We start from the raw sequence: 114710 nt of genomic DNA on the forward strand, positions 1-114710 counted from the left end.
TCTTCTGTATAGTTTTGAGTGGACATGGTTCATTCAATCAAATATCTGGTGACGCTGGCTATGTGGTTCCACCTGTTCCCATACCGAACACAGTAGTTAAGCACATATACGCCGAAAGTACTTGTCTGGAGACGGACTGGGAGGATAGGGAGTTGCCAGTTAAGCAAAAGACATCCGTATGGCGGGTGTCTTTTTTTCATCCATTATGTTATAATACACTTTGTGACTATATATATATTGGGGACTCGCAGTTATGAGTAATGTATATGTTTTGGTAGAGCACTTCTACGAAAGCGATTTCAACTATGATATGATCTTGCCTCAAAATGTCGTCGAGAAATATTTGCGCCGCAAGGCTTGGCAGGGGGCTGATGACGAGGAACTCAGACGGATTTGGGTACTTATCTCGCTGTTGCTTTCCTATGTTGAGCAGCTGCATCTCTACTCGCTGGAGTCATTGACCATCAATGATCTTCACGAGGTGATTTACCGCTATGCGCAGGACGACAAGGAATTTGTGCTGGAAGAGGCGCCAGTGATGAAAATCGTGGCGCTTATTGAGGATTTTTTCAGCTTTGCCTGCAAGAATAGTCCTAAAGAGGATCTGCGTTCGTTCTTGCACGATGTGAAACAGTCCTTTTATCTGCAGAAAAACTTTGTCATGCCGCCGCGTCGCATGCAGGACGAATTCTATAATTCCTTGGAGCATCAGGACGAGGTTTCCGATGAAGACATGCAGCAGCTGAATCAGATGATGGATGCCCTGCTGCATCGCATGGACGATTTTTTCCAGCAGGCGAAGTATCGTTCCGATATGGACCGGGCCATGACAATGTTTGTGGGGCCGGATGGTGATACTTACAGCAGGCTGCCGGAGGAAGACCAGCAGTCCTTCTGGATAGGCTTCTGGGATTTCTTCCTGTTTGATTATCATATGCTGGCCTCGGATGAGACGCCGATCCGTTTTTACTACCGCCTGGAGAAAGAGAATCTGTCGGCGGCGGAATGTGATATCTTATTGGATCTGATGCAGGCAAAGTTTGGGATCTATGCACTCGATTATTATGATGTCGATTTTGTTTCCTGCCATAATCTGCTTACGGATGAACCCATAGAGCTGCCGATGCCGATCTTGATGGATGGCGGCATCGATGACTGCCTGTTGTATGGACATGTCCACAACAAGGGTGTCATGATGCTCAACTATGTTACGATACTTCCTGCCAGCCGCAAGCTGCAGCGGCGGATGCGCCAGGAGATCTTCAAGCAGTACGAACTCTTCAAATACCAGCAGCCTGAGGCCACCCTCGAAGCCTTTCTAGTCCGTGAGGCAGGGGCTGTGCGCCATACGATGAATATCTTGGCGCATTTCGCGCAGCTCAACGTTGTACCGAACCATGTGGTCAAGCCGCCGGTAAAGCGGACAGGAAATGTGATCTGGCAGCTGTCAGAGGAAGATCGCCGGGGGCTGGTGCGCTTCTCCTTGAAGTTTGGCATCAGCAAATATTCGGCCCAGCTTGTCTGCCGTTTGTTTTCGGACTATATCGCTGCCTTGGGGCAGGCGTATGAGCTGGTCGATAAGTCGGTGCTGGTTACGGCGGTGTTCCTGAAGTTTGCGGAGATCAATGGCTCTGATGTTGTTTCGGTCCCTGAGATCGTCAAGTTTTTAGGCACGTCGGCAGAGGATGTATTTGCTTGCATGGATGATGTGCGGGTCCAGCTGGGGACGGTACGGTTCGATCCCAGGTACCTGACAGAGGAAGGTTTTATCCGCTCCCTGTATTGGGAATAGTATATGTGATGCCTTTTCATGGAGGTGTACGTGAATGGAAGATAAGAATCCACAGGTTCGCGTCATGTCGAATTCCGAACGAAATGATTATGATGGTGTAACCATTGATGAGAATACTGGTGCTGAAGAGGCACCGAAGCAAGATCCGTATCAGCGGATTACGTTCCACACGCTGAGCTGGAAGGATCTCCTTTTCAGCAATTCCACCTGGCTGACACGGATCGCTATCGTGTTGGTCCTGCTGGCGGTGGCAGGCATTTTCGTCTTTGCCGTCATGCCAGTGCTGCTGGTCTTGGCTGGGGTAGGCATTGTGGCATGGCTGCTGATGAATTTCATTTTTCATTGAGCATATAAAAAAGACAGGCTGTTGAGGCCTGTCTTTTCTTGTATCTGCAAGGAAAATCAGATATGGAATTTTGTTTTGATGCGTTCCACGGCGCGCAGTGTATTCTCGCGGTTGCCGAAAGCCGTGAGGCGGAAGTAGCCCTCGCCGCAGGGACCGAAGCCTGCGCCTGGCGTGCCGACGATATTGACTTCTGTGAGCAGCTTGTCGAAGAAGTCCCACGACGGCATATCATTCGGGGTCTTGAGCCAGATGTACGGAGCATTGACGCCGCCATAGGCTTTGATGCCGGCCGTCTCAAGTCCTTCGCGGATGATGCGGGCATTTTCCATGTAGTAGCCGACGAGCTCTTTGACCTGCTGCTGGCCCTCCGGCGTATAGATAGCAGCAGCGCCGCGCTGGACGATGTAGGCCGTGCCATTGAACTTCGTCGTATGGCGGCGGTTCCAGAGCTTGTTGAACTCAACAAGCGTGCCGTCAGCAGCGCGGCCCTTGACCGTCTTGGGGATGATCGTATAGCCGCAGCGCGTGCCGGTGAAGCCGGCCGTCTTTGAGAAGGAGCGGAACTCGATAGCGACCTCCTTGGCACCTTCGATCTCGTAGATGGAACGGGGAACGTCATCTTCTGTGATGTAGGCTGCGTAGGCAGCATCGAAGAGGATGACAGACTGGTTTTCCCGTGCATAGTCTACCCATTTCTTGAGCTCGGCGCGTGAAAGCGTCGTGCCCGTCGGATTGTTCGGGCAGCAGAGATAAATCATGTCAACACGCTCGGCCGGCAGGGCAGGCGCGAAGTCGTTGCTGGCGTCGCAAGGCAGGTAGGTCACGCCCTCGAAATGACCGTCTGCCTGCAACGTGCCCGTGCGGCCAGCCATGACGTTGGTGTCAAGATATACCGGATATACAGGATCCGTGATGGCGACTTTGTTGTCAAGGCCGAAGATCTCCTGGATGTTGCCGCAATCGCTCTTGGAGCCATCGCTGACGAAAATCTCATCGGAATCGATATGGATACCGCGCTGGGTATAATTATGCTCGATGATGGCATCAGTCAGGAAGGAATAGCCCTGCTCTGGGCCATAGCCGCGGAACGTATCGGCATGGGCAAGCTCATCGACGGCCTTGTGCATGGCCTCGATGCAGGCTGCTGGCAGCGGCTGGGTAACATCGCCGATGCCGAGGCGGATGATGTCTGCCTCAGGATGTGCCTCCTTGAATGCCGCAACCCGGCGTCCAATCTCGGCGAAAAGATAGCTTCCTGGCAATTTCAGATAGTTATCATTAATAGATGCCATAAATAAAACCTCCTGAAGTATGTGTTTACTAATATAACTTTTTAGCATATTATAACACATTAATATGCATTCTCAATAAATAAATCGAAATTTTTTTCTTTGCTTGATTTAGTTTGCTCTTTTGTAACTGAGTATGATTAATGATACTTAAGTTAAGATAAATGACAATAATCATTAAATAATTTTATAATAAATAGTATTTACTTATAAAATTACTTTGTAGTATAATAAGCAAGGGTTAGACCGAATGTATCACAGTTGGCACTTTTCTGAATAGTTGATAAAATATTTTTTATGGAAGCAGGAAATATGAAGGCTATGCAGAATTAGTATGCCAAGGGGGATTCGATACAATCGATCTAGATGTTGTGTCGGTCTTATCTATGGTTGAGTAGGGAGCTTGACAGTTAGGTAAGGCAATGGGCACGGAAGAGTTTTTGTGTTTATTTTTTTAGGAAGGGGAGTTTTCACTATGGAAATGCTTCTTGGTTTTCTGGTGCTGCTCGCATGCTTGATTGTTGGCGTGCGTCATGGCGGCATCGGCCTGGCTGTTGTCAGTGCTATCGGTCTTATCATTTTCACGTTCGTGTTCGGCTATCAGCCGGGCAAACCGCCGGTTGACGTAATGCTCACGATCATGGCGGTTGTTACCTGCGCCGGCTTCCTGCAGACGTCGGGTGGTCTTACGGTCATGCTGAAGTACGCAGAGAAATTCCTGCGCAGCAATCCGAAACGCATCACGCTGTATGCGCCAATCACGACTTGGCTGCTGACGATCCTCTGCGGTACGGGCCACGTTGTTTACACGATGTTCCCGATCATCTATGATATCGCCATCAAAGAGGGCATCCGTCCGGAGCGTCCGATGGCTGTTGCATCGGTTTCCTCGCAGATGGGTATCAGCGCATCGCCGGTATCGGTTGCACTGGTCGGCTTCATCGGTTTCTTCTCCGCTGCTGGCCTGCCGTACACGGTACTGAACCTGCTCATGGTTTCGATTCCGGCTACGCTGTGCGGTGTAATTGTTGCCGCTATGTACAGCTATTCCCGTGGTAAGGATCTGGAAGACGATCCGGAGTTCCAGGAACTCATCAAGGATCCGGAGGCTAAAGAGTACGTTTATGGTGATACGGAAAGTCTCATCGACAAAGATCTCCCGTCTTCGTATTATCATGCGATGTACATCTTCTTCATCGGCATCATCGTCATTGCCTTCCTGGGCAATAACCCGCAGCTCCTGCCGCATTTCCCGAATGCTAAGGGTGTCATGAAGGCCATCTCCATGACGACGGTCATCCAGATGATCATGCTGTTCATGGGTGCGATCATTCTCTTCACTTGCAAGATCAAGGCAAAAGATGTTGGCAACAGCCAGGTATTCCGTTCTGGTCTGGTTGCAGTCATCTCGGTATACGGTGTTGCCTGGATGGCAGATACGTACTTCTCCAACCATATGGCATTCCTCAAGGAAGTCCTTGGTTCGGCTGTACAGACCTATCCGTGGGCATATGCACTGATTGCCTTCTTCACTTCGAAACTCGTTAACTCGCAGGCAGCTGCTGTATCTATCGTTGTCCCGATGGCTTTGGGTATTGGCACCGATCCGGTTGTCATCATTTCCTTCATCTCGGCAATCTATGGTTACTTCTTCCTGCCGACTTATCCGTCTGACCTTGCCTGCATCGGTTTTGACCGTTCGGGTACGACGAAGATTGGTAAATACATCCTCAACCACAGCTTCATGATCCCAGGTTTGCTGGGCGTATTCACGGGCTGCTGCGTTGGTTATGTACTGGCTCATATTCTCTATTGATCGATTGCTGGATAGCAAAGAAAAAGATGACATTGAAAAATGTCATCTTTTTCTATATGAGGACTGTTGGAGGTGCAGGCTTTGATGAAGGATTATGAATTTCACTATGGACATGGAACCAAATCATTCCAACTCGATGAGGAAAAGGTACTCAAGGTCATTGAGATGCCTAAGGTGGAGCCGCTGACGGATATCTCCCAGGCAGTGCTGGATGCCATATACCATCCGATCGGCCAGCCGCCGATCGATGAGGTCATCAAACCCGGCGATACGGTGACATTCATCTGCAATGACCCGACGCGGGTTGCCAATAGCTTTGATTTCATGCCGGTGCTCGTCAATGAGCTGAATCGTCTCGGGGTGCCCGATGCCAATATGCAGATTGTCTTTTCACTGGGCACGCATCGCTTGATGACCCAGGAGGAAATGGAAGAAGGTGTGGGCAAGGAGATTGCAGGCCGTCTGAAGATGTTCAACAGCGACTGCAATGTGCCGGAGGATTTCGAGTACTTTGGCACGACGAGCCGGTTCACGCCAGTGCTGATCAATAAGCATATCTGCCACAGCGATCATGTGATCCTGACGGGAACCATCGTGCACCATTATTTCAGCGGCTATGGCGGAGGTCGCAAGGCGGTACTGCCGGGCTGTGCGGCGATGGAGACGGTCCGCAAGAACCACAGCTTCATGATGGACCCCAATGCTGGCCTGGGACGTACTGAGGGCAACCCGGTCTATGAGGATCAGATGGAGGGTGTGGCCCTTTGGGCGAAGGGGCGCAGTGTCATCCTGTTCAATGCGATCCTCGATGCAGAGCACCGTTTCCTGCGGATTTTTGCTGGCGACTATATCAAGGCACATCAGGAAGCCTGCAAGTTTGTCGATGAAGTCTATGGCGTGCCGATCGCTAAGCAGGCAGATATCACGATTGCCAGCTGCGGCGGCTATCCGAAGGACATCAATGTCTATCAGATGCAGAAGACGATGGATAACGCCGTGCTCGCGACGCGTCAGGGCGGTGTCGTCATCTTGTTGGCGGAATGCGAAGAGGGAAGCGGTAGCAAGGTCCTTGAGGATGCCTGCCGCGAGCTCAAGACGGCCGATGCAATCGAGGCCAAGCTCAAAGAGCGCTTCGTGATCGGCGCCAATAAGGCCTATGCGGTCACACGCCTCACGAAGAAGGCCCATTTCATCCTTGTGACGGGGCTTGACCGGCAGCTGGCCAAGGATATGTTGTTCGACGGTGCTGTCGACACGGTGGCAGAGGCGCTGGAGCTGGCCCGTCAGTATGTGGGCGATGATCCCCGCTACATATTGATGCCGACTGGCAGCCTGACGGTGCCGTTGTTGGCAGAATAAGCCTAAAAAATGGCTGTGACAAATCCGTTTGTCACAGCCATTTTTTAGGCTTCCTGTTTCTTTTTGAGCAGATCCTTGCAGAAGTCAATGAAGGACTGGGCAGCCTTGGAGATGTAACGATCTTTCTTCCAGGCGAGGCCGACATCGACATAGATGGGATCGGACAATGGAATAGCCTTGACACCCGGTGTGTCTTCGACTACCATATCTAAAAGGAAAGCAACACCGACGCCGCTGGCGACAAGACCCTTGAGCGTGATGACCTGGTTGGATTCCAGCACGATGTTCGGGGTGATGTTCTCGGCGCTCATCTTGGTCAGGATGGTCTGGCGCAGGAAGGAGCCTTCCTTCATCATGACGACATTCGCGTCGGCGACATCCTGTAGCGAGAGCGTCTTTTTCTTGGCGAGGGGACTGTCTTCCGGCACGCAGCAGACGACCTGGTTCTTGGACATCGGCAGCAGCTGCAGATGGTTGGAAGCACCCGAGATGATGATGATGCCGAAATCAAGCTCGTCACGTTCAAGCTGCTCGCGGATCGACATCGAACCTTCTTCGTGCATGAAGATATCGAGATGTGAGTAGCGTCGCTGGAAGCTCGAGAAGATTTTCGGGAACAGGTAAGCACCCATCATTGGTGGGATACCGATCTTGATGGTGCCTTTCTGCAGCTGTTTGTAGTCATTGACTTCGAGAACCGCATCTTGGATGTTGCGCAGGGCAAGTTCGACGCGATTCAGGAAGACCGCGCCTTCGGGCGTGAGGGACAGCTGCTTCTGGCTGCGGTCGAAGAGCTGGATGCCGAGTTCAGCCTCCAGTTTCTTGATGGCCACCGTGATGTTTGGCTGAGAGACACGGAGCCGTTCGGCAGCCCGGGTGATATTTCGCAGACGGCTGGCCATCTGGAAATATTCAAGTTGTCGTAATTCCATGTTATCGCTTCTTTCTGTATAAACTAGTCTTATTATATTTTTATTATACCATACTTTTGACAAATATATGATATGATAATGAAAATTTATCATGAAAAATAAAATTTTTTTTATCGCAGGAGCAGTAGGATTTTTACTATTCACATGGAATTATAATAGTGTATAGTAGTAGATGTAGCGAGATTTGGGATTTCATTCCAAGGAATCAACGGAAGATATTGGAAGAAATAGGAGGGCTTTTATTTTGGAAATTTCAACAGTCATAGGTGCAGTAGGCGGTCTTATCTCCGTATTCGTAGGTATGATCATCAAGGGTGCACCGATCAGCTCATTAAACAACCCGGCAGCATTCCTTATCATCATCTGCGGTACTTTCTCCTGCTTGTTTACAGCGTTCAATATGAATCAGCTGAAGAAGCTGCCTGGACTGGTCAAGATGGTTTTTTTCAAACCGGCACTTCACGAGAAGGCAGAGCTGCTGACTCTTTTCATTGAGCTTTCCCAGATTGCCCGTCGTGAAGGTATCCTGGCTTTGGAGAGCAAGGTACAGGATATTGATGATCCGTTCTTCCGGACGGGATTGAGCATGGTCATCGATGGTATGGATCCGGACTTTGTCGGCGATGTATTGGATGCGGAGCTGGCAGTCATGCAGGAGCGTCATGCCGAAGGCCGTGCGATGCTGGAGCAGGCTGGCCTGTATGCTCCGACCCTTGGTGTATTGGGCGCCGTTATCGGCCTTATCGCAGCCTTGGGTAACTTGAACGACGTCAATAAGCTGGGGCACGCAATCGCCGCAGCATTCGTTGCTACGATCCTCGGTATCTTCACCGCATACGTTGTCTATCTGCCGATGGCCAACAAGCTGAAGCTCCTGTCCAAGGCTGAGGTCAGCGAGAAGCGCATGATCATCGAGGGTATCCTTTCTCTGCAGGCCGGCGATTCGCCGACGCAGATCGAGGCGAAGCTCATGGTCTTCATTCCGCAGAGCGAGCGTGAAGGTTTGAAGAAGGAGTGATTTGATGGCTAGAAAGAAACATGCTGCGCCTCATGAGGAACATGAAGGCGAGCCGTGGCTCCTGCCGTATTCTGACCTTATGACACTCCTGTTGGCACTGTTCATCGCCCTGTTTGCTATTTCCCAGACGGACCAGAAGAAGATGTCCGAGCTGTCGCAGGCTTTCAGCTCGGCGTTCAACATGGGCGGCCCTTCGTTTTTCAGTCAGATGGGCCCAAATGCTGGCCGTCGTGCCGAGATGCCCTCCGACGAGGACAAGGGTAATCACGCGTATGTGGTAGAGAACCAGCAGCTCGAGGAGTTGCAGAAGAAAATGCAGGAATATATCGACCAGAACCAGCTGGACGATCAGCTGAGCACGGAGCTCAGCGAAGAAGGGCTTATGATCCGCATCAAGGAACGGGCCTTGTTCCCGTCGGGGTCAGCACAGCTGGTCGGTCAGGCACAGTCCATCATCCCGGTGGTAGCCGGGCTTTTAGGCTCGGTGCCGGAGCGCGTGGTCGTATCGGGACATACGGATAATGTTCCTATCAATACGGCGCAGTTCCCGTCCAACTGGGAGCTGAGCTCGACGCGTGCGATGAATTTCATGAAGGCCTTGCTGGCCAACAACCCGTCGATGAATCCGGCGCGCTTCAGCGCTATCGGCTACAGTGAGTATCGGCCGCTGGCGGACAACAAGACCGATGAGGGGCGGGCAAAGAACCGCCGTGTAGAGGTGTTCATTGCCCGCAACTACCGGTTCAATCCGGACGAGAAGTCCGGTGGCAAGACGGAGCAGCCGGATACCGGTGCGGATGGCATGCCTACCAGTGGCACGACGAATCATATCCCGTCGACATCTGGCTCGGCTGGCAGTTCGATCGCAGGAACTTCATACTGATCTCATGAATCATGACAAGTCGGCTTACGGGTCGGCTTGTTTTACTATGGAAAGGAAATTTGTTGTATAATGGTAGTTGAGGTGATGAGGCATTGATACGGGGAATTGGCACAGATATCGTTGAGGTGGCGCGGGTGGCAAAGGCAATCGCCAATCCGCGGTTCTGTGCGCGGGTCTATACGGCGGCAGAACAGCAATACTGTGAGAGCCGTGGTGCCCAACGGGCCCAAAGCTATGCCGCGCGCTTTGCGGGCAAGGAAGCTGTGCTCAAGGCGTTCGGCACCGGCCTGCGGGAAGGCACGCTGCAGGACATCGAGATCCTGCCTGATGCGCTGGGATGCCCGCAGGTCAGGCTGACCGGTCATTTTGCAGGGCTGGCACGGGAGCGGGGAATCGCTAAGGTATGGATCTCCCTGAGCCACACGAGGGAATATGCAACGGCACAATGTGTGATGGAGGAAACGACATGAAGGTATCATTGAAGGCAGAGATGCGCAATATCGATAAGCTGACGGCAGAGAAATACGGGCTGCCGGCGCTGGTGCTGATGGAGAATGCCGGGCATAGGACGGCTGAAGCAGTGGACAGACTGCTGGCAGGTGTGGCGGCAAGGAATGTCTGCGTGCTGGCTGGCAGCGGGAACAACGGCGGCGATGCCCTGGCGGCGGCGCGGCACCTGCACAATATGGGAGCGAAGCTCAAGGTCTTCCTTGCGGGGGAGATGGCGCATTTCTCGCCGGCAACAGCGGCGATGCATAAGGCGCTCAACGCGATGGGCGTGGAGATGCATGTCCTGGAGAGTGACCGCGATTGGGACCGGCTGCATTTTGCCTTGAAGTTCACGGAGGGCATCGTGGATGGTATCCTTGGTACGGGCTTTGAGGGCGAGTTGCGCAAGAAGACGCTGCGCCTGATCGAAGAAGTGAACAGTGCAGGCAAGCTGGTGCTGTCCATTGATATCCCCAGCGGCGTCGAGGCGGATACGGGCCGGGTTCCCAGCGTGGCTGTGCAGGCGGCAGCTACGCTGTCGCTGGGGCTGCCGAAGGTGGGGCAGCTGTTGAGCCCTGGCGCAGAGTTCACGGGCCAGCTGCTGGTCGATGATATCGGCATCCCTGGTGAGCTGCTGCAGGATGCGGCAATCAAGCAGGCCTTGCTCGATGATGCGATGGCGGCGGGGCTGCTGCCGCCACGCAGCCGGGCTGCCCATAAGGGCAGCTGTGGCCGCATCCTCGTGGTCGCCGGATCCCATGGCATGACGGGGGCAGCAGCACTGGCCGCTTCGTCGGCCCTGCGCGCTGGTGCTGGCATCGTGACGCTGGCTGTGCCGCAGAGCGTGCATGATATCCTGGAGACGAAGCTCACCGAGGTCATGACCGTGCCCTTGGCAGAGACGAAGGAGGGCATCCTGGGCGGCGAAGAGGCGCTGGGGCAGCTGCTCTCGCTGGCTGAATCCTATGATGCAGTCCTGATTGGGCCGGGGCTCGGGCGGGCGGCAGAAACATTGGAGCTTGTACGCCTCTTTGCTGCCCGTGTCAGCAAACCGCTGATTCTTGACGCTGATGCGATCTATGCGTTTAGCCGTCAGCCAGATGATCTGAGCCGGCTGCCGCAGGTGCCGGTACTCACGCCGCATCTCGGCGAGATGGCTGGCCTGCTGGGCGTGACGGTGCCAGAACTGCGGGAGTCCCTGCTGCCGATTGTCCGCGAGGCAGCTGCGGAGTATCAGTGTGTCTTCGTGGTCAAGAGCGAGTGCACGCTGGTCGCATATCCGGATGGGGATGCGTTCTTCACGACGAAGGGCAATGCGGGTATGGCGACAGCGGGCAGCGGCGATGTGCTGGCAGGAACGATTGCGGGGCTCATGAAGCAGACGGAAAGCGGGCTGGCCCCGCTGCTGGGTGTCTACCTCCATGGGCTCGCGGGCGACCTGGCAGCAGAGGCGAAGGGCGAGGCGCTCATCGCGTCGGATATTCGTGAGCACTTACCGGCAGCCCGGATGAAATTGCGGGAGATGCAGTATAAACAATAAACGAATGTGCGCGCAAGGAATACGGAAATAAAAAAATGATGCAGGAAGTGGATAAAAAGGCACTTTACATATTGACATCTGTATAGCTGAGGACTAGAATATAGTTACTTTGATAAAAGAAAAGGGGCATGAACATGGCAAATGTAAATGTTGACTGGGCAAATCTTGGATTCAGCTATCAGCCGATCACGAAACGTTATGTAGCAAACTACAAAGATGGCAAATGGGGCAAAGGCGGACTCACGGAGGACGCCAATGTCGTTATCAATGAGTGCGCAGGCATCCTGCAGTATTGCCAGGAAGTATTCGAAGGTCTTAAGGCATATAAGACGAAAGATGGCAAGGTCGTGACGTTCCGTCCGGACCAGAATGCCAAGCGCATGGTGGATTCGGCCAAACGCCTCGTGATGCCGCCGGTCCCGGAGGAGATGTTCCTCGAGGCTGTCGATCAGGTGGTCAAGGCGAATGCTGATTGGATCCCGCCGTATGAGACGGGCGGTGCGCTGTACCTGCGTCCGTACCTGTTCGCTACGGGCCCGGTCATCGGCGTCAAGCCGGCTGATGAATATCAGTTCCGCCTGTTCGGTACGCCGGTCGGTTCGTATTTCAAGAATGGCATCAAGCCAATCACGATCTGCGTCAGTGATTTTGACCGTGCTGCCCCGCACGGTACGGGCAACATCAAGGCTGGCCTCAACTATGCCATGAGCTTGCATCCGTATATCCTGGCCCATGAGAATGGCTATGATGAGAACATGTATCTCGATGCAGCTACGCGCACCTATGTCGAGGAGACGGGCGGCGCTAACTTCCTGTTCGTCACGAAGGACAACAAGATCGTCACGCCGAAGTCCGATTCGATCCTGCCGTCGATTACGCGCCGTTCGCTGGTGATGCTGGCAGAGAAGCTGGGCTATACGGTCGAGCATCGTCCGGTCAAGTTCACCGAGCTCAAGGATTTTGCTGAGGCTGGCCTTTGCGGCACGGCTGCCGTCATCTGTCCGGTCGGCAAAGTCGTGAACCATGGCGAGGAAATCTGCTTCCCAAGCGGCATGGAAGAAATGGGCCCGGTACTCACGAAGCTGTACCACGAGCTCCGTGGCATCCAGATGGGCACCATCGAGGCGCCGGAGGGCTGGATCCGCGAGATCAAATAAGCGCATAGAAGTTTTTGGCAAAGACCTGCTGGCTTTCAGCAGGTCTTTTCTGTTTTTTCAGTTTGTTTTAAGACTTTAGTACTAAAATTTTTTAGCGGTAACAAGGAATTCTTTATCAAGAACACGAATAGTTTTTATGATAGGGAGACAAGATAGTAAGTTAGGGAGTTTTGCGTATGCCGTTTGATATAACCATGCCGATACAATTTCATGGAATTTTGTCGACCATCGGCTGGTTCGATGTGCTCGATATTATAATTGTGGCCGTGATCCTGTATAAGATCTATGTGATGCTCAAGGACACGCGGGCCATCACGCTGGTCAAGGGCGTGCTGGTGCTGCTCGTGGTGACGCTGATCTGCAGCTGGTTTGAGCTGCATGTCATTTCGTGGCTGCTGCAAAAGACTGTGACGCTCTTGTTTGTCGCCTTGCCTATCGTGTTCCAGCCCGAGCTGCGGCGCGCACTGGAGCATCTGGGACAGGGCTCTTTCTGGGGGGCGCAGACCTTGCTCAATGATGAGCAGGCGCGCTCGGTCGTCAATGAGCTCACCAAAGCGGTCAAGCAGCTGTCGGCGACCAAGACAGGCGCGCTGCTGGTCATCGAGCGCGATATGGGCCTTAACGACATCAGTGCGACCGGCATACGCATCGAGGGCCTGATCTCGGCGGACTTCCTGCTCAATGTATTCATCGTCAATACGCCGCTGCATGATGGTGCTGCCGTGATCCGCGGCAACCGCCTGATTGCAGCAGGCTGCCTGCTGCCCCTGACCGAGAACCGGTCGCTGTCGACAGAGCTGGGCACGCGTCATCGCGCGGCCATCGGCCTGTCGGAGCAGTGCGATGCCTTGGTGGTCGTCGTCAGTGAGGAGACCGGAACGATTTCGGTGGCCGAAAATGGCCATATCATGCGTCATCTCGACATCGACACGCTGCGGGCGGTGCTCATGCCGGCCTTTGCATCACCGCAGGAAAGCATCCGGGATATGGTGCGAAATTGGAGGAAGAAGAAATGATTTCAACGTTTCGCCATATGATACAACACAATCTGGTCGCCAAAATCGTGGCCGTGGTATCGGCTATCGTGCTTTGGGGCTATGTCATGAATGACCAGAATCCGGCCATCGAGAGCAGCTTCACCGTGCAGGTGCAGCTCCGCAATGCGCCGGATGGCTATAAGATCACGCAGGGGACGCCGACGGTGAAGGTCAAGGTACGCGCCGCGCGGTCGCTGTTCGTGAACAGTTCGGCAGAGGACTTCAAGGCGTATGTTGACCTCAAGGATGCGGAAAATGGCAAGCATTCCTATAAGGTCCATGTGGAGACGCCGCAGGGCTTTGAGGTCGTCGAGGAGAATCCGGGATCGATCGATGTGACGCTGGACCGCATCATCGAGCGGCGCGTGCGGGCGACCATCAACGTCAATGGTGTCCCGGCACCAGGAGTCACGGTGGCCAAGGTGAATCAGGCCAGCTCGAAGGTAGTCATCGAGGGGCCGGAGTCAGCAGTCAATGAGGTCGACCGCGTGATCGGCTATATCGGTCTCAATGGCAATAACGACAGTGATTTTGCCTTGCAGGTACCGCTGACGCCGATCAATGTGGATGGCCGTGAGGTACAGGGCGTCACTGTGAATCCGACGTCCATGTATGTGACCGTACAGATGGCGCGCGGCCTGCGGACGAAGATCGTCACGGTCAAGCCGGCCTTGACGGGCAGCCTGAACGGTGAGCTGGAACTGGTCAGCGCCAAGGTAGACCCCGTCAAGATCGAGATTGCCGGCGATGAGGCCAAGACCAGCACGGTATCGTCCCTGTCGACAGAGCCGATATCGCTGGCTGATGTGACGAAGAATATGGATAAGACGGTCAAGCTCATCCTGCCGGATGGCGTGACCGTCACGAATCCGGACGTAGTAGTCCATCTTGTCGTCAAGGCGAAAGAAGATAAGTGAATAGATATTGGAGTGAAGGTTACAAGTGATTCGCATAAGAAACTTTCAGGTCCCATTCACCGATGCGACCTGCTTGGAGGAACTTGCAGCCAGACGCTTGAAATTACCACCGCAGGCTGTGCTTGCGGTGGTAATTGTGCGTAAGGCTGTAGATGCGCGCCGTTATCATGGGGCGCCGGTGCAGTTTGTCTACGTGCTCGATGTAGCAGTAGCAGAGCCGGAAAAGAAGGTCTTGCAGCGCCTCAAGCGCGACAAGAACGTAGAAGTGGTCAAGAGCGAAGCGGCGCCGGCGCCGGCCCTGCGCCAGTTCACGGGCAGGGAGCTGCGTCCGGTGGTGGTCGGCTTCGGCCCTGCGGGCATGTTTGCGGCGCTGACGCTGGCCAAGGCAGGCTGGCAGCCCCTCGTGCTGGAGCGTGGTCAGGATGTCGATACGCGGCAGGCTGATATCGAGCGGTTCTGGCAGGGCGGGGCGCTCAACGTGCAGTCGAATGTGCAGTTCGGTGAAGGCGGTGCCGGCACGTTCTCGGATGGCAAGCTGACGACACGCATCAACGACGTGCATATGCAGGATGTCATCGAGGCGTTCATCACAGCGGGGGCTCCTGAGGAAATCCGCTACCTGCATAAGCCGCATATCGGCACAGATCTCTTGCGCGGCATCGTCAAGAACATCCGGCAGGAAATCATCCGGCTTGGCGGGCAGGTGCGCTTTGGCGCTCAGGTTACGGATATCGAGCTCACGGCGGCCGGGGCTGTTGAGGCGCTGATCGTCAACGGCGAGGAGCGGCTGCCCGCCGCATCGGTATTCCTCGGCATCGGCCATTCGGCCCGCGATACGTATAAGATGCTGCTGGGCAAGGGCATCCGCATGGAGGCCAAGCCCTTTGCCATGGGCGTGCGCATCGAGCATCCGCAGGAGTTCATCGACAGGGCGCAGTATGGCGAGGATGCCGGTCATCCGCGCCTGCCGGTCGCTGATTACGCACTGACCTACAAGGACCCTGTGACGGGCCGTGGAGCGTACTCGTTCTGCATGTGTCCGGGCGGGCAGGTCGTCGCTGCGACGTCGGCTGAGGGACATGTCTGCACGAATGGCATGAGCAATTATAAGCGCGATTCGGGCATTGCCAACAGTGCGCTGCTGGTGCAGGTGGGCCCCGACGATTTCGGGCAGGAGGTGCTGGCGGGCATGGCCTTGCAGGATAAGCTCGAGGCACTGGCCTTCGAGCTGGGTGGACGCAACTACCATGCCCCCGTGCAGACGGTGGGCGACTTCCTGGGGGGCACGTCAGGCTCCACGCAGTTCCTGACGACGCCGACCTATCAGCCGGGGGTCAAGGCCGTGGATTTGCACGCGTTGCTGCCGGATTATATGGCGCAGACGCTCACGGGAGCTCTGCCGTGGTTTGACCGCAAGATTCCGGGCTTTGCCGACAAAGGAGCGGTCATGACGGGCATCGAGGCGCGCTCGTCGGCGCCCTGCCGTATCCGCCGCGACCGTGTGAGCTTTGTGGCTGAGGCCACGCCGGGTCTCTATCCGATGGGTGAAGGGGCAGGCTACGCAGGCGGCATCATGAGTGCGGCTGTTGACGGAATGAAAGCGGCACTTGCATTTTTAGACAAAAATGTGCATACTATTAAGAGTTGATACTAAATAGCGATTTCTTATTGCGAAATAGGAGGATATTATATTATGGCAAGATTGTTTGGTACGGATGGTGTCCGCGGTGAGGCAAATTCGGTTCTGACGCCGGAGATGGCCTATCGCCTTGGCCGTGCAGCTACGATTTATTTCGGCAAGGATTCCGAGGAGCAGCCGCTGATCCTGATTGGCCGCGACACGCGCCTTTCCGGTGAGATGTTCGAGGCGGCACTTACGGCAGGTATCTGCTCGGCTGGTGGCCGTGCGATGCTCGCCGGCATCATTCCGACGCCAGCTATCGCTTATCTGGCTCGCCGCCACAAGGCCAAAGCCGGTATCGTCATCTCGGCATCCCATAACCCGTTCCACGACAACGGCATCAAGTTCTTCGGTGGCGACGGCTACAAACTGCCGGATGCTGTCGAGGATGAGCTCGAGGTCATCGTGCATCAGCTCGAAAACGATGATAACTTTGCCCGTCCGACTGGCGACCGCATCGGTCATATCGAATACCGCACGGATCTGCTGAACCAGTACATCGAGTTTGTTGAGAGCACCTGCCAGGAGCGTTTCGATGGCATGAAGATTGTCCTTGACTGTGCAAATGGTGCAGCCTATGAGGTCATGCCGAAGGTGCTTCGTTCGCTCGGCGCGAAGGTAAAGGTCATCCATGCGCTGCCGAACGGTGTCAACATCAATGAGAACTGCGGCTCGACGCATATGGAGTCGCTGCAGAAGGCAGTCCTTGAAAATGGTGCGGACTTTGGCATTGCGCACGATGGCGATGCCGACCGCTGCCTCTGCGTGGACGAGAAAGGCCAGATTATTGATGGCGACCACATCCTCGTCATGTGCGCACAGGATATGATGAAGAAGGGCACGCTGCCGTACAACACGGTCGTGTCGACGGTCATGGCCAATATCGGTTTCCACAAGGCCATCAAAGAAGCTGGCGGACGTGTCGAGATCACGCAGGTTGGCGACCGCTATGTCCTTGAGAACATGCTCAAGAACGGCTACAAGATCGGCGGCGAGCAGTCCGGCCACATCATCTTCACGGATTACAGCACGACGGGCGACGGTCCCATCACGGCGCTGCAGGTGCTGGCTTCGGTCAAGCGCAGCGGCCGCAAGGCATCGGATCTCACGAACCTCATGACGACGTATCCGCAGCTGCTTGTCAACGTCCGCGTGGCTACGAAAGAGGGCTGGGAGGATAATGAAGCAATCAAGGCGGCCATCGATGAGGGCAACAAGGAGCTGGGCAGCGACGGCCGCATCCTCGTCCGTCCGTCCGGCACGGAGCCGCTGATCCGCGTCATGGCTGAGGGCCCGGATCAGGCACAGCTTGATGTCATCTGCCATCGCATCGCCGATGTCGTCAAGAAAGAGCAGGGCTGAAATTGACCGGTCAGAAACAGGCGCTGGTTCTGGCCAGCTTTGGCGTCAGCGATGCAGCTGCGCGTGCCGCCAGCCTTGATGCAGCGGCAGCGCTTTTGCAGCAGGAATTTCCCGCTTGGCAGGTATATCAGGCGTACACGTCGAATTTTATCCGCAAGCGTCTTGTGGCTGCGGGCGTGCAGGCCTTCAGCCTGCCGGAGCTGCTGACGCAGCTGGCAGATGCTGGCTTTGCGCGAGTGCTGGTACAGCCGTCTCACCTGACGCCTGGCGAGGAGTTTGACCACAAGGTCTGCGCGGCCGCCGATGAGGCAGCTGCGCTGTTTCCTGCGGGGCTTGCCGTCGGCCAGCCTGTGTTCGCAGAACCGGCGGACTATGGGCGCGTGCTGGATGCTGTCCTGCCGGCGCTGGGCCTTATGCCTGGGGAAGAGCTCGTGCTGTTCGGGCATGGCTCGCCGCACCGGCACAATCCGGTTTATGAGCGTCTGCAGCAGGTGGCAGATGACCGCCAGCTGCCGGTGCATGTCGGCGTGCTGGAGCCGATGGATACGCCGAACCTGGCGATGGTCAGGGAGCGCCTGCGGCAGCGCGGCAGCAGGAAGCTGCTGCTGGCCCCGCTGCTCCTCTCCGGCGGCAGCCATGTCACGCGTGATATGGCCGGCAGCAATCCGGACTCCTGGCAAAGCCAGCTCGTGGCAGCAGGCTTTGCGGTGCGGACGGATATGCGCGGCCTGGGTGAGCATCCAGCCTTCCGGGCACTCTATGCCCAGAAGGTGCGCCAGGCGCTGGCAGCAGCCAAATGGTAAAAGATAAGAGGAATTTTCGGATAACTTTCGGCTATCATATGAATTCGATATAAATATTTTTATTTTTTGAAAATTCCTCTATAATATAAATTAACCAACAGCCCCCAATATAGGCATTATCGTTTAATTTGAATGAGGTGAGTGTATGTCACATCCAGTAACAACGAATCCTTTGATCATCATGCTGATCAACATGACGGTCGTATTCCTGGTTCTGACGGTTTTGGGTCTTGTCATCAATCTGATCCACATCATCGATCCGACGAAACCGAAACAGGAAAAGCAGGAAGAGGCCGCACCAGCACCGGCAGAAGCAGCTGCTGCGCCTGTGGAAAGCGCGCCGGCAGCCGGGACGGCAGCTGCCGAGGAGGGGATTTCCCCGGAGATCGTCGCCGTCATCGCTGCAGCGATTGCCAGCTATGGCTATGGCATGGAGCAGGTTCGTGCGATTCGCCCGTTGCCGCGTGATGCTTGGAAAAATTCCGGCCGTGCACAGATGGCAAACCGGGGCTAAGGCAGGGAAGGAGGAAATATTATGGAACTTTTGAATGCATTTGCCGTTTCCCTGCAGTCGGTTTGGGCTGACAGCGGTTTTTCGGCATTCACCATGGGCAATGGCATCATGATCCTCGTGGGTCTGTTGCTGCTCTATATGGCCATTGTCAAGGAGTTTGAGCCGCTGCTCCTGGGGCCGATCGCCTTCGGCTGCGTGCTGGCAAACTTCCCGCGCACGGGCTTCTTTACGGAGCCGGGCCTTATGCAGGCTATCCACTATGGTATCGCCAATGAGATTTTCCCGCCGCTGATCTTCCTGGGCATCGGTGCGATGACGGACTTCGGCCCGCTGCTCGCCCGTCCGGTTACGCTGCTCCTGGGGGCAGCTGCACAGATCGGTGTCTTCGTCGCCCTCGTCGGCGCAATGCTCCTGGGCTTCAACGTACAGGAAGCTGGCGCTATCGGCATCATCGGTGGTGCTGATGGCCCGACGGCTATCTATCTTTCCATCCAGATGGCACCGCACCTCCTGGGCGCGATTGCCGTAGCCGCTTACTCCTACATGTCGCTGGTTCCGCTGATCCAGCCGCCGATCATGAAGCTCCTCACGACGCAGAAAGAGCGTGAGGTGGCCATGGAGCAGCTGCGCCCGGTCACGAAGTTCGAGCGTGTCTGCTTCCCAATCGTTGCTGCAATCGTCATCAGCCTGCTGCTGCCGCCAATCGCGTCGCTGCTTGGCTGCCTGATGCTCGGCAACCTGTTCCGTGAGTCCGGCGTCATGGACCGCCTCTCGGATACGGCCCAGAATTCGCTCTGCAACATCGTTACGATTTTCCTCGCAACGGGTACTGGTATGACGATGAATGCCGATGACTTCCTCGTTCCACAGACGCTCATGATCATCGGCCTTGGCCTTGTGGCTTTCATCGCTGGTACGGCTGGCGGTGTCCTGTTCGGCAAGATCATGTGCCGTGTGTCCGGCTGGAAGATCAACCCGCTGATCGGCTCGGCTGGTGTATCGGCAGTGCCGATGGCAGCACGCGTCAGCCAGGTGGTTGGCATGAAGGCAAAACCGGGCAACTACCTGCTCATGCATGCCATGGGCCCGAACGTTGCTGGCGTCATCGGTACGGCAGTAGCTGCTGGTACGATGCTGGCTATGCTCAAATAAGTTCATAGAATAGGTAAGCCCGCTGATTCAAGATATGAGTCAGCGGGCTTTTGCTTTACCGAATTGCAGGTTTCTGCGTTCTTTCTGATTTCTGCGCTTACGGACACTCTGCAATTTGAACATAAAGGTGCCAGTGCTGTCGATTGACAGGCCGTATGCATCGGTGTAAAATTTGTAAATGGACGGGTGCCGTGAGGCTTAATAGAGAAACCGGTGCGATGCCGGTACGGTCACGCCACTGTAATGCGGAGAATCTCATAATATGTCACTGGCAGTTTGCTGGGAAGGCTTGAGGTTTGATGAGGCAGAGTCAGGAGAACTGCCAGTCTGAAAATCACCGTGAAAGTGCAGGCTTTCGCACCTACGAACGATGGGGAGGGGATTCGGCGTATAGTGGAGTCCCTTCTCTGCGTGGAGAAGGCTTTTTTTATGGTGTAAACCAAGTAGCAGGTGGAGGTTATCAGAAGTATGAGCGGAATTTTTTATGGTATTGGTGTGGGCCCTGGCGATCCGGAGCTCTTGACAATCAAGGCAATCCGTGCCATCGAGAAGGTTGATGTGCTGATTGCGCCGAAGACAGAGAAGAAGGATGGCAGTGTGGCGCTTTCGATTGCCAAACCATATCTGAAGAAGGATATCGAGATTGTCTATCAGGTATTCCCGATGATCAAAGGGTTTGCCGAAAACAATACCGATGCCTGGGAGTCGAATAAGAAGGAAATCCTGGCGCTTTTGAAGGCGGGCAAGAATGTGGCTTTCCTGACGCTCGGCGATCCGATGTTTTATAGCACATACATCTATGTTTACCGCTTGCTGGAGCATGAAGATATCGAAATCCAGACAATCCCGGGCATTCCGGCATTTGCGGCAATCGGCAGCCAGATGGGGTATCCGATCGTCGAGGGCGATGATGTGCTTAGCATCGTGCCGGCAACAGCTTCGCCGGAGAAGGTCGAAAAAGCTGTACAGTCGGCCGATAATGTCGTGCTCATGAAGGTGTACAAGAATTTTGCTGAAATCACGGATATGCTGGGCCGTAACGATATGGCCAAGCAGGATGTGCTCGTAAGCCGCGCTGGTTTGCCCGATGAACGCATCATCGAGGACATCGAGGCACATAAAGAGGAAAAACTGAATTACTTATCGACTATCCTGACGCGGAAAAACTAAGCGGGATGGTTGATATATAGAAGGGAAGTTTTCTATCATGAAAAAAATCCTGTTCTTGCTTATGGCGGCACTAGTTATGCTGGCAGCGGGCTGTGGCCCGCAGCCTGCTGCCACGGACGGCAGTTCCGCCAAGGCGTATGCGGTCATTACCGATGATTTGGGCCGCGAGGTCGTGCTTCCCCAAAAGCCGAAGCGTATTGTCGTGACCTCAGCATCGTTTTTGGAGCCATTGGAGGCCGTCGATGGCGCAGCATTGGTTGTCGGCCGTCCGGATTCCAAGACCAAGATGCCGGATTACGCCAAGGAGCTCACCAGCGTCGGTAAGGTCTATCAGATTGATGCCGAGAAAGTGCTGGCCTGTGAGCCGGATCTTGTCATTGTCAATAAGGGTATGAACGAGAAGCTCGTCGATGCGCTGGAGAGCAATGGCATCCGTACTTTGGTGCTCGATATGAAGAGCTATGAGGATGTCAAGCGCGAGGTCGGCATCCTGGCGCAGGTGACGGGCGCCAAGGACAAAGGCGATAAGCTGATCGCTGACATGGATGCGAAAATCCAGTCGGTCAAGGATAAGATTCCGCAGGACAAGCGCCGCGTATCCGTCATCCATAGCACAAGCCAGGGCCTTACGGTACAGCTTGAGGGCAGCATTGCCGGATCAGTGGCGAAGATGCTGGGCTGGGAGAATGTAGCAAGTGGCACGGCACCGCTGGAGAAGAATCCCGATGCAGCGCCGTATAGTCTGGAAAATCTCGTCGCGCAGAATCCGGAGCTCATCTTTGTCACAAGCATGGGCAAGCTGGATGCCATCAAGAGCGAGATGGATGCAACGATGAAGGGCAGCCCTGCCTGGCAGTCGGTCGCGGCTGTACGTGAGGGGCGTGTCTACTATTTGCCGCAGGATCTTTTCCTGTTGAGCCCCGGCATCCATTATCCGGAGGCCGTCGAGGCGATGGCCAGATGCGTTTATCCTGAGGTGTTTGCCAAATGAAAAAAATGCCGGCTGAATCGGACCGTCTGGTAAAGCGGCGGATATCACTATTAGTGGTATTTGCCGTTTTGGCATGTCTGGGCGGCATCATCAGCATAATGAAAGGTTCCGTTCCCATTCCATTGGCAGAGATTGCCGCTGCGCTTTTAGGGGACAGTGCTGGCACCCATCAGCAGATCCTGATGAATATCCGGTTGCCACGCACTATCGTCGCGGCTTTTGTCGGCATCAATCTGTCGCTGTCGGGAGCTATCTTGCAGGCCATCATGAAAAATCCGCTGGCTGATCCGCATATCATCGGCATATCATCGGGGGCAGGGCTGGCGGGCATTGTCATCATGCTCGCACTGCCGGAACACAGCTGGCTTATCATGCCAGTGGCGTTTGCCGGAGCGATGGGAGCAGCGATGCTCATTTATCTGCTGGCCTGGAAGAACGGTATCCGGCCAATCCGCATCATCCTGGCGGGTGTCGCTGTGTCAGCCTTTTTCGGCGCAGGGATTTCGGCGATGATGATTTTTTACAGTGACAGGGTCCATAGTGCGCTGATGTGGATGGTCGGCGGACTGTCGGCGCGCAGCTGGCCGCATGTCGAGCTGCTTTGGCCCTATACGCTGGCCGGGCTGGTGCTGGCGCTGGTACTCGCGCGGCAGCTCAATATTCTCCAGCTCGGGGATGAGCTGGCCCGCGGTCTTGGCCTGTCCGTGGAACGGACGCGGCTTTTGGCGACGGCGGTCGCGGCATTGCTCGCGGCAAGTGCCGTGTCAGTGGTCGGTCTATTGGGATTTGTCGGCCTTATTGTCCCCCATGCTGCGCGGCTGCTGGTGGGCTCGGACTATCGCTTCCTGCTGCCGGCAGCTGCTCTTTTAGGCGCAGCGGTCGTGATGTTTAGCGATACGTTTGCGCGCACGGCCTTTGCACCGGTAGAGCTGCCTGTTGGTATCATCATGGCAGTGCTCGGCGCGCCGTTCTTCCTGTTCCTGCTCAGAAGGGAGCTTTGATATGACACTTTCCATCAACAATCTGAGCGTCAGGATTGCGCATAAGGACATCCTGCATGATTTATCGATTGACTTTGCGGCAGGAAAGCGCACGGCAATCATCGGACCGAATGGGGCGGGCAAGTCGACGCTGCTGAAGACGGCGGCGGGACTGCGCACGGACTATACGGGCAGCGTCCAGCTCGATGCGGTGGATATCCGCAGGCTTTCACGGCGGGATATCGCGCGCAGGCTGGCCATCCTGCCGCAAGGCGCGACGGCACCGCCTGATACGACCGTGCAGCAGCTGGTAGACTATGGGCGCTTTCCGTATCGCAGCTGGTTTCGTGCCAGCGATGCCAAGGCAGATCGCGAGGCGGTCGAGTGGGCGATGGCAGTCACGCATACGGAGCAATTCGCGGCGCGTCAGGTACAGACGTTATCGGGCGGTGAGCGGCAGCGGGCGTTTCTGGCGATGGCGCTTGCCCAGCAGCCAGAGATCCTGCTGCTTGACGAGCCAACGACGTATCTCGATATTGCCCATCAGCTGGAGGTCATGGACATAGTCGCTAAAATCAATCGCGATTATGGCATGACTGTCATCATGGTGCTGCACGATATCAACCACGCGCTCCAGTATGCTGATGAGATTGCCGTATTGACCGGTCATCACATAGCAGCGCAGGGGCGGCCACAGGACATCCTGACCGTGGACATGCTGGCTGAAGTCTTCCATGTGAAGGCCGATGTTTTCGTGAATAGTCAGGGAGCGGCGGTGTTATCGCCGGTGGGCCTGGTGAGAGATTGACGGCCTGTGCCATATATATAGAAGCGAATAATCGGATCCCCGCTGTTTTGTGCGTGTTTGCGCCCAGAACAGCGGGGATTTTGTATTGATGAGAATTTAATGAAAAGAAAATGAAAAAATGTCTCAAATATAAATGATAATCCTTGACAATTGAAGATGATATGAGTTATCATACTCAAAGATAAACAATATCATTATCAGCAAGGCCAATATGCCTGGCTGTGGAAGTTTATGGGGAGGTTTTTGATTTGACTTTGAAAGATGGCAAAACTGGCATGACGCTGAAAATCCAGCAGATTGGCGACAGTGAGCTGAAGGAACGCCTTATGACCATGGGGCTCACGCCGGGAACCAAGGTAAAGGTCCTGCGTTCGGCACCGCTGGGCGATCCCATCGCGATTGGTGTCCGCTCCTACAATCTGGCACTTCGCCGCGCGGATGCGGAGAAGGTTACGGTAGAGCAGGTCGGCTGAGTTTGACCCGTCAATTGACCAGTCAAATAGGAAGTTCAAAGGAGACGATTGATACAAAATGGCAACATTAGCAGTAGCACTGACCGGTAACCCGAATACCGGTAAATCGACGATATTCAATGAGCTCACAGGTGCCCGCCAGAAAATCGGTAACTGGCCGGGCGTCACGGTCGACAAGAAGGTTGGTTACACCCGCCACAATGACCGTGCGATTTCCATCGTTGACCTGCCGGGAACGTACAGCGTCAACGCACGCTCCCCGGAGGAGAAAATCGTCATCGATTATCTCACGACCAATAAACTTGACCTCGTCATGGACGTTGTCGACAGCTCGAACATCGAGCGTAATCTGTTCCTGACGGTACAGCTGCTCGAAAAAGGCATTTCTCTCCTGATTGACCTCAATATGCAGGATGATGCGGAGCGCCGCGGCATCAAGATCGACTGCCGCAAGCTCGAGGATGCTCTGGGAATGCCGGTCGTCCAGACTGTTGGCCGCAGCAGCAAGAGCACGAAAAAGCTGCTCGATGTATTCACGTCGACGGTCATGGCAAACTATGAGCCGAGCCAGCTCGTCAAAGATCATATCCTCAAGGTGCAGGAAATCGAGGCCAGCAACAAGACGGCTGATGCCAAGCAGGAAGCAATCATCGAAGCGCGTTATGCTTTGATCGATCAGGTCATGGCGGAGGCAGTCACGGTCAAGAACATGGGCGCCACGTTCTCGGAGAAGGTTGATCGCGTCCTGGCCAATGGCGTTCTGGCTTTACCACTCTTTTTAGCTATCATGTATGCTGTTTTCCAGATTACTTTTGAGTGGATTGGCCAGCCGATTGCTGATGGTCTTGACTCGCTGATCAATGAGGATTTCCTCGAATTTGCAACGGACACGCTGACGGATGCCGGTGTTGCTGAGTGGATGGTATCGCTGATCTGCGATGGCATCATCGGTGGTGTTGGCGCCGTGCTGACCTTCGTACCGCTGATCTTCGTGCTGTTCTTCTGCCTGTCGTTCCTCGATGGTACGGGCTATATGGCGCGTATCGCCTTCATCATGGACCCGATCATGCGCCGCTGCGGCCTTACGGGCAAAGGCATCATGCCGCTGATGATGGGCTTTGGCTGCGGTGTTCCGGCAGTCATGGGTGCTAGAGCACTCGATTCGGAGAAAGACCGCATGGTTTCGATTCTCGTTACGCCGTTCTTGACTTGCGGCGCCAAGCTGCCAATCATGGCACTGTTTGCGGCGATGTTCTTCCCTGATAATGCGGCTAATATCGTTTTCTCCATGTACATCATCGGTGTGGTCATGGCAATCGTAGCGGCCAAGGGCCTTGGCTCCACGTTGTTCAAGGATAAGGGCTCGACGTTCCTGTTGGAGCTTCCGCCGTACCGTATGCCGGATATGAAATCTGTACTGCTTGAGACCTGGGATAAAGGTAAAGGGTATCTCGTAAAAGCTGGTACGATTATCTTTGCTGCTTCGGTCCTGCTCTGGGTTATGTCGAACTACAACTTCGAGGGCCCGTGCGAGATCGACGAGTCGATTCTTGCTACGCTGGGCGGCTGGATGTCGACGCTGTTCGTATTCCATGGCTTTGATACCTGGGAGTCTGGTGCAGCCCTTCTGTCGGGCATCATGGCTAAAGAGACCGTTGTCGCAACCATCGGTGTCCTCTATGGCGCTGCCGATGTATCGACGGAGGCAGCTGATGCTGTTGAGTCGGCTGGCACGATGCTCGATACGGGCATGGCTACGAGCTTCACGGCTTTGTCGGCTTTTGCCTTCATGATTTTCTCCCAGCTCTATACGCCGTGTGTCACGGCTCTTGGTACGATCAAGAAAGAGGCTGGCGGCTGGAAATGGATGGCATTCTCGGCTGTCTATATGTTCGTGATTGCCTGGGCTGTATCGCTCGTGGTTTACCAGGGCGGCCGTCTGCTGGGCTTTTGATGGATAACTACTCCATATAACAGGTACCGGAATTTCGACTAGGAGGGATAGATATGGCAACCTATATTGTCGGCGCGGTTTTGGCCGTAGCGCTGTACTTCGCCGTTCGTCACGTGTACCGCAATTTCCGTGATGGCAAGGAAGACTGCTGCGGCAGCTCGGATTGCAGCTGCTGCTCGGGATGCCATTCCCTGACGGATAAGAAATAAGCGGATAACAAAAGAGGAGCCCGGGACATTTCGTCCCAGGCTCCTCTTTGTTGTTCAACGGAGGCGGCGGTAGAGCTCGCTGGCCTGGATCAACAGACTATGCGGCAGGATTGAAGCGAAGATGCGGTGCAGGAAAGAGATGGCATCCGGCGTGCAGACTTTGATATGATTGCGGGCGGCGCGCAGCGAGCGCTCGGCAATCTCGGCCTGCGTGCTGGCAAACGGCAGGCTGTGGAAAAGGCCCTGCCGGTCAGTCTTGCGGGCCTCAGTGACGAACTCTGTATCTTTGATCCAGTACGGGCAGACCGCCGTGACATCGATATGCTGTGGTGCAAGTTCCTGCCCGAGTGCACGGCTGTAGCTCAACAGGAAGGCTTTGCTGGCTGCATAAGCCGTGAGAAAAGGAATCGGCTGGAAGGCGGCACAAGAACAGATCTCAAGGATATGACTGCCCGCTGACATAAAGGGCAGAGCAAGCTGCGTCAGCGTGACAGCTGCACGGCAGTTGAGATCGACCAGGCGGGCGGTCGTAGCGGTATCGATTTCCGAGCAGCTGCCGATGCGGCCAAAACCGGCGGCATTGATCAGCCAGCGGACTTCAAGCCCTGTATTTGCCGCCAGCTGTTTTTCGATGCGGGCAAAGCTGTCCGGCTCTGTGAGATCCAAGGGGAACAGGCGGCAGGCCTTCGGGGCCAGCTCTTCCTTGAGGGCCGTAAGCCGCTCCTCGCGGCGGGCAATCAGCCAAAATTCTTCGATGGAGTCATCCTGGGCGAGCTGGCGGGCGTACTCACGGCCAAGTCCGCTGGAGGCGCCGGTAATGATTGCAATATTCATGCGTACAGTCCTTTCGTGTTTTCTAATCTCCATTATAGCGTAAATTCAGCCAGAATTCAGTAAATCGTTTTAGAATTAGGACAGTTACAGCAGGAGAACAAAATCTTTTGCCGAAGAGTAACCAGGTAAGCAGGATACATGCTTGCCGGACAATTAAATTATGGGAGGTTACAGTATGAGGATCAGCAAAGTGAGAAACATGTCAAAGTCGTTGTTCTGGGGCGACAGACCTTTACCTGAGGACTCCGAGATGAAAGGGGTGATTGAGACGGATAATGGCAGGACAGGAATCCTGCTGAGGCTCAAGAATGGACTGTACGTGCTGGGGATGGCTGGCAGCCTCTCAAAACTGAATCAGGATAAGATTCGTCGCAAGCTCAAGGAAGCATAAGACGATAGATAGAGACAAAAGTGCTGATGCACAAGTGAGGATTCACTGTGCATCAGCACTTTTTTTATTTTAATCGAAATGCCATGCTGCTCTCAGAATTTTCTTGGTATGCAGTAGTACGATAGGAAGGTGATAAATGCTTTCACTTATGATAGATACGATTTCCGGGAGGAAGACATGAGTAATGTAAATAAACCATCCATCTATGATCCATGCGTAATGCTGCATGACCGCAAGACGGTCTTTTCACGAAAGACTGTCCTGGACGGCAAGGTTTCGCTGGTCATGCCCGAGGATTTTATCCTGCTTGATGAGGCCACTAGGCGTAAGCTCTATGCGGTAAGCGATGCACCCGGCGAGCTTTATAGCAACGAGCAGGGCTGCTTTGTCGTGGGGCTCAAGCTGACCGGGACGCGGCTTGCAGATGCGCAGCTCGATGCAGGCATGGACATCATGAAAAAAGTATTTCCCTATAGCGCCCATAACGCCCAGCTGCTGTCGGCAAAAATCATGCAGGCCCAGAATGCTCCGCTGGGCGTTTTGGCGTATGCGCATGAGACGCTTTTGGAGAAGGTCTATCAGATTATGTTCCTGAGTTCGCTGGGTGGGCACATGCTTGTCGGCAGTCTGCATTTCTCGCTCAAGGACAGCGAGTGGATGGTGCCGCTGGCGGAGGAAATCATCGGCTCCTATTGTGATCTGACGAAGAAAGAAGGCGGCAAGGAATGAGCACCCAGCATACCAATATCAAGGTGGAGGGAATTGACTTTGCGCGGATTCTGCAGGTGACCATCCACCATGAGCCGAATGAGCATGGCACGGCGCGCGTGGTGGGCGAGGTGCCTGCGGAGCTGGGCCAGCGGTATATCACGCGGGCCGAGGACAGCAGGGAACTGAAAATCGTGAGCGGCAATGCGGAGAAGGTGACGTTCTTTGACGGCATCGTTACCTCGCTACAAGTCAAGCAGCAGGCAGAGTACTGCCAGCTCGTGGCAGAGGCTATGGACAAGAGCTATCAGCTGGATATCCGCAAGTGTTCGTGCAGCTATCAGAATACGGGCAAAGGGTACGGTGATATTTTGCAGCAGGCCTATGGGGAGGCAGGTACCCTGCAGGTGACGGGCAGTGACCAGGCTATCGGCGGCTTGATCCTGCAGCTGGATGAAACCAACTGGGCGTTCACCAAACGCATGGCGTCGCGGTTCAACGTGCCGGTCGTCGCAGACATCACAGCCGCAAGGCCCTTGGTATACTTTGGCCTGCCGGCGCCGCGCCGGACGCTGTCCATCGATACGGCCAGCTGCAGCTATGGACGCTCGGAGAAGAATTTCCAACGCGTCAGCCAGAACTATCTGGCGGATGGCAACAAAGTCATGCGTCAGGACTTTGCGGCGCTGACGGTGCGCTCTTACGACTATGGGCAGATTGGGGACAAGGTCGAGCTGGGCGGCAAGGAATACCGCATCCGCACGGTGGATGCCGAGCTTTCAGACGGCCTGATGCAGATGACGTACTCGCTGACCGGGGAGACGGGCTTCGTAGCGCCTGTGCAGAAGAATACCAACTGCGCTGGCCGTGTGCTAAAGGCACAGGTCAAGGCGGTAAAGCGCGACCAGATACAGGCGCATCTCTTTGAGATCGATCCAGAGTATGACAGCGGCGGTGACTGGTGGTTCCCGTACTCGACGGCGTATTCCAGCAGTGACGGCAGTGGCTGGTATGTCATGCCGGAAAAGGATGACTATGTGCGCATCATGTTTCCCTCCAAGAATGAGACAGAGGCCTTTGCCGCCAGCTCCATCAACGCCTCGCCGCCGGCGAACACGCGCAATAAGAGCTTCAAGGCACCGGGCGGCAAGGAGATCCTATTGACCGATGACGGCATTTACATCATGTGCCAGCATCAGAGCATCTTTATCGACCTCACACAGGGGGATGGCATCAAGATCGTTTCTTCCCAGGATATCCATGTGTCGTCAGATGCCAATGTCACGCTCAATGCGGAGAAAAAACTGACGCTGCTGGCCAAGGAGGGGATTACCCTGCAGGCAGGCGACTCGAAACTGGCCATGAAGAAAGACCAGGTCGTGCTAGGGGCCAAGAATGTCATCATAACCTGAGGAGGAGCAAGGCAATGTTTTCTTCGCTGGAAGAATATAAAAAGGAATCCTATGACGATAGCGAGCGGCAGATGCTGCAGGCGATGAATCAATGGCTCGGGGACAGCGAGGCAAAGTGCAGGCAGAAATGGCAGGCGGCCATGACGGATATTTTGCATCAGGCAGCAGCCGTGCAGCAGCAGGCAAAACAGGTGGGCAAAAGCCTGCCCTGCCGCTACCTGACCTGTTCGTTGCTATATAGCTCTATCTATCTGGAAAAACCCCAGGTACGCGTGGAGTTCTTTGGCGATGAGGCCTGGTATTCGCATGATCCATGGCTGACGGCGTCAATCGATGTCAGTGAACTGCTGGTGCATTGGACGCCGTTTGTGCAGCAGGCACTGGCTAAGGAGGGCTGGATTGCCCGCTATTATTCCGCTGCGGCGATACAGCGGTTGTTTCCGCAGACCATCGAAAAGGTGGTATATCTATTGACCCGTCACTGGCACTATTGGGCAAGAGAACTTTTGCTACAGGGGAAGCTGGCGGAGCTGGAACGGCCGGAGAATTTCGAGCTGTCTTTAGGCCAGTACCGTGGCTGGCAGGAGCCGCTATACCGCACCGTGCCAGTGCAGGATATTTTCCTGCATGGGGCCAAAAGCCTGGTGGCTGTGGACTTCCGCCGGTGCATCTACCGCGGCCGGGAAATCCGCCAGGAGGACTTGACCGAGGCAAGATTCTGGGAATGCCGCTGGGAGACGGTACAGTTGGAGCAGGTGAATCTGACGGATGCTCTTTTCGTGGGCTGCCGGTTTTATCATGTAACGTTTACGGACTGCTATCTGGCTGCGGTGCGGTTTGAGGACTGTCAGTTCTACAGCTGCACCTTTACGGGCTGTGATGCCAATCCGGAGTCGAAGGCGCTGCCTTTGGTACGGCTATATCCAGGGGCACGTTGGCAGCAGTGCCAGTGGAAAAAATGCGTGTTTGACCGGTGTGACTTGCAGTGGGCGCGGTTCAGCGATGATTGGCAGGATGAGGTAACCCTGCGCGAGTGCCAGTTTGAGCAGGCAGGATTTATCCAGGTAGAACAGGAGGCAGAGGATGATTGAACCGTGGTATTGGCTGCAAGAGGATACGTCTGTCCATCATGTGATACAGGCAACGGAACTTACGGGCAGGAAATATCCGCCCATCATGCGGGGCGATTGCTTTCTGCGCCTGGAGGATACGGTCACGCATTATGCGCGCAAAGAACCGATGTTTATGCCCGACTTCCTGTTTGCACCGACTTTTATGCTGGAAAATGCAATGTTTGAACTATGGCAGCAGCTCCAGCCTGAGCTGCGCGGCAAGTCGGTGCAGTTTTTTGAGGAGCAGAACCGGTTGGATGCGCCGATGCCGCTTTACTGGGTGCCGTTTTTGCCTTCCGAGGAAGATGCCTTGCATGCGGAGACCAAGCAGGAACTGGGGCGGGTGGTTACGCCCATCCTGCGGCGCGAGAAACTCGCCAACCGGCACTTCCTGCATATCACGCTGGCGGGCGGCCAGCTATGGCTGGCCTCGCTGACCGCCGTGGAGGCCATTCTGCGTCAGGGGGCAATGGGGCTGACAATTACTTCTGTAGAAAGCAGGTGAAAAAATGGCTGAGGAATATATGACGGCGTATCACTTTACCAAGTGCGACAAAGGCTCGCGGGAGGAGTACATCAACCTGCCCGTCGATCACGGCGTGATTTCCATGACGACAGGCTATCCGCTGCTCAATGCGAACGACCATAGATACGAGGGCGAGAACAAGAATATCCGTGGCTACTGCTCCTGCAAGGTAATCGGCCAATGCCGGCCGCTGACCCCAAAGGTATGGGAATCGACGGCTAAGAAGCATTTGATTGAAGGGGCCCCGGCGCTGACCGAAAACAGCAAGCTCAAATGCATGTACGGTGGCACCATATCGTTCTGCGACCCGCCAGCAGACGTACAGAAGAAAATGCAGGAACAGGAAGACGCCGAGAAAAAAGCGCAGGAACTGCAAGAAGCACAGGAAAACTCAAACTCCAGCTATATGGGCGAAGACGGCATGGGGGTTTCTATGGACTCGGATACTGGTGAGTGGGAAGACAATGATAGAACTGGTACGGGACATGCGGATTTTGTCAAAGAATCGTTGAAAAAAATGATAGGAATGGGGCTGGCGCCTAAACCTGAAGAAATGACAGGCGATTATTGTGTGGCAACAGTTGGTGCTAATGTATTTGGCAATGTTTCTGCTGGTGTGGGAGTTATCTATGATCGTAAGGGGAACATATATGATTTGGGTGAGGTATCGGTAGGACGTGGGCTGTCATTGGGGAGAGTGCAGATATCGGCTGGTGAAGGGAATGTGCCGGTATTAAAAAATAATAGTAGTAGTGAAAAGTATATAGATGCAATAAGTGGAGTATCAGTAGGAATAGACCAATCAAATGGTTTACAAGTAGGAATTTCAGGAACACTGCCAAGGGGGCCTGAAAGTAGTGAAATAAAGCTGTCTGTACCAAGTATTGGAGTTAATGGTAGTCTTAGAGAAGTTGTTTGTATTGGTAATTTATATGAAAAAACGAATTACGAGAATGTAATACCTAGTGATAGGTAAATATATGGAGGGAAAATGAAATATATTGTAATTGTTTTTTTGTTTGTAGCTTTGACAGGAATAGGACAAGTGTTTATGAATCATGATATATATGATTCACGTAAACAGGAAGAAAGAGTTGTGTTCCAAGAATGTGCAATACCGCCTGATGCGATAGAAGTAGGCGATAAGAGTTATGAAAAGTACAAAACTATCGCGATAATAAAGAAATATAAAGTCAGTCAAGCGGAAGAGCAAATAGAAAAATATTATCAAGAGAAATTAACATCGACAGGATGGGAACGGATAGAAAATAAAGATGGTGTTCACTATCGACGGGATAATTTGGCTATTTTTATAGAATATGACATGCCATTTGTGGAAGTTAGTTTATTGTATGTTGGTGCTGATAAGGGATTGTAATGATTAGTATAAGAGTATCAAAATATGACTTGAAATATCGGGATGAAAACGGGTTTTACCAGCGAGAGGAATGGATATCGTACTATGACATTGGTAGAGAGTTTTTGGGCGAGGTGCTGACGGAGGAACAGTATCTGGCAGTTGAAAATAGCTACTTGAATGTTATTAGGATGCTATATGAAATATATCCTTCGATGGTTTTGCATATAAATGGTTTGGAACTTTTTGATGAAGATGATGATAGATGGCATGAAAATGATGTGATTACCAAGGAGAAAGTGGACAAACTGGCAAGAGCTGTTCTAAGAGAAGAATTATGGTGCAAATTAATCGATGAAAATGTCGAGGTGCACTTTGGATATGATTATTATATGTATATCGTGTTTAAAACAAATTATTCCATCCGTACAGTGATTAATTTCTTGAAATATATTCGACGGAATAATTTGTTTGTCGAAAAAAGAGATGTTGTTTATTTAGATTAAGGATTGGTACGAATGTGAAATATGTCATAATGCTAATATTCATGCTGTTTATATTTGAAGGTATAGGCTCGAGATGTTTCTTGTATGATGAAACTGATTATGGATATGTAGTGTCAAAAATAAAGAAATTAAGGAATTGATTAAAATGAAATATATAGGCATATTTGCGTTTGTGATTTTTGTTTTATGGGGGATGGGAATAGTAGTTTCGCATCATGATGAGTATGAAACACGTAAGCAAGAGGAGTGGAGAGTATTTAAAGAAGTTGCGGTTCCGCCAAATGCCGCGGAAATAACTGATAGGAGCTTTGAAAAGTTCAAAACAGTTGTTATTGTAAAAGAATATCAAGTAGAAACGACAAAAGATGTGTTAGAAAGGCATTATCAAGAAAAACTAGAATCTGCTGGCTGGCAACATGTTGATATGGAAGAGGGGGCGGGATATAAAAGTGGCGACTTTTTGATTCACATTTATCCTGAATTGCCAAAGGTTATTGTTTGGTTTATGTATGATGGTGATGATAAAGGCATATAGACAAAGTGATATTTGATTGAGTTGGAAAAGAAATGTGGCGTATTGATTTAGCTTGGTAAATGTGAAAGAAGGTTCATTATGGAGCAAACTCCGTTGGGGTGGGTTAGGCTTTCAGGTATTTCGTATCGGAGAATTGAGGAGTTAGAGATTTGCGAGCAGGCGGGGCAGCATGGCAAGTGCCGGCTGCTTTTGTGCATGGACGAAGCGTTTGGGAATCAGGATGTTTTGCGTTTAGAGCAGCAAGCGGTAACGGTCACTGCTGGGGAGGCGGTGCTTTTTCATGGTGTCATCGTCAGCTGCCAGTTGACCAGTCAAGCGGGGGAGAATCGCTTGCTGCTGGTCTTGTACACGAGCTCGTATCTGCTCGATATCGGGAAGAAGTCGCGTACCTTCCAGTCGGAGAGCAAGACGCTGGGCAGCATTGCAGGCAACATCGCTGCGCCGTATAAAGCCGACGTGCAGGTGCAGGCAGATGAAACCGTGTCCCGTCTGGTCTATCAGGAAGAGCAGACGGATTGGGAGTTCCTGTGCCGCTTGGCGGAGAGCACAGGCCGCTATACCTTTGCGGATGCCAAGAGCTGCGGGATACGGATCAGTCTGGGCTATATCCCCTTCCGGCAGAGGGAGCTGTCTATCGAAGATCATGTTCTGGGCAAGCAGGTGCTGCTGGGAAAATGCAGCAGCGTAAAGCATAATATCGATGATTTTACCGCGCCATGCTACTATACGGTAACGACGATTGATTCGCCAGATTTGACGCTGGGGGCAGGCTATGGCATCAAAAATGGCCCGCGCGATCAAATCGTCATGCGCAGTCATATCGAGGCCTTGGCAGGAATGCTCGTCAACCATTTGGAGGTCGTCAATAAAGAAGGCTGCCGTGTGACGGCCGACGAGCAGCAACGGGATGCACAGCGGGGAAGGTACCTGGGCGGCAGGATTCTAGCCGTGGATGGCACGAACGTCAAGGTGCATTTCGATGTGGATGCAGAGCAGGCTGAGGAGGAGGCCTGCTGGATTCCCTATGAGAATGTTGTCAATAACTATATGTACTCTATGCCCGATGTGGGCGATAAGGTATTTGTCTACTTTGAGGAAAATGGCAAAAAAATGGCGCAGGGCAGCCATCGCAGCTCTACAGAGGGCAATAGCGACTACGATACGCCGGAGAACCGCTCGCTGACGAGTACGAACAATTTGCTGCAATTCCAGCCAGGCAGTGTCATCCTGCAAGCTGGCCGTCAGGGCGTCAATACATCGGAAATCGATATGAGTGATGCAGCGGGTATAAGCATTCACTCGACGCAGGACATTAGCTTTTGGGCCGACCGCGATATCACGGTACAGGCAGCGCAAAGCAAGACGCCGGAGCAGCACGGGCAGCCAGCTGCAGACTATGAGCAGGGCATGGCAGACTATACGGCTCATGGCGGGGACAATATCCCCGTCGATATGGGCAGTGATGCCGAAATCGGTGCCGACGTCGATGCGCTGAAAGCCAGCAGTGCCGCTGCTGAGCCGGTCGTGGCCTCTGGGCAGGCGCAGGCATGTGATGCCGCTACGGGTACGACACATGCTGCGGCTGAACCAAGTCCCGAGGCAGCCGATACTCCCGCTGCTGGCATCATCCAGGCGACAGGCAAGGACGCCGTGGCTATGCAGGTTGGCGCGAGCAGCATCGTGATTGCTAAGGACGGCGTCATCGAAATCAATACGCCGGTATTCGAGCAGAGTGGCTATATCAAAGGCGCGCATGAGATCGCCGCTGACCATATGGATGCGGAGCAGGCGAATCAAGTTGCTTTAGATGTCGGGAAGGAATTGCTGTGGGCTGGTGCCAGTATGATTCCGGTAGTAGGCAATCTTATGAGTGTTTATGATGCCTATCAGGATATAAAAAAAGGTGATTGGGCAATGGCTGCATTGGACGCCTTTTGTGCTATCCCGGGACCGGGCAATATGGCCAAGGGCCTTAAGGCTGGTGCGAAGGGACTCAAGGCCGCAGAAAAATTCGGCAAGGTCGGCAAAGCTGCGGTGAAAGTAGGCGAAGGGCTTGTCAAAGCTGCCGAAGTGATGAATAAGGTCGATGATGCGGTCAAGGGGATTTTGAAAAGCGTTGAACATGTCATGAAGGGAGCCGAGGGAATTGTTGTTGACACTGGTAAACTGATGGAAAGAGCTGCGGATGATGTGTTGAAATCAGTAAAAGATGCGGTCAAATCTATGCCAGGAGCTGGGAAATTGCGAGGGGCATTGGAAGGTGGAAAGGTAGCAAAGGCCGCCAAGTCAGCGTGGAACGGCGTGAAAAAAGGAGCCGGGAAAGTGTGGAATGGAACCAAGGCAATAGCTAAAAAGGTGGGGGGCGACCCTGTTGATTTGGTTACTGGCAGCTTTGTTTTAGAAATGACCGATATGGTGCTCAAAGATCTCGGCGAGGATTTCGTCCTGACCCGCTGCTACGAGTCGCTATATGAGAATAAAGGCCAGCATCTCGGCAGCCGTTGGCTGATAAATGTCGGCATGTGCCTGTCAAGAAGCGATGAGCATATTACCGTGCTGATGCCTGATCTGCATCTGGAGAAGTTCCGTTGTCAGGCGGATGGCAGCTGGCAGAATCAGCGCGGCGGCAGTGAGGCCCTGCAGCTGACAGAGACTGAGGCGGGATATCAGCTGGCTGTTCCTGCCAAGCGCAAACGCTATACCTTTGATGAAAAGGGCAGGCTGATGTCGATGCAGACGAATCAGCAGGCACCGGTGACCATCAGCTATCGGGGCGATTTTATCGACCATATCACGCTGGCTTGCGGGCAGGAAGTCCAGTTTACCTATGCGCAGGATAAGATACATACCATAAAAGATCCCTTGGGGCGCGTGCTCCGCTATGAATACGCTGGCGATTTGCTGACGAAGGTCAGCTATTCCGAGTGGGGCAGTTTTGTTTATACCTACGATGATGCCGGGCGGATTCTGACGGTAACGGATCTTAATGGCAAGACGTATGTAAAAAACACCTATGACCGCGATGGCCGCGTGACGCGTCAGGCCATGATAACGGGCGGTGAGTATGTCTATTTCTACGACCCGCAGAACCGGCAGAATACCTATACTGAGGTGCATACGGGCCAGCGGCTGACCATCCACTATAACCGGCAGCAGCTCGTGGAGGCCATCGATTATCCCGATGGTACGACTGAGGCCTTTGGCTACGATGCCTGGGAGAACCAGATTTATCAGAAAGACCGTCTGGGCCGTGAGACGCGGCGTGCGTACAATGCGCAGGGACAGCTGCTCAAGGAGGAACGTCCGGATGGCCTGATTACGACATATACCTATGGCGAACAGGGAGAGTGCCTGCATATAAAGGATAATCTGGGCGGGGAAATCTGCTGCCGCTATACGAAGCAGGGCTGGCTGGAAGAGAAGCGCACGAAGCAGTCGGCCGGCAGCTGGCAGGTGGAAAGCTACACATACGACTATAGGGGACGTATGGGCAGCAAAAAGATAAACGGTCAGGAAACGATCTATGAGTATCAGGATAGCCTGCCTGTGCCGTATGTCATGGTGACGCCCTGCGGCGATGAATTCCGCTATGAGTATGATGCCGTCAATCGGCTGATGGCAATCCAAAGCAAATTCGGTGAGCGCAGTTTCGGCTATGATATATTTGACCATATCGTAGCAGATATCGATGCGCTGGGGAATAGCTACGAGGCAGTTTACGACCTGATGGGGAATCTGTGTCGGGAATACAGTCCCAATGAAAATGCCCGCAAGGATTCGCGCTGCTGGCGCTATGCCTATGACGGCATGGATAACCCCATCCGCACGGAAAGTCCGCTGGGGATTGTTTATATCAAAGAATATGACGGCGAAAGCCGCCTGACCAAAGAGATCCATCCGGAATCCTGGGACGAGGAAACAAAGACTGGGGCTGGCACCACCTATGACTACGATGCCGATGGCCGCAAAATTCGTACCCACTATCCCGATGGTGGCGTGGAACGGCTTTTCTACGATGCGGCAGGGAACCTCATCAAAAAGGTAACGCCGAATCACTATGACGCGCAAACAGATGATGGCGCCGGTATCACCTATACGTATGATGCAGGCAACAACCGTACCTCCGTGACCGATGCGGATGGCAATCGCATCGAGGTATCCCGCTATGATGCCAAAGGCCGCTGTATCTACCAGCAGGATGCCGGCCAGCTTGCCGCAAGCCGGGAGGGCATGGTCTATGCTACGACGTATCGCTATGACTTAGCCGGCAACAAGCTGGAGGAGCGCAAAGCCGTAGCCGAAAAAGACGGTGCCATCCAGTACAGCCTGCGGCGCTGGCTCTATGATGCGAACAACAACATCACGGAGGAAAAGACCTGGCTGACGCCCCAAAGCGAAACAAGTGCCAGCGGTTTGACGCGGACTATCCGGAAGGAATACGACGCGCAGAACCGGCTGGTTCGCGTGACCGACAACCTTGGCGCGGAGGTCAAATACACCTACAACAGCATCGGCAAGCGGACGGAGGAGAAAAGGAAAATCAACGGCGAAGAAACGCAGTACATCAAGTACGCGTACGATGCCGCTGGCCGCCTGCTGGAGCGGGCAGAAAAACGCAATCCCAAGCGTAACCGCAAGTGGTGGGCGATAACCAGCTATGCCTACGATGCCGATGGCAACATCACGGAGATACAATTGCCCGACGGCAGCAAAATCCAACGCGCCTATGATGCTATGGACAGGCTGACCACTGAAACGGTAGTGGATAACGCCTCAGGGCAGCAAAATACGACGCGGTTTGCCTACGACAAGGCAGGCAACATCATCCGCATTACAGATGATTGCGGCCGCGACGAAAGCTTCGCCTACAACCTGATGAACCAGCGGACCGAAGAAATCTCCAGCGAAGGCCGCACGCAGAAAATTGTCTACGATAAAGAAGGAAATATCACGGAGCGGCAGCTGCCGCAAGATATGTCGTACCGCTATCAATACGACAGTGCCGGCCGGCTGACCGCAGTCATCGGCACGGATGGCAAGCTGCTCGAAACCGTCGCCTACGACCGTGCGGGCCGCCGCATCAAGGTGGAGACCGCTGGCGGCAGTGGCGCGGCCTACGAATACACCGCCGCAGGCTGGCAGACAAGAATCGCCACCAACGGCGGTGCCAGCCAGGTCTATCACTACGATGCCCAGGGCAATGTCACAGGCATCGTTGACGGCAACGGCAATGAAACGAGCTACGTCCTCGACAGCTGGGGCCGCATCACGGAAATCCGCAAAGCTGATGGCAGCAAAGAAAACTACGCCTACGACTTTGCGGGTAACATCATCGAAGCTGTCGATGGCAACGGCAACAAGCGGACGTATGCGTATGACGATAACAAAAAATACACCGCCGATGGTAAACTAATCAAATTCCAAGACCGCAATGGTATAACGAATGAGTACCAGTGGAATGTTTACGGCAGTCTCGTCGAAAGAAAAGCTGGCGATTTGCGCAATAGCTACGAATATGCACCCAACGGGCAGCTTATAGCGGCCATCGCAGGCGGCATGGACTACCGCTACACCTACGACCGAGACGGCCTGCTGCTCAATAAGAAAGCCAGCGGCAAAACGCTTTTGGCCTATACTTATGACGAGCTGGGCCGCAAGATAAGCCAGACTGACATTACAGGCCGGCAAGTCAGCTACCGATTTGACAAGTCAAATCACTTAGTGGATATATGCAACGAAGTTGACCAGTCAATTGTCAAATTTATCCGTGACGCGGATGGTGCTATCCAAAAGATAACCCATGCCAACGGCATGTGGCAGGATATTGCCTATGACGCGGATAAGAATATAACGAGCCTGACGGTAGCCACGCCCGACAAAATTATTGCCCAGAACACCTACCGCTACGACGGCAACGGCCAAAGAATCGAGAAAAACGAGCTGGCGGGCAAGACACTCTACACCTATGACAGCTTGAACCGTTTGCAGCAGGCAGAATATCCGACCTATACGGAGCGGTTCAGCTACGACCAAGCGGGGAATCGGCTGACTAGAACGGCGAAAGACATCGAGGAGCAGTATGTTTATGATGTCAATAACCGGCTGACAAGACGAACCGTCAACGGCCAAGAAGAAAACTATCGCTACGATAACGCAGGCAATCTGCTAAGTGATGGCAACAACACCTACGAATATGACGCGTTCCGCAGAACGAGCAAAGTGACCACGAAAACAGGCCTAACGCAAATAAACCACTACGATGCCGAAGGCCTGCGTCACGAAATGGAAGAAAACGGTAAGCTCGTACAGTTTATCTTCAACGAAAACAAGGAAGTGATAACGGAACAGGAAGGGGAAAACATCACCCGACTGATTCGCACCAGCGACCTCTGGGCGATGGAAGCCAACCCCGAGAAGACCTGGTACCACTATGCTAGCGATGAACAGGGAAGTACCATCTTCCTCACGGATGCAGAAGGAAAAGTAAAAAATCGCTACACCTACGATGCCTTCGGTAATACAATAGAAGCGGAAGAACAAATTCCCAACCGCTACCAATACACCGGCCAGCAGCTAGACCCAATAACCCAGCAATACTACCTGCGCGCAAGATTCTACAACCCCGCCATCGCCAGATTTACGCAGGAAGACGAATACCACGGCGATGGACTGAATCTCTATGCCTACTGTGCGAATAACCCTGTGGATTATTATGATCCGAGTGGGTATTTAAAAAAATGGTTGGATGATAAAACCTTACAACATGTGGCAGATGAAATTCATGAAGCAATTGGGCCTGATGTTCGTGCTAAAAGAAGCCGGACAACAACGGTTACACAAGGAAAAGATTTAAATGGCAAGGTGATTCATACGGTTACATCTAGTAGCCCTAGCGGATTGACAGGAAAACAAAAAAATAAGGCGAGAGAATTGTTAGGGGATGATGTAAAGTTACCAAAGGTAGAGCCAGGTAACAAGGTGCTTCATGAACATCATGGAGAGCAGAGAGGGATTAGGGGGACAGAAGGTCAGTTAGAAAGAGTGCAGGCTTCAAGTTCAGGTGCAAAACATGGTGGCGCTGCATGTAAAGAGTGTGCAGAAGCACAAATGAAAAATGGTGTTCGTAATGCGACGGGCATTCAAGAAAAATTTGGAGGCGAAGGAAGGCGCTTTCCGAAGTGTGGAGGTTAATGTTTATGATTGATTTAAAAAAAGAAATGATTAGAAATTTAGATTCATACTTAAACGTAGAGGAAACACTAAATGTAATTTCATCTTTGGAAGAACAATTTAATCTGGATGAACTGCAAAAAATAAGTGAAGCTGCATGCCAAGAGGGGGCTTGTAAAGAATTGGCGTTTTGGGTGGTGCCGTTTCTGTATAATTTAAGTAAAAAGGTATCGGATGACAATAAAATCCAGCTTTATATTGAGGCGGGAATGGTATACGCATATTCTTATGAAATAGAAGAATTTATCTCTCAAGAATTGAAATTATGTATGGAAAAAGCTAGATATAATTTTCAAGATGATATGATGGAATATGTTTTAAAAAACAGATTTGATATAATAGATGAATACTATTTAATAGGAAGCTTAATTACATTTTACAATCAACGCTTGGGGGCATCGCTGCTATATGGTAATTTGTTTGCGTATGAAAATGATGTAGAATTAGATTTAGAGTGTGTCTATCATCATAAGTTATGTGTTAATATAAAAGATGATGGTGTATGGTGTAACGATAAATTGCAGATTAATAAGGAAAAAATCGAAGGAATAATTCTTTTTATAAAAAAGTGGAAAAAGAAAGATGACGTTAACGATTTATTGGAGTTGGTAAATGCTATTTTACAGAAAGTAAATCTGCCCAAAATGAGAAACGTGGATAAAATGGAATGTAAAGATACCAAAGAGATGTTTGTTATAGTTGGAACTATTTTGAGTTATTTAGGTTATAATGATGAAGCTGGAAAATACTTTTACATGTTAAATGATTTGGAATGCCCTATTTGTAATAATAAGTTTATGATTGCAGAACAATGGGAGCTGTAAATAATTAGAAATGAAATAATCAAGTGATGTTGTATTTGTCAGCAGGACGCGGGGGAGCTTGAAGTGAGCTGCGCAATGCGGTCGCCGAAAAAGAAGGGGAAGTTTAGTACAGCCTGCGGTGCTGGCTGTATGATATCCACAATAACATCAGCGAGGAAAAGACCTAGCTGACGCCGCAAAGAGAGACGAGCGCAAGCGGCCTACGAATACACCGCCGCAGGCTGGCAGGCAAGAATCGCCACCAACGGCGGTGCCAGCCAGGCCTATCACTACGATGCCTAGGGCAATGTCACGGGCATCGTTGATGGCAACGGCAATGAAACGAGCTACGTTCTCGACAGCTGGGGCCGCATCACGGAAATCCGCAAAGCGGATGGCAGCAAAGAAAACTACGCCTACGACTTTGCGGGCAACATCACCGAAGCTGTCGATGGCAACGGCAACAAGCGGACATACGCGTATGACGACAACAATCAGCTGAAGTGCATCACCTACCCCGACGGCAGTCAGGAGCAGTATCACTACACCGCCGATGGTAAACTAATCAAATTCCAAGACCGCAATGGTATAACGAATGAGTACCAGTGGAATGTCTACGGCAGTCTTATCGAGCGAAAAGCTGGCAAGCTGCGCAATAGCTATGAATATGCACCTAATGGGCAATTGACCGCCGCTATCTCCAATGGTATGGACTACCGCTACACCTACGACAAAGACGGCCTGCTGCTTGCAAAGAAAGCCAGTGGCAAAACGCTTTTGGCCTATACTTATGACGAACTGGGCCGCAAGACAAGCCAGACTGACATTACAGGCCGGCAAGTCAGCTACCGATTTGACAAGTCAAATCAACTCGTTGACATATGCAACGAAGTTGACCAGTCAATGGTCAAATTCACCCGCGATGCCGATGGCGCCATCCAAAAGATAACCCACGCCAACGGCATGTGGCAGGATATTGCCTATGACGCGGATAAGAATATAACGAGCCTGACGGTAGCCACGCCCGACAAAATCCTTGCGCAAAACACCTACCGCTATGACGGCAACGGCCAGCGCATCGAGAAAAACGAGCTGGTGGGTAAGACCCTATACACCTATGACAGTTTGAACCGTTTGCAGCAGGCAGAATATCCAACCTATACGGAGCGATTCAGCTACGACCAAGCGGGGAATCGGCTGACTAGAACGGCGAAAGACATCGAGGAGCAGTATGTTTATGATGTCAACAACCGTCTGACAAGACGAACCGTCAACGGACAGGTGGAAAACTATCGCTACGATAACGCCGGTAATTTGCTACAAGATGGCAACACCACCTACGAATACGACGCGTTCCGCAGAACCAGCAAGGTAACGACGAAAGCTGGTATAACGCAAATAAACCGCTACGATGCCGAAGGCCTGCGCTGCGAAATGGAAGAAAACGGCAAGCTCGTACAGTTTATCTTCAACGAAAACAAGGAAGTGATAACGGAACAGGAAGGGGAAAACATCACCCGACTGATTCGCACCAGCGACCTTTGGGCGATGGAAGCCAACCCCGAGAAGACCTGGTACCACTATGCTAGCGACGAACAGGGAAGTACCGTATTCATCACAGATGAGCAAGGCGAGGTAAAGAATCGCTACACCTACGACGCGTTTGGTAATACAATAGAATCGGAAGAACAGATTCCCAATCGATACCAGTACACGGGCCAGCAGCTAGACCCGCTAACTCAGCAATACTACCTGCGCGCAAGATTCTATAATCCAGCAATTGCCAGATTCACACAGGAAGACGAATATCACGGCGACGGGTTGAATCTGTATGCCTACTGCGCGAATGACCCTGTGGATTATTATGATCTGAGTGGGTATTATAAGAATCCTGTTGAAGAATCAAGGAGAGCAGCGTTCAGACATGCTAAACGAGATGCCGGGATTAATGTTTCTAGTCAGCCTGTTAAAGTTGAGCGTGTAAAATATTATGATGAATTTGGAGAAGCTAGAAAAGGTAAGAATGGTCAACTTATTTGGTCACGCCAATATTATTATAAAAACAATCGTGGTAAAACGATTATAATACAAGAACATCAAGATGGTCATGTGTTTGTGGATGGTAAGGGAACTCAAGGGCCTCATTTTAATGTAAGGCCAGAAAATAATCCACATACAGGTACAGTTGAGGGGGCTTTAAAACATTATGGATATAAAAGAAGATGAAATCTTATGGTATAAAATCACTGAAAAACACTTTTTTATCGAAAAACTTTATGGAGGAGAAATACCTGAGTTAAAAGGAATAAAAATACAATCATTAAATGTAAATCTTAGGAAAGATGAAAAATATATTTCATCTGCACAGTTGAGTGTGATTATAAAAGGTGTTCCCAAGAATATACCGCCTAAGTGGGTAGCAAGGGAAGTTAATGGGGTAGAGCTTGTATTAGAAATATTAAAAATATCAGGTATTCATATTGTTTCGTCGGATGAATGCGAAAGTAATATAACTATAGGACAATCTGAAAGTCAGATAACTATAAAACTAGATGGCGAGATGGATGGAGAGATAATATGCCCAGTTGAGTATTCTTATTATGTGGAAAATAGAAGAGAAAAAATTGATAATAATTATTTGGCAATAAAAGAAATAAGAGGTGTTATGATTGATACGTGAATTGGAACAAATAGCAGGGCGTAAAGATGTTAAAACATTGCATGACATTTTTATCAATCCAGTTTTAATTGAAGATTGCCTAATAGATTCGGTGAAATATTCAAATAGAAATGCTATGGTTGGAGGATATATAAAAAAATCAGTTGATATGTCCCGAGATGGTTATTTGAATGATACATATGTATATTATTGGCTTTGCTTGGAGAATATAAGAAAGGTGGAAATAATGGAAACTTATGTAATACAGTCTTTTAAGATTGAAACAAAAGGAAGTTGTGTTTTATTAGAAGCAGGTAATGGCTTGATAATTGTTGCTGATAAAGTAAGACTTGATAGCATTACGCCTACTTGGTGTAAAGATTTAAATTCTAATATAATTTAAAATGATAAAGGGAGTTGCATGTAATATTAACGTGTAGAAATCCGTCGCGTATAAGATATTAAAAGAAATAGGGATGATGTTTTTGGATATTAAAGAAATGGAAACGATATTATATAAAACTCGAGAACTGATGACAGAGAGTGATGTTGCATTATATGAAAAAACAATAGCAGAAATATGTTCATATAATAATCCTAAATATATTGTTAATATGTGCATTGGATTTTATGACGATACTGAAGATGAGGAAATAATGTTTGGGTTGGTTCATGCGATTGAAAGTATAGGAGGAGATAATTTATATTGGACATTTGTGGGAATAGAGCATATGAAGGAAGCTAGAAATTGGAGTAAGATTATTTTATACAGAATACTTAATGATGAGGAGGAAATAAAAAAGGTTCCAAGTGTAATGGATGCTTTACCACAAAAAAATAGAAAGTATATAATTGATTTGCTGGAAGAAATAAAAGATGAAGATTATGATATGTTTAGCCGAAGTGTTGACTTTATATTAGGGCAAATGAAAATGAATAAATAGTTCTTGAAAAATGTTATAAAAGGCCATAAGAAGACTTGTGGCCTTTTTGTGATATTAGGATATTATCCATGATGATGGGCAACAAGTATTTCTATCAGGTCGTGAGACGCGGCGCGCGTACGATGCCCAGGGCAATGTCACAGGCATCGTTGACGGCAACGGCAATGAAACGAGCTACGTCCTCGACAGCTGGGGCCGCATCACGGAAATCCGCAAAGCCGATGGCAGCAAAGAAAACTATGCCTACGACTTTGCGGGCAATATCATCGAAGCCGTGGATGGCAATGGCAATAAGCGCAGCTATGCATACGATGACAACAACCAGCTAAAGACCATAACCTATACGGATGGCAGTCAGGAGCAGTATCTTTTCACTGCCGACGGAAAACTAATCCAATTCCAAGACCGAAATGGTATAACGAATGAGTACCAGTGGAATACCGTTGAATCCAAGTTATCTAGAAGAAACATTTAGGAGTGATAGGAATGACTTTAGATAATTATATGAAACAAATGAATGTTGAGAAACATCGTAATATAATTTGCGAATATAATGTTCCGGAGGATATGAAAAAAATGATAGAGGAATATGAAGGCGCTGTGTTGCCGTTTGGTGAGATATTTGATTATGAAACGATGAAAAAGAAATCACAAGAAGAGCCGTTTAATAATAAGTGGTTGGTTTTTGGTAAGGATGGGTTATTTTCATTTTGGGTATGCAAGATAAATTGTGCAAGTGGTGATATAGCTTATACGACATGGGATCATGGAGCTGAAAAAAACGGTTGGTGAGCCTGCTTTTGATAATATAGTAGATTTTTTAAATGACTGTGCAAAAGAATGGGATGAATTTGATAATTTAGATGTGTTATATAATGTTATATTACAAAATTATAACAATAAGTTATCGTTATTGTTGAATATAAAAAAAGATTTGAATCTTAATTTGACAAGCAAAGAATTATTGATAAAAACGAAAACGCTACCAAATATCATTGGGAAAGTTCCATATAATATTGTAAAAAAGTTAGAGGGGGAACAGTATGAATATTTAAAAGAGTACATACGATTTGAAAGATGTGAATAAAATGGATGATGGCTATTATTTTTATGGTGTAGTGTTTTTGTAAATTCAGATTTTAACGGTAGTAGCAATTATTGGTTACTACCGTTTTTATGTTAGGGTATGATTTGAAACGACGGATTGTCAAGCCAAGTGCAACATCTTTAAAAAGGCAATCTTATCAAGGCAGTTCATCCCGAGGCTTATGACCACAAACCTGATGACGGTAAGGGAACGCTTTATGACTACGAAGCCGATGGCCGCAAAATACGCACACATTATCCTGATTGTGGTGTGGAGCGTCTTATAAAGAGAGGGTCTTTTATGCTTAATTGAGAGCATAAAAAGACCTTCTTTTGTATGAGAGATAGAAAACTAATCAAATTCCAAGACTGCAATGGTATAACGAATGAGTACCAGTGGAATGTTTACGGCAGTATCCGACCTATACGGAACAATTCACCTATGACCAGTCAGGCAACCGTTTGACCAGAACGGCCAAGGATATCGAAGAGCAGTATATCTACGATGTCAATAACCGGCTGACAAGACGAACAGTCAACGGTCAAGAAGAAAGCTGCCTCTATGACAAAGCGGGTAACCTGTTACAAGATGCTAACAATGCCTACGAATACGACGATTTCCGCAGAACCAGCAAAGTGACCACCAAGGCAGGTATGACGCAGATAAACCGCTACGATGCGGAAGGTCTGCGTCACGAAATGGAAGAAAACGGCAAGCTCGTACAGTTTATCTTCAATGAGAACAGGGAAGTAATAACGGAAGAAACAGAAGGCAACATCACAAGATTAATCCGCACCAGCGATCTATGGGCAAGGGGATCCGAACCGGAGAAAACCTGGTACCACTACGCCAGCGACGAACAGGGAAGTATCGTATTCATCACAGATGCAGAAGGCAACGTAAAGAATCGCTACACCTACGACGCGTTTGGTAATACAATAGAATCGGAAGAACAGATTCCGAACCGCTACCAATACACGGGCTAGCAGCTAGAACCAATAACCCACCAATACTATCTGCGCGCAAGGTCCTATAATCCCGCAATCGCCAGATTCACACAGGAAGATGAGTACCAACAAACGGCTATTATAATCCAGAAACTGGAAAAATGATTGATTTTGGGAATAATGAACCGTGGAAGGAGATATTCGAAATAAAATGAACGAAAAGATGAAATATTGTATAGATGAAATACGAAAGTATAGTGCTGGTGTGCATGAATTAAAAAAGGGGATTAGAAAAGAAAAAATAAAACTATTTAAGGAAAAAACTGGTATTTTTTTACCTGATGACTATATGGAATTTTTAACCATATATAATGGTGGAGAGATATTTATTCCTGGAACATCTATAGCAGGCATATATGATGAAGAGCAGGAAGAAAAAGAAAAATTTGGTAATTATTTAGATGATAATTTACAAAAAAAATGGCCGGATATGGGAGATAAATTGTTGATTGTGGCTGATTTGAACTATGGAGATATGATTTGTATTGATGAAGAAAATAATGTGATAGTACAATGGGATCATGAAAAAGGTGAGATCGTTGAGGAATGGGATAGTTTTTCGAGTTGGTTAAAGGAGGAAATGGAGATAGGGAAAGATTTGGTTGATTATAATGGAGACGATAAATGAATTGATTAGGATGTATTGCTTAATGTTTAAATCGTGAATATGAATCCTCGCTCAGCTTTAGCAAGAGATGTATGGGGATGCTAGGCGAATCTATATGGTATACGCTGGAAATAAGGAAAGCACTTCAAGATGTAATAAAGATGGATAAAGAAAGATATGGATATATATTTAATGATAAAAGTAAAAGTTTAGGTGAGATACTTAAAGAATGTAAGAGTTGCGGAAAAATAGGAGTGATATTTTTGGATATTAGAGATATGGAAAATATATTATATAATACGAGAAAACTTTCAACAGAAAATGATGTTAAGTTGTATGAAGAAGCAATAGCGAAAATATGTTCATATAATAAGCCGGAATATATTGTTAATTTATGTAAAGGATTTTATGATGATACGGAAGATTATGAAGTTATGTTCGGACTAGTTCACGCAGTCGAATATTTAGGGAGGGATGATTGCTTGTACTGGATATCGTTAGGGTTGGTTGATGTGGATGATACAAGAGAATGGGGGAAAATATTTATGTATGGATTATTAAATAATAGAAAAACGCTAAATAAAATTCCAGTCGATATAAAAAGGTTGCCGCCTAAAAATAAAGAATATATAGTTGCTCTGCTAGAAGGAATAAAAAAAGAAAAAGGTGATAGATTTGGTGAGCGAATAGATGCGATTTTTAAAAAGATATGTGAATGAAATGTGGGGTGATGTTATTGCTTTGTTACTACAAAGGGAATTGATAGAGAATATAGGGGACGAATTGTCAAGTCGAGTGCAACACTTTGAAAAAATGTATGTAGCTATTTTATGAATGACTAAGTACCGATTCAACTTGTATAATTCTGTAAATGTTATAAAAGGCCATAAGAAGACTTGTGGCCTTTTTGTAATATTGGAATATTAGCCATGATAAAGGCCGGCGAGTATTTCTATTTTATGGGGCCGTGAGACGTGGCGTGCATACAATGCGCTGGGGAATAGCTACGAGGCAGTTTACGACCTGATGGGGAATCTGTGTCGGGAATACAGTCCCAATGAAAATGCCCGCAAGGATTCGCGCTGCTGGCGCTAGGCCTATGACGGCATGGATAACCCCATCCGCACGGAAAGTCCGCTGGGGATTGTTTGTATCAAAGAATATGACGGCGAAAGCCGCCTGACCAAAGAGATCCATCCGGAATCCTGGGACGAGGAAACAAAGACCGGGGCTGGCACTACCTATGATTACGATGCCGATGGCCGCAAAATCCGTACCCACTATCCCGATGGCGGCGTGGAACGGCTTTTCTACGATGCGGCAGGGAACCTCATCAAAAAGGTAACGCCAAATCACTATGACGCGCAAACAGATGATGGTGTCGGTATCACCTATACGTATGATGCAGGCAACAACCGTACCTCCGTGACCGATGCGGATGGCGACATCACGGAGATACAATTGCCCGACGGCAGCAAAATCCAACGCGCCTATGATGCTATGGACAGGCTGATTTCCGAAACGGTAGTGGATAACGCCTCGGGGCAGCAAAATACGACGCGGTTTGCCTATGACAAGGCAGGCAACATCATCCGTATTACAGATGATTGCGGCCGCGACGAAAAATTCGCGTACAACCTGATGAACCAGCGGACCGAAGAAATCAGCAGCGAAGGCCGCACGCAGAAAATTGTCTACGATAAAGAAGGAAACATCACGGAGCGGCAGCTCCCCTATGAAATGTCCTATCGTTACCAGTACGACAGTGTCGGCTGGCTGACGGCGGTCATCGGTACGGATGGCAAGCTGCTCGAAAACGTCGCCTATGACCGCGCGGGCCGCCGCATCAAGGTAGAGACTGCTGGCGGCAGTGGCGCGGCCTACGCCTACACCGCCGCAGGCTGGCAAACGCATATCGAAACCAAGGGAGGCGCAAGCCAATCCTATCACGATGATGCCCTCGGCAGTATCACGGGCATCATCGACGGCAATGGCAACGAGACGACATACCTGCTCGACAGCTGGGGCCGCATCACCGAAATCCGCAAAGCTGACGGCAGCAAAGAAAACTACGCCTATGACTTTGCAGGCAATATCACCGAAGCCGTGGATGGCAATGGCAATAAACGCATCTATGCATACGATGACAACAACCAGCTGAAAGCCATAACCTATCCGGATGGTAGTCAGGAGCAGTATCTTTTCACTGCCGACGGAAAACTAATCCAATTCCAAGACCGAAATGGTATAACGAATGAGTACCAGTGGAATGTCTACGGCAGTCTTGTTGAGCGCAAGGCAGGCGACCTGTGCAACAGCTATGAATATGCGCCGAACGGCCAACTTATAGCGGCCATCGCTGGTGGCATGGACTACCGCTACACCTACGACAAAGACGGCCTGCTGCTCACGAAGAAAGCCAGCGGCAGGACGCTATTGGCCTATACCTATAATGAATTAGGCCGCAAGACCAGTCAGACAGACATCACGGGCCGAAAAATCAACTACCGGTTTGACAAGTCAAATCACTTAGTGGTTATATGCAACGAAGCTGACCAGTCAATTGTCAAATTTGACCGCGATGCTGATGGCGCCATATGATAATATTTTTATCATATGGTTTGCATGAAAAAATGGAGAGCACTAATGAATGAAAAAAATAGAAAAATTATGCTTGATGGGATATCTGAAGTATTGAGAGATATGGAAGAACGATATTCTACTGTTAGGTTGGAAAGCGGAATATTGAATCTCATATATATTCGGTATAAAAAGGCTTATGAAATAATTAAAGAAAAAAGAGAAAATGAAAAAATAATGTATATATATGGAGGTGTACGTGCGTATTTGGACTCGTATAGCGATTGGGATAATCCTCTGTTATCAAAAATGGGTTATGTAGAAGATTTGTACAGTGAATATATTCGGAAAAGATAACTTTAATTGTAGAATAAATACCCAAAAGATCATAAGAAAAATAATTAATTATACCTGCGACGAACTGGGCTGTAAGATCGGTCAGACAGATATCACGGAGCAAAAATCAACTACTGAGTTGACAAGGTGAATCACTTAGATAATATGTAGTGACCTCCAATTGCAAGCATCGTGGATTTACCTGTATGATAATAGAAGAAAGTCAAAATCAACAGGATTTACCGCATACAAATTGAGGTCACATATGAAAAGTAAAGTATGCATCTGCAATTAATGTTCCTAAGTTGGGATATACTATAAAAGCAGATAAAGGTGTACTGGACAGGAGTACGAAAGGAATATCTTCTGCTAGACAATTATTGGCTCGTGATATTAAAGAGGTGCGTAGAGTATACCCTGATATACCGAATGGTGAATTAAGAGTATTAATAAATATGAATAAATTAAAATACCCCGAGATGAGAAAATGAATATAAAGGAAAGTGCTGAGGTGGTAAATTATGACAGGAGAGGAATTTGTAAAGCTTTGCAAGGAAGAACAGAGGATGGTTTTAGAAGAATATTTTGATGATAAATCTAAATCTGAAGTTGGTGATATAATAAAAAAGTTAGTTCAAACAGGTGTAAGTAAGGATGATTTATTTAATTTGGTCGATACAGTGCTGAAAGAGAGTTATTATACTTTGTTGTTAGGCTTAGATGGTGGGTGTTCGTTGGGGAATAAACAAGTTACATATAAATTGTATGATGAAGAAGGGAATTTATTAAACGAATGTGGAGAAATTGAGGAAAGCGCATATAGCTATTTTATGAATACCATTTGAAAGTCGAGCAATGTTCCCAAGTGCATCTACTAAACCGTATACTATTTATAGAATTGCTAAGCCTATTGATGCTATAGGTGGGGAAATTGTACCTTGGTTTAATAAACCGGGAGGGGGCAGCTTGGTTTATCAAGTTCAGTTGGATAGTTAGTTAAGAGTGGACACTTGGAAAGGATTGTTGTTTATTGATGAATATCACAATGATGTTAGAGGTCATCTTTTGGCTAAATAATTTCAAATATAAGAAGATGATGAACAGAACGGAATGATGATATGAATAAGGAAATTTATGAGTGCTTACAGAGAAAAATAGAGGTTATAAAACATAGTGAAAAAGAATGGGATAAATTGCAGGAACAACATAATGTGTTTTTTCCAAAGGATTATATCGCGTTCGTTGATTTTTATGGAGGTGGCGCTATTGATGGTTTTTTGTGGATATATACGCCTTGGGGAGAAAATGAAAATATAAATTTTTTTGAATGTGCGGAAGAAGTTATAGAGGCCTATAAGATATCTCATGATGAATTTCCAGATGATTTTCCTTTTAAAGTATATCCTGAAAATGGAGGATTGCTACCATTTGGAGGGACAGATAATGGGGATGATTTTTATTGGCTAAAAACAGGTGATAATCCTGATTTTTGGAGAATAGTTGTGTATGATGGTAGATCGACAAACTATTATGAGTATGAAATGTCATTGACTGATTTTATAGTGGGAGTGATTACAGGTGATGTTCAATGTGAAGTGTTGCCTGATACATGGCAAGGAGCAAAATCTCTTACATTTATGAACATTGAATAGCCTGAATAAAAATGTAGGGCTACATCTACGATGCCGATAGCAACAGCATAGAGAGTCAGCTCCCCGATGGCAGCAAGATCCAGCGCGAGTATGATATCGTCGACCGCATGACAGCCGAGACGGTAATCGACAGTGCTTCAAGGCAGGCGACCTGCGCAATAGCTACGAATATGCGCCGAACGGCCAACTACAAATTTGACTTGTCAAATTTGTAGTTGATATACGCAATGAAGTTGACCAGTCAATAGTCAAATTTGACCGCGATGCCGATGGCGCTATCCAAAAGATAACCCATGCCAACAGCATGTGGCAGGATATCGCCTATGATGCAGACAAAAACATAACGAGCCTTACCGTAGCAACGCCGGGGAAAAGACGCTTTACACCTATGACAGCCTGAATCGCTTACAGCAGGCCGAATATCCGACGTATACGGAAAGTATAAGGTGATAGCGTTTAATCCACAAATAAAGCCGGTTCTTAATCCATTTAGGTTGAAGTGATAAGAGGTAAATTGTTATGGGAAAAGTAGAAATGATTTCTTATGATTTGGCGAATGGAATTAATTATGATCAAATAGAGTTGGAAAAGCCTTCGTGGGAACAAATACTTGAAATAATATCTAAGTTGGACGGAAAGGAGACTACTGAAGTTAGTCTTTATGCATTGGAAGAATCGATATGTTTGTGTATCGGAGGCGGAAATAATAACTTATATAATGTATATTATTCGGAAGAGTATGGAGAAAAGAATTATACACTAAAAAAGAGGGGAGGAGTACTTTTTGAAAAGCATAAATTAATAACAGGAGGGCAGATGGGCGAATTTGAAGATAATATTTGCGTTGGTAAAGATATGGTGCGCATAGTTGTTGAATATTTTTATATTTATGGATGTATGTACAAAGGGTATGTTTGGAATATAGAATAAAGAATTCAAAGGCCATGAAAAGGGGGATTTAATGATGTGTTAAGAGAAATCTAAGGATATTTCAAGGGTATAGTAATATAATTTTTGTATTTACGTGAAAAAGATTTGATGCTGAGTTGAAGAGAAATTAAAAAATGCACCAAATGGGTGCAGACGCTGCGTGATACCCATGTGCCAAGAGATTTGTACCGCTGTAGCTTAAATTTAAACGGGTAGGACGAAAGCAAAAGGTAAAGGGTATGCACTAATGCTTTAGAGGATGAAAACATATGAATCTAAGTAATAATGGCCAAATTGCTATATTAGGTACAAATGGGTATGAGCATTACTTTGGGGGGGATACATGGAAAATGCCAATCTGTTCAATCTGCGATGAGCCCTATCATCAGATACTTACGTTAGACACCAAGGATGAACAATTAAACTGGCTTGAATGCTCTTTAAAGGAACTCCCTTTTATATCCTGTGTAAATTGCTCTGCCTGCTGGGAGAGACAGTATTATCATATCGATGAGAAAGATAGAACCGTAAAGATGCTAGAGGTTGAGACGACAGGTGCATGGCACCATGATGAGGATGATAAAATCGGATATCCATTGCCTGTACGGAGTTTGAAGCTGGAGCCGTTAAAATGTTTCGATGATGAAGTAGTAATTGAAAGCATGGGACGTGATTATTTCTGCAAATTGGGTGGTAAACCTGTATTCCTGACTGATGCCATAGAGATGCGTTGCAAAGAATGTGGGAGAAAAATGCAGTATGTAGGAGTATTAACAGGTAGTGATTTTGAGAATACTGAATTGCTTAATGGAGTAGATTTCTATTTTGGTGACATGTTTTTGTATTTCTATTATTGTGATGCGTGTAATGTAGTAGGGGTTGATTCGCAGCCATTATGAAGATAAAACACAAATGAAAAGGCTATCTGTCGAAATGATGTTGGGAGCGGCTGTCGTTGTAGAACTATTGGATTTGTTAAGGTGAGAAAGGGAAAGTATGGACGATAAATTTCAGCCGATAGTGCAGGAAGCTGTAGATTTGATTTGGAAGTATAATGATTCTAAAAGTTGTGAGAAGGGGCAGGATATGCTGCGCAGGGCAGCGGACGACGGAGATGCGGAAGCCTGGGCACTATTGTCCCTGACCTATTTAGGAAAGCCTTGGATAGGGGGAAATGGCAACGTAGGGACGGATATGGCAGAAGCCGAACACTGTCTGAAAAAGAGTCTGTCAGAAGGTAGTCCGGTAGGTTTGTTGGCGATTCTCGCAAGACGTGGCCTCTACCCTACGGAGGAATTGGATTTTTGGGATTATTGGGCTGATGAAAAAGAGACAGCTGTTGCAGAAATGGAAGAATATACCGAAGGCGATGGCAATGGAGAAGGCCTGGCAGCATATCTTTTGGGGATGGCTTATTTGCGTGGCGGTATTGATATACTGACAGGTAAACGGCTGGAGAAAAGAGAACGGCGGCAGTTGGCTAAAACTTTCATGGAACGTGCCAGAGCTCAGGGTATAAAGATGAATTACAATCCAGAGGAAATGTCGCCGCTCGACGATTCGGATGCTGACTGGAGATTAAAGCTGTGGCTGCAGAATGGCATGGCTATTACCTTTGACCGCTATGATGCAGAAGAATTCCGAGCCGCACTGGAAATAATGGAAGACACCTATAAAGTCATAGAGCTATACCATGATGAGGATTATCTCTCTGTTCGTCAGACGGAAGAATATTATGAACTCCATGCTATGCTGAACGGCAAAGGTGCTTTGCGCAGGGAACCTTCAAGGGAACAGGTTTTATGCCTTTTGCGGGCTTGGTTTGAGGGAAAGACAGACATTTCTTCAGAGGGCTGGCAGAATGATGACCGGGCAGTGCGATATGTAAAGTGGCAACGGTATCTGGATAAGGCGGAAGTTTGTAAAAATCGTGATGACCTAGAAGAAATGGTGACGGCATTTAGACAGGCTGCCAATATGGACTGCGGAAAGGCTATGGTTCGCTTGACCTGTTACAAAAAAGGTGCAGATCTTGGAGACTATGAGGCTTTGTATGTGATGGCAAGCAGCTGCCGAGGCGAAGATGGAACGTGGCAGGATATACCGAAAGCAATAGCCTGTTTGCGAAAGGTATTATCCGAGGAAAACGATTGGCAAAATGAGGCACGTCTCTTGCTAGCGCAAGTCTTCATGGCTCAGAATCCTGGGAAAAATTCCAGCCGGATAGAAAGTTTGCTGGCGGAAACCAAATACGATAAATACTTTCCCGGTTGGCTGGAACTGGCCCATTATTATAAAGCGCATGGCAGAATCTATCAGTATGGCCAAGAGATGGATGCCCTGATCAAGGCAGGATATGAACCGGCCATAAAAGAAAAGGAAGATATGTATCGTGGCAGTGAGTGGAGTGAATTGTTCTAAGGGGATGTGATAGAAATTATGGAAGAGCAAATAAAGCAGGAAATCTGTCCACCACCGGATAGTCTTACTATTTCAGATGTGGATTCTAAGCTGATAAGGTGGATAGAAGCAGAACAAGCTATAGTCAAGGCTGTCAATGGATGGGGCTGTCATAAAGATGATGCACTGAAGCAGAGAAAGGGTAGATGTTATCTACTTGAAAAGCATGAGGCAGGCTCACGCCTTCAGCTGATTGATCAGATTATGAGTTTGGGAAGTTTGTCTCCTAACTCAGTTTGGGACATGTCAAAGGCCATCGAACTGGCAACTATCGGATATTTAGCGGATTACCTGACTTTGCGAGAAGCGTTGAATGTGTCTGTCACTGCTGGCCAGCGCATTCAAAAATGTACCAGCAGCTGGGAAAAAATGGGGACAGCCTATCTTCGCTATCTGAAAACCTTTGAAGGCAATTCCAAAAGACTGAGAGCAGGTGAGGCAGCCTTTGAACAACTAAGGAACTCCTCGGATTCCCTTTATAAAGCGGTGCCGTTTGACATGGAACTAAAAAAGACCTGGTAAACTTAATCTAATATATGTGCGATATAAAAAGGCTTATCAAATATTAAGGAACCCAAGCAGTTTCGAAGCATGGGTTCGCTCGATGATGCCAGCTAAATGCGGGCGATGGTAGATTTTAACTAGATTTTGTGCTAAACTGTAAACAGTGTTTCTCTGGAAGAGATATGTTGTTTACATGGGGTGAGGTAATCGTTATGATCAATCAGAAAATGTATGAACTTGGGACGAAGAAGTCGACAATCCGTACGATCTTTGAGTTTGGCCGTAAGCGGGCGGCTGAGGTCGGCGAGGAGAATGTCTATGATTTCAGCTTGGGCAATCCGAATGTGCCGACGCCGGAGTTCATCAAGGCGGCAGCTGTCGATGTGCTGACGAATATGGAGCCGAGTGCGGTGCATGGCTATACGGTGGCGCCGGGCGCACCGCAGACGCGCGCGGCATTGGCCAAGAGTGTCAATAAGCGCTTCGGTACGAATTTTGCGGCGAAGAATTTCTTTATGACGGCAGGAGCCGCTGCGGCAATAACGATTTGCTTCAAGGCATTGGCGCAGCCGGAAGACGAGTTCATAACCTTTGCGCCATTTTTCCCTGAGTATCGTGCGTTTGTCGAGTCGGTGGGGGGCAAGCTCGTAGTCGTGCCAGCACAGCCTGCTGATTGGCAGATTGATTTTGCGGCGTTTGAGAAGCTTGTGACGAATCATACGAAGGCGGTCATCGTCAACTCGCCCAATAACCCGAGTGGTGCTGTGTATTCAGAGGAAACAATCCAAAAGCTTGCGGATATTCTGCGCCGCAAGGAAGAGGAATTCCATCATCCCATTTTTATCATTTCCGATGAGCCGTACCGTGAGATTGCCTTTGAGGGCTATACGGTTCCCTATGTGCCGAAGTTCTATGACAATACGTTGGTCTGCTATTCGTACAGCAAGTCGTTCTCGCTGCCGGGCGAGCGTATCGGCTATATCGTCGTGCCCGATGAGGTGGCTGATTTTGGCAAGGTATACGGTTCGATTGCGGGTGCGGCCCGCGTGCTCACGCATGTCAATGCGCCGTCCCTCTGGCAGCTGGTCATTGGCCGCTGTGCCGATATGCCATCGGATATTTCTACCTATGTCAAGAACGGTCAACTGCTCTATCAGGGGTTAAAAGATGCGGGCTTTGAATGCGTCAAACCCCAGGGCGCATTCTATCTTTTCCCGAAATGCTTGGAGGAGGATGACTACGCATTCTGTGAGCGGGCGAAAAAGTATGACTTGCTGCTCGTGCCGGGGACGGACTTCGGCTGTCCGGGCTATTTCCGCGCCGCGTACTGCATCAAGACCGAAACCATTGAAAAATCGCTGCCTTTGTTCAAGAAGCTGGCAGACGAATACAAGAAGTAAACTGTTTGGATACAGGTTGACCCGTCAGATTTTGACGGGTCATTTTATTTGGAATTAAAAATATATTTGTTGTTGATTAACAGGAATTTGACCTTTGGGGGCGAATATACATGTTAGAATTGTTTGAAAAGTCATAAAACCAAAGAATTGTTTATTGTGCCGGCAGAGATCGGCGATGTGGGACTCGGAGGTAAGGGAGTGATGACTGGTGGCAGAAAACGAACCGATGGTAGAGGTCTTTATCTATGAGACGCGTCAGTTCCTAGAGCAGTTGGAGCAGGTCGCGCTCGCAAGTGAGGACAGCGGCAGCTTCCAGCCAGAGGATGTCAATGAAGTGTTTCGGGCCATGCACACCATCAAGGGCTCGGCAGCCATGATGCTCTATGATGAAATCTCGCATCTGGCGCATGCGGTTGAGGATATCTTTTTCTATATCCGGGAGTTGCATCCAGAGAAGATCGATGTATCTGCTGTGACGGATATTGTGCTGACGGCCGTAGATTTCATGAATGGTGAGCTCGATAAGCTCGATAGCGGAGGACAGCCGGATGCTTCGAGTGAGGGGCTGCAGAAATCCACGCATGATTTCCTGCGGAATTTCAAGCTCGAAAATGGACATGATCCCGATGTGGATCTGCGCAAGGCGAAGAAGTCGGCGGCACCTAAGGCGGCCGGAGCGGCAGAACCGGCAAAGCAGCAGTACTTCATCCAAGCGGTCAAGCCCGAGGAAGTCAAGACAGAATCGGGCAGCAATCATGTCTATAAAGCGGTGCTGCATTTCGATCCCGATGGCGGGATGGTAGAGGTCAGGGCCTTCGGTGTGATCAATCGCCTGGAGGATCAAGCTGGTGAGCTGCACTATCTGCCGGAAAAGATCATCGAGGATGAGACAGCCGCTGATACCATCATCAAGGATGGATTCAAGCTGTGGTTCACGACGGGGCTGGGCGTTGAGGAAGTCCGCAAGCTGCTGGATGAAACGATGTATTTGACGGGGTTGGAGCTTACGGAGCTGTCATCGACAGCAGAATGCGAGTATTGGCCGACCCCCAAGCAGAAGGCAGCCCAGGCGGTAGAAGAATCATCGCCGATTGTGCCGGTAAAGCCTGAGGCCAAGCCGCGGCCGGCGCCGATAAAACAGGCGGGGCACGAGGGGCATGAGTCGCAGATGATAAGTGTCCGCGTCGATAAGCTTGACCGGCTGATGGAGCTTGTTGGCGAGATGGTCATTGCTGAGTCGATGGTGACGCAGAATCCCGATATCCGAGGGCTCGAGCTTTCCAATTTTGACAAGGCGGCCCGGCAGCTGCACAAGATAAATGGCGAGCTGCAAGACAGGGTCATGGCGCTGCGGATGGTGCCGCTTGAAGCAACCTTCAAGAAAATGAACCGCATTGTACGGGATATGACGAAAAAACTAGGCAAGCAGGCAAAACTCGTGCTGGTCGGTGCGGATACCGAGGTCGATAAGAATGTCACCGAGCATATCGGCGATCCGCTCATGCATATCATCCGCAATTCCATCGACCATGGCATCGAGCTGCCCGAGGTGCGCCGGCAGGCTGGCAAGCCAGAGATGGGGACGGTAGTGCTCTCGGCGCAGAATGCCGGTGGTGAGGTGGTCATCCGCATTGAAGACGATGGCGGTGGCATGAACCGCGACCGCATCATGAAGAAGGCCAAGGAAAAGGGCATCCTGACGAAGCCGGAGGAGGAGTATACGGATCAGGAGGTCTATAGCTTCATTTTTGCTCCCGGGTTTTCGACCAAGGAACAGGTCACAGAGTTTTCGGGGCGCGGCGTAGGGATGGATGTGGTCGTCTCGAATATCAAGGCCTTGGGGGGAACTATAATGGTTGACAGCAACCCCGGCAAGGGAAGCGTGACGATTATCCGCATTCCGCTTACGCTGGCCATTGTGGAGGGGATGTGCATCAAGGTCGGAGGCTCGGGGTATACGATCCCGATAAGTGCGATCCGCCGTTCGTTCCGTCCGGCAGACGAAGATATTTTCCTCGATGTGTCGGGACAGGAAATGTTTATGGAGGCAGGGCAGCCCTGCCCGATTGTACGGCTGCATCAGCTGTATGCTATCGAAAGTGCGCAGGAGCGGCTTACGGAGGGCATCCTGCTGGTGACGGAGACCGATGATCGCTATCTGGGCATCTTTGCCGATGCGCTGGTGGGCGTTCAGCAGATTGTCGTAAAGCCAGTGCCGGGGTATATCCAGGCGATGACGAAGATGACGGGGATTACAGGCTGCACGATCCTGGGGGACGGCAGCATCAGCTTGATTATCGACCCGGGGAAACTCATGGGCTTGCTGGTTGAATGATAGGAGGAACGGAAATGGATGAAGAACTCCTGCAAGAGGAAGATACACAAAAGGATAAATATCTGACCTTTACACTGGGCGAGGAGCTTTATGGCATCGATATCCGCGTAGTCATCGAAATCATCGGCATCCTGCCGGTGACCAAGGTGCCGGAGGTGCCAGACTATGTGCGCGGTATCATCAATCTCCGCGGCAAGATCATTCCGGTCATCGACATGCGGCTGCGGTTTGGCCGGGAGTTCCGGCCTTATACGGATCGTACCTGTGTCATCGTCATCGAGGTCAAGGAGGTACTGCTTGGACTTATCATCGATGGGGTCAGCGAAGTACTGTCCATCCCTGAGGGGCAGACGGTGGATCCGCCGGAGCTGAAGTCAGCCAGCAATCGCTACATCCGGAGTATCGGCAAGCTGCCAGATAGCAAGGTGGTGCTGCTGCTGGACTGGGAAAAACTGTTCGATGTGGAAGAAGAGAAGATGCTTAGCGGGATGAATGAGGAAAGAGGGAACGAAAATGGAGCTGTTTAAGAATATGAAGATCAGTACCCAATTGGTGACATTGACGGGAATACTCGGAGCCTTGATCGTGCTGACAGCTGTTTGTTGCCTTTATCTGCTAAGCTCCGTGAGTGAGGAATATCAGAGGGTTTATGATGAAGATGCCTATGCGGCGACTCTGGCGACACAAGCAGGGAAGCTTTTCACAGAATCCCGCAATGAGTATACGCGGTTCCTGACGCGCGTCGATCCGTCGATGCGGCAGGAATCCATGACGAACATGCAGAAGCGTGACAAGGAACTCGATGTGGTGTTTGCCGAGCTGGAGAAACGCGCCATTTCGGCAGAGGCCAAGAGGGTGATGAGTGACATCCGCGCGCAGATCGATACGTTCCGCAGCCAGCGTGATGCGCTGATCAAGGCGCAGCCAGCGCCGGGCGCGCCGGTGGAGACTCTGCCCGAGGCCAAGCGGGCATCGGAAACCGGCTATAAACTTGCACAGAGCTTTGAGTCCGTGATGGAGATGGGCAATAAGAGTACACAGGAGGAGTTCAAGAAAATCAAGGATGAAATCGATAGGGCGATGCTGATTTCGGTCATCAATATTGCGCTGGTAGTCATCCTGTCGATGTTCTTTGGCATGCGGCTGGCCCGCAATATCGGCAGCCGTATCAACCGGATGGCGGATGCTGCTGAGGTGATCGGAAGTGGCGATCTCAGCCAGCCGATGAAGCCGGAGAGCAACGATGAGATCGGGCAGGCGGTCGCGCATTTTGAGCATATGCGCCAGAATCTCAACCAGTCGATGAACAATATCCATGTGGCAGCGGAGCAGGTAGCCGCAGGCTCGCGCAATGTCTCTGAGGCCAGTGTGTCCCTTTCGCAAGGGGCGGCGGAGCAGGCGTCTTCGGTCGAGGAACTTTCAGCCTCGATTTCGGAGATCTCGTCGCAGACGGCCAGCAATGCGGAAAATGCGGGCAAGGCCAATAACCTCACGATCCAGGCGCGCCAGCAGGCAGCTGTCGGCGATGCCGATATGAAGGAAATGCTCGCGGCTATGGAGGACATCAATACGTCGTCGGCCAATATCTCCAAGATCATCAAGGTCATCGATGAGATCGCCTTCCAGACCAATATCCTGGCCCTCAATGCAGCCGTAGAGGCCGCCCGGGCCGGGCAGCATGGCAAGGGTTTTGCCGTGGTGGCTGAAGAGGTGCGGAATCTGGCGGCACGCAGTGCCAAGGCGGCGAAGGAAACCACAGAGCTTATCGAAGACTCAATCGCGAAGGTGGAGTCTGGGCGGGCAATTGCTGGCAAGACGGCTGAGGCGCTTATGATCATCATGAACAATGTCTCGGAAGTAGCCGATATCGTGAGCTCGATCGCCAAGGCCTCCAGTGAGCAGAAGCTGGCCCTGGAGCAGATCGACCAAGGCGTCTTGCAGGTATCGCAGGTCGTGCAGGCGAATTCGGCGACCTCGGAAGAAGCGGCGTCGGCCAGTGAGCAGCTCAATGCACAGGCGGCCCGGCTGCGGGAGACTTCTGATCAGTTCCGCCTGGAACCCGGCGGTCCGCGGGGGATGGGGAACTATAACCGGCCAAAGCCTGTGGTGCGTCCGGCAGCATCCCCGGCAGCTCCGGCTGCGCCGCTGGCAACCAAGCAGGCAGAGCCCAAGGCGTATACATATACCGATGATGAGGAAGGATTTGGCAAATACTGATGGAGGATTCGGTATTTTTAGCATATGCGAGTATCGTGGATCGCGCGTTTGGCATCCAGCTGCCGCGGGAGAAGAAGGCTCTTCTGGAGTCGCGCTTGCAGCGGCTGTTCCATGAAGGGGCGGAGACGGCCAAATATCGCGATGCCGCAGGTTTCTTGAAGGCGTTGAAGCAGGATGGCACCGGGAAGCTCTTGAAAGTGCTGGCTGAGGCTATCACCACGCACCACACGTTTTTTATGCGTGAGGCAGATCATTTTTGGTTCTATCGGGATACGGTGCTGCCTTGGATTGCATCATCGGTTCAGGACGGCGATATACGTACCTGGTGCGCGGCTTGTTCCACGGGGCAGGAGGCCTATACTCTGGCAATGCTGCTGCAGGATCAATTCGGGCTGCAGGGATCGCGGTGGGAAAAGACACTTCTGGCGACGGATCTATCGCTGGAGGTGCTGGAGACGGCGAAAACGGGAATCTATGGGGCAGAATCGCTGGCGGGGCTGCCGGAGAACTGGCTGCATGGCTACTTCCATGCAGTGAGCGGCGGCCGGCGGCAGGTCAATGATGTGATCCGCCAGCAGGTGCTGTTCCGTCCCTTCAATCTGATGACTCCCCAGTTCCCGTTCAGGAAGCCTTTCCATGTGATTTTCTGCCGGAATGTCATGATCTATTTTGATGCGCCGGTACGGAACCGGCTTGTGCGGCAGTTCTATGAGTACCTGGAGCCCGGCGGTTACCTTTTTGTGGGCCATTCGGAGACGGTGGAGCGGCAGGCGGCACCCTTCCAATATGTGATGCCGTCGGTTTACCGCAAGCCCTTGGATGCCGCGCCCCGTGAGCCGCAGCAGCTCAGCGGCATGTATCAGCGGACGCAGGCCGCTGCGGCTGGCATCCAGCGCAATATCCAGCTGGCCAGGCGGGCCGTGGCAACGGGCCGGGCAGAGCCGCATGAGACGCCGAAGGCAGTGAAGCTGATCGCCCTCGGCGCATCTACGGGGGGCACTGAGGCACTGGCAAGCCTTATCCAGGGGCTGCGCCCGCCGCTGCCGCCGATTGTCATCGTCCAGCATATCCCCTATGGATTCAGCCGGCTGTTTGCAGAACGCCTGAACAATGAGTCGGCGTTCACGGCAGCGGAGGCTGTGGATGGTGAGCATCTGCAGCCCAATCACATCTATGTCGCACCGGGAGACCGGCAGATGCGCGTCCGGCGGCTGGGCAGTGAGTTTTTCGTTGCTTGCCGTGGCACGGAGCAGGTCAGCGGCCATTGCCCGTCAGTGGATGTGCTGTTTGCGTCGGTGGCCGAGGCTGCGGGGGCAGAGGCACTGGGCGTGATCCTCACGGGGATGGGCGCCGATGGCGCAGAGGGGCTGCTGGCTATGCGCAAGAAGGGGGCGCGGACACTGGGACAGGATGAAGCTACCAGTGTGGTTTATGGTATGCCATGGGTGGCTTTCGAGCGCGGCGCAGTCATGCGGCAGCTGCCGCTCCACGCCATTGCGGGCTGCATCATGAGCTTGGCGCATCAGCCACTGACAGCTGGAGAGGATGAAGACAATGACAAATGAGGCATATGGACAGATTCCTGACTCAGTCCTGCGAGGGCTTCTGGGGAGTCTGGGCGATGGTCTTATCCTGACGGATCTGGAGGAAAAGATAACATATATCAATAAAAGTGCCAAGCGGATCCTGGACCGGACGGACAAGCAGGCCTTGGGGCATTTGTTCAGCGAGGTCTGCCCGCTGGTCAATCTGAAAACGGGGCGCAGTTTTCAAAGCCCGCTGCAAACGGCACTCCAGGAGCGGCGCTCGGTGGGACTGGCGCGCAATATCGGCATCCTGCGCGGCGAGCAGAAAGAGGCTATCTATTTGTCTGCGACGTGTTCCCCGCTGTATCTGGATGAGGGGGAGATCGTGGGCTGCGCAGTGATCCTGCGCAATATCACGCACCTGCGCCGGCTGGAGCTACGGATCGAGGCGGATCATGTCTATATGCGTACCGTATTTTCGGCGGCGCAGGTAGGGCTGTGTGTGCTGAATGACAGGGGGGCTATCGTCGATATCAACGATGCTGGCCTTGAGACCATGGAAACCACTTACAGGGAATCGGTGGGGAAGCAGTTCGGTGATGTATTCCGCTGCGAGAACAGTGTGGAAGGCGGCTGCGGCCATGGCCAGTACTGTGCGACCTGCCCCATCCGCCATCAGATCGAGACCGCGATATCCACGGAGGGGTATACCAGCCAGATCACGGCGGCGATGCACAGCGTCCGCCGCAAGGAAAGGATATGGCTGCGGATGTTCTTCTCGCAGGCTTGGTCGGAGATCGGCAAGCAGACAATCGTCACGATGATTGACGTATCGCAGCGCAAGAAACGCGAGGATGCCCTGGAGGAGGCACGGGAGCGTGCGGAGGCGGCCAGCCGGACGAAGAGTCAGTTCTTGGCCAACATGAGTCATGAGATCCGCACGCCCATCAACGGCATGAATGGCATGATCGACCTGACATTGCATACGGAGCTCACCGAGGAGCAGCGGGAGAATCTCATGAGTGCCAAGCAGTGCTCGGAGGACCTGCTGCGGATCATCAACGATATCCTCGATTTTTCCAAGCTCGACTGCGGGAAGATGGAGCTTGAGTCGCTGGATTTTGACCTGCACAAGACCCTGCGGCGGGTCTGCACGGTGCATCGCAAAGTAGCCAAGGGCAAGGGACTGTTTTTCCGCTTGCCGGATCTGAAGGCCGTGCCGCAATTCATCACTGGCGATCCGATGCGGTTCCGCCAGATCCTGCACAATCTGCTGACCAACGCGGTGAAGTTCACCAATGAGGGTGGCGTGGCCGTCGAGGTGAAAAAGACTTACCGCAAGGATATGCCCGTGCTGAGCATCGCGATTCATGATACGGGGATCGGCATGTCCTTTGCAGAGCAGAAGAAACTCTTCCAGCCGTTCAGCCAGGTAGATGGCTCTACGACGAGGAAGTTCGGCGGGACAGGGCTCGGGCTCATGATCGTCAAGGATCTGGTCGAGGCTATGGGCGGCGAGATCACTGCTCATTCGGCCCCGCAGTGTGGCAGCAACTTCACTTTTTGGATTCCGCTGTATGAGGCGGATGGGGAGGATGAAGAAAGCCTGGAACGGTCGGTGTTCATCAATGAGAGTTGGAATGAAAGCGGAAATCGGGAGGCGCAGGCCAAGGCGGAGGAGACGGATATCAGTGATATCGCGAGCCTGCTGGCGTACTGTGAGCAGCGTCTCGATGATGAGGGAGGGGATGCATGATGAAGATACTGATTGCAGAGGATGACCGGCTGAGCCGGGTTTTCCTGAAAAAGTTCATGGGCAATTACGGCAGCTGTGATGTGGCTGTCGATGGGATGGAGGCGCTCGATCTTTTCATGGATGCGATAAAAGACAAGGAGCCCTACGATCTATTGTGCCTGGATATCATGATGCCCCGTATCGATGGGCTGAAGCTCTTGAAGGCCATCCGCGTCCTCGAAAAGCAGCATCAGCTCAAGCATACCTGTATCATCATGATGACGGCGCTGGCGGATGTGGAATATGTCGACCAGGCACTGGAGCTGGGTTGCGATGCTTATGCGGCCAAGCCCATCGATACCGATAAGGTGACCCTGGTCATGAAGAACCTGGGACTGTTGAAAGAATAGGGATACCACCAAGAGCTTTTCTTCGCGGAAAGGCTCTTTTTCACTGGATAATGCCCTGTGGCTATGATAAAATAATATTATCTTGAATTGTGCCGCAAATGAGAATCCGATAGACAATAGATAAGCGATTCCGGGCACAACGGAAATAAACTGAATGAAGCTATTGCAAGTTGGGTAGCGTGTATGGGGGACTATTGATGGAGTTTCGGCAATTGGAATATTTTTGTACCATCAGCGAGCTCGAGAACTTTACGCGGACGGCCGAGGCACTGCATGTGTCACAGCCGTCGGTCACCAAGGCAATCAAGTCACTGGAGGCTGAGCTGGGGGTAATGCTCATAAACCGCAGCCAGAAGCATGTAAGTCTTACGGAGCAGGGCAAGGTTTTCCTGGTCCATGCGCAGCGCATCATGCAGGATGCGGCGTTTGCGAAGAAAGATATGCTGCGTTACCGTTCGGATCGGCAGGATATCATACATTTCGGTATGCCGCCGATGGTGGAAGGGTATCTGTTCCCCGATTTGTTTACGAAATTCCGGGAGCATGTGCCGGATGTGACGCTTGATGTGCAGGAATTCAGCGACTCGGATGAGGTGCGCCAGCGCGCGGATGCAGGGGAGCTCGATTTCGGTATCGTGCTGGGCAGCGACGCGGAGGAACTCGATAATTCGATGCGTATCCTGCAGGACAAGATGGTGCTTTGCCTGCCGCCGCAGCATCCGCTGGCGGGCAAGGAGTCAATCTCCTTCCGCGAGCTGCGCGATGAGAAGTTCATCCTGCAGCAGCCGAATACCTATCAGTACCGCCAGATCATGGATCACTGCGGCGAATATGGCTATGTGCCGGACATCGTGCTCTGTACATCGCAGCTCAAGACCATCAAGCAGCTGGTAGCCAATGGCAGCGGGATCTCGATGCTGCCGAACTTCGTCACGCGCATGGAGAAGATTTTCGTGCGCAAGCCGCTGGCGCCCTCGGTAGGCGTCAGCGTGTCGCTTTTCTGGGGCGGCAACAAGAATCTTTCCCGGGCAGATGCCCGGTTCATGAAATTCATGAGGGAATACACGGAAACGCAGGAATTCAAGCAGCATTTCCGTCAACATTGAAGAGGCAGGGAAAAACGTGCAACTAAAACGTCTGGAAGCGTATGGATTCAAATCCTTCGCGGATAAGATTTCCATTGATTTCGACAAGGGGATAACGGCCATTGTCGGGCCAAACGGCAGTGGCAAGAGCAATATCACCGATGCAATCCGCTGGGTGCTCGGTGAGCAGAATGTGCGCAATCTGCGCGGCACGAAGGCTGAGGACATCATCTTCACAGGCTCGGCATCGCGCAAGGCGCTCGGTGTGGCAGAGGTATCGCTGTTCTTTGCGAACGACGGCACGCTGCCCGTGGATTTCCGCGAGGTCGTCGTGACACGCCGGCTGTACCGCAGCGGGGAGAGTGAGTTCTACATCAATCGCTCGCGCTGCCGTCTCAAGGATATCTACAATCTGTTTGCCGATACGGGTATCGGCCATGATGGCATGAGCATCATCGGGCAGAACCGCATCGATGACATCCTGAACAGCCGGCCCGAGGAGCGCCGGGCGTTCTTCGAGGAGACGGCCGGCATCACGAAGTACCGCAACCGCAAGCGGGAGTCGGTGCGCAAGCTCACGGATACGGAGAACAATCTCGTACGTGTGCAGGACATCATCAATGAAATCGAAAATCAGCTGGAGCCGCTCGCGCGTCATGCAGAAAAGACGCGCATTTTTAACGGGCTCAATGAGGAGTACAAGAAGTGCCGGCTGACGAAGCTCGCCCAGGACTATACGCGGGAGAGCCAGCGCAAGCAGGATAACGATGAAAAGCTCGTGGCGGGCCGCGATGCAGCCGTGGCGGCAGATACGCAGGTCAAGGCAGTAGCGGCGCGCAAGGAGCAGCTCGGCAAGGAAATCATCGACTTCGAGCAGCAGCTCAAGGAACAGGCCGAGAAGAATGAAGCCATCCGCCAGAAAATCGAGGCAGCCTCGACGGAGATGGCAGCCCTCAAGGAGCGCCAGGAGCAGAGCGACGCGGCCAAAGCCCGCATCCTGAGCCGCCGGAGCGAGCTGAACCATGAGATCGCGCAGGCCGTAGCCGATATGGCGCAGTGGTCGGAGAAAGAAGCGCAGCAGAAGAAAGATCTGACGTTGGCTGAGGAGCTGCTGGCCAAGGAGAAGGAGAAGGCCAAGAATATCGCCGAGCGTATCCGTGAGCAGAAAGAGGTCGACAAGGCCGCAGGCGAGCGGCGTGAGCAGGCCCAGGCAGAGCTTACGCAGAAGCAGCAGGAACTCGCACTTATCGAGCGCGATATCGAGAATGGCAGCGGCGATCAGGAAGCCCGCGAGGCCAGCTTGCAGGAGGCAAGGCAGCAGCTTCAGGAGCTGGCGCAACTGCAGCAGCGGCTGCAGGCCAAGCTTGCGGAGCAGGACGAGGCCATCAAGCAGCGCATTGCTGAGCAGCAGAGCGCGCAGAAAGCACAGCGCGAAGCAGCCAGCCGGGCTGCCGGCTGCGAGCGCCGCTGCAATGAGACTGTGCAGCAGATAAAGTCAGCGGAGAGCAAAATCCAGTTCCTCACGCGCATGCAGCAGGCCTATGAAGGCTTCGGCAAGGCGGCCAAGGCGGTGCTGAAGTGCCAGGAAGGCTGGCGCAAGGGCGTTGCCGGTGCCGTAGCCGAGCTCATCGACGTGCCGCGCGAGTATGTGACTGCGCTGGAGATCGCCTTGGGCGGCAACCTGCAGAACATCGTGACCGAGGATACGGATACGGCCAAGGCCGCCATCGCGTTCCTCAAGCGTGAGCGGCAGGGCCGTGTGACGTTCCTGCCCCTGTCGACCATTGTGGCCCGTCCGCCGCAGGCTATCAAATTCTCGGCGCAGGAGGGCGTCATCGGCTGGGCCAGCGAGCTCGTCAAGACGGAGGAGAAGTACACGAAAATCGTGGAGTTCCTGCTGTCGCGGACGCTCGTGGTCGATACGCTCGACCATGCACTGGCCCTGGCCAAGAAGCATGGCTACAAGCTGCGCATCGTCACGAAAGAGGGCGAGCTTTTAAATCCGGGCGGCTCGCTCTCGGGCGGCAGCCGGCAGCATCAGGAGGCGAGCTTCCTGAACCGCAGCGGCGAGATCGAGGCGCTCAAGCAGAAACTGGCGGACGCGCAGGCTGAGCTGACGACGCTCAAGGCCGACCGTGCGGCGGCACAGCAGGCTGAGCAGCTGGCGGCCCGGCAGGAGGAGGAAGCCAGGGAGGCCCTCCATGAGGCCAACGTCCATCGTGCAGAGCTGCGTGTGAGTCTGGAGCGGCTGGCTGAGAACCAGAGCAGCCAGCAGCAGGCCGTGGCCGAGCTGGAGAAGGCAGCGGCTGAGATCAAGGCGACCTTTGCGCGCATCCAGGAGAAACGCACGCTGGCGGTCCGGGCCGTGAATGAGGCCCAGCGAGTCTTTGACGAGGCTGACCATGCGGCGGAGGATGCGGCCATTGAGCTGGAGGATCTCGAGCAGGATGCCGATGACCTGTCGGAATACATCCAGAAGCGTGAGGTCAACCGTGCGGTGCTCGAGCAGGAAGCCCTGCGCTCGCGCGAGTATCTGCTGCTGCGCAAGAAGGACAAGGAGCGCAGCGAGCAATCCTTGCGGGATAACGAGGCCGAGGAGCAGCAGCTTGTCGCGGGCCTTGCTGAAAGCGTCACGCGGCTGGAGGAAATCAGCGGGCAGAATGCGAACTGGCAGCGGCTCTTTGCCGAGGGCCAGGAGGCGCATGACAGGATCTATGCGCAGCGCATGACGAAGCTGACGGAAAGCCAGCAGGCCGACAAGGATGCGCATGAGGCAGCCAAGAAGCTCAATCAGGCGCAGGAGCATGTGCACAAGCTCGAAATCATTGAGACGAAACTCCAGCTGGCTCTTGAGGAGTGGCAGGAAACCATCCTCACGGAATATGGCCTGACGCCGGAACGGGCGCTCGAGGAGGCCTTGGATATCGAGCCGCCGGAGGTCTACCGGCGCATGAAGGAGCTCGATAAGAAGATCAAGGAACTCGGCCCGGTCAACCCGAACGCCTTGGAGGAGTACGAGGAACAGCAGAAACGTCACGATTTCATGCAGGGACAGGCCAATGACCTCATCGAGGCCAAGGACAACCTCGAAAGCCTCATCGCCGATATGGATGAGGCGATGACTAAGCAGTTCAAAGAGGCCTTTGCCCAGATCCAGAAGTATTTCGGCGAGATTTTCGTGCGGTTGTTTGGCGGCGGCAAGGCCGAGCTCAAGCTGCTGGATGAGAATGATGTGCTCAACACGGGCGTCGATATCCTCGTGACCCTGCCCCAGAAGAAGCGGCAGAACCTCTCGGCCCTGTCGGGCGGCGAGCGTGCGCTGACCGTCATTGCGTTGCTGTTCTCGTTCCTGCGCTATCGTCCGTCGCCGTTCTCGGTACTGGACGAGATCGACGCGCCGCTTGATGAAGCCAACGTCGTGCGCTTTGGCTCATTCCTCACGGAGTTTTCCGAGAACACGCAGTTCATCGTCGTCACCCACCGCAAGGGCACGATGGAGGCTGTGGATACCATGTATGGCGTGACCATCGAAGACGCGGGCGTGTCGAAGATACTGTCCGTAAAACTGGATGATATAAAATAAACGGAGGCAATCCATGGGATTTTTTGACAAACTGAAAAAGGGCCTGAACAAGACCCGCGAAAACCTGACGAATAAGATTGAGAAACTCGTCATCGGCTATGCCGATATCGACGAAGACTTCCTGGAGGAGCTGGAGGAAACCCTGATCATGGCCGATGTCGGCGTGCAGACGACCGACAAGCTCATGCAGGCTGTCCGCAAGGGCATCAAGAAGAAGGAGATCAATACGCCGGAGGATCTCAAGCCGTTCCTCGCCAAGGAAATCGCGGCAATCCTCAATAACGGCGAGGACACGACGCGCGTGGCGGCTGAAGGCCCGACGGTACTGCTCGTCATCGGCGTCAACGGCGCCGGCAAGACGACGACCATCGGCAAGCTCAGCGCCTACTACAAGGAGCAGGGCAAATCGGTCATGCTGGCTGCTGCGGACACTTTCCGCGCGGCGGCCATCGACCAGCTCGAGGTCTGGGGCCAGCGCACCGGCGCGCAGGTCATCAAGCACGAGGAAGGCTCCGACCCTGCGGCCGTAGCCTTCGATGCCGTCAAGGCGGCTAAAGCACGTGGCATTGACGTGCTGATTATCGATACGGCTGGCCGCTTGCAGACGAAATCCAACCTCATGCAGGAACTCGAGAAAATCAATCGCGTCATCGGCCGCGAGATTCCAGGCGCGCCGCATGAGACGCTGCTCGTACTCGATGCCACGACGGGGCAGAACGCCATCAGCCAGGCTGAGCTCTTCACCAAGGCCGCACCGATATCGGGCGTCGTGCTCACGAAGCTCGACGGCACGGCCAAAGGCGGTGTCGTCATCGGCATCAAGAGCCAGCTCTCGATGCCCGTCAAATGGATTGGCGTCGGCGAAGGCGTCGAAGACCTGCGCCCCTTCAACGCTGACGACTTTGCCAAGGCATTGTTCGAGGGCTGAAACTAAGGGAAAGAAAAATGAAAAGCGTTCGATGGGAAGTTTCGCATCGGACGTTTTTTATGTATTGGCAGAGCAGGAGAAAAGATATGTTAATTGGCGAAGAAAGAAATAAAGTAGATCAGATATGGGATACCTTTTGGACGGGCGGACTTACCAATCCGCTGCTGGTGATTGAGCAGTTTACGTATTTGCTATTCATCAAGCAGCTCGATGATATCGAGATAGAGAACGAAGCCAATGCGGCGCTGTTGGGCTTTGAGAACGAGGAGAAAATCTTTGGCCCGGACCAGCAGAACTATCGGTGGAGCAAGTTCAAGAACTTGGCTCCGGCAGTTCAATTTCAGCTTATGCAGGAGGAAATCTTTCCTTTTATCAAGAATCTGCACCCCGATGATGATGCGTCCTATACGCGCTTTATGAAAGATGCTACCTTTCAGATTTCTGCGCCGGATAAGCTGGCGAAAATCATCGAGGGTATCGATAAGCTGGAACTGGATGAGGAGGACAGCAAGGGCGACTTGTACGAGTATATGCTGTCGAAGCTGGCATCTTCTAAAATCAACGGCCAGTTCCGTACGCCGCGCCATATCATCGAGATGATGGTGGAGATGGCGGCACCGCAGCCGATCGATACCATCGTCGATCCAGCGATGGGAACGGCAGGATTTTTGGTGGCGGCAGAAGAATTTATCCGGAAACATCACGGAGATATGCTGCTGGATGATGCGCAGGCCAAGCATTTCAATACGACCATGTTCCATGGTTTTGATACTGACCCCACCATGCTGCGCATCGGCACCATGAATATGATGCTCCATGGCGTTCAGAATCCCAGCATCGACTATAAAGACAGCCTTTCCAAGCATAATCCCGATAAGGAACTCTATACGCTCGTTCTGGCAAATCCACCGTTTAAGGGTTCTCTCGACAATGAGACGGTGGAAGAAAGCCTGTTGCGCGTCACTAAGACGAAGAAGACGGAACTGCTTTTCCTCGCCTTGTTCCTGCGCATCTTGAAATTGGGCGGCAGAGCGGCTGTTATCGTCCCCGATGGTGTACTCTTTGGTTCGTCGAAAGCCCATAAGGCGATTCGTAAGGAATTGGTCGACAACAACAAACTGACGGCCGTAATCTCCATGCCCAGCGGTGTGTTCAAGCCCTATGCAGGCGTATCAACGGCCATACTTTTCTTCACCAAGACCAACGCAGGCGGCACGGATAAGGTCTGGTTCTACGACATGCAGGCGGATGGTTACAGTCTTGACGATAAGCGGCAGGAGATTGAGGCGAATGATATTCCTGACATTATTGCCCGCTTTAAGAATCTGGAACAGGAAGAAAGCCGCAAACGCACGGAGCAGAGCTTCTTTGTGCCGGTGGATGAAATCCGGCAGAACGGATATGACCTCTCCATCAATAAGTATAAGGAAATTGAGTATGTGCCGGTGGAATATCCGAGTACGGTGGAACTGATGACGAAGTTGGACGAGTTGAATATGGAAATCAGCAGTGATATGGAAAAGTTGCGGGAAATGCTAGAACAGTGACATGTATGTGGCAACCGCCACCTGCCTTGATTACCGCCTAGTAACTAAACTACTTTCACTAAAAGCCTTACCGATAAGGAAGGTTGTCAGTCATGTAACTGACTGATGAGGTGTTTAAGGAGCAATACATGAATGATGTAATACAATTATCGGAGCTTGGTGAAATAATAACAGGAAATACTCCGAGTACATCTGATAATGCAAATTATGAATCGGATGATATTCTATTTGTTAAGCCAAGTGATATATCGAACGATAGAATATCCTATATAGAGAATACTGAAAATTATATATCAAATTATGCTAAAGGGAAGGCTCGTGTAGTATCAAGTGATACAGTGTTTTGTACCTGTATAGGTATAATCGGCAAAGTTGGTATAGCAACAAAAGAAAGTGCTTTTAATCAACAGATAAATGCTATTATTCCAGATAAAGAGAAGGTGACAAGTTATTATCTTGCGTATGCACTTATGGCAAAGCGGAATTATATGCAAGCTAAAGCCAATGCAGCCGTGGTTCCTATCATTAATAAAACTCAATTTGCGGAACTTAAAATCAAATATGTATCTTTGGAAGAGCAAAGACGCATAACAGATAAATTTCAGTTGATAGACTCTTTGATAGCAAAGAGAGAAAAACAAATTGAGACAATAGAATACCTTGTCAAATCACGGTTTGTAGAGATGTTTGGCGACCCAATTGTAAATTCAAAGGGATTGCCCACTGAGGCAATAGGGGATGTTTGCTTGTTAAAAGCTGGTGTTACGACATCTGCGCAGGATATACATGAACAATCAGATGATGAGCATAATATTCCATGTTATGGTGGGAATGGTGTACGTGGATACGTAAGAACAGCAACTTATCAGGGAGATTATGCAATTATAGGCAGACAGGGGGCGTTGTGTGGAAATGTGCAGTTTGCCCATGGTAATTTTCATGCAACAGAACATGCCGTGTTAGTGACACCTAAAATACCATTCAATTTGACGTGGTTGTATATCACACTGAGAGAAATGAACTTGAATCGTTTTCATACTGGTGCGGCACAGCCTGGATTAGCTGTTAAAACGCTTAATAGGGTAAGAATTATGATGCCGGATATTGAACTTCAAAATCGATTTGCAGAGTTAGTAGTTCAGGCCGACAAATCGAAACTTGCTATTCAAAAAAACATTGAAACATTGCAAAAATTAAAATCGAAACTTATGCAGGATTATTTTGGATAAGGAATGTTATATGTATGCCCGAACTTAGTCGTTTGGCAGGAATGCTCATATCTTATGGTGAATTTGTCGTCTAGCAAAGCATCGATACATTGCAAACTTTGAAGGACAGGTTTATGCAAGATTACTTCAAGTGATGACTCCGTGTCGTATTTTTGAATTTTAGAGATTTCCTAATACAAAGCTTCTCTGAAAAATATCTACTTACTAATAGTTATTGATAACGTCTTAGGGAGAAAATATGAAAAACACAGGCATAGAATATGAAAAGATTGTTCAAAAAGTTTTTCAATCAATTCTTAATCAAAAATCTGTAGAAAATATAACTGTAGAACATGACGTTACCCTTCAAGGAAAAAGCACAACTCATCAGATTGATGTTTATTGGAAATTCTCTGATGGAATTTCCCAATATTCTACAATCGTACAAGCAAAAGACTACAGTAGCAGAGTATCTCAAGAAAAGTTATTAGCATTCAAAAGTGTTATCGATGATTTACCAGAACGTTCCAAAGGTATATTTGTCACAAAAACTGGATATCAAAGAGGGGCAAAAGCATATGCTGAAGCAAATGATATTCTTTTATATGAGCTGCGACATCCTACTGATGATGACTGGAATGGATATATTCGTGATATCTCAATAAAACTAACAATGTTTACTCCACAAATTAGCAACTTTACAACATATATTGATAAAGATTGGGCTTGTAAAAATTATCCTGATGCTATGGATAAAATAAATATACATTCTTTTACCGAAAATGATTTCCTGTACAATGAAAAGGGAGATAAGACTATCCCTGTACTAAAATTAGTAAACAACCTAATAAACGCTCAGTCTGCTGAGTCGTCATCGACAGTCGTCGAAAAGGTTTTTTTAGAACCAACTTTCATATATTATGGTAAATATGATATAAAGTTGTTAAAAATAAATAAAATATCATTTATGGTTGATTATAATAGATATGACGATACTATAGAAATACACGGTGATGACATTGTGAAGTTTATATTAAAAAATGTTCTCAAAAACGAGACCAATAATGTAGATCCATTATTCAATGTTCATTTGTAAAGTATACTTTACAAATGAACATAATCTTACGTTGCATTACCTGTTAAAGTGATTTAGCTTCCCCTAAAGGGGCAGGACCTTTAATAGTTGTTCATTATCGGTAAGGTTTCCACATTTTGATATTTTGTAGCAACTGATAAATCAAAATATGTATTTGAACAGTTTATAAAATTAGTAAAGTAGCTAAAATATCAAAGCATAACTTATGAATTAAGGTGTAGAACTTGATAGATATACATTACATAGGGAAGTTAAACAAAGAACTATATCAGGTAGTAACGGCAGATATTGACAGTGATGAAGTCATAATTACAGATGAGCGAATTGAACATATAGCACTACATCATCCGGGAGATTATGAAAGATATAAGCAGTATATGCTGGAAGCAATACAATGTCCCGATTACATCGTGGAAGCCAACCGACCTAATACGGCGTTGATTTTGAAGGAAATAAGGATAGAGGGGCGAGTCTTTAAGCTGATTTTACGACTAAAAACCTCCACAGACCCTTCTAACTTCAAAAACTCAATAATAACTTTTTTAAGAACAGACACAAAAGAATGGAATAGAATTGTACGCAATAAGAAAATTCTTTACAGTCGTAAGGATAAGTAGTACAATGTAAGTAACAAAGGAATAGTTATCTGAGGTGGTAGATTTCGTCCGGACCACACGCCGATGGCATGACAGAGGAAACTCGAGTAGATGCAGGAGAAGCGGACGCCTGCCGGATAGCTATTCTGATTAGAGAGAACCGTTCTCGTATGAGGACGGTTTTTCTGCTATAACGAGGAATGAGGAATAGTGCTCTGTTATGGGACAGGGAGGGGAAATTATGGCCTCAAATTTTGACTTTGTAAATCAGGAATCTCAATGGATAAATATAGCTGAGCGGGCCATAAAAGCAGAACAGGGGATGGCGATTGCGCCGGAGGTGGCGGCTATCTTTGGCCGTTCGGCCATGGAGCTGGGTATCAAGTGGGTTTATCGTGCCGAGGGGATGGATACGAGCGACCCGTATAAATATGGCAAGGATAGAGAGCTGTTTGCTCTGCTGAAGGATAGAAGTTTTTGTGAAGTGGTGGGGGATGAGAAGCTACTCCACATGCTTGACCAGTTGCGCCTGTTCGGCAATCGGGCCGCGCATGGTGGGCGGCCTCTTACGCATGAGGATGGTGTACTGGCCCTTAGAATCCTGTTTGAGTTTCTGAGTTGGATGGCCTATTGCTATACGTCGATTCAGGGCGAAATGGTCTTTGATGAAAGTCTTTTGCCGTCTTCGGATGATAAGGCAACGGTCAGTCAGCAGGAAATCCAAAAGCAGGCAGAGAGTATCGCGAAGAAAGATGCCGCTCTGGCGCAGAAACAGCATGAGCTGGAGGAAAAGAATCAGGAACTCGATGATATAAGGGCAAAGAACGAGCAGCTGCAACAGGAGCTTATTCGTCTGCGCAAGGAACGTCAGGCACAGGGCGAGTTCCATGTCAATCCGATTACGGAGGCGGAAACCCGCAAGCGCTATATCGATTATGACCTTGAAGCGGCAGGCTGGATAATCGGCGATAACTGCCGCATTGAGGAAGAAGTTTCCGGCATGCCTAATGCCTCCAATACAGGCTTTTCGGATTATGTGCTTTATGGCAGAGATCAGAAGCCTTTGGCCATTGTGGAGGCCAAGCGTACGAGTTTCGACCCGGAGAAGGGGGCAAAACAGGCAGAACTCTATGCTAATAGTTATGAGGCAAAGTATGGCCGTCGGCCCTTTATCTTTATGACCAATGGCCTGCGTACGGTATTTCTAGATGAGCAGGGCGGGTATCCCCGCCGCGATGTGTCGGGGTTCTTTACGCAGGACGATTTGCAGATGCGCATGGACAGGCGCGGGATGCAGCAGACGTTGGCCGAGGTCGAACCGAATCACGACATTGCCGGCAGACCTTACCAGATTGAGGCGGTCAAGGCGGTGGAAGAGGCATTTGACCACAAGCGCAGGAAAGCGCTTATCGTGCAGGCAACGGGAACGGGCAAGACCCGTGTAGCCATCAGTTTATCGGATGTGCTTTTTCGTGGCGGCTGGGTGAAGCGTATTCTGTTTTTGGCTGACCGTACCGCGTTGGTGCGTCAGGCCAAGCGCAGCTTTATGGATTTTTTCAGCAATGAGATTCCTATGGCCAGTCTGATGGATAGCCGGGATGATGCGGCGACGGCGCGGATTATCTTCAGTACCTATCCCACCATGATGAACGCCATTGATACGGCAAAGAATTCGGAGGGGCGCAGATTGTTTTCGCCAGCTGCCTTTGACCTTATCATTATCGATGAGAGCCATCGCAGTATCTATCAGCGGTATCAGGCGATTTTCCAGTATTTCGATGCCATGCTGCTGGGCCTTACGGCAACGCCGAAGAATGAAGTCGACAAGAATACGTATCGCCAGTTTGAGCTGGAGGCAGGCAATCCTACCTTTGCTTATCCCTATGATGAGGCTGTGGCGCAGAAGTATCTTGTGCCCTATGAGCAGTTTGAGCGTACCACGGACCTCATGAAGAATGGTTTGCATTATAAAGACCTAAGCGAAGAGGATAAGGCGCACTATGAGGATGTGTTCGGCGTGGCAGGTGACAATGCCCCGGATATTCTGAGCTCGGACTTCAATAAATATGTGTTCAACCGTCAGACGGTGCAGATGGTTCTCAAGGATTTGATGGACATGGGGCAATATATCGCTGGCGGGGATAAGCTGGGCAAGACCATCATCTTTGCCAAGAATCGCAAGCATGCGAAATTCATCGTGGATATTTTCCATGAAATGTATCCGGAGTTTGGCGATGCTTTCATTCAGCAGGTAGATGGCAGCATTGATTATCACGAGCAGATCATTGATGATTTCTGCACGCCGGATAAGATGCCGCAGATTGCTGTTTCTGTTGATATGCTGGATACCGGCATTGATGTGCCGGAGGTGCTGAATCTGGTATTCTTCAAGATGGTGCGGTCGTATAGCAAATTCTGGCAGATGATAGGCCGTGGCACACGCCTTTGCCCAAATCTTTTTGGCCCAGGGCAGGATAAGCGGAAGTTTTATATCTTTGACTATGGCGGGAACTTTGAATACTTCAGCCTGCAGGGCAACGAACTGAAGGAGTCCAAGAACCAGCCGTCCCTGGTGGAGCGCATCTACAATTTGCAGGCCAATCTCTATCTGCTGCTGCATAAGGACAAAGATGCCGAGCGGCAGGCGTTTGCACAGGAGTTGTTTGAGGAACTGCATGGCAAAGTTATGGCCTTGGATGATGATAGTTTCCGCGTTATCCAGAATCGCCAGCAGGTGGAGAAGTATCGGGATAGGCGCAGTTGGGCAAGTCTAACGGCAGATGATGTGGCAGAGATCGGTAAATATATAGCGCCCATCATACCTGCACAGGATGAGGATGTAATGGCCCGCTTCTTTGATCAGAAGCTGTACGGCATTATGTATGACTATCTGATGGCAAAAGATATTACGGTAAAGGCACAGCAGGTAGAAGAAACGGCCGATAAACTGAGTTCTCCGAATTTGCAGACCATTCCCCAGATAAAAGCGAAACAGCCCTTTATCCAGCAGGTGCGTTATCCCGAATTTTGGGAGGATGTGACAGTGGACAAGCTTGAAACAGTGCGGACACAGTTACGCGATTTGCTGAAGTTCCTGGAAACTGAGAGCAGGGGGATTTATTACACCGATTTTGCCGATACGCTCATTACGGTCAGGGAACCGCATACCGTTACGCCGGAGCAGACTTCGGAAAGCTACAAGAAGAAGGTCGAACGCTATCTGAAAGAACATCAGGATAATATTGCCGTGCATAAGCTGCGCACGAATAAGCGATTGACTTCTGTTGATTTGCGGGAGTTGGAGCGGGTTCTGTGGGAAGAACTGGGAACGCATGAGGATTATCGCATTCTCTACGGAGAATGTCCTGTCGGGCTGATGGTGCGTAAAACCGTGGGGATGGACAGAGCGGCACTCGAAGAAGTTTTTGCCGAGTTCTTGTTGGAGAACCGTCTGAATCTCCGTCAGATTGACTTCGTGAAGCGCATCATTGACTATCTGGCCAAGAATGGCGAGATGATTCCCAAGGATGTTACGAAGCCAGCTTTTGCGGGGATGAACAACGTTGCGAAATTGTTTGAACGAAATAAGGATGAGGTTCGTAATATCTTTGACAAAGTAAAAGAAGTAACCAGCAACGGCAGTGAAATTGCATGATGGTAACGAAAGCATAGAAAAAGCCGGAAGGCTTGACTTGTCAGATTTGACAAGTCAGCCTTCCGGCTTTTGGTTGTTTGCTTGTTTTGGTCTTAGAAAGTCTGTGCTTATTTGGCGACTTTTACATTGTAGCCATAGATGGTCTTCCAGTCATCGCGCATGGATACCGGAATCCAGCCATTTTTCTGGCAGTCAGCTTTCATCTTGTCAGCTTTCTTCGTGTTGCCGAGATCGTTTTCGAGGTCGTCGCAGCAGAGGGAGAAGGCCAGCGATTTATATTTGTTCTTGCTGATGGTGTAGTTGAACATCGAAGCATCGCCGGAGCTGTTGCCGAAAGCAAGAACCGGCTGACGGCCGATTTCGCGGGCGATGTTGGAGACCTTGTTCATCTTGACATCTTTGAGGACGAACTGGCCGCGGACGAGTACGTCTTTGTCTTTGTCGTAGACATACTCAAGGCCATCGGTTTTACCCTGGCCCGAAGCGAGCGTCATGATGTCCGTGCCGATGAAGTGATCGCGTTTGATTGGCAGAACGCCGTTCATCAGTACGCGCTGGGCATCGCGGTCGGAACCCGAGACAATCCAGATGTCGAAGTCGTTGTTCTTGAGGTAGGAGACAACCTCGGCCATCGGCAGGTAGAATTCCTCACCGCGTTTGAGGTTCGTCAGGCCCTCAGCTGGCGTTTCCATGAACTTCTTGACAAAGGCTTCATACTCGGGCTGCGTCATGCCGGCAAAGACAGAGGCCTGCGATTTTGCTTCTTTGCCTTCCATGTCTTCCGGGATGGCCTGCTTGTCGATGGCAGCCTTGACGACCTTCGCGTACTCACGGTCTTCTTTCGACGGCGTGTAGGTCGGGTCGTTGAGCGCACGCTCGAGATACATCATCCATTCGAAGTAGCACGGCGTTCTCTCGCCGAGCAGCGTACCATCCATGTCGAAGACAGCGATGCGGTCCTCGACCGGGATGTAGTTCGGGCTCTTTTTGTTCGTCACGTCCTTGACGTAGTTGGTCAGAGCTTTGAAGGAAGCAGAATCCTGGTTCCAATACTTGAAGTCACTGCCGTTCTTCTTGACGCTGATCTGCGCGATTTCAGCGCGCGTAGCGGCCTCGACATTCATGCTGGCGCCAGTCCCGAAGACAAAGCTCATCGCCAGAAGTGCGGCACAGAGTTTCTTTTTGTTCATAAAATCATCCTTTCTTCATACCCTGTCCTCAGGCTAGCATTTTCTGAGGACAATAACCTTACGTATCCCATCGTAATATATTCGGCAAAGTGTCAGTATCTCCTCTTTAGCCCCAAAAAAAATTGAGCAAGCATGAAGCCTGAATGGCCCATGCTTGCTCGAGGGGAAATGCAACTTAATATTTGTGGAACATATCCTGGATGGCCTTGAGGTCGTGTGTCTTGGTCAAGGCGAGCTGCAAGAGGATGCGGCATTTCTGCGGATTCAGGGAATCACCATCGATGAAATGCTCATCGATATAAGACTGCTCGGCAGGGATGACCGAGCCGGATACCAGCCGCGTGCTGCGGACCACAACGATGCCGGCAGCCGAGGCTTTTGCCAGTGCTTTTTCGGCATCCTTATGGATGGAGCCATTGCCCGTACCGGCATAGACGATGCCTTTGACACCGGCTTTGATAGCAGCATCGACGAACAGTGCGTCATCGTTGGCAGTGCCATAGATGACTTTGACATACGGCAGTTTGTCGAGGTTCGTGACATCGAATTCGGAAGCCGTCGTGTTAAGGCGCGTGGTCTGTCCATAGAACTCAGGTACACCGTCGTTGACGACGCCAATCGAGCCGGCCAGCGGGGACTGGAAGGTGTTGACGGACGTGGTGTTGGTCTTCGTGACGTTGCGGGCGGCATCAATCTGATCGTTCAAGGCGACCATGACGCCACGGCCAGCAGATTTCTTATCCGCGGCAATGCGGACGGCATTGAGCAGGTTCATCGGGCCGTCGGCGCTGATGGCCGTAGCGGGACGCATGGCGCCGGTGATGACAACAGGCTTCTGGCTCTTGACCGTGAGATTCAGGAAGTAGGCAGTCTCTTCGAGCGTATCGGTGCCGTGCGTGATGACGATGCCATCGACGTTTTTATCCTTGAGCAGCGTGTTGCAGCGCTTGGCCAGCTTGAGCCAGATATCATCGGTCATGTCCTTGCTGTCGATGCTGCAGATCTGTTCGCCGGAGAGAACCGCATAGTTTTTCGTCTCGGGAACAGCGTTGAGCAGCGTGTCGATGCCAAGGGCACCCGCTTTGTAGCCAGTGGTCTTGGTGTCGGAGGCAGCGCTGCCGGCGATGGTACCACCGGTAGCCAGCACTTTGATGTCAGGCTTGTCTCCCGTGGCAGCACTGGCAAAGCATTGGCCGCCAGCCATCATCGCAGCCAGCATCATGGCAACAAGTGGACGTTTCATTTTCATAGAAATAACACCCTTTCCATAAATAAATAGTTTTTATCAACCCATAAGATATTCTAACCATTCACTAGGCAAAACTACGGAAAACTATAAAAAAACTACAAAAATCTCGGCAAGAAATTCATTTTTTAGCTAATTTTCATGAATATAGCAGGAACGTCTAAGAAAGGGAGGTTATCCTAAAAAAGGATTTTATATGGCGGCTGGCTTTGCAACTGGCCGCAAAGTGCCCGCAGGGCGGAAAGAGGGATGAAAATGGATGATAAGAATGAACAGCTGCAGCAAGAGGCTGCGCGGCTGACCGAGAAGGTAAAAGGTGATACAGCTGAACCAGGAGCGGTAGAAAAGCCAGGCCTGGCGTCGCGGATGCTGCGTGGTTTTGGTAAATGGGTAGTGTATGCGGTCGCGGCATTGCTGGTTATCTATGTGATCAAGCCGGCCATCTACGAGCATATGGATGCCTCGGCGGCAGCAGAGATGACGGAGGCTGAGAAGCAGGAGTCCATGGGGCTGCCGCTTAAGATTTCCAAACCGCCGCAGGGCAAGAGCACGACCTTGAATCGTGAGGAACTTCGCTGGATGGCTATGATGGATATCAAGCTGGAGGCTATGCGCCCACATATCAACCAGTATAACAACAAAGCGATTGATGAATTCAATGCGATGATCAATGAATACAATGCCCGCTGCGGCGAATTCCGTTATAGACGTTCTGATTTGCAGACCGTGCGCAATGAAATGGAAAAGTACCAGGAGCAGATCAAGCAGAAAGCGCGCGAAGAAGTCCAGGCCAAGGGCTGGGATAAGGCTCCTGAAAAATCTAAAAAATAATGTTTGACAAACAAAGTATACGATGCTATACTATTAACCGTTGATGACGCACGTAAGTGTCATTTTGCCGGAATGGCGGAATTGGCAGACGCAGCAGACTCAAAATCTGCCGTTGGCAACAACGTGCCGGTTCAAGTCCGGCTTCCGGCACCATTAGTGCTATCAAGGCCTCGCGATGTTTTCGCGGGGTCTTTTTTCGTGTGTGTTATGTTTGGGGAGCCATTTTAGAGCTATGAGATTTTTTATGAAAAATGAGGCTATTGCATGCTGTTTACATGCAATAGCCTCATTTGCCAAGGTCGTTTTCTTAGCTGAAGATTGTCAGCACCCTGCTATCGGGCCGTTGGAGCCGCCGAGGAATATGCAGAAGGCGGTTTTCCCGTTTTTCTTAGTTTTTCCCAGTCCTACACCAAGAAAGGCACAGGCATTAAACCCTTCTGACGTCGACTTTCTTTTTCCCGTATTATGCGGACGGCCGGCAGCAGCTACCTGCTCGAGTTCGTCATATGCCAAGGTCATTTTCTTCAACTGCTCATGCTCGTATGTCTTCAATTCCGCAAGGGTGAAGGGGAGACCGATTTCTTTTGCCAGTGGGAGGACAATAGCCTCAGCTGCCTTTTCACGCATGGCAGCATCATCTGCCGAAGTGTCATTTGTCTCTGCGAAGGCCTTATCGAGGTTGTTGAGCTTTTCTGCCAGCACTGCGTCCTGTGCCAGCTGCTCAAAGAATTTTGCCACATTTTCCGTTGCCATGATGTATTCCTCCCTTTTGTTCAGGTATCTTTCTGTCCTTTATATTTCCGAAGGGGCAAAAGTGTTTATGGTTTATTTACCGTTTTAGTTTCAGCAGTTTCTCATACCATCCCCCGCGGAAGAACGCGCAGGTGTCTTCGTCCCGGGCCAGAAGGTCATCGCCGTGGCCCGATGCGGCCACGCGGCCGCGGCAGCCGCCCGCGCAGCGGTTTCTGAATCCACAGGCTTTGCAGCCTGGATTATGGGCGAAATAGTCCCGCAGCCGCGTGTCGATAAAGCCCATATAATGCGAATCACGGAGGGCATCGGCTAATTTCGTTTCCCTTATATTGGGGAAGTGGCGCCGCCCGCCTTCGGTGCTGCCCATGGGAATGCAGGGAACCATGGATCCTTCGGCGGTGATATACATATAGTTGCGTGCATGACCGCATAGACAGTAAGCGCTGCAATCCTCCGCTTCGTCGTTTTTCACGAAAGGAATCGTAAAGTCATCCATACCATCGCTGTGGAAAAAGCCTGACAGCATCAGGGAGAGCGGCGCACCGTCCTCATAAAAATGCGGGATATAATCCAGGTAGGTTTGGAACTCTTCGCTGCGGGTGATGGCGCAATCGGTGATGCCCAGCGCTTCGCCTTCAAGATTCAGACGATTTACTTTCAAGGTCTGGCAGCCTAGTTCGCCTAGCAGCTTGATGCTCTCCCGCAGTGCTGACAGGTTCCCCTTGTGCAGGCAGTATTCTGCCCCCGTGGGAAAGCCCCGCTCCTTGCAGAGGGCAAAGGCCCGGCGTACAGCCTTTTCAGCTCCGGGAACGCCCCGCAGCCAGTCATGGCAGCCGATGCCATCAAAGCTCATGTTGAACTCTGGCCTAAGGCCTCGCCGCTCGAACTCGTCCAGCGTCTTTTCGTTCACCAGCAGGCCATTGGACATGACGGTGACGATGAGGATATCCGCTGCAAGCAGTGCATCCACGATGGCGAAAAAGTCCCGCCGCATGAGTGCCTCGCCGCCTGTCAGCGACACGGTGCGGACGCCTGCGGCCTCCATCTGCCGGATGATTTCGAGGCAATCCTCCAGGGAGGGATCAGCTTCTGTATGTTTTCCGGCTGACATATAACAATGGCGGCAGCGGCAGTTGCAGTTGCTGGTGATGGCCCAATGGATGGAATAGAGGAAGCGGTTCGGATAAGCACGGTAACTCTGCTCTGCAGATAAGGGCGCAGGCTTTTCGCATGTTACCAGAATCTCAGCCGCGCATAGCTCGGAGAGTATCTGCTTTTCTTCGGCAGAAAAGAGTGCACTCCCGACAGGCAGGGAGCCACAGGCCTTTTGCAAGGTATGGTAAACGGCAGGGGGCAGGAATTCCACTGCTCCCGAAAGGCGCTGTACGATGCCTGTAGGCAAAAGCTCCCAGCCCCGCAGCCGGAATTCGTCTTTCAGTTTGTAGTACATGGAATCACCTCGTTTGCTGTTGCACATTCATCGGATCTGTTTTTTGTCATACATTCTGCAGGCAATGCGGATTTCCTGCAAGGAAAAACGAAGGGCTGCTGCATGTGATGTGTGAACATTCATGCAACAGCCTTGTCTATTTGGCAGGTGGTCACTTTTGGTGCTGGCTTAACCGGCTGAACCAACGCCTGCAATGCGAGTCATCGGCGGCGTGGCAACCGCATTCTTTTTCATTCCACGTGATCTGGCTTCATCCTGCACACTGGCCGTAAGGTCGCCAACTCTTTGGTTGTAATAGCGCATTTGCGTCTGCCCGCAATCAAGGTTCCACTGAATCATTTGTCTGGTCACATCGCCTTTGGCGTAGTCATAAAACTCGTTCTGGTTGAGGGTGCGATTATATACGACGTAGTACTTTTTGCCATCTACCCAGATGTCCTTGCCGCGCCCGTAGCCGTAATCGAAGCTGCCCGATACCAGGGAAAGTTCCTTGTCCGTCATGCGGTTGTTGTTCATGAGATTCTTAGCCATTTTATTTTCCTCCTCACATCTTTGGGTTTGTTGTCTTGCTTTCTGTTCTTTATATCCTCGGATGCGAAAAGTGTTTAGGAGTGATAGAAAAATATTCGTTCCGCTGTGAAAAGGAAGGCAAGCTTATCATGGGAGCTGGGCCAGAGACGTATACCAGTCCTGCATAACGGCAAGTGCTTCGGCATGTTCTTCGCGCGGGATAGCCTGGTAGAGCGTCTTTTCGCCATCCGGGCGGCTTTCAAGGACATAGGTGCTGCCGTCGCGTTGAAAGAAAGCCAGGGAGACTTTTTCGCCGGGCAGGGTAAGGGTTACCAGCTCGCCTTGTGGTGCTTTTTTGTCGGGGACGGTTTCAAAGGTATTGCCGTAGAGCAGCATATTGACGAAGGAGGCAGCCTGGAGACGATTGCCAGTGCGCGGGTTCTGGTCATTTTGGGCTAAAGTATATTTTGTTGCGGGTTTGTAGCTGATACGGGCGAGATGAATGCCGATCGGACTGTTGTCGGCGGTTAAGGCAATCAGGCCGTTATCGGCGATGAAATGCTGAGGTACATCGTTATGGGCCCAGGCACAGAGCTTGCTCCATGTTTCTTGATCCTGCCGCATGGCGTCTGCTGACTCCCGCATATAGCGCACATCCGTAGGATGATAGAAGATAAAATAGCTGCCGGCTTGGTCCTGGGCGAATAATTCCCTGCCAGACATATCTGCGCAAAGCATCTCATGAAGCTCGGTTTCTGTGACTTTGCCGATGGCAAAAAGCCAGCCTGCGCCATCGTAGGCTGGCATCTCTTTTTTGGCTGCTTCGACGGACGCCCGTTCCGCAACGGAAAAAAGCTGCTGGCCACTACCTGTTTTTATCAGCAGCAGGTGGTCAAGGTCCCGGGGAATCCGCAGATAGAGACCGGCCTGCTGGTAGATGCAGGTCTTGAGGCTGGCGGTGGCGCTGGGGGGCGTGGCGGCTTTTTCCATGGCTGTACCACTGCTCCAAGGAATGAGCAGGGAAAATGCTGTGAGCGCCGTTGCTGTCAAGTTCTTGTAACGCATAAGTATTCTCCTTCCGTTTGTTTCTTTGCTTCTGGCATAGTGCCTGGCGGATATTCTTTACTTCTGGATGTTTTCTGAAATTCCTCTCTGGTTGGAGCTGGAGCGTGAAAAAGAGCCATCAATAAGCTGGATGATCTTGCGCTTATTGATGGCTCTTGGCGTTTATTTGTCGTCGATCGTGACTTTGTTGCGGCCCTGACGCTTGGACTGGTAGAGGGCGTTGTCGGCACGGGAATAGAGGCTGGTGAAGTTATCGGTGGGCCGGGAGATGGTGCAGCCGATGCTCATGGTGACCGGGTGCTGCTGATTCCCGTAGGAGATCTCGCTGGGAATCGTGGAGCGGATGCGTTCGCAGAGTATCTGGGCGTATTCCCGCGAGGGGACGTTGGGGAGGTAGATGCAGAATTCGTCGCCACCCATGCGGCCGACGATGTCAGTGTGGCGGATGTGCTCGCGGATCACGCGGACGATGCTGCATAAGACCTCGTCGCCAGCCTGATGGCCAGCCGTGTCGTTGATGGATTTGAAATAGTCGATGTCGAGCATGATGAAGGCGCTCGGCGTCTGGTCCTTGAGGGCGAGGCGGATGAGTTCGTGGACGGCGCCGCGGTTGTAGACCCCCGTTAGGTGGTCGATGGCTGCCTGGCGTTCGAGCCGCTTCTCGCGCAGCATCTCGGCGGTGACGTCGTAGAAGAAACCGATGGTATGGTGCACAGCCTGCTTCCTGTCGATGAAGTTGTGCGCGGTCACGCGATAGAAGCAGGTATGGCTGCTGTCGTAAGTAAGGCAGAGGTTGGCTGTTTCGTCCGGGCTTTGCATGGCCTGCTTGAGGAAGCGGATGCCGACCTGGGCAAAGGGTGTGCTGGCCTGGCTGGCTGCGCTGGAGAAGGGGTGGATCTTCTCGGGCAGCTGCAGGGCCGTGGCGCAGGCGGCTGAAAGGCGCATGGTATCGTGGATGGGGTCGTAATCGAACACATAGAGCCCCGCTGCCTCACAAAGCCACTGGAAGTAATCATGCTGTTCGGTGCGCCGCTGGTGTTCCCAGTAAAGCAGGAACGTCAGGGCGAGTATGATAAGTACCAGGAAAAGGGCAATTTCCATGGATAAGTTCATAGTCATCGTTCCTTTGTTGTTTGGATTTGTCGCTGAATTGACACACTTATCTGTGTAATCATCATATCATAGTTGCGAGTGATAGTAAACGCTGGCCGCGGCGCTGCGGGGGAAAAAGAAAGAAAATGTCAAGACTGTTTATGAAGAATTTCCCGTGGTATACTGTCATAGGTACCGGACAAAATAGGACATATGTCCGCTTTGATGCAAATTATGTGTGAAGGAGAATCGTGATGACTGTAGATACACAGGGGAAAGAACTGGCTTGCATTGATAAACTGGGAACGATGTGCGCGATGAGCGCGTGGACGGACGACCAGCTGCAGGATGTATTGGATCTCTTGCGTGATTATGGTGCGAGCCGGGAACAGGATGGCTATGCTGCCGGTTATGAGGCGGCTCTCAACGACGCTGTGGCTGCGGCGGAACGCACTACAGTCGGCTGATTTTCGATAAATTTGTGCCTGCCGGGCAAAAATGATTGACGAATGCAAGATAATTCGTTATAATACGTCGTGTTATCAAAGTGAAAGGGGATTACTCACTATGGCAAAAGAAGTACTTAGCAAATCCGCACTGGTAGATAAAGTTGCAGAGGCTGCTGGCGTATCCAAGAAAGATACGAAAGCTGTTGTCGATGCACTGCTCGAAACGGTAAAGGAGAGCGTTAAAGCTGATGCTGAGATCCGTCTCATCGGCTTCGGTACGTTCAAGAAAGCTCATCGCAATGCACGTCAGGGCCGTAACCCGCAGACGGGCGCTACGATCGAGATTGCTGCTAGCGATAGCCTGGCATTCAAATCCAGCGTCAAATACTAATCCTTTGCGATTAGCGATACGCGGTTGAGTATCCAGAAAGAGCCTGACAGGATTGTCCTGCCGGGCTCTTTTTCGTAGGAGGGGTGACAGTGAAGAAATCGCATATCATCCTGGCGGCGGCGATCCTGTATCTGCTCATCATGGTCATCGGCGGCATGGCGTATTATGCGTACAGCGTCCAGCATGAGCAGCAGCAGGCAAAGATAGAGCAGGAGGCGCAGCAGGAGATCGATGCACGGCGTCAGGCGCGTGAGGCGGCCGACAAGGCCCGTGAAGCGAAGGACGAAGGGGAGAAGCCGCGTAAGGCTGTTGCAAGGCGTGAGCGGGCGGCTGGCGAGATGTGGGAAGAGACGATCAATGGTGTGACCTACTATAAGCACCATTGGCCGAAGAAACTGCCGACGGGGGTCTATCTGCGGCCCTTTGTCGCTGCGCAGAATGACCGCTGTGTACTGAAGAACGATATCTATTACTACTATTCGATCACCGATGCGGAGCAGACGGCTTGGATCATGGGGGACCGGCTCGACATCTATGCGGGCGGGCAGACGGCAACACTCGTGCTCGACCCGTCAGAGCTGCGCAAGCATATGTCTTCCGACGCGTCCTGGCTGTCGGAGAATTATGTGATGAATGCCGATGCGGCGACGCTGGCAGCCTTCCGCCAGATCATCGCTGCGGGGGCGGCGACCCTCGTGTATTACAAGGAGGGGGGAAAGTCGCGCCGCCATGATATGAGTGCCCAGGAAATCCAGAATATCCGCGAGATGGTGGAGCTCTATGATGCGCTGCGCCAGGAGTGATGTGGCCATTTTAATGGACGATTAATTGACAGATGGCGCGAAAACGATTACGCTAGTACTTGGTATTTCTCAGGTATTCCAGAAAGGAGTTTTTCCATGCGAAAAACAGCATTGTTGACGCTGGGTGCATTGCTGGCGGCTTCGTCGGCGGTCATGGCTGCACCGGTCAATCAGATGGCCGCAAATGAGACGGCAATTGGGGTGGGGACGAACGAGTCCTACCTTGAACATAAGGTGAGCGGCAAGGCTACGGTTGGCGCGCAGCTGGCCCGCCGCGACCAGTATGGTGACCAGAAGGACCTCTACCTGCAGTATGATGTCGTGGGCTCCCAGGTCAAGCTCATCGGCGGCTACCGCTGGGATCTGCCGGGCGATAAGAACCAGCTCTTTGGCGGCGTAGCAGTCAGCACGCCGAGGGTCATGGGCTTTGATGCCTATGCGTCCTATGTCGCTGGCAAAGACTTCAACGAGGTGTCGGTCGGTGTCAACAAGAACCTGCTGCTCAACGTTGACCTCAACATCAACTATCACAACTTCAAGCCGGAGAACGGCAAACGTGAAAACGGCGTTGGCGCCGGCGTGACGGTCAAGTTCTGATCGCTTTCCTGTGCCAACAAAAAAACTCCGTCGGGAATATCCCGGACGGAGTTTTTGTTTGGCTGGATTCAGTCCTGTGCGTCGAACAGCGGCAGCGGCTCGAGGAAGATGATGTCATCGCGCTTGGAGGCATCGCCCTCAGCCAGTACGCAGGCTTCGCCGACGACCTTGCCGCCTGCTTTTTCGGTCAACTCGCGCAGCGCCTTCATGGAGCCGCCCGTGCTGATGACGTCGTCGAGCAGCAGCACGTTCTTGCCCTTGATGCGGTCGACATCGACGCCGTCGAGGCAAAGGTTCTGGACGCCTTTCGTGGTGATGGAGATATCCTCGACCCAAATGGCGTTCTCCATGTAAGCCTTGACGGATTTGCGGGCTACGATGTAGCGCGGCATGCCAAGCTCGCGGGCCAGATCGGCAGCGAGGGGAATGCCCTTCGTCTCAGCGGTCAGGATGATGTCGGTATCTGCCGGGATCTTCTTGGCCAGCTCTTTGGCGCAGGCCAGCGTCAGATCCGGATCGCCCAGCATGATGAAGCCGGCGATGGCCAGTTTATCCGTGACGTTCAGGATCGGCAGGGAGCGCGTGCAGCCTGCAACAGTCAATTCATAAAATCTATCAGCCATAGTACACCTCTCTCGTTTAGTACCCACCTATTATACTCTCTTTCCCCGCTGTGTGCAAATGAATATGATAATTCGGTGAAAAGTTGTATAAAATTAGAGTTTATACCTTGTACTGGCGCGGGTTTTGTAATAGAATACACCCATGAGACTAAATTTTCTGTTTGGTCTTAAATCTACAAGATAAGGTCGTGTTAATGTGTTATGAAGAGTTTCAGACTCACGGAAAAGGAAATGAACAAGATGGCAGAGCGGATTCCGACGCCATTCCTCGTCGCATCGCTGGATAAAGTTGAGGAGAACTACCAGTTCATGCGAAAGCACTTGCCGAGCGCAGGTGTCTATTACGCGATGAAGGCGAATCCGACGCCGGCCATCCTCAAGCTGCTGGCATCGCTGGGCTCGCATTTCGATGTGGCTTCGGCTGGCGAGATGGAGGCTCTGGCAGAGCTGGGCATCGATGGCTCGCGGATGATTTACGCCAATCCTGTAAAGGATGTGCGTGGCCTGCAGGCGGCTGCTGTCTATGGTGTGCGCCGCTTCACCTTTGACGACGTGACGGAGATCGGCAAGATGGCCAAATACGTGCCAGGGGCTGATGTGCTGGTGCGCATCCAGGTGCGCAACAACAAGGCGCTGGTCGATCTCAACACGAAGTTCGGTGCGCCGATGGAGGAGGCCCTCGACCTGCTGGAGCAGGCTGAGAAGGCTGGCCTGCATGCGATGGGCATCTGCTTCCATGTCGGCAGCCAGTCGCTGTCGACGGCGGCGTATGAGGAGGCCCTGCTCTTGGTTCGTAACCTTTTCGATGAGGCGGAAGCTCGTGGGATGCACCTTACTGACCTCGATATAGGCGGCGGCTTCCCTGTGCCTGATGCCGATGGGCTCACGGTGGATCTGGCCGCTATGATGGAGGCCATCAACCGCCAGATTGACCGCCTGTTCCCGGATACGGCAGTGTGGACGGAGCCGGGGCGCTACATGTGCGGCACGGCGGTCAACCTCGTGACCTCAGTCATCGGCACGAAGGACCGTGGGGGCACGCCATGGTATATCCTCGACGAGGGCATCTATGGCTGCTTCTCGGGCATCATGTACGACCACTGGACCTATCCGCTCCACTGCTTCGGCAAGGGCGAGAAGAAACCGTCGGTGTTCGCGGGCCCGAGCTGCGATGGCATCGATGTGCTCTATCGCGACTTTATGGCGCCGCAACTTCATGTCAGCGATAAACTGCTCGTGACGGAGATGGGCTCCTATACCAGCGTCAGCGCCACGCGCTTCAACGGCTTCTATCTGGCCCCGACGGTCATCTTCGAAGAGCAGCCGGAGTATGCGGCGCGCCAGAGCGCGAGCCGTGACGATGATGCCGAGGCTGCGGTCTGACCTTGACATTTGCCCTTTGACCCGTCAAAATAGTAGCAGCATAGGACGAAAGGATGAAGCATAGATGGAAATCGCTGAAATCGAGCATATGCTGCTGCATGCGCTGACGGAAGAATCCGTAGGCGAAAAACTCGATGGCGCCAAATCCCAGCAGGAAGTGTATGAAGCCTTGAAGACGCTGCCGTACTTCACGCTGACGATGGAGGAGTTCCAGCAGGGAATCCAGGCGCTCAAGAACGAGCAGGCCGAAGTGCATGAGCACGAGGCAGAATGAATGATAAGAAAATCCCCCCGCTAGAGGCTAGCGGGGGGATTTTTATGTCGGGAATCAGAGGTTTTTCTCCGTCAGTACCATGTCGATGGCGTTGAGCACGTCGTCGACGTTTTCTTTGGTGATGACAAGGGGCGGCTGGAAGGCCATGACGTTGCGGCCGACGCCGTTCTTGCCGATGATGAAGCCGCGATCCTTGAGGGTCTCTAGAACATCGTCAAGGATTTCCGGTGCTTCACTGCCGTCGGCATGGATGAATTCGGCACCGTCCATAAGGCCGAGGCCGCGGACATCGCCGATGACCGGATGTTTCTTCTGGAGCTCGCGCAGGCCGGCGCGCAGCTGCTCACCGCGCTCCATGGCGTTCTGGGCGAGCTTGTGCTCCTCGATGTAGTCGAGGACAGCGAGCGCTGCCTCGGAAGAAACCGGGTTGCCGCCAAGTGTCGAGGCTCCTGGGCGCGTATAGGTGTCTGCGACTTTACTACTTGCGATAAAGGCCGAAATCGGCGTGCCGTTGCCGAGAGCCTTGGCCATGCACATGATGTCAGGGACGACATCGTAGTTCTCGATGGCAAAGAGCTTGCCCGTGCGCGCAAAGCCCGTCTGGACCTCGTCGATGATCAGCAGCGTGTTGTACTTCTCGAGGATTTCCTTGACGCGCTGGAAGTAGCCCTTCGGCGGTACGACGCAGCCGGCGTTGCCCTGGATCGTCTCGGCGATGAAGGCACCCGGATGGCCCGATGTCGCCGTCTTGATGAGGTCTTCGATGGCGTTGGCGCAGGCGTAGTCGCATTCCGGGAACTTCTTATTCATCGGGCAGCGGTAGCAGTTCGGGTTCGGGGCAAAGTGGATGCCGCCGACCGGTGTCGGTGCCGTGCGCCACATCGTAAGGCCTGTGACGCTCATGCCGAGCTTCGTGCGGCCGTGCAGGCCTTGGCGCAGGGCGATGATTTCGCTGTTGCCGCTGTAGACTTCAGCGAGCAGCAGGGCGCCCTCGGTGGCTTCGGAGCCTGTGGAGCAGAAGAAGGATTTCTGCAGGTCACCCGGCGTGACTGCGGCGAGTTTTTCGGCGAGGTTGACGAAGTTTTCGGTCAGGTAGATGTTGCAGACATGCTGGAGCTTATCGACCTGTGCTTTGATCTTGGCCGTGATTTCGGGATTGCAGTGACCGCAGTTCATGACCGATACCCCGGCGTACATGTCGAGATATTTCTTGCCGTTGCTGTCCCAGAGGTACTGCATCGAGCCTTTGACCATCTGCTGCGGATTCGAGTAGAAATGCGCGAGGCACGGCATGATATATTTCTTTTTCTTTTCGATGATGGCCTCAGGGCCAATGTATTTCTGTTCTTCCATTATGCGTATCCTTTCCTAAACACCCTCCGGCATACTAGGCCCGGAGGGTGTTTTGTTTGTAGCAGTGTTTAGATGGAATTGCGGCTCTGGCGGAAGCGGAAGGTGCCGATACCAAGCTCGCGCGGGCCCTGTTTGAGCTCGTCAAGTTTTGACTGGTCAAATTCCTGACCGGCAGCCAGTGCATCAAGTGCTTCGCGATAGATTTTCGTGACCTTGCCCGTGAATTCCGGCGTGTAGTCCTGCGCCTCGATGCGGTAGGAGGCGATGCCGTTGAATTTCGCAAGATACGGATAGAGGCAGAGATCCTTGGCGAAATAGATATGGTTGCGGCCGAACTGGTCGATGCGGATGGAATGTTTTTCCTTGGCACTGTCCAACAGGGCATAGCGGCGGTCAAGCACCTCGGGGTTGTCGAGCTCGCTGTAATGGGGCAGCGACATGCCCGGGATGTTGTGGTCGCAGATCATAGACTCATAGGAGCCATGGACGATGGTCTCGACGGGAAGCTCGGAGTTTTCGACAATCTCGCGCAGCTGCTCGAAGGAGAGCTCCAGCGAGGAGCAGGCCTGGGTAAGGCCATTTTCCTTGAGGAATTTGGCGGCCAGATGATTGAACAGGTTGAAGGAGACATCGGCCTGGATCGGCAGCTTGGTGTACTGCTTGGCAAGCTTCAGCGAACCGAGGTTGCTGACCATGATGCCGTCGGCGGCAAGCTCCGGGCGTGAGGCAAGCGCCGTCAGGAACTGCTCAAGCTCGCCACATTCGCGGCGCATGGTCGTGCGCGGCGTATTGATGACGACTTTAGCCTTGCCCTTGGCATAGGCGATGATGTCGGCGTATTCGGCCAGCGTCCATGGGTGGAACGGGCGGAAGGCCTCGCCGCCTACGTAGATGACATCGGCGCCGTTATCGACAGCAGCCTTTGCCGCGTCAAGGGTGTTCACGCGGACGCTCAGCGTGCGGTGAGCAGCGTTCTCCTTCTGGATGTCAGCTTCTTTCTTGAGGATCTCATCCTGGAAGCCAGCTTCCTTGACGGCATCGCTGAAGAAACGCGGTTCGCGTTCACCGGTCATGCCGATATCTTTCTTGGTCGGATTGCCAAAGGCAAAGGTGGTCGTGAAGTCCCGGGCGCGGTTCTCGTAGAGGTTCTTCCAGCCTTCCTCGTCAACTTGGTAGCCCATGGGGTCAGCCAGATAGGCATCGATGGCCTTGCGGTAGGTGGAGACGATGCGGCGGATGAACGGTGCCGGACGCATGCGGCCTTCAATCTTGAACGAGAAGACGCCAGCCTGGATCAGCTGCGGGATCGCGCGGTACATGCACATATCCTTGAGGGCCAGCTTGTAAGCGCCGTCGCTGTCCTTGTCCAGGACTTCGCCCGTTTCCTCGTCGATGAGGGAGTAAGCCCAGCGGCAGGGCTTAAGGCAGCGGCCGCGGTTGCCGCTCTGGCCGAAGACGACACCCGAGTGGATGCACTGGCCGCTTTCACTCATGCACATGTCGCCATGCATGAAGTATTCGACCTCGATGCCCGTGCGCTCACGGAACAGGCTGAGCTCGGAAAGGGTCATCTCACGGCCGACAACGATGCGCGTGATGCCGTATTCCTTGAGCTTCTCGATGGCGTGCTCGTTGTGGGTGTTCATCATGACCGACGTATGGATGGGGATGTCGATACCCATCTCATGGACGAGCTCGAGAACGGCGAAATCCTGCACGAGCAGAGCGTCCGGCTTGATTTCGTTGAGGTAGGCGAGGTACTCGCGCAGGGCCGGGATCTCTTCGTCGCTGATGAGGTTGTTGAGGGTGATGTAGAGCTTGACATCATGCTCATGGGTGTAGGCGATGGCCTTCTTGAGCATTTCGTTATCAAAGTTGAAATCGCCTTCGTGCATGCGCATATTGAAGTGCTTGCCGCCGAGGTAGCAGGCATCGGCACCGGACTCGACGCCGGCGACGAGCGCATCCCAAGTGCCGGCCGGAGCCAGCAGCTCTACCGATTTACGATTAAGAATCATGATATAAGTTAACTCCTTTAATAAACTTTCTTAATAACTAATAGACCTAATATATAAGTATAACAGGAATGATAGCAACCAGCAATAATCATATGTATGAATTCGGTCAACTTTAAAATCAATACTAGGTTGACGAAAGGCGGCGCGGTGTTTATAATGAGATTGTTTGCAGGAGGTCAAGGGATGGAGAAGAATCATTTGCGGGCGCTGGCTGAGGTGCTGGCGCGCCTGCAGGGAGAGCGGTTCGCTGGTGCTGTCATCATGCGTGCCGAGTGGTCACTGCTCCCCGCTGGCGAGGGGCAGACCGAGGCGCTGCGGGTGCTGAGAGACCGGCATGGCCTTATGACAGTTTGCTGCCAGGCCGCTGGGGAGCAGCTGCTGGTGACCATGCTGCTGGGGCATGAGCCGGTGCGTCCGGCCGTTGACATGTCAACATCTGACAAGTCAGATCTGACATGTCAGATGGCCGGGCGGGAGCGGTGGAGGATCTCTGCCGCTGAAGTCCGGGCGTTTGCGGCAGCCGTCGGCGATGGAAACAGCATCCATCAAGGGGATGCTCCTGTGATCCCAGGACTGCTGCTGCTGGAAAAGCTCCTTGCGCAGCGTCCCTTGGGGGCAGCGAAGCTGGTGCTGCGCTTTTTCCATGCAGCGTATGCGGGTTTTGTGTTTGTGGACTGGCCAAGCGGGCGGCTTTGGCAGGAGGAGCGCTGTACAGCGGCGTTTGCTTGGCAGGAAATCAAGGTATAGGTTAAGGCAGGTCTTTATTATGCAGAAAGAAACAGTAATGGTATTACCAGAAGAAAAATTCACGGTGCGGCAGATGACGAAGATGGCTCTTTGTCTGGCCTTCTGCTGTGTATCGGCGTTCATCTCGTTCCCGCTGCCGTTCACGCCAGGGCTCGTGACCGCGCTGACCGTTGCGCTTACGGTGACGGCGCTCGTGCTGCCGCCAAAACTTACCTTTATCACGATTGCGGCCTATGTGTTCTTAGGGGCCGTGGGCTTGCCGGTGTTCCCCGGCGGCATGGGCGGCCTTGGCCGTCTCCTGGGGCCGACGGGCGGCTTTTACTTCGGCTGGCCCTTTGTCTGCCTGCTGGTCAGCCTGCTCAAGGGAAAGGCCGTCGGCTTTCGCCGCTATGCGCTGGTGGCAGTGCTCGTCGGTGTGCCGCTGACCTATGTGGGCGGCTTGATCTCGATGATGCTCGTCATGCAGGTCGGGCTTTGGCAGGGACTCATCATGGCGGTGTTTCCCTTCATCCCCGGCGATATCATGAAGGCTCTCTTAGCGGCATTCATCGGCGTGCGGGTCAACAAGATGCTCGCAAACCTCTGAGTTTTGGCGCAGAGGTGGCGCTTGTCATGCCTGCGTCTGTAGCTGGTGGTCAGCGGTGAGCGTGAATGTCCTGGCCGCGAGCGTCCGGGCAAGGCCTGCGTCATGCGTGGCGACAATCAGGGTCTTGCCCGCAGCCTGCAGGGCTTGCAGGAATTCCTGCAGCCAGGCTTGGGCTTTCTCATCGAGGGCGCTGAGGGGCTCGTCGAAGACCCAGATGCTAGGATTCATAGTCAATATGGCGGCGATAGCCGCCTTTTTCTTTTCGCCGCCCGATAGGGTATAGGGCGCGCGCTGGCGCAGATGAGCGAGCTCGAGCAGCTCCAGGGCATCATCGACGCGGCGCTTGATTTCAGCGGGGGCAAGGCCCATCTGCTCAGGACCGAAGGCGAGTTCCTCGGCGACGCTGCCGCAGAAAAGCTGCGCGTCAGGATTCTGCCAGACAAAGCCCACCTGCTGATGGAACCATTTGGAGTAGCGATGGTCGCGCATTCTGCCCGCGGTGATCTCGGTGCCGAGGAACTGATAGGTACCAAGCTCGGGATAGATGAGACCGTTCAGCATGCGCAGCAGCGTGGATTTGCCTGCCCCGTTGGGGCCGCGCAGGAGAACTGTATCGCCCTTGGCGATGGTGAAGTTGATATGACGCAGTACGGGCTCGCCTTCGTAGGCATAGCAGACATCAGCAAAGCGGATCATAGGATAACCTCCAGACGCAGGAAAAGATAAAGATAACCGAAAAGAATCAGGATGAGCAGAGTGTCGCCGCGGCAGAACGCCATGCGGCGGGCTGGCAGGTATTCGCCGGTGAAGCAGCGGCAGGTCATCGCCTCATACATGTCGGCTGACATTTTCTGCGAGCGCAGCAGCAGCGTGCCCAGGATGCCGCCGATGGCTCGCTGCTTATGCGGGTTGCTGCCGACGGAGCGCAGCTTGAGCGCTGTCAGCATATCGCTGGCAATCTCGCCGAGCAGGATGATATAGCGCAGCGTCGTGTCCAAGAGAAAGATGACCGTTTGCGGCACGTGGAAGGCACGCAGGGCCGCCGTGATGTCGTTCCCCGGCAGGAAGGCCCGCAGGATGGCCAGGGCGGTGACGGACAGGAAGGTCTTGGCCGGCAGCAGCAGGACGAGCGGGCCGCTGCCGAGCCAGAGGGCGGGCAGGATGAGCAGCAGGGTGAAGAGTGCGGCGGCAAAGGCCGTCTGGAGTGCCTGCCGCAGCATATGCCCTGGCAGCAGGCAGAGCACGACAAGGGTGAGTGCCAGCTGGCAGAGCAGGAAGGCCGCGGTGTGGGCGGCTGCGCAGCATAGCAGCCAGAAGAACAGGAAACAGAGCGCGCACGGAGCCGAGACGGAACGGCTCCCAGCGGCGCATTGCTGACGGAGGGTGAGCAGCACGGTCAGTACACGCAAAAGAGACCGGGAGATGAAATAGTCCCGGTCCCGATTTGGCTGATAGTGTTCTTCCTGTGTTGCCCATGGAGGAAGTTTCAACATGCAATAAGCCCCTTAGTGTTTGGCGATGGATGTGTCATAATCGGTTGGCGTGTGGAAGAAGGAGGCGAAGGCCTTGAAGGCGAGCACCAGGAGCGCTGTGCCGATGATGGCGGACAGGATATAGCCGAAGGATTCGGGCAGGCCGGCGATGGCATAATCGGGGAACAGGGCGTCAAAGGTGAAGCCATCCTCCATGCCAGCTGGCGTATAGCCAAGTGCAGAGCCGAGGAAATCCTGCTCTGCGAGCTCCTCGGGGTCCCATTCCCCCCAGGCGGTACCCGTGGCGAGCAGCCCCAGCGGCGTGCCGAGGATCAGCAGACCGAGAAGGCCGTAGACAGCCTTGCTGCCCTGGGACTCGTAGCCATCTGTTGCCAGAAGCGCGGGAGAAGCCTGCTTCAGGAAGGCCAGGATGGCTGTGGTGAAGACGACCTCTGCAAGACCGAAAAGCGTCAGGTGGCCGGCCATCATCGCGGGGACGGAAACTGACAGCGGATACGGGCAATAGAGGGCATGGCCTGCGGCGTCCGTGAAGAGCAGCGGCTGGATGCCGAACTCGATGGCGGCGCAGAGTGCGGCCAGATTGATGCCGGCATATGCACCGATACCAGCGGCGACGAGTTCATGCTGGGGCATAGCCTTCTTCAGGAGCTGATAGATGGCCCAGCCGGCAAGCGGCATGACAAATGCCATGTTGAAGCAGTTGGCACCGAAAGCCAGCAGTCCGCCGTCGCCGAAGAAGAGCGCCTGCACGAACAGGGCGACGCTGACGGCAAGGCAGGCCGACCAGGGGCCAAACATGATGGCCAGCAGCACGGCGCCGACGGCGTGGCCAGTCGTGCCGCCCGGCAGCGGCAGGTTGAACATCATACCGAGGAATGAAAAGGCCGCGCCAATTCCCAGCAGCGGCATTTTTTCCCTGGGAATTTCCTGTTTGACTTTTTGCACGGCCAGCCACCAGACCGGTGCCATGACAGCGCCGAATACAGCGCAGGTAGACGGGCTTAGGTAATTTTCTGGAATGTGCATACTATCACTCCTAACATACATATAAGAAAGCAATAAGACCATAATATAGTTTCAGTTTAAAGGATTTTTGCAGAATTTGTAAGCCCCGTGGGGGGATGTGATTTTGCCTTGTGAATTTTTTCGGGAAAATTTGACAATTAGTCCAAACAATAGTAAAATAAATGACAGTTAAAAAAGAATATCGCGATTGGATCAGGTGTCGCAAGACTTAATAGGGAAGCCGGTAAAATCCGGCGCGGTCCCGCCACTGTAACAGCGAGCGACTCCGCAGATATGTCACTGGAGAGGGAAAAAGCCTCTTTGGGAAGGCGCGGAGGAGCGATGAACTGGAGCCAGGAGAACTGCCTGATTGACGATCACCGTTTGACCTGCGAGCGATGGGGATGGGGATCTTGGACGATTTAGTTTAGAAAGAGTCAGGCTTTTACCTGACCGTTAGAACTGAATGTTTTTCAAGATGAGCCTATTTCCGCATGCAGCAGGGAATGGGCTCATTGTGGTATGTATTCTCGCTGTTCTTGACTTTAGGCGAAAGGTTTTTCCTCATGGAATTTTCTGTGGGGAAGAAATTGCTCATACATTTCATTCAGTTCTATGTATTGGCTGCCTTTGTTGCAGCAAGGGTCTCGATTTGTGGAAGGATCGAGACCCTTCTTTTTTTGCCTGGGCGGATGAAATGGAGCATATATTATTCTACCTTTAAAGGGGGAAATGTATATGAGTAATGAAACAAAGACACAGGCAGAGTCGGAACTCGACCTGCAGGCCATTCTGAAGAAGGCCGAGCAGCAGACCGAGTTCCCCGATGTCCCGCTCGACGAATTCACGCCGCCGACGTACGAAGAGTGGAAGGAGAACTGTATCACGCTCCTGAAGGGAGCACCCTTTGAGAAGAAGATGTTCACCAAGACCTACGAGGGAATCACCTTTGACCCGATGTACTTCCGCAATACCACCGAGGAAATCCTTCCACGCACGTCTTTCCCCGGCATGGATGATTTCCTGCGCGGCTCCCGTCCCAATGGCTATATCAAGTCGCCTTGGGGGATCGCCCAGGCCTGCGATGAGACGATGCCGGCAGAGAACAATGAGCTGCTGAAATACGAGCTGGAAAAAGGCTCGACAATCTATCATATCAAACTTGACCAGTCAACCTTGACCGGTCAGGATGCACGCGAGGCGGAAAAGCCGGGCGATGAGGGCTGCAGCGTAACGACGCTGGACGATATGCATGTACTGCTCGATGGACTCAAGCTCGACGAGCAGCCGCTCTACCTCTATGCCGGCCAGACAGCACTGCCGTTGCTGGCGATGGTGGCGGCTGTGCGCCGGGCATCGGGGAAAGACATGCAGGCGGTCTGCGGCTTTATCGGTGCTGATCCCATTGGCGAGCTGGCCGAGCGGGGAACCCTGTCGGCAGCCCTCAGCGATCGCTATGACGAAATGGCGGAGTGCGCCAAATGGGCAATCGCCAATGCGCCGGGGCTGCGCACCATCATGGTCCGCAGCGACGTTTACAGCCGTGGCGGTGCCAGCGATATCCAGGAGGCATCCTATACAATCGATACGGCGGTCACCTATCTGCGGGAGCTGCAGAAACGGGGGCTCTCCATTGATGAGGCGGCCAGCCAGATCATGTTCGGCTTTTCCATGGGGGCCAATTTCTTCCTGCAGATTGCCAAGCTCCGCGCCATGCGGCCAATCTGGGCCCAGATCATCGCGGCCTTTGGCGGCAATACCGAGTCCCAGCGCATGCATGTCCATGCCCGTCCGGCACTCTTTTTTAAGACGGTCTATGACCCCTATGTCAACATGCTTCGCAATACTACGGAAATCTTCTCGGGAGTCGTTGGCGGCATCGATTCCTTCGAGAACGCGCCCTTTGATGAGCCCATCCGCAAGGGAGATGTGTTCTCGCGCCGCATCGCCCGCAATGTACAGGTCATCCTGCAGGAGGAATTCGGTCTGCTGCAGCCAATCGACCCCGCTGGCGGTTCGTGGGCGGTGGAGACGCTGACGAAGCAGGTCAAGGAAAAAATCTGGGAGGCCTTCCAGACGGTGGAGGGTGCAGGCGGTATTGTCGAGGCGCTGAAGGCGGGCAAACCCCAGCAGGCCATCGGCGAAGTGCTGGCGGAGCGGTTCAAGAACGCCGAGCTGCGGCGTGACCGTATCGTTGGCAATAACATGTATCCGAATATGACGGAGAAACTGCTCGATCCGCGCACGGAGGACTGGACGGAAAACAAAAAAGCGCGTACCGAGGCAATTGAAGCGTATCTTGCTGATATCGATGGCAAATACCGTGAGGAGAAGCTGTCGGCGCTGGCGGCTGCTAAAGCCGATTATGTGACGGCGGCTATTGCGGCAGCTGAGGCGGGCGCGACACTCTCCGAGCTTTGGGCGGCTTTGCCGAAGACGGATGAGGTGCCAAGCGTCGAGAAAATCGCGCCGCATCGCTGGAGCGAGCGCTTTGAGGCTCTGCGCCATCGTACGGAAAAATACGCCGCGGAAAAGGGCGATAACGTGCGCATTTTCCTTGCCAATATGGGGCCGATTCCGCAGCATAAGGCAAGAGCGGACTTTACCACGGGCTTTTTGCAGGTCGGTGCCTTCGAGGTACTGCGCAACGATGGCTTCAAGACGACGGACGAGGCTGCTGCTGCTGCCGCTGAATCCGGGGCCGATGCCGTGGTCATCTGCTCGACGGATGCGACCTATCCGGAAATCGTTCCCGATTTAGCGCCGAAACTTCATAAAGTGCTGCCAGAGGCGACGGTCTATCTGGCCGGTGCTGCACCGAAAGATTTGCTCGAAACGTATAACGAGGCGGGCATCGATGATTATATTTCGGTACGGGCCAATTGTTACAAAATCCTGCAATTCCTGCAGCAGAAGAAAGGAATGATGGCATAATGGCAGCGTTCAAGAATCCGGATTTTACGAGCATGAATCTGCGGGAGGCACCGCAGCATACGAAAGAAGAATGGCAGAAGCTCTTTGAACAGCAGGTCAGCGCCAGCTACGACGAGATGACCGCGCGCACGATGGAACATATTCCCGTAAAGCCATTCTATAACCATGATGAATACGACCATATGAATCATCTGGATTTTGCCAGCGGCATTCCGCCCTGCCTGCGCGGGCCGTATTCGACGATGTACGTGTTCCGTCCCTGGACGGTCCGCCAGTATGCGGGCTTTTCGACGGCGGAGGAATCCAATGCCTTCTATCGCCGCAACCTGGCTGCGGGGCAGAAGGGCCTTTCGATTGCCTTTGACCTGCCGACCCATCGCGGCTACGATGCCGACAACCCGCGTGTGCTCGGCGATGTGGGCAAGGCTGGCGTTTCGGTCTGCTCGATGCTCGATATGAACATCTTGTTCTCGGGCATACCGCTTGACCAGATGTCGGTATCGATGACGATGAACGGCGCGGTGCTGCCAATCCTGGCGTTCTATATCCAGTCCGGTATCGAGCAGGGCGTTGACAAGTCCATCATGGCCGGCACGATCCAGAACGATATCTTAAAGGAATTCATGGTGCGTAATACCTATATTTACCCACCGGATATGTCCATGCGTATCATTGGAGATATCTTTGAATACACGACCAAGAACATGCCGAAGTTCAACAGTATCTCGATTTCGGGCTATCATATGCAGGAGGCTGGTGCCACCGCCGATATCGAGCTCGGCTACACGCTGGCCGATGGCCTCGAGTACCTGCGCACAGGTATCAATGCCGGACTGGCCGTCGATGCCTTTGCAAAGCGCCTGTCGTTCTTCTGGGCTATCGGCAAGAACTACTTCATGGAAGTGGCCAAGATGCGGGCGGCGCGCGTTCTCTGGGCAAAAATCGTCAAGTCGTTTGGCGCCGAGAATCCGAAATCCATGGCGCTGCGCACGCACTGCCAGACCTCTGGCTGGTCGCTGACGGCGCAGGACCCGTTCAACAACATTTCACGTACCTGCATGGAGGCTATGGGCGCGGCTCTTGGCCATACGCAGTCGCTGCATACGAATGCACTGGATGAGGCCATCGCACTGCCGACGGACTTCTCGGCCCGCATTGCCCGCAACACCCAGCTCTACATCCAGGATGAGACGCGGGTCTGCAAGATCATCGATCCTTGGGGCGGCTCGTATTACGTTGAGGCATTGACCAACGAGATCATCCGCCGCGCCTGGGCCCATATCCAGGAGGTCGAGTCCCTGGGCGGCATGGCCAAGGCCATCAGCACGGGGCTGCCGAAGATGCGCATCGAGGAGGCCGCGGCCCGCCGGCAGGCCAGAATCGACTCGGGCAATGAGACCATCGTGGGCCTCAACAAATACCGTCTCGACAAGGAAGACCCGCTGGAAATCCTTGCCATCGACAACACGGCGGTGCGCCAGGCCCAGATCGAGCGCCTGGAGAAATGCCGCAGCGAGCGCAACGACGACGATGCGCGCCGCGCGCTGGAGGCCATCACGAAGGCCGCCGACAGCCGCGACAACGGCAACTTGCTCGAATGCGCTGTCGAGGCCGCGCGCGTACGCTGCACGCTCGGTGAGATTTCCGATGCGGTCGAAAAGGTTTCGGGACGCTATCAGGCCGTCATCCATACGATTTCGGGGGTCTACTCGTCGGAGTTCACGAATAAGAGTGCTCTGGAAAAAGCCCGCCACATGGCCGATGAATTCGAGGAGCTCACGGGCCGCCGGCCGCGTATCTTTGTCGCCAAGATGGGCCAGGATGGCCACGACCGCGGCCAGAAAGTCATTGCGTCAAGCTTTGCCGATATGGGCTGGGATGTCGATGTCGGGCCGCTGTTCCAGACGCCAGAGGAAACGGCGCAGGATGCCGTCGATAACGATGTGCATATGGTCGGGTTCAGCTCGCTGGCCGCTGGCCACAATACGCTTTTGCCACAGCTGGTTGAGGAGCTTAAAAAACTCGGCCGCGAGGATATCATGGTCGCCATCGGCGGCGTAATCCCCGTACAGGATTACGATTTCCTCTATGAGCATGGGGCAGTGGCTATCTTTGCGCCGGGGACGAATATCCCCGAAGCTGGCTGCAAGCTGCTGACGCTGCTCATCAACCGGGCGAAAGAAGAGCTCGCAGAAGCATAGGGAGGTAATACGCATGGCACAGAAATATTCGGTCAGCAAACCGAGCTGGGTGCCAGAAGAAAAGGATGAGAAATTTGCCTGCTCGGTCATGGGCGGCATCGAAGGCATCAAGGATACGACAGTCGGCAATATCAATCCGGCCATCAAAAGTGGCAAACTGAAACCCAAACGGCGTTTGGTGCTGACCGAGGATGAATATGTCGAAGGCGTGGCGCGCGGTGACCGCATGACGCTGTCGCGGGCCATTACGCTTATCGAGAGCAACAGCCCGCGTCATTTCAAGAAGGCCCAGCGTGTGCTCCAGCGGCTGCTGCCGCGCACGGGCAAAGCATTGCGCATCGGCATCACGGGCGTGCCGGGCGCTGGCAAGAGCACGATGATCGAGGCGCTAGGCAATATGCTCTGTGATGCGGGGCATCGCGTGGCAATCCTGACGGTCGATCCGACAAGCTCGGTTACGAAAGGCTCGATTCTTGGCGACAAGACGCGCATGGGGACGCTCTCACGCCGGCCCGAGGCTTTTATCCGCCCGTCGCCGGCCGGTGGCACTTTGGGCGGCGTAGCCCGCAAGAGCCGCGAGACCATGCTGATGTGTGAGGCTGCCGGCTACGATATCATTCTCATCGAGACGGTCGGTGTCGGCCAGTCCGAAACGACGGTGCGGTCGATGGTGGATTTCTTTATGCTCGTGGTGCTTACTGGTGCTGGCGATGAACTGCAAGGCATCAAAAAAGGCATCATGGAACTGGCCGATGCCATCGTCATCAACAAGGCCGATGGCGATAACCTCGTCAAGGCCAAGGTGGCCCGCGGCGAATTCGAGCGCATGATCGAATACATCCGTCCGGCTACGCCAGGCTGGCCCACGCATGCATATCTGGCCTCAGCCATCGAAAAGACGGGGCTCGAAGAGCTCTGGGAGGTCATGCAGGCCTTTGAACAGATGACCAAGAAAAGCGGCGTCTTCCAAAAGCGCCGCGATGGCCAGCTGCTCGACTGGATGCATAGCATGATCGATGAACATCTGCATAACCTGTTCCTCGAAGATCCGGTCATCAAGGGCCGGATGCCCGAGGTAAAGGACGCGGTCCTTGACGGCACGATTTCGCCGACGCAGGCAGTGGCCGAGCTCATCGGCATGTTTGATGTACAGCGGGCGGCCGCAAGGCAGGACGATCTGTTCCATCCGCGCGAAGACAAGGGAGGCGGATGCTAGGCATGTACACGAAAAAGATCTACTTTTCGGGCGGCGATTTCCACGAATTGCAGGCGATATTCACGGGCTTGCCCGGTGTCGTGTCCACGCGGACCGGCTATCTAAGAGGAGAGGGTAACGACGATGAGGTGCATGGCATCGAAGTCGAGTACAATCCGAAAAAAGTGGATCTCTCCATGCTGATGGATATCCTATTCGCCGTCGTGACACCATACCGTCCCGATGGACAGGGCAAGGCGATTGGCAAAGAATTCCGTGCCGGCGTCTGGTACACCGATGCCGAAGACGAGCCGCAGCTGCAGTTTTACATGCACTTTCTGGCGAATCGCGGCAAACCGCCAGCAGCAACGGGGGCCGGCCTTACCATCAACGACCCCAACAGCAAAGCCGTACGGAAATGCTACGCCAAGGCTGTGCTACTCACAGATTTCCGCGTAGCTGCTGAAGAGCATCAACAATACTTTACCAAGCATCCTGATGCGGAATCGTTTATCGATTGGAAAGCGTTTCGGGAGCAGGTGAGGTACTAGCTGACAAAAAATAGGGGAAACAACCAGTAGAAGACAAGAAGAGCCGGCAATCCGAGTGGTCAATTAGACCACCCCGATTGCCGGCTCTTTTGGTGGAGGAAGCAGTATAGGGCTTTTAACTGTTTTTTCAACACTTGTCAGCAGTTGACTGGTCAATTTGCCATGGGGGTGTCGCTTTTTAGCAGGAAATCCCGGATATTCATATGAATGATGCCGTCACGGCTCATGTCAAATTCATCTAATGACAGAACATATTTAGGATAGTTATCGCGGATAGTCTGGTAAACGCCGAATTCACGTTCAATGGTTTCCGGCGATGCCAGTAGGTAGGAGACTTGGATATAGATGCGCTCAGATTGGCGCTCGGCAATAAAGTCGATTTCTTTCTCGCCAGCTTTACCGACGGTTACGTTGTAACCACGTCGTTTGAGCTCAAGGAAGACAATGTTTTCCAAGATGAGGTTGATATCCTGCATGTTGCCGCCGATGACAGCTTCGCGGATGCCGTGGTCGGCCAGATAGTATTTTTCTTGAATGCTCAGGATTTTCTTGCCCACGAGATCTTGTCGCTTTACGGGATAGAAGAGAAATGCTTCGTTGCCAGCATGCAGGTAGTTCAGTACGGTTTCTGGCGATACTTTGCGGCCTTCGCTTTTCAGGTATTTGGATATGGTTGTGGCCGAGAAAGTATTGCCAATATTGGCTGTCACATAGGCGAGAATGCGTTCCAGCAGGTCTACATCACGAATCTGCTTCCGGCGAATGATATCTTTTAGCTCTACGGCATTGTATAAATCTCGGAGATATTGTTTGACTGGATCGTCCTGGTATTGGAGGTTCCAAAGATAGGGCATGCCACCGTAGAGAAGGTATTGGCGGAAACAATCTGTTGTTGACCGGCCAGGCTGTGACTCTTGGACTAAGTCAACAAACTCACGGAATGAGAAGGGATACATGATGAACTCTACATAGCGGCCGGCTAAATATGTGGACAATTCTCCAGAAAGCAGTTTGGAATTTGAACCGGTGATGTAGATGTCGCAATCCATATCTACCCGGAAGGAATTGATGGCCTTTTCCCATTCATGGACTTCTTGGATTTCATCGAAAAAGAGATATACTTTTCCTGTGTGTCCCTTGGTTTTTTCTAGGACATCTTGATGGAGAGCCTTCGCAGTGCAGAGGTGCGATAAAGTCATGGACTCAAAATTGTAGGAAAATATTGCTTTTGCAGGAATTCCATCTTTCATTAGTTCTTGCTGGATGAGTTCTAACATGACCGATTTGCCGCAGCGGCGGATGCCGGTGATGACCTTTATCAGGTCTTTATTCATGAAGGGACGTATTCTTTTCAGATATAAGTCGCGCTTTACCATATAACCATCCTTTCATAAGTTATAACTGATAAAAATATGACTATTAACAATTTTATCAGTTATAACTGATAAAAACAATATGAACAAGAAAAATGTCATTTATAGTTGATGAAACTACAGAAATTGCTGCTGCCGATTTGCAAAAAGCGGCTATCTATGTTACACTTTAACGTATCGTGACGATGAAAAAGAAGAGTAGGCTCGCAGAACATCTTTAGAGAGTCCCCGGCTGGTGGAAAGGGGATGGTGCGGCGGGGTGAACGTTCGCTTTGGAGTCTTCGGAGGAAATGCCGGACGTAGGACTGCGTTAAAGTCATTTGAGTGAGAAATCAGGGTGGTACCGCGAATTCATGCCTTCGCCCCTCGTGCGCTGTTGCGCAAGAGGCGAGGGCTTTTTTGATATTAGGAGGTTATTCGATGGAAGAGAAGATTGCACAGCTGAAGGCCGAAGCTGCCGCAGCCGTCAAGGGCGCCGCTGATGTGGCTGCCTTAAACGATATCCGCGTCAAATATCTGGGCAAGAAGGGCGAGTTCACCGCGATCCTGCGCGGCATGGGCAGCCTCAGCCCGGAGGAGCGCCCGAAGGTCGGCGCTATCGTCAACGCCGCCAAGGGCGAGATTGAAAGCCTTATCGGCGAGCAGAATGAGGCTCTCAAGGCCAAGGAGTTGGAAGCAAGACTGGCCAGCGAGCGCATCGATGTGACGCTGCCGGGGCGCAATGTGCCGATGGGCCATCTGCATCCGCTGACGCTGACGCTTGAGCGCATCAAGGATATTTTTGTGCATATGGGCTTCAGTGTGGAAGAAGGCCCTGAAATCGAGCGCGATTACTTTAACTTCGAGGCGCTGAACCTGCCGAAGGATCATCCGGCCCGCGATATGCAGGATTCCTTCTATATCACGGAAGAGATTCTTATGCGTTCGCAGACGTCGCCGGTTCAGGCCCGCACAATGCAGAGCAACGAACCGAATAAACCGATTCGCATGATTGCACCGGGCCGCGTGTATCGCCGCGATGAGTACGATGCGACGCATTCGCCGATGTTCACGCAGGTCGAAGGCCTTGTCATCGACGAGGGCATCAGCCTGGCGGACCTCAAGGGTACGCTGGAGCTTTTCCTGCATCAGATTTTCAACGAGAATGTCGGTGTCCGTTTCCGCCCGAGCTTCTTCCCGTTCACGGAGCCGTCGGCTGAAGTCGATATTTCCTGTGTCATGTGCCATGGCGAAGGCTGCAAGGTCTGCAAGGGCACGGGCTGGCTCGAAATCCTCGGTGCCGGCATGGTTCATCCGCATGTCCTCGAGATGAGCGGCTACGATCCGAAGAAGGTCAGCGGTTTTGCGTTCGGCATGGGTGTTGAGCGTATCGCTATGTTGTCCTACGGTGTCGATGACCTGCGCTTGTTCTACGATAACGACACGCGTTTCCTGAGCCAGTTCTGAGATTGAGGAGGTTATACGATGCAGGTTTCCATTAAATGGCTGAACGATTACATTAAATTCAACGAGACGGCAGAAGAACTTGCCGATAAATATACGATGTCCGGCGTGCCGGTCGAAAACGTCATCCGCGCGGACGAAGGCCTTGACAAGGTCGTGACGGGGCGGATTGAAAAACTCGAGGCACATCCGGATTCGGATCATCTGCAGATCTGCCAGATGAATGTGGGCGAAAAAGATCTCATCCAGATTATTACGGGCGCTCAGAATGTCAAAGAGGGCCAGATCGTGCCGGTGGCTATGATTGGCGCGCATCTGCCCAATGGCCTTCATATCAAGAAAGGCAAGCTGCGCGGCCTGCCGTCCAACGGCATGCTCTGCTCGGCCGATGAGCTCCACATGGATCTCGACAAACTGCCGGAGGAGCAGAAGAACGGCATCTACATCCTGCCGGCGGATACGCCAGTTGGCGTGCCGGCCAAAGATGTGCTGGGCCTTGACGATGTGGTGCTGGAGTTCGAGCTCACGGCCAACCGCGGCGACTGCTTCAGCGTTATGGGCCTCGTGCGCGAGGCGGCGGTACTCACGGGCAATGAGCCCCATTATCCGGAAATCAAGGTCAATGAGGACGATGAGGCCCAGGCGGCTGACATGATTAAAATCGGCATTGATGCCAAGGACCTCTGCGACCGTTTCTCGGCGCGCGTTCTGAAAAACGTCAAGATTGGCCCGTCGCCGGAGTGGATGCAGCAGCGCCTGGAGGGAGCTGGCATCCGCGCCATCAACAATGTCGTCGATGTCACGAATTTTGTCATGATCGAGCTCGGCCAGCCGATGCATGCCTACGACTATGATGAAATCAAGGGGCAGCAGCTGACGGCCCGCGTGGCTAAAGCGGGCGAGAACCTCCATACGCTCGATGATTCGTCGCGCGTGGCTAAGGGAACGGAGCTTGTCATTGCCGATGCTGAGAAGCCGGCAGGTCTCGCTGGTGTCATGGGCGGTCTCGAGACGGAAGTCACCGAGAAGACTACGACGGTTGTTCTCGAGGCAGCTTCGTTCTACGGTCCGAACATTCGCCGTACGTCACGCAGCTGCGGCCTGCATTCTGAGGCATCGGGCCGCTTCGAGCGCGGGGTCGATGTAACGAATACGCCGCGAGCCCTCGACCGTGCGGCCCAGCTCCTGCAGGAAATGGGCGCCTGCACGGTTACGAAGGGCATCGTCGATGTTTATCCGCAGCCGAAAGAGCCGGTCAAGATTGACTTCACGGCGGAGCAGATCAACAAGCGCCTGGGCACGAAGCTGGCTGGGGCTAAGATGGTCGAGATTCTTGAAAGCCTTGGCTTTGCCATCGAGGAAAAAGGCGCGGAGGTCTATACGGCTACGGTTCCGTCCTGGCGTAATGACTGCACCTATATGGAGGATCTTTCCGAGGAAGTTTCGCGTATCTATGGCTTTGATAATATCCTGTCGACGTCGCCGCGCGGCAGCATCATGCAGGGCCGTCAGAGCGATCGCCAGAACTTCATCGATAAAATCAAGCATGTGCTCGCCAGCCTTGGCATGACGGAGGAGCTGTCGTTCAGCTTCACGAGCACCGAGATGTTTGATAAGATGCAGGTGCCGGCCGATAGTCCGCTTCGCCAGGCTATCCCCATAATGAATCCGTTGACCGATGATGCACCGCTGGTCCGCACGAGCTTGCTGACGAGCATCATGGAAAATGCCGTGCGCAACTTTGCGCGCAAGAATACCGATATCCGCCTGTTCGACGTGGCGCCGGTATTCTTCCCGAAGGCCCTGCCGGTTACGGAGCTGCCCGATGAGGTCATCAAGCTGACTGGCCTTATCACGGGCCGTCGTCATCCGTTTGGCTGGAACCAGGGAAATGAGATGGTGGACTTCTACGATATGAAGGGCATCGTCGAGGAACTCTTCCAGGCGTTGTCGATTGCTGGCTATACGGTTGAGGCTGGCGAGCATTTCGCCCTGCATCCGGGCAAGACGGCCCTCTTCAAGAAGGGCCGCGAGGTTATCGCGACGGTGGGTGAGCTGCATCCGGCTGTGGCCGCGAACTTCGGTATCAAGCAGAAGGTCTATCTCTTTGAGATGGATGTCGAGACGCTGATGAAATACACGGCCAAGAACTTCCATTACGAGTCGCTGCCGAAATATCCGGCCATCGCGCGTGATCTGGCTATCGTTGTCGATGAGACGGTCGCTGAGGGTGAAATCAAGGCAGTCATCGAGAAGAACGGCGGCAAGTTCTTCTGCGGCGTGACGCTGTTCGATGTCTACACGGGCGAACATGTTGCTGCGGGCAAGAAGAGCCTGGCCTTTAATCTCAAGTTCCAGTCGAAGGACAAGACACTGACCGATGAGGAGGCCGATGCAGGCTTCAACAGCATCCTCAAGGCCGTTGAGGACAAGTTCCAGGCGGAACTGCGCGCGTAAGGAGATCCGCTATGGCAGATGAAAAAAAGAAACCGTCGGAGCGCGTTGTCGTAGAGATCTATGGCAACAGTTATCCGCTGCGCACGGATAATCCGCAGCACATGCGGAAGCTGGCGGCCGAACTCGACAAGAAGATGAAGTTCATGTCGCGGGCCGTTCGCAGTTTCGATGACCGCAAGATCGCGGTGCTCACAGCGCTGCAGCTGGCGGAGGAGTACTATCAGCTCAAGCAGGATTACGATGAGCTGGTAGAGCTGATCGAGGATAAATAAAATATTTTTAAGAAAAATAGAACCAAGTGGAGGCTTGGTTCTATTTTTTTGTCTTTGGGGCAGGAATCGTGAGATTTCTAGCGAAATAAACATATAAAACATCATCGAAGGGATAATAAAGGGATACCTTCGTAAAAAGGTAAAGGAGTGTTTTATAATGGGATGGATGAATAATTTACGGGTGGCTTACAAGCTGCTGATCTTAGCGGTAGTTGCCGTCATCGGCATGAGCTTTATCGGCTGGAATGGCTACTCAGCTGTCACCAAGGCACAGCGGGATATGGAAGTGATGTATGAAGGAACGGTCAAAGGTATCGATGCGGTCGGCAAGGCCGGCTATGGTATCCGTTATGCCCAGGGCATGGCGGTTATTGCAACGACGGTCAAAAACAATCCGCAGCGGCTGCAGGACCTCAAGGGCAAGTATGAGGCCGGCGTCAAAACGGTAGATGACAGTATTGCTGCCTATGATGCAATCCCGCATAAAATTGCTGGCGAAGACCCGATCATGGACAAGGTCAAGAAGGATTGGGCCGCTTTGAAGACGAACCTTGGCGAAGCGGTGGCTTTAAGCATGGAGGGCAAGAACGAAGAAGCGCTGGCTCATTACGAGAAAACTGGTTCGCCGCTGGCAGCAGCCTTGGGAAAGGAACTAGGTGAACTGTCAGAGCTCAACAGCAAACATGCTGAGGAGCTCAATACGCAGAATGATATTGACTCAGCTGCGGCTGTTCGCAATACGGTCATCCAGCTGCTGGTCACGCTGATTATCCTGATTGCCTGCGCACTTTGGATCACGAAGGAAATCACGAATCCGCTCGAGAAGATGATGATGTCCCTGGACCGTCTCGAGGGGGGCGATTTCAGCGATCATGCGCGCACGATCATGCGCGGTGATGAATTCGGCCAGATGGCAGATAAGGTTGCATCGGTTCGCATGAGCCTCAACAAGCTCATGCGTGAGACGAGCTCGACGGCAGAGCAGCTGGCGGCGTCGTCCGAGGAGCTTACGGCAAGCTCGCACCAGTCGGCGCAGGCGTCGGAGCAGGTGGCCCAGTCGGTGACGAATGCTGCTGGCGCTGTTGCTGAACAGCAGCAGGATGTCGGCGATACCATCGATGCCATCGATAAGACGGCGGCTGCAATCAACCGCCTGAACCAGACGGCGAAGGAAGTCTCGGATCATGCTGCTGTTACGAATGACGCAGCAACGAGCGGCAATGAGTCCGTAAAACAGGCAGTCGAGCAGATCGAAAGCGTTGCCCGCATTGTCAACACTTCGGCAGCTACGGTCGACAAGCTCGGCCAGAGCTCCCAGGAAATCGGCCAGATCGTCGAGACGATTTCGGCTATCGCCGAGCAGACGAACCTCTTGGCACTCAATGCCGCAATCGAGGCTGCCCGTGCCGGTGAGCATGGCCGTGGGTTCGCCGTCGTTGCCGATGAGGTAAGAAAACTCGCTGAGGAATCGCAGGAAGCAGCGCAGCGCATCACGAGCCTTATCAATGGCATCCAGGGCGATACGGCCGAGGCAGTACGCTCGATGCAGGCTGGCAGCGATGCGGTCAAGGAGGGCACGCAGTCCGTCGAAGAGCTGCGCGAGAACTTCGCCAGCATCCGCGATGCGGCACTGGCTATGGCAGAACAGGCCAAGGCTATGTCGATGGAAATCCGCTCGGTATCGGAGGAGACCGAGGTCGTCAAGGAGAAATCCGACGGTATCCTCAAGAAGGGCGGCATGGTCGCTTCGGAGATGGAAAGCGTATCGGCAGCATCCGAGCAGCAGTCGGCATCGGCAACAGAAATCGCCGACGCCAGCACGTCACTGGCGAACCTTGCACAGAGCTTGCAGAATTCGCTGCAGAAATTCAGATTCTGACAGTATAACAGGGAATGGGAAAGCCCCGCTGGATCTTGGTGTGCTCCCCGTCAAGTGGACAGGTAAAAAAATAAAAATATTCATTGCTGCTCGCAACTAATGCGAGCAGCTTTTTTCATGCAGCTCCAACCAGTTTTTCGTGGTACTCACTTGGGGTTCGTATGCCTAAATGACGCTGTGGTCTGTCATAAGTGTAATATCTTATATATTCCTCAATTGACTCAACCAACTCTTGCCGGGAAGTAAATCTGCGCCTGTAGTACATCTCGCGCTTCAAGATACCCCAGAAGCCTTCCATGGGGCCATTGTCTAGGCAATGTGCTACACGGGACATGCTTTGTGTCATACCAGCCTGTTCAATTTTGGCGCGGAA

Annotated in this window: 104 protein-coding genes, 1 tRNA gene, 1 rRNA gene, 2 riboswitches and 1 other annotated feature; of the genes, 87 read left to right on the forward strand and 19 right to left on the reverse strand. The window is 52.1% G+C overall.

Going from position 1 to position 114710, the window contains the following annotated elements:
- Positions 1 to 44: 44 nt before the first annotated feature.
- The 3 genes from rrf to BM181_RS05990 all read left to right on the forward strand — a co-directional run bounded on the left by rrf (position 45) and on the right by BM181_RS05990 (position 2138).
- Positions 45 to 161 (forward strand): 5S ribosomal RNA (gene rrf / locus BM181_RS05980).
- Positions 162 to 253: 92 nt separating this feature from the next.
- Complete coding sequence (locus BM181_RS05985; protein WP_075442904.1) at positions 254 to 1792, forward strand: hypothetical protein; 1539 nt, start codon at positions 254 to 256, stop codon at positions 1790 to 1792.
- Positions 1793 to 1826: 34 nt separating this feature from the next.
- Positions 1827 to 2138, forward strand: coding sequence for a hypothetical protein (locus tag BM181_RS05990; RefSeq protein ID WP_075442906.1), 312 nt, complete (start codon positions 1827 to 1829; stop codon positions 2136 to 2138).
- A gap of 56 nt (positions 2139 to 2194) precedes the next feature.
- On the opposite strand, the gene BM181_RS05995 is transcribed toward BM181_RS05990, so the two are convergent.
- A complete protein-coding gene (locus BM181_RS05995) occupies positions 2195 to 3430 on the reverse strand; it encodes an LL-diaminopimelate aminotransferase (protein WP_075442908.1) in 1236 nt (411 codons plus the stop codon).
- A gap of 472 nt (positions 3431 to 3902) precedes the next feature.
- On the opposite strand from BM181_RS05995, the gene BM181_RS06000 reads away from it, so the two are divergent.
- Both BM181_RS06000 and larA read left to right on the forward strand, forming a co-directional pair.
- Positions 3903 to 5243 carry an anaerobic C4-dicarboxylate transporter gene (locus BM181_RS06000; RefSeq protein WP_075442910.1) on the forward strand — a complete coding sequence of 447 codons (1341 nt, stop codon included), beginning with the start codon at positions 3903 to 3905 and terminating at the stop codon, positions 5241 to 5243.
- Between the two features lie 84 nt (positions 5244 to 5327).
- Positions 5328 to 6602 (forward strand): nickel-dependent lactate racemase family protein, encoded by a 1275-nt coding sequence (gene larA, locus BM181_RS06005; protein ID WP_075442912.1) that lies wholly within the window; start codon positions 5328 to 5330, stop codon positions 6600 to 6602.
- Between the two features lie 44 nt (positions 6603 to 6646).
- On the opposite strand, the gene BM181_RS06010 is transcribed toward larA, so the two are convergent.
- On the reverse strand, positions 6647 to 7534 hold the full coding sequence (locus BM181_RS06010) for a LysR family transcriptional regulator (protein WP_075442914.1): 888 nt from the start codon (positions 7532 to 7534) through the stop codon (positions 6647 to 6649).
- A gap of 244 nt (positions 7535 to 7778) precedes the next feature.
- On the opposite strand from BM181_RS06010, the gene motA reads away from it, so the two are divergent.
- The 19 genes from motA to BM181_RS06105 all read left to right on the forward strand — a co-directional run bounded on the left by motA (position 7779) and on the right by BM181_RS06105 (position 26672).
- Complete coding sequence (gene motA / locus BM181_RS06015; protein WP_075442916.1) at positions 7779 to 8552, forward strand: flagellar motor stator protein MotA; 774 nt, start codon at positions 7779 to 7781, stop codon at positions 8550 to 8552.
- A gap of 4 nt (positions 8553 to 8556) precedes the next feature.
- Entirely contained in the window at positions 8557 to 9435 is an 879-nt protein-coding gene (locus BM181_RS06020; protein ID WP_075442918.1) for a flagellar motor protein MotB, read from the forward strand.
- A gap of 92 nt (positions 9436 to 9527) precedes the next feature.
- Positions 9528 to 9905: a holo-ACP synthase gene (gene acpS, locus BM181_RS06025; protein ID WP_075442920.1), complete on the forward strand. Its 378-nt coding sequence runs from the start codon at positions 9528 to 9530 to the stop codon at positions 9903 to 9905.
- Positions 9902 to 11464, forward strand: a complete 1563-nt coding sequence (locus tag BM181_RS06030) for an NAD(P)H-hydrate dehydratase (RefSeq protein WP_075442922.1) — start codon at positions 9902 to 9904, stop codon at positions 11462 to 11464. Before acpS ends, BM181_RS06030 begins: the two co-directional genes overlap by 4 nt.
- 134 nt (positions 11465 to 11598) lie before the next feature.
- On the forward strand, positions 11599 to 12621 hold the full coding sequence (locus BM181_RS06035; protein WP_075442924.1) for a branched-chain amino acid aminotransferase: 1023 nt from the start codon (positions 11599 to 11601) through the stop codon (positions 12619 to 12621).
- Positions 12622 to 12797: 176 nt separating this feature from the next.
- Positions 12798 to 13637, forward strand: a complete 840-nt coding sequence (gene cdaA / locus BM181_RS06040; RefSeq protein WP_075442926.1) for a diadenylate cyclase CdaA — start codon at positions 12798 to 12800, stop codon at positions 13635 to 13637.
- On the forward strand, positions 13634 to 14575 hold the full coding sequence (locus BM181_RS06045; RefSeq protein ID WP_075442928.1) for a CdaR family protein: 942 nt from the start codon (positions 13634 to 13636) through the stop codon (positions 14573 to 14575). The genes cdaA and BM181_RS06045 overlap by 4 nt, the downstream gene beginning before the upstream one ends.
- A 25-nt stretch (positions 14576 to 14600) precedes the next feature.
- Positions 14601 to 16223, forward strand: coding sequence for an NAD(P)/FAD-dependent oxidoreductase (locus BM181_RS06050; RefSeq protein WP_075442930.1), 1623 nt, complete (start codon positions 14601 to 14603; stop codon positions 16221 to 16223).
- A gap of 45 nt (positions 16224 to 16268) precedes the next feature.
- Positions 16269 to 17618: a phosphoglucosamine mutase gene (glmM, locus tag BM181_RS06055; RefSeq protein ID WP_075442932.1), complete on the forward strand. Its 1350-nt coding sequence runs from the start codon at positions 16269 to 16271 to the stop codon at positions 17616 to 17618.
- Positions 17619 to 17620: 2 nt separating this feature from the next.
- On the forward strand, positions 17621 to 18421 hold the full coding sequence (locus tag BM181_RS06060; protein ID WP_075442934.1) for a sirohydrochlorin cobaltochelatase: 801 nt from the start codon (positions 17621 to 17623) through the stop codon (positions 18419 to 18421).
- A gap of 145 nt (positions 18422 to 18566) precedes the next feature.
- Positions 18567 to 18935, forward strand: coding sequence for an OadG family protein (locus tag BM181_RS06065; protein WP_075442937.1), 369 nt, complete (start codon positions 18567 to 18569; stop codon positions 18933 to 18935).
- A gap of 21 nt (positions 18936 to 18956) precedes the next feature.
- Positions 18957 to 20087 (forward strand): sodium ion-translocating decarboxylase subunit beta, encoded by a 1131-nt coding sequence (locus tag BM181_RS06070; RefSeq protein ID WP_075442939.1) that lies wholly within the window; start codon positions 18957 to 18959, stop codon positions 20085 to 20087.
- A gap of 167 nt (positions 20088 to 20254) precedes the next feature.
- Positions 20255 to 20428, forward strand: a riboswitch (cobalamin riboswitch).
- A 127-nt stretch (positions 20429 to 20555) separates the two neighbouring features.
- On the forward strand, positions 20556 to 21257 hold the full coding sequence (gene cobI, locus BM181_RS06075) for a precorrin-2 C(20)-methyltransferase (RefSeq protein WP_075442941.1): 702 nt from the start codon (positions 20556 to 20558) through the stop codon (positions 21255 to 21257).
- Between the two features lie 37 nt (positions 21258 to 21294).
- The gene (locus tag BM181_RS06080; protein WP_075442943.1) at positions 21295 to 22248 is read left to right on the forward strand and encodes an ABC transporter substrate-binding protein; all 954 of its coding nucleotides are present in this window, start codon (positions 21295 to 21297) and stop codon (positions 22246 to 22248) included.
- Positions 22245 to 23249, forward strand: coding sequence for a FecCD family ABC transporter permease (locus tag BM181_RS06085; RefSeq protein ID WP_255449385.1), 1005 nt, complete (start codon positions 22245 to 22247; stop codon positions 23247 to 23249). The genes BM181_RS06080 and BM181_RS06085 overlap by 4 nt, the downstream gene beginning before the upstream one ends.
- Before the next feature lies 1 nt (position 23250).
- Positions 23251 to 24036, forward strand: a complete 786-nt coding sequence (locus BM181_RS06090; RefSeq protein ID WP_075442945.1) for an ABC transporter ATP-binding protein — start codon at positions 23251 to 23253, stop codon at positions 24034 to 24036.
- Positions 24037 to 24284: 248 nt separating this feature from the next.
- Entirely contained in the window at positions 24285 to 24509 is a 225-nt protein-coding gene (locus BM181_RS06095; RefSeq protein WP_075428402.1) for a FeoA family protein, read from the forward strand.
- Between the two features lie 58 nt (positions 24510 to 24567).
- A complete protein-coding gene (gene feoB / locus BM181_RS06100) occupies positions 24568 to 26463 on the forward strand; it encodes a ferrous iron transport protein B (RefSeq protein WP_075442947.1) in 1896 nt (631 codons plus the stop codon).
- 53 nt (positions 26464 to 26516) lie between these two features.
- The gene (locus BM181_RS06105) at positions 26517 to 26672 is read left to right on the forward strand and encodes a FeoB-associated Cys-rich membrane protein (RefSeq protein ID WP_075442949.1); all 156 of its coding nucleotides are present in this window, start codon (positions 26517 to 26519) and stop codon (positions 26670 to 26672) included.
- A 54-nt stretch (positions 26673 to 26726) separates the two neighbouring features.
- Here BM181_RS06105 and BM181_RS06110 read toward each other — a convergent pair whose 3' ends face one another.
- Complete coding sequence (locus BM181_RS06110; protein ID WP_075442951.1) at positions 26727 to 27506, reverse strand: SDR family NAD(P)-dependent oxidoreductase; 780 nt, start codon at positions 27504 to 27506, stop codon at positions 26727 to 26729.
- A gap of 175 nt (positions 27507 to 27681) precedes the next feature.
- Here BM181_RS06110 and BM181_RS06115 point away from each other — a divergent pair, with 175 nt between their 5' ends.
- From BM181_RS06115 to BM181_RS06165, 11 genes are all read left to right on the forward strand, one after another.
- Positions 27682 to 27897, forward strand: coding sequence for a hypothetical protein (locus BM181_RS06115; protein ID WP_075442953.1), 216 nt, complete (start codon positions 27682 to 27684; stop codon positions 27895 to 27897).
- 177 nt (positions 27898 to 28074) lie between these two features.
- Positions 28075 to 28626 carry a hypothetical protein gene (locus BM181_RS06120; protein ID WP_075442982.1) on the forward strand — a complete coding sequence of 184 codons (552 nt, stop codon included), beginning with the start codon at positions 28075 to 28077 and terminating at the stop codon, positions 28624 to 28626.
- On the forward strand, positions 28623 to 30017 hold the full coding sequence (locus BM181_RS06125) for a hypothetical protein (protein ID WP_075443010.1): 1395 nt from the start codon (positions 28623 to 28625) through the stop codon (positions 30015 to 30017). Before BM181_RS06120 ends, BM181_RS06125 begins: the two co-directional genes overlap by 4 nt.
- A gap of 14 nt (positions 30018 to 30031) precedes the next feature.
- On the forward strand, positions 30032 to 31108 hold the full coding sequence (locus BM181_RS06130; RefSeq protein ID WP_075443012.1) for a pentapeptide repeat-containing protein: 1077 nt from the start codon (positions 30032 to 30034) through the stop codon (positions 31106 to 31108).
- The gene (locus tag BM181_RS06135) at positions 31101 to 31634 is read left to right on the forward strand and encodes a hypothetical protein (protein WP_075443014.1); all 534 of its coding nucleotides are present in this window, start codon (positions 31101 to 31103) and stop codon (positions 31632 to 31634) included. The genes BM181_RS06130 and BM181_RS06135 overlap by 8 nt, the downstream gene beginning before the upstream one ends.
- A 4-nt stretch (positions 31635 to 31638) precedes the next feature.
- Positions 31639 to 32631, forward strand: coding sequence for a DUF4280 domain-containing protein (locus BM181_RS06140; protein WP_075443016.1), 993 nt, complete (start codon positions 31639 to 31641; stop codon positions 32629 to 32631).
- Between the two features lie 15 nt (positions 32632 to 32646).
- Positions 32647 to 33033, forward strand: coding sequence for a hypothetical protein (locus tag BM181_RS06145; protein ID WP_075443018.1), 387 nt, complete (start codon positions 32647 to 32649; stop codon positions 33031 to 33033).
- Positions 33033 to 33518, forward strand: a complete 486-nt coding sequence (locus BM181_RS06150) for a hypothetical protein (protein WP_075443020.1) — start codon at positions 33033 to 33035, stop codon at positions 33516 to 33518. Before BM181_RS06145 ends, BM181_RS06150 begins: the two co-directional genes overlap by 1 nt.
- A 145-nt stretch (positions 33519 to 33663) precedes the next feature.
- On the forward strand, positions 33664 to 34053 hold the full coding sequence (locus BM181_RS06155) for a hypothetical protein (protein WP_075443022.1): 390 nt from the start codon (positions 33664 to 33666) through the stop codon (positions 34051 to 34053).
- Between the two features lie 78 nt (positions 34054 to 34131).
- On the forward strand, positions 34132 to 41244 hold the full coding sequence (locus BM181_RS06160) for an RHS repeat-associated core domain-containing protein (RefSeq protein WP_082336198.1): 7113 nt from the start codon (positions 34132 to 34134) through the stop codon (positions 41242 to 41244).
- Between the two features lie 5 nt (positions 41245 to 41249).
- The gene (locus BM181_RS06165; protein ID WP_143092122.1) at positions 41250 to 42107 is read left to right on the forward strand and encodes a hypothetical protein; all 858 of its coding nucleotides are present in this window, start codon (positions 41250 to 41252) and stop codon (positions 42105 to 42107) included.
- Between the two features lie 147 nt (positions 42108 to 42254).
- Here BM181_RS06165 and BM181_RS15850 read toward each other — a convergent pair whose 3' ends face one another.
- Complete coding sequence (locus tag BM181_RS15850; RefSeq protein ID WP_256211310.1) at positions 42255 to 42629, reverse strand: hypothetical protein; 375 nt, start codon at positions 42627 to 42629, stop codon at positions 42255 to 42257.
- Between the two features lie 141 nt (positions 42630 to 42770).
- Between BM181_RS15850 and BM181_RS06180 the strand changes: the two genes are divergently transcribed.
- The 34 genes from BM181_RS06180 (at position 42771) to BM181_RS06355 (ending at position 80173) form a co-directional block, all read left to right on the forward strand.
- Positions 42771 to 44312 (forward strand): RHS repeat-associated core domain-containing protein, encoded by a 1542-nt coding sequence (locus BM181_RS06180; protein WP_075443028.1) that lies wholly within the window; start codon positions 42771 to 42773, stop codon positions 44310 to 44312.
- Positions 44293 to 44766 carry an Imm50 family immunity protein gene (locus tag BM181_RS06185; RefSeq protein WP_075443030.1) on the forward strand — a complete coding sequence of 158 codons (474 nt, stop codon included), beginning with the start codon at positions 44293 to 44295 and terminating at the stop codon, positions 44764 to 44766. The genes BM181_RS06180 and BM181_RS06185 overlap by 20 nt, the downstream gene beginning before the upstream one ends.
- A complete protein-coding gene (locus tag BM181_RS06190) occupies positions 44756 to 45148 on the forward strand; it encodes a hypothetical protein (protein WP_075443032.1) in 393 nt (130 codons plus the stop codon). The genes BM181_RS06185 and BM181_RS06190 overlap by 11 nt, the downstream gene beginning before the upstream one ends.
- Positions 45149 to 45230: 82 nt before the next feature.
- Positions 45231 to 45689 carry an Imm30 family immunity protein gene (locus tag BM181_RS06195; RefSeq protein ID WP_177207170.1) on the forward strand — a complete coding sequence of 153 codons (459 nt, stop codon included), beginning with the start codon at positions 45231 to 45233 and terminating at the stop codon, positions 45687 to 45689.
- A gap of 68 nt (positions 45690 to 45757) precedes the next feature.
- Positions 45758 to 46018, forward strand: a complete 261-nt coding sequence (locus BM181_RS15855; protein WP_256211311.1) for a hypothetical protein — start codon at positions 45758 to 45760, stop codon at positions 46016 to 46018.
- 157 nt (positions 46019 to 46175) lie between these two features.
- Entirely contained in the window at positions 46176 to 46481 is a 306-nt protein-coding gene (locus BM181_RS06210) for a hypothetical protein (protein WP_075443039.1), read from the forward strand.
- Positions 46456 to 46776 (forward strand): hypothetical protein, encoded by a 321-nt coding sequence (locus BM181_RS06215; protein WP_075443041.1) that lies wholly within the window; start codon positions 46456 to 46458, stop codon positions 46774 to 46776. Before BM181_RS06210 ends, BM181_RS06215 begins: the two co-directional genes overlap by 26 nt.
- 395 nt (positions 46777 to 47171) lie before the next feature.
- Complete coding sequence (locus BM181_RS06225; protein ID WP_143092123.1) at positions 47172 to 47762, forward strand: RHS repeat domain-containing protein; 591 nt, start codon at positions 47172 to 47174, stop codon at positions 47760 to 47762.
- Between the two features lie 172 nt (positions 47763 to 47934).
- On the forward strand, positions 47935 to 48411 hold the full coding sequence (locus BM181_RS06230) for an SMI1/KNR4 family protein (protein WP_075443047.1): 477 nt from the start codon (positions 47935 to 47937) through the stop codon (positions 48409 to 48411).
- 140 nt (positions 48412 to 48551) lie between these two features.
- On the forward strand, positions 48552 to 49109 hold the full coding sequence (locus BM181_RS06235; protein WP_177207171.1) for an Imm30 family immunity protein: 558 nt from the start codon (positions 48552 to 48554) through the stop codon (positions 49107 to 49109).
- Between the two features lie 388 nt (positions 49110 to 49497).
- Entirely contained in the window at positions 49498 to 50991 is a 1494-nt protein-coding gene (locus BM181_RS06240) for an RHS repeat protein (protein ID WP_075443051.1), read from the forward strand.
- 45 nt (positions 50992 to 51036) lie between these two features.
- Positions 51037 to 51327 carry a hypothetical protein gene (locus BM181_RS06245; RefSeq protein WP_075443053.1) on the forward strand — a complete coding sequence of 97 codons (291 nt, stop codon included), beginning with the start codon at positions 51037 to 51039 and terminating at the stop codon, positions 51325 to 51327.
- A gap of 500 nt (positions 51328 to 51827) precedes the next feature.
- Positions 51828 to 52151, forward strand: a complete 324-nt coding sequence (locus BM181_RS06250) for a hypothetical protein (protein WP_075443055.1) — start codon at positions 51828 to 51830, stop codon at positions 52149 to 52151.
- Between the two features lie 10 nt (positions 52152 to 52161).
- Positions 52162 to 52302: a glycohydrolase toxin TNT-related protein gene (locus tag BM181_RS15745; protein ID WP_082336201.1), complete on the forward strand. Its 141-nt coding sequence runs from the start codon at positions 52162 to 52164 to the stop codon at positions 52300 to 52302.
- Between the two features lie 122 nt (positions 52303 to 52424).
- Positions 52425 to 52958: an SMI1/KNR4 family protein gene (locus BM181_RS06260; protein ID WP_075443057.1), complete on the forward strand. Its 534-nt coding sequence runs from the start codon at positions 52425 to 52427 to the stop codon at positions 52956 to 52958.
- A 519-nt stretch (positions 52959 to 53477) separates the two neighbouring features.
- Positions 53478 to 53888 carry a hypothetical protein gene (locus BM181_RS06265; RefSeq protein ID WP_075443059.1) on the forward strand — a complete coding sequence of 137 codons (411 nt, stop codon included), beginning with the start codon at positions 53478 to 53480 and terminating at the stop codon, positions 53886 to 53888.
- 269 nt (positions 53889 to 54157) lie between these two features.
- Positions 54158 to 54787, forward strand: coding sequence for a hypothetical protein (locus BM181_RS06270; protein ID WP_075443060.1), 630 nt, complete (start codon positions 54158 to 54160; stop codon positions 54785 to 54787).
- Positions 54788 to 54884: 97 nt separating this feature from the next.
- Positions 54885 to 56309: a hypothetical protein gene (locus tag BM181_RS06275; RefSeq protein ID WP_075443061.1), complete on the forward strand. Its 1425-nt coding sequence runs from the start codon at positions 54885 to 54887 to the stop codon at positions 56307 to 56309.
- Between the two features lie 18 nt (positions 56310 to 56327).
- Positions 56328 to 56870, forward strand: coding sequence for a DUF1266 domain-containing protein (locus BM181_RS06280; protein WP_075443062.1), 543 nt, complete (start codon positions 56328 to 56330; stop codon positions 56868 to 56870).
- Positions 56871 to 57064: 194 nt separating this feature from the next.
- Positions 57065 to 58252 carry a pyridoxal phosphate-dependent aminotransferase gene (locus BM181_RS06285; RefSeq protein ID WP_075443063.1) on the forward strand — a complete coding sequence of 396 codons (1188 nt, stop codon included), beginning with the start codon at positions 57065 to 57067 and terminating at the stop codon, positions 58250 to 58252.
- A gap of 208 nt (positions 58253 to 58460) precedes the next feature.
- Positions 58461 to 60587, forward strand: coding sequence for a chemotaxis protein CheA (locus tag BM181_RS06290; protein WP_075443064.1), 2127 nt, complete (start codon positions 58461 to 58463; stop codon positions 60585 to 60587).
- A 14-nt stretch (positions 60588 to 60601) separates the two neighbouring features.
- Positions 60602 to 61114, forward strand: coding sequence for a chemotaxis protein CheW (locus tag BM181_RS06295; RefSeq protein ID WP_143092124.1), 513 nt, complete (start codon positions 60602 to 60604; stop codon positions 61112 to 61114).
- Positions 61115 to 61118: 4 nt separating this feature from the next.
- Entirely contained in the window at positions 61119 to 62804 is a 1686-nt protein-coding gene (locus BM181_RS06300) for a methyl-accepting chemotaxis protein (RefSeq protein ID WP_177207172.1), read from the forward strand.
- Positions 62804 to 64369 (forward strand): chemotaxis protein CheB, encoded by a 1566-nt coding sequence (locus tag BM181_RS15420; protein WP_075443067.1) that lies wholly within the window; start codon positions 62804 to 62806, stop codon positions 64367 to 64369. Before BM181_RS06300 ends, BM181_RS15420 begins: the two co-directional genes overlap by 1 nt.
- Positions 64359 to 66086, forward strand: a complete 1728-nt coding sequence (locus BM181_RS06310) for an ATP-binding protein (protein WP_075443068.1) — start codon at positions 64359 to 64361, stop codon at positions 66084 to 66086. The genes BM181_RS15420 and BM181_RS06310 overlap by 11 nt, the downstream gene beginning before the upstream one ends.
- Positions 66083 to 66475, forward strand: a complete 393-nt coding sequence (locus BM181_RS06315; protein WP_255449410.1) for a response regulator transcription factor — start codon at positions 66083 to 66085, stop codon at positions 66473 to 66475. Before BM181_RS06310 ends, BM181_RS06315 begins: the two co-directional genes overlap by 4 nt.
- A 197-nt stretch (positions 66476 to 66672) precedes the next feature.
- Positions 66673 to 67581 carry a LysR family transcriptional regulator gene (locus BM181_RS06320; RefSeq protein ID WP_075443070.1) on the forward strand — a complete coding sequence of 303 codons (909 nt, stop codon included), beginning with the start codon at positions 66673 to 66675 and terminating at the stop codon, positions 67579 to 67581.
- Positions 67582 to 67597: 16 nt separating this feature from the next.
- Entirely contained in the window at positions 67598 to 71143 is a 3546-nt protein-coding gene (smc, locus tag BM181_RS06325) for a chromosome segregation protein SMC (protein ID WP_075443072.1), read from the forward strand.
- Positions 71144 to 71156: 13 nt separating this feature from the next.
- The gene (ftsY, locus tag BM181_RS06330; RefSeq protein WP_075443074.1) at positions 71157 to 72071 is read left to right on the forward strand and encodes a signal recognition particle-docking protein FtsY; all 915 of its coding nucleotides are present in this window, start codon (positions 71157 to 71159) and stop codon (positions 72069 to 72071) included.
- A gap of 86 nt (positions 72072 to 72157) precedes the next feature.
- Positions 72158 to 73618 carry a type I restriction-modification system subunit M gene (locus tag BM181_RS06335; protein ID WP_075443077.1) on the forward strand — a complete coding sequence of 487 codons (1461 nt, stop codon included), beginning with the start codon at positions 72158 to 72160 and terminating at the stop codon, positions 73616 to 73618.
- A 128-nt stretch (positions 73619 to 73746) separates the two neighbouring features.
- Positions 73747 to 74847, forward strand: coding sequence for a restriction endonuclease subunit S (locus BM181_RS06340; RefSeq protein WP_075443079.1), 1101 nt, complete (start codon positions 73747 to 73749; stop codon positions 74845 to 74847).
- A 238-nt stretch (positions 74848 to 75085) separates the two neighbouring features.
- Complete coding sequence (locus BM181_RS06345) at positions 75086 to 75922, forward strand: restriction endonuclease (RefSeq protein WP_075443081.1); 837 nt, start codon at positions 75086 to 75088, stop codon at positions 75920 to 75922.
- Between the two features lie 224 nt (positions 75923 to 76146).
- Positions 76147 to 76539, forward strand: coding sequence for a PBECR2 nuclease fold domain-containing protein (locus BM181_RS06350; protein WP_256211312.1), 393 nt, complete (start codon positions 76147 to 76149; stop codon positions 76537 to 76539).
- Positions 76540 to 76759: 220 nt separating this feature from the next.
- Positions 76760 to 80173: a DEAD/DEAH box helicase family protein gene (locus tag BM181_RS06355; protein WP_075443083.1), complete on the forward strand. Its 3414-nt coding sequence runs from the start codon at positions 76760 to 76762 to the stop codon at positions 80171 to 80173.
- Positions 80174 to 80280: 107 nt separating this feature from the next.
- Here the strand turns inward: BM181_RS06355 and BM181_RS06360 are convergent, their stop codons facing one another.
- Together BM181_RS06360 and BM181_RS06365 are read right to left on the reverse strand one after the other, a co-directional pair.
- Positions 80281 to 81363 (reverse strand): HAD family hydrolase, encoded by a 1083-nt coding sequence (locus BM181_RS06360; protein ID WP_075443085.1) that lies wholly within the window; start codon positions 81361 to 81363, stop codon positions 80281 to 80283.
- 175 nt (positions 81364 to 81538) lie between these two features.
- Positions 81539 to 82612: a type II asparaginase gene (locus BM181_RS06365; RefSeq protein WP_075443087.1), complete on the reverse strand. Its 1074-nt coding sequence runs from the start codon at positions 82610 to 82612 to the stop codon at positions 81539 to 81541.
- A 252-nt stretch (positions 82613 to 82864) separates the two neighbouring features.
- On the opposite strand from BM181_RS06365, the gene BM181_RS06370 reads away from it, so the two are divergent.
- Positions 82865 to 83440: a double-strand break repair protein MRE11 gene (locus tag BM181_RS06370; RefSeq protein ID WP_075443089.1), complete on the forward strand. Its 576-nt coding sequence runs from the start codon at positions 82865 to 82867 to the stop codon at positions 83438 to 83440.
- A gap of 66 nt (positions 83441 to 83506) precedes the next feature.
- Positions 83507 to 83593 (forward strand) — tRNA-Leu (locus tag BM181_RS06375).
- Positions 83594 to 83761: 168 nt separating this feature from the next.
- On the opposite strand, the gene BM181_RS06380 is transcribed toward BM181_RS06375, so the two are convergent.
- From BM181_RS06380 to BM181_RS06400, 5 genes are all read right to left on the reverse strand, one after another.
- Positions 83762 to 84193: a hypothetical protein gene (locus BM181_RS06380; RefSeq protein WP_075443091.1), complete on the reverse strand. Its 432-nt coding sequence runs from the start codon at positions 84191 to 84193 to the stop codon at positions 83762 to 83764.
- A gap of 76 nt (positions 84194 to 84269) precedes the next feature.
- Positions 84270 to 85643, reverse strand: coding sequence for a radical SAM/SPASM domain-containing protein (locus BM181_RS06385; protein WP_075443093.1), 1374 nt, complete (start codon positions 85641 to 85643; stop codon positions 84270 to 84272).
- A 168-nt stretch (positions 85644 to 85811) separates the two neighbouring features.
- Positions 85812 to 86174, reverse strand: a complete 363-nt coding sequence (locus tag BM181_RS06390) for a hypothetical protein (RefSeq protein WP_075443095.1) — start codon at positions 86172 to 86174, stop codon at positions 85812 to 85814.
- A gap of 126 nt (positions 86175 to 86300) precedes the next feature.
- Positions 86301 to 87218: a hypothetical protein gene (locus BM181_RS06395; protein WP_075443097.1), complete on the reverse strand. Its 918-nt coding sequence runs from the start codon at positions 87216 to 87218 to the stop codon at positions 86301 to 86303.
- Positions 87219 to 87380: 162 nt separating this feature from the next.
- Entirely contained in the window at positions 87381 to 88331 is a 951-nt protein-coding gene (locus BM181_RS06400; protein WP_075443099.1) for a GGDEF domain-containing protein, read from the reverse strand.
- A 233-nt stretch (positions 88332 to 88564) separates the two neighbouring features.
- Between BM181_RS06400 and BM181_RS06405 the strand changes: the two genes are divergently transcribed.
- From BM181_RS06405 to BM181_RS06420, 4 genes are all read left to right on the forward strand, one after another.
- The gene (locus BM181_RS06405; RefSeq protein ID WP_075443101.1) at positions 88565 to 88777 is read left to right on the forward strand and encodes a hypothetical protein; all 213 of its coding nucleotides are present in this window, start codon (positions 88565 to 88567) and stop codon (positions 88775 to 88777) included.
- A 100-nt stretch (positions 88778 to 88877) separates the two neighbouring features.
- Positions 88878 to 89150 (forward strand): HU family DNA-binding protein, encoded by a 273-nt coding sequence (locus BM181_RS06410; protein WP_033169776.1) that lies wholly within the window; start codon positions 88878 to 88880, stop codon positions 89148 to 89150.
- 89 nt (positions 89151 to 89239) lie between these two features.
- Entirely contained in the window at positions 89240 to 89953 is a 714-nt protein-coding gene (locus tag BM181_RS06415) for a hypothetical protein (RefSeq protein ID WP_075443103.1), read from the forward strand.
- Between the two features lie 96 nt (positions 89954 to 90049).
- A complete protein-coding gene (locus BM181_RS06420; RefSeq protein ID WP_075443105.1) occupies positions 90050 to 90550 on the forward strand; it encodes a hypothetical protein in 501 nt (166 codons plus the stop codon).
- Positions 90551 to 90618: 68 nt separating this feature from the next.
- Here BM181_RS06420 and BM181_RS06425 read toward each other — a convergent pair whose 3' ends face one another.
- Positions 90619 to 91173, reverse strand: a complete 555-nt coding sequence (locus tag BM181_RS06425) for a phosphoribosyltransferase family protein (protein ID WP_075443107.1) — start codon at positions 91171 to 91173, stop codon at positions 90619 to 90621.
- A 201-nt stretch (positions 91174 to 91374) separates the two neighbouring features.
- On the opposite strand from BM181_RS06425, the gene BM181_RS06430 reads away from it, so the two are divergent.
- On the forward strand, positions 91375 to 92556 hold the full coding sequence (locus tag BM181_RS06430; protein WP_075443109.1) for a type III PLP-dependent enzyme: 1182 nt from the start codon (positions 91375 to 91377) through the stop codon (positions 92554 to 92556).
- Positions 92557 to 92620: 64 nt separating this feature from the next.
- Entirely contained in the window at positions 92621 to 92830 is a 210-nt protein-coding gene (locus BM181_RS06435) for a hypothetical protein (protein WP_075443111.1), read from the forward strand.
- Positions 92831 to 92884: 54 nt separating this feature from the next.
- On the opposite strand, the gene BM181_RS06440 is transcribed toward BM181_RS06435, so the two are convergent.
- Complete coding sequence (locus BM181_RS06440) at positions 92885 to 94183, reverse strand: aspartate aminotransferase family protein (protein WP_075443113.1); 1299 nt, start codon at positions 94181 to 94183, stop codon at positions 92885 to 92887.
- 68 nt (positions 94184 to 94251) lie between these two features.
- The gene (locus BM181_RS06445; protein WP_075443115.1) at positions 94252 to 96201 is read right to left on the reverse strand and encodes a peptidase U32 family protein; all 1950 of its coding nucleotides are present in this window, start codon (positions 96199 to 96201) and stop codon (positions 94252 to 94254) included.
- 183 nt (positions 96202 to 96384) lie between these two features.
- Here BM181_RS06445 and BM181_RS06450 point away from each other — a divergent pair, with 183 nt between their 5' ends.
- On the forward strand, positions 96385 to 96948 hold the full coding sequence (locus BM181_RS06450; RefSeq protein WP_075443117.1) for a hypothetical protein: 564 nt from the start codon (positions 96385 to 96387) through the stop codon (positions 96946 to 96948).
- Positions 96949 to 96967: 19 nt separating this feature from the next.
- Positions 96968 to 97534: a biotin transporter BioY gene (locus BM181_RS06455; RefSeq protein ID WP_075443119.1), complete on the forward strand. Its 567-nt coding sequence runs from the start codon at positions 96968 to 96970 to the stop codon at positions 97532 to 97534.
- Positions 97535 to 97558: 24 nt separating this feature from the next.
- On the opposite strand, the gene BM181_RS06460 is transcribed toward BM181_RS06455, so the two are convergent.
- The 3 genes from BM181_RS06460 to cbiM are packed head-to-tail and all read right to left on the reverse strand — an operon-like array spanning position 97559 to position 100053.
- Positions 97559 to 98230, reverse strand: coding sequence for an energy-coupling factor ABC transporter ATP-binding protein (locus BM181_RS06460; RefSeq protein WP_075443121.1), 672 nt, complete (start codon positions 98228 to 98230; stop codon positions 97559 to 97561).
- Entirely contained in the window at positions 98227 to 99027 is an 801-nt protein-coding gene (locus tag BM181_RS06465) for an energy-coupling factor transporter transmembrane component T (protein ID WP_218150099.1), read from the reverse strand. The genes BM181_RS06460 and BM181_RS06465 overlap by 4 nt, the downstream gene beginning before the upstream one ends.
- A gap of 12 nt (positions 99028 to 99039) precedes the next feature.
- A complete protein-coding gene (cbiM, locus tag BM181_RS06470) occupies positions 99040 to 100053 on the reverse strand; it encodes a cobalt transporter CbiM (RefSeq protein ID WP_075443123.1) in 1014 nt (337 codons plus the stop codon).
- A 177-nt stretch (positions 100054 to 100230) separates the two neighbouring features.
- Positions 100231 to 100416: riboswitch (cobalamin riboswitch) on the forward strand.
- 354 nt (positions 100417 to 100770) lie between these two features.
- Between cbiM and BM181_RS06480 the strand changes: the two genes are divergently transcribed.
- Genes BM181_RS06480 through BM181_RS06495 form a run of 4 tightly spaced genes read left to right on the forward strand, consistent with a single transcriptional unit; the run spans position 100771 to position 106913 of the window.
- Positions 100771 to 102966: a methylmalonyl-CoA mutase family protein gene (locus tag BM181_RS06480; protein WP_075443127.1), complete on the forward strand. Its 2196-nt coding sequence runs from the start codon at positions 100771 to 100773 to the stop codon at positions 102964 to 102966.
- Complete coding sequence (gene scpA, locus BM181_RS06485) at positions 102966 to 105167, forward strand: methylmalonyl-CoA mutase (protein WP_075443129.1); 2202 nt, start codon at positions 102966 to 102968, stop codon at positions 105165 to 105167. The genes BM181_RS06480 and scpA overlap by 1 nt, the downstream gene beginning before the upstream one ends.
- Positions 105168 to 105180: 13 nt before the next feature.
- Positions 105181 to 106383 carry a methylmalonyl Co-A mutase-associated GTPase MeaB gene (meaB, locus tag BM181_RS06490; RefSeq protein ID WP_075443131.1) on the forward strand — a complete coding sequence of 401 codons (1203 nt, stop codon included), beginning with the start codon at positions 105181 to 105183 and terminating at the stop codon, positions 106381 to 106383.
- A gap of 2 nt (positions 106384 to 106385) precedes the next feature.
- Positions 106386 to 106913 carry a peptide-methionine (S)-S-oxide reductase gene (locus tag BM181_RS06495; RefSeq protein WP_075443133.1) on the forward strand — a complete coding sequence of 176 codons (528 nt, stop codon included), beginning with the start codon at positions 106386 to 106388 and terminating at the stop codon, positions 106911 to 106913.
- A 152-nt stretch (positions 106914 to 107065) separates the two neighbouring features.
- Here the strand turns inward: BM181_RS06495 and BM181_RS06500 are convergent, their stop codons facing one another.
- Positions 107066 to 108247, reverse strand: a complete 1182-nt coding sequence (locus tag BM181_RS06500; RefSeq protein WP_218150100.1) for an ATP-binding protein — start codon at positions 108245 to 108247, stop codon at positions 107066 to 107068.
- Positions 108248 to 108462: 215 nt separating this feature from the next.
- Positions 108463 to 108656, forward strand: a binding site (T-box leader).
- Between the two features lie 50 nt (positions 108657 to 108706).
- Between BM181_RS06500 and pheS the strand changes: the two genes are divergently transcribed.
- The 4 genes from pheS (at position 108707) to BM181_RS06520 (ending at position 114337) form a co-directional block, all read left to right on the forward strand.
- Positions 108707 to 109732, forward strand: a complete 1026-nt coding sequence (pheS, locus tag BM181_RS06505) for a phenylalanine--tRNA ligase subunit alpha (RefSeq protein ID WP_075443137.1) — start codon at positions 108707 to 108709, stop codon at positions 109730 to 109732.
- A gap of 18 nt (positions 109733 to 109750) precedes the next feature.
- Positions 109751 to 112186, forward strand: a complete 2436-nt coding sequence (gene pheT / locus BM181_RS06510; RefSeq protein WP_075443139.1) for a phenylalanine--tRNA ligase subunit beta — start codon at positions 109751 to 109753, stop codon at positions 112184 to 112186.
- A gap of 11 nt (positions 112187 to 112197) precedes the next feature.
- Positions 112198 to 112458: a cell division protein ZapA gene (locus BM181_RS06515; protein ID WP_075443141.1), complete on the forward strand. Its 261-nt coding sequence runs from the start codon at positions 112198 to 112200 to the stop codon at positions 112456 to 112458.
- Positions 112459 to 112615: 157 nt separating this feature from the next.
- Positions 112616 to 114337, forward strand: a complete 1722-nt coding sequence (locus tag BM181_RS06520; RefSeq protein ID WP_075443143.1) for a methyl-accepting chemotaxis protein — start codon at positions 112616 to 112618, stop codon at positions 114335 to 114337.
- Positions 114338 to 114452: 115 nt separating this feature from the next.
- Here the strand turns inward: BM181_RS06520 and BM181_RS06525 are convergent.
- Positions 114453 to 114710 (reverse strand): IS3 family transposase (locus BM181_RS06525; RefSeq protein WP_143092125.1); only part of this gene is annotated, 258 nt, incomplete at its 5' end.

The sequence above is a fragment of the Pseudoselenomonas ruminantium genome (assembly GCF_900113715.1).
Classification (GTDB): domain Bacteria; phylum Bacillota; class Negativicutes; order Selenomonadales; family Selenomonadaceae; genus Selenomonas_A; species Selenomonas_A caprae.

Excerpts from the sequence above, each read along its gene's own strand:
- BM181_RS06310 (WP_075443068.1), top strand. The coding sequence starts at position 64,359 with ATGACAAATGAGGCATATGGACAGATTCCTGACTCAGTCCTGCGAGGG.
- BM181_RS06120 (WP_075442982.1), top strand. The coding sequence starts at position 28,075 with ATGAGTAATGTAAATAAACCATCCATCTATGATCCATGCGTAATGCTG.
- scpA (WP_075443129.1), top strand. The coding sequence starts at position 102,966 with ATGGCAGCGTTCAAGAATCCGGATTTTACGAGCATGAATCTGCGGGAG.
- BM181_RS06070 (WP_075442939.1), top strand. The coding sequence starts at position 18,957 with ATGGAACTTTTGAATGCATTTGCCGTTTCCCTGCAGTCGGTTTGGGCT.
- BM181_RS05995 (WP_075442908.1), bottom strand. The coding sequence starts at position 3,430 with ATGGCATCTATTAATGATAACTATCTGAAATTGCCAGGAAGCTATCTT.
- BM181_RS06275 (WP_075443061.1), top strand. The coding sequence starts at position 54,885 with ATGGACGATAAATTTCAGCCGATAGTGCAGGAAGCTGTAGATTTGATT.
- feoB (WP_075442947.1), top strand. The coding sequence starts at position 24,568 with ATGGCAACATTAGCAGTAGCACTGACCGGTAACCCGAATACCGGTAAA.
- larA (WP_075442912.1), top strand. The coding sequence starts at position 5,328 with ATGAAGGATTATGAATTTCACTATGGACATGGAACCAAATCATTCCAA.
- BM181_RS06285 (WP_075443063.1), top strand. The coding sequence starts at position 57,065 with ATGATCAATCAGAAAATGTATGAACTTGGGACGAAGAAGTCGACAATC.
- ftsY (WP_075443074.1), top strand. The coding sequence starts at position 71,157 with ATGGGATTTTTTGACAAACTGAAAAAGGGCCTGAACAAGACCCGCGAA.
- BM181_RS06300 (WP_177207172.1), top strand. The coding sequence starts at position 61,119 with ATGAAGATCAGTACCCAATTGGTGACATTGACGGGAATACTCGGAGCC.
- BM181_RS06430 (WP_075443109.1), top strand. The coding sequence starts at position 91,375 with ATGAAGAGTTTCAGACTCACGGAAAAGGAAATGAACAAGATGGCAGAG.
- BM181_RS06340 (WP_075443079.1), top strand. The coding sequence starts at position 73,747 with ATGAATGATGTAATACAATTATCGGAGCTTGGTGAAATAATAACAGGA.
- BM181_RS06215 (WP_075443041.1), top strand. The coding sequence starts at position 46,456 with ATGGAGCTGAAAAAAACGGTTGGTGAGCCTGCTTTTGATAATATAGTA.
- BM181_RS06165 (WP_143092122.1), top strand. The coding sequence starts at position 41,250 with ATGATTGATTTAAAAAAAGAAATGATTAGAAATTTAGATTCATACTTA.
- BM181_RS06270 (WP_075443060.1), top strand. The coding sequence starts at position 54,158 with ATGAATCTAAGTAATAATGGCCAAATTGCTATATTAGGTACAAATGGG.
- BM181_RS06130 (WP_075443012.1), top strand. The coding sequence starts at position 30,032 with ATGTTTTCTTCGCTGGAAGAATATAAAAAGGAATCCTATGACGATAGC.
- pheT (WP_075443139.1), top strand. The coding sequence starts at position 109,751 with ATGCAGGTTTCCATTAAATGGCTGAACGATTACATTAAATTCAACGAG.
- pheS (WP_075443137.1), top strand. The coding sequence starts at position 108,707 with ATGGAAGAGAAGATTGCACAGCTGAAGGCCGAAGCTGCCGCAGCCGTC.
- BM181_RS06265 (WP_075443059.1), top strand. The coding sequence starts at position 53,478 with ATGGGAAAAGTAGAAATGATTTCTTATGATTTGGCGAATGGAATTAAT.
- BM181_RS06345 (WP_075443081.1), top strand. The coding sequence starts at position 75,086 with ATGAAAAACACAGGCATAGAATATGAAAAGATTGTTCAAAAAGTTTTT.
- BM181_RS06520 (WP_075443143.1), top strand. The coding sequence starts at position 112,616 with ATGGGATGGATGAATAATTTACGGGTGGCTTACAAGCTGCTGATCTTA.
- BM181_RS06495 (WP_075443133.1), top strand. The coding sequence starts at position 106,386 with ATGTACACGAAAAAGATCTACTTTTCGGGCGGCGATTTCCACGAATTG.
- BM181_RS06425 (WP_075443107.1), bottom strand. The coding sequence starts at position 91,173 with ATGGCTGATAGATTTTATGAATTGACTGTTGCAGGCTGCACGCGCTCC.
- BM181_RS06140 (WP_075443016.1), top strand. The coding sequence starts at position 31,639 with ATGGCTGAGGAATATATGACGGCGTATCACTTTACCAAGTGCGACAAA.
- BM181_RS06460 (WP_075443121.1), bottom strand. The coding sequence starts at position 98,230 with ATGATCCGCTTTGCTGATGTCTGCTATGCCTACGAAGGCGAGCCCGTA.
- BM181_RS15420 (WP_075443067.1), top strand. The coding sequence starts at position 62,804 with ATGGAGGATTCGGTATTTTTAGCATATGCGAGTATCGTGGATCGCGCG.
- BM181_RS06150 (WP_075443020.1), top strand. The coding sequence starts at position 33,033 with ATGATTAGTATAAGAGTATCAAAATATGACTTGAAATATCGGGATGAA.
- BM181_RS06465 (WP_218150099.1), bottom strand. The coding sequence starts at position 99,027 with ATGTTGAAACTTCCTCCATGGGCAACACAGGAAGAACACTATCAGCCA.
- BM181_RS06210 (WP_075443039.1), top strand. The coding sequence starts at position 46,176 with ATGACTTTAGATAATTATATGAAACAAATGAATGTTGAGAAACATCGT.
- BM181_RS06145 (WP_075443018.1), top strand. The coding sequence starts at position 32,647 with ATGAAATATATTGTAATTGTTTTTTTGTTTGTAGCTTTGACAGGAATA.
- BM181_RS06445 (WP_075443115.1), bottom strand. The coding sequence starts at position 96,201 with ATGATTCTTAATCGTAAATCGGTAGAGCTGCTGGCTCCGGCCGGCACT.
- BM181_RS06500 (WP_218150100.1), bottom strand. The coding sequence starts at position 108,247 with ATGAATAAAGACCTGATAAAGGTCATCACCGGCATCCGCCGCTGCGGC.
- BM181_RS06250 (WP_075443055.1), top strand. The coding sequence starts at position 51,828 with ATGACAGGAGAGGAATTTGTAAAGCTTTGCAAGGAAGAACAGAGGATG.
- BM181_RS06335 (WP_075443077.1), top strand. The coding sequence starts at position 72,158 with ATGTTAATTGGCGAAGAAAGAAATAAAGTAGATCAGATATGGGATACC.
- cbiM (WP_075443123.1), bottom strand. The coding sequence starts at position 100,053 with ATGCACATTCCAGAAAATTACCTAAGCCCGTCTACCTGCGCTGTATTC.
- BM181_RS06090 (WP_075442945.1), top strand. The coding sequence starts at position 23,251 with ATGACACTTTCCATCAACAATCTGAGCGTCAGGATTGCGCATAAGGAC.
- BM181_RS06115 (WP_075442953.1), top strand. The coding sequence starts at position 27,682 with ATGAGGATCAGCAAAGTGAGAAACATGTCAAAGTCGTTGTTCTGGGGC.
- BM181_RS06405 (WP_075443101.1), top strand. The coding sequence starts at position 88,565 with ATGACTGTAGATACACAGGGGAAAGAACTGGCTTGCATTGATAAACTG.
- BM181_RS15745 (WP_082336201.1), top strand. The coding sequence starts at position 52,162 with ATGTTCCCAAGTGCATCTACTAAACCGTATACTATTTATAGAATTGCT.
- BM181_RS06385 (WP_075443093.1), bottom strand. The coding sequence starts at position 85,643 with ATGTACTACAAACTGAAAGACGAATTCCGGCTGCGGGGCTGGGAGCTT.
- BM181_RS06360 (WP_075443085.1), bottom strand. The coding sequence starts at position 81,363 with ATGAACAAAAAGAAACTCTGTGCCGCACTTCTGGCGATGAGCTTTGTC.
- BM181_RS06365 (WP_075443087.1), bottom strand. The coding sequence starts at position 82,612 with ATGAAAATGAAACGTCCACTTGTTGCCATGATGCTGGCTGCGATGATG.
- BM181_RS06155 (WP_075443022.1), top strand. The coding sequence starts at position 33,664 with ATGAAATATATAGGCATATTTGCGTTTGTGATTTTTGTTTTATGGGGG.
- BM181_RS06295 (WP_143092124.1), top strand. The coding sequence starts at position 60,602 with ATGGATGAAGAACTCCTGCAAGAGGAAGATACACAAAAGGATAAATAT.
- BM181_RS06045 (WP_075442928.1), top strand. The coding sequence starts at position 13,634 with ATGATTTCAACGTTTCGCCATATGATACAACACAATCTGGTCGCCAAA.
- BM181_RS05990 (WP_075442906.1), top strand. The coding sequence starts at position 1,827 with ATGGAAGATAAGAATCCACAGGTTCGCGTCATGTCGAATTCCGAACGA.
- glmM (WP_075442932.1), top strand. The coding sequence starts at position 16,269 with ATGGCAAGATTGTTTGGTACGGATGGTGTCCGCGGTGAGGCAAATTCG.
- BM181_RS06435 (WP_075443111.1), top strand. The coding sequence starts at position 92,621 with ATGGAAATCGCTGAAATCGAGCATATGCTGCTGCATGCGCTGACGGAA.
- BM181_RS06125 (WP_075443010.1), top strand. The coding sequence starts at position 28,623 with ATGAGCACCCAGCATACCAATATCAAGGTGGAGGGAATTGACTTTGCG.
- BM181_RS06455 (WP_075443119.1), top strand. The coding sequence starts at position 96,968 with ATGCAGAAAGAAACAGTAATGGTATTACCAGAAGAAAAATTCACGGTG.
- BM181_RS05985 (WP_075442904.1), top strand. The coding sequence starts at position 254 with ATGAGTAATGTATATGTTTTGGTAGAGCACTTCTACGAAAGCGATTTC.
- BM181_RS06395 (WP_075443097.1), bottom strand. The coding sequence starts at position 87,218 with ATGCGTTACAAGAACTTGACAGCAACGGCGCTCACAGCATTTTCCCTG.
- BM181_RS06380 (WP_075443091.1), bottom strand. The coding sequence starts at position 84,193 with ATGGCAACGGAAAATGTGGCAAAATTCTTTGAGCAGCTGGCACAGGAC.
- BM181_RS06320 (WP_075443070.1), top strand. The coding sequence starts at position 66,673 with ATGGAGTTTCGGCAATTGGAATATTTTTGTACCATCAGCGAGCTCGAG.
- BM181_RS06390 (WP_075443095.1), bottom strand. The coding sequence starts at position 86,174 with ATGGCTAAGAATCTCATGAACAACAACCGCATGACGGACAAGGAACTT.
- BM181_RS06105 (WP_075442949.1), top strand. The coding sequence starts at position 26,517 with ATGGCAACCTATATTGTCGGCGCGGTTTTGGCCGTAGCGCTGTACTTC.
- BM181_RS06080 (WP_075442943.1), top strand. The coding sequence starts at position 21,295 with ATGAAAAAAATCCTGTTCTTGCTTATGGCGGCACTAGTTATGCTGGCA.
- BM181_RS06065 (WP_075442937.1), top strand. The coding sequence starts at position 18,567 with ATGTCACATCCAGTAACAACGAATCCTTTGATCATCATGCTGATCAAC.
- BM181_RS06420 (WP_075443105.1), top strand. The coding sequence starts at position 90,050 with ATGCGAAAAACAGCATTGTTGACGCTGGGTGCATTGCTGGCGGCTTCG.
- BM181_RS06315 (WP_255449410.1), top strand. The coding sequence starts at position 66,083 with ATGATGAAGATACTGATTGCAGAGGATGACCGGCTGAGCCGGGTTTTC.
- cdaA (WP_075442926.1), top strand. The coding sequence starts at position 12,798 with ATGCCGTTTGATATAACCATGCCGATACAATTTCATGGAATTTTGTCG.
- BM181_RS06280 (WP_075443062.1), top strand. The coding sequence starts at position 56,328 with ATGGAAGAGCAAATAAAGCAGGAAATCTGTCCACCACCGGATAGTCTT.
- BM181_RS06370 (WP_075443089.1), top strand. The coding sequence starts at position 82,865 with ATGGATGATAAGAATGAACAGCTGCAGCAAGAGGCTGCGCGGCTGACC.
- BM181_RS06035 (WP_075442924.1), top strand. The coding sequence starts at position 11,599 with ATGGCAAATGTAAATGTTGACTGGGCAAATCTTGGATTCAGCTATCAG.
- BM181_RS06020 (WP_075442918.1), top strand. The coding sequence starts at position 8,557 with ATGGCTAGAAAGAAACATGCTGCGCCTCATGAGGAACATGAAGGCGAG.
- meaB (WP_075443131.1), top strand. The coding sequence starts at position 105,181 with ATGGCACAGAAATATTCGGTCAGCAAACCGAGCTGGGTGCCAGAAGAA.
- BM181_RS06235 (WP_177207171.1), top strand. The coding sequence starts at position 48,552 with ATGGATAAAGAAAGATATGGATATATATTTAATGATAAAAGTAAAAGT.
- BM181_RS06400 (WP_075443099.1), bottom strand. The coding sequence starts at position 88,331 with ATGAACTTATCCATGGAAATTGCCCTTTTCCTGGTACTTATCATACTC.
- BM181_RS06515 (WP_075443141.1), top strand. The coding sequence starts at position 112,198 with ATGGCAGATGAAAAAAAGAAACCGTCGGAGCGCGTTGTCGTAGAGATC.
- BM181_RS06000 (WP_075442910.1), top strand. The coding sequence starts at position 3,903 with ATGGAAATGCTTCTTGGTTTTCTGGTGCTGCTCGCATGCTTGATTGTT.
- BM181_RS06355 (WP_075443083.1), top strand. The coding sequence starts at position 76,760 with ATGGCCTCAAATTTTGACTTTGTAAATCAGGAATCTCAATGGATAAAT.
- BM181_RS06245 (WP_075443053.1), top strand. The coding sequence starts at position 51,037 with ATGAATGAAAAAAATAGAAAAATTATGCTTGATGGGATATCTGAAGTA.
- BM181_RS06260 (WP_075443057.1), top strand. The coding sequence starts at position 52,425 with ATGAATAAGGAAATTTATGAGTGCTTACAGAGAAAAATAGAGGTTATA.
- BM181_RS06160 (WP_082336198.1), top strand. The coding sequence starts at position 34,132 with ATGGAGCAAACTCCGTTGGGGTGGGTTAGGCTTTCAGGTATTTCGTAT.
- BM181_RS06135 (WP_075443014.1), top strand. The coding sequence starts at position 31,101 with ATGATTGAACCGTGGTATTGGCTGCAAGAGGATACGTCTGTCCATCAT.
- BM181_RS06110 (WP_075442951.1), bottom strand. The coding sequence starts at position 27,506 with ATGAATATTGCAATCATTACCGGCGCCTCCAGCGGACTTGGCCGTGAG.
- BM181_RS06410 (WP_033169776.1), top strand. The coding sequence starts at position 88,878 with ATGGCAAAAGAAGTACTTAGCAAATCCGCACTGGTAGATAAAGTTGCA.
- BM181_RS06030 (WP_075442922.1), top strand. The coding sequence starts at position 9,902 with ATGAAGGTATCATTGAAGGCAGAGATGCGCAATATCGATAAGCTGACG.
- BM181_RS06010 (WP_075442914.1), bottom strand. The coding sequence starts at position 7,534 with ATGGAATTACGACAACTTGAATATTTCCAGATGGCCAGCCGTCTGCGA.
- cobI (WP_075442941.1), top strand. The coding sequence starts at position 20,556 with ATGAGCGGAATTTTTTATGGTATTGGTGTGGGCCCTGGCGATCCGGAG.
- BM181_RS06185 (WP_075443030.1), top strand. The coding sequence starts at position 44,293 with ATGGATATAAAAGAAGATGAAATCTTATGGTATAAAATCACTGAAAAA.
- BM181_RS06450 (WP_075443117.1), top strand. The coding sequence starts at position 96,385 with ATGGAGAAGAATCATTTGCGGGCGCTGGCTGAGGTGCTGGCGCGCCTG.
- BM181_RS15855 (WP_256211311.1), top strand. The coding sequence starts at position 45,758 with ATGATGATGGGCAACAAGTATTTCTATCAGGTCGTGAGACGCGGCGCG.
- BM181_RS06440 (WP_075443113.1), bottom strand. The coding sequence starts at position 94,183 with ATGGAAGAACAGAAATACATTGGCCCTGAGGCCATCATCGAAAAGAAA.
- BM181_RS06230 (WP_075443047.1), top strand. The coding sequence starts at position 47,935 with ATGAACGAAAAGATGAAATATTGTATAGATGAAATACGAAAGTATAGT.
- BM181_RS06240 (WP_075443051.1), top strand. The coding sequence starts at position 49,498 with ATGGATAACCCCATCCGCACGGAAAGTCCGCTGGGGATTGTTTGTATC.
- BM181_RS06480 (WP_075443127.1), top strand. The coding sequence starts at position 100,771 with ATGAGTAATGAAACAAAGACACAGGCAGAGTCGGAACTCGACCTGCAG.
- BM181_RS06085 (WP_255449385.1), top strand. The coding sequence starts at position 22,245 with ATGAAAAAAATGCCGGCTGAATCGGACCGTCTGGTAAAGCGGCGGATA.